The following is a 115,343-nucleotide window of genomic DNA, read 5'->3' as shown; positions in this document are numbered from 1 at the left end:
GCTGCCAATCGTTCGTAATTGGCTTGTTTTAATAGTAGTGATTTCTTCAACAGGGGCTTCCAGTGTGGGGCCGGCATCAAAAATATCCACGTATCCCAAAAAACGAAACCCTTCATGCATAAGAATATTCATTGCCGGCAGGGTTGACTGGTGGGGCTGGCCAATGACTGATTGCGCATCAGCCGCCAATAATTTGACATAAATGGGATTGCGAGGCATCAAATCAGCAATAAATTGCTTGTCAGTGGAAATGGTCAGGCGATCGGCCTCAGAAAAAGTCATATGAAAAAAATGGCTCCCTACATGGTCCCAAAAGGGCGAGTGACCGGCTTCATCAGAAATCCCGCGCATTTCGGCAATTATTGTGGATGAAAATCGCAGAGGAAATGCAGCAATGAAAAGAAAGCGCGCTCGGGAAAGCAGTAATCCATTGTTATTACGGCGATAAGAGGGATCGAGAAAGAGAGTACACACTTCACTTTTTCCCTGGTTATCGTTAACCAGGCTTAAAACTTCATAATCACTGCGAATATTGAGTGAATGACAAAATCGGGTTCGCCGGGAAATTTTATAGGAATAAAAAGGGCTGTCGTAGCCTGTGGCTCCTTCAATGGCTGATGTGCCGACTACTTTCTTTGTTTCCGGATCTTCCAGAACAAAAAAATAATATTCATTAAGCGGTCTGTTAACTTCTTTTTCAAAAGAAGCACAAGACCATTCAATGCGTTTTTTTAATAACTTCCTGTCTTTTACGAGCGTGGTAATACCAATACCGCTATGCATTGCCAAGTCATAAATCGAGTCTAGATCAGATAGAAAAGCGCGGCGGAAAATCATCATGCGTGAAGTACCTCCAAACTACCCTGCGCCAGGTCCTGCAATAAAAACAGACTTAAAGCGGTCCGCTCAATTAAACTGTCGAGTAAGATGAATTCTTCATCGCTATGAATCGCACCGCCGCGAACGCCGAGGGTATCGAGTACCGGTAAGCCTTTCTGTGCCAGATTATTGCCATCGCAGCAGCCGCCGCTATCTTTCCATACCATATCGAGGTTAAGTCGTTCACCGGCACGTTGCACGCATTTAAATAGCTTCTGAGTTTTGCTGTCGACTGTTTTTACTGGCCTGCCGAATTGCCCGTCTATTGCTAATTGATAATCTTGTCTTTTTTCCTTGCTGAGTATGTCATTCAATTGCTGCTGGATCCACAATTCATCCTCTGAATTGCTCACACGTATATCAAGTTTGGCGACCGCCTTATCTGGTACCATATTCAATGCCTCTCCACCGGCGATTTTACCCACATTAATCGTGACGCCTTGTCGCTGGCCATTAAGGGCATGAATCGAAAGAAGCGCCTGCGCCAGATAACAGATTGCATTTCGCCCTTCTTCAAAAGCCCGCCCTACATGGGCCGATATTCCAGTTGCCACTATGGTAAATTTTCCACTGCCTCTTCTGTTTTTTGCCAGTGTGCCTTTTGCATCCATTGCGGGTTCATAAATAAGTCCCGCCTGATAGCTGGCCGCCATGCTTTCAAACCAGGGACTGGAGGCAGGGGAGCCAATTTCTTCATCAGCATTAATAAAAACATCCCAGCCCAGAGACTGAGACTCGGGAAGTTGTTCAAACATTTCGAGAGCATGAAGAATGACCAGCAGGCCGCCTTTCATATCAGCAACCCCTGGGCCGTTAATCGTATTATCATCAAGGTAGCGAAGTGTCTGAAAAGGATGGTTCAGGTGATAGACAGTATCCATATGCCCGCCTAAAAGTATTCGTCTTCTTAATTCCGGCCGCTTGCGGATAAATAAGGCATCCCCACAGACAGATCGTTGTGAATTACCGTTCATATCGATGCTGTTGAGAGGTGGAAAAGAAATTGACTCAATGGAATCAGCGAGGGGGCTAAAGACCCGATGCAATTCACGATGGATGTCGGCGAGGCCATTCAGATTCTTGGTGCCGGAGTTAATTTCACATAGCCGCAGGAGCTGCTGAATCATCTCTGGTTGTCTGTCGCGCAAATCGACCAGGACACGTCTGGTTACAGGATCCATTGCATTGTCCAGAAAAAAAGGTAGTTAACCTTAGCCAAATTTCAGAGGTCATGCAAGACTATATTCGATTGGCGTGGAACTATCGTCAGGCTGCTCTGTATCATCCATATTTTGCCTTACCAGTTCTTTCATGCTGAGTTGAATTTGCTTGCGTTCACTGGCATTTTGAGAAGTTCTAAAAGTAGCTACTCCCGAATTAAACATTTTGGAGGAGCCGAAAGTAAATACATAGTGGAATATTCCGGCGATTATTTTCATAATACCGGCAGCAGCACGCCAGCGGGGATCTTTAACCTCCAGTTGATTAGCCAGGAGTTCATAGCGTTGTTTTTTTTCAGGTGTAGGATTTTCCAGTAAATCAATGGTATCGCTGACTGCCTGCAGCAATAAACGCTTGCCGCTGGTATTCTTTCTGGCCTGCTCTTCAACTAAATCGATAAGTTTACCAGCCTGCTCAGGCAGATCTTTGGTATAACTGCGTTTAAGCTCCTGCAAGTCAATTCTTGCCTGAGGTATACGTATCAGGAGAAGTTCATTAGCACGGCGATGAGGACAATTATCGTCTCTCCACTGGACAAGCCAGGGGATATCCTGTTTAACCTGTTTATAATCTGAATTAATATAAAAGTCGATGGCATTCCACAGCAGCTCGACATGGTGATTCATGCCGCGCCCTTTAACCATAGCGGGAGCAGCATGAAGGGCGCGTTCAAATTCTTCACGGCTCATTGGACGGCCTGACTCGATAGATTTCATCAAATTGTAATAAGCGGAAGATACGCCTCCGCGATCAATCGCATCTTTACAGGTAAAATTAAACGTTAAAGGCTTGAGTTCGCTAATCATAAGATCAGGTAAGGCAAATTTATTAAAATCAAACCAGATTGCCTGTCTTTGTGCTTTACTTAATGGTTTATGAGATGCGGCTCCCATCTTGTTAAAACTGCCCATTAGTAATCGTTTTACAATCGCCTGCTCGTTTGTTCCGTATAACAGTTTTTTAATCTCAGGGCTTATATAAAAGTCCTTTATAGGCTGGTTTGAATTACCGATTGCTATGTTGAACAAATGCTGAAATTCATTTATATAATTTAAATTAGCGGTTGTAGAATGATAATCTCCAAAAGAGAAAATTCCCTTGTCGGCGGGTAAAGTGATTACTGCGACGTTGTCATGTTCCTTTTCAAGTTCCTCAAGGGCCTGGGTCATACGGCATTCCAATCTACCTTCAGGATCAATACGATCGCGACCCAGATTATTAAAGTAAATATGAGTAATTCGCTGTGCCGGATCAGGCGAATTAAAAAGAGAGTCCAAAGGCCTTTTCAACTGATTGTTTAACCATAATTTAAACGAAGGGCTGATTTGAGTCAGACCATTTTCTCGTTGCACCTGCGTGCCGAAACGCAATTCCTCAGGCAAGTTTAGTCCGTCTTTATATTTGTAGTGTCTCTTTGTTGCCAGACTGGTCTTATGTTGCGGTTTATACTCGCGTCCAAAGGTGTCTTTAGCCCTGCTTTTAAAAGAGTCTACATCGGAAGGAGAGGGTGCGGTATTAACACGCGGGTGTTCGTCTGCCAATTGAGTGCGGATTGCTGACGCGATTTTCCTTTTATCGACTGGCTTATGATTTGCCGGAATGTGCTTTATGGACTCGAATGTCACATCGAGAATGTGATTGTCATTAGCGTAAATCTTATGAATAAAATGATTTAGTTCATTAATTTCGGTTTTTAGTGCATTAATTTCGCTTTGTGAATCAGCGAAGCTGATAGCTTGAATACTCTGTTTTGCATCAAAAAATCCGCCAGAATTAGAGCGAAGATTTTGCCTCGTGGTCAAAATATCCAGCCTTTTCTGGAGATTTCTCTTTATAAGTTCAATCGCTTTGCTGTTCTCGTCTATAAAAACAAAAAAATCACGGTATAAATCTGCATAGGGAAAATTGGGATTGTAGGCTGCTTGTAAAATGCGTGTTAGAGGATCTTTTAGCGTTTGCGGAAAAATCGCATAAATTGCCTTGGGCAATTTGCCATTTTCCACGATGCCTCTTAGATAGAGATAGCAGTTCTGGTTATGGATTTGCTCACTGGACATCGCCATCGATCAGTTCTCTTGTTTTTAGTCTTACATATTGTAAATAAGTTTTCTTAAGAAAATATGATGAATTCTTGATTTTTGATAAACTAAACTTAGTGAGCCCTTTTGAATTAACCAAGAAGACATATGGCCCGTGATTCTACATTATATGATTTAATTGAAACAACTCATTATCAATGGCACGAGATCATTGAAAAAGGCTTGTCTGCGATGAACCCAACCTACCTAAGACAATTAGAACTCACCAACGATTGGCTTCCGGGAAAAGAAGCCTTATTTTCTGCTTTTAGCCTTCCGCTTGACGCCACTCACTATGTTTTGCTGGGAGAATCTCCTTACCCTCGAATACAATCAGCTAATGGCTATGCATTTTGGGATGCCGCGGTAAGCGATATATGGAGCCAAAGCGGTTTAAGTAAGGAAGTGAACCGGGCAACCTCCCTTCGTAATTTCATAAAAATGTTACTGCTGGTTAAGGGGGATCTGAGTGAGGATTTATCGCAGCAGGCTATCCAGAGGGTTGATAAAAGAAATTATGTACAAACAGCGGATGAGTTCTTTACTGGTTTAATCAATAGAGGATTTCTCTTGTTGAATGCCTCATTGGTTTACAGTGAGGGGCAAGTAAAATATCATGCCAGAGAGTGGCGGCCTTTCATGAGTTACCTTTTTAAGCGTCTTGCTGAAATTAAGCCGTCATTACAATTAATTCTATTGGGCAATATTGCCAAACAGCTGGAAGAGACAAAACCATTTTCTGGTCTGGTGGCTGAGCACCCTTATAATCTGAGCTTTATTACTAACAAAAATGTTCAGAATTTTTTTAAACATTTGGATTTGCTAAGTGTAAATGACTAAATCAACAATCGATGTGCGTGAAGTTTCAAAATTTAATGCCCTTTCCAGGCATTGGTGGGATAATAACGGCCCGCTTAAAACCCTGCATGATATCAATCCTGCGCGGCTGCAATTTATTCAAAAATGTGTGCTTCTTGACAAGGCCCGGGTTCTCGATGTGGGCTGCGGCGGGGGTATTCTGACTGAAGCAATGGCAGGTCAGGGTGGGGATGTTACGGGAATAGATGCAGATAACGATGCGATTGTTACCGCAAATACGCATGCCCTTGCTCATAATCTATCGATTAATTACCAGGTCACGCCTATAGAGGATTTTGAGGAGCCAGCGTTTGATGTGATTACCTGTATGGAAATGCTCGAACATGTCAGCAATCCTGAACTGGTGATACAGCATTGCTTTCGTTTGTTAAAGCCAGGCGGCAAACTGTTTCTTTCTACGATTAATCGAACCCTTAAGGCTTATGGAGCTGCTATTATTGCTGCGGAATATATTTTGGGATTATTACCCCGGCAAACACATGATTATGAAAAGTTCATCAAACCCGGAGAGTTGGCTGAGATTCTGAGGAGTACAGGATTGCAGCTCATTGCGCTGGAAGGAATCACTTATAATCCTTTTAGCCGGCAGGCAGAGCTTGCCAAATCAGTGGACATTAACTATTTAATGTGTGCAGAGAAGCCGGGCTGAGTCTCATTAGCATTTATGTTAAGCGCCATTTGTTTATTGACTGTCATCACCGGGCAGCGTTTGTTGCATAAATAAAGATAAGTGCACGAGCCGTCTTTGCGAGCGTCAGCGAAGCAATCCAGTTCATATTTTGTTCGGGCTTCTATCTGGATTGCTTCACTGCGTTCGCAAAGACGACGAGTTATATGAATGCAGCGCAAGCTCAGAGTTTCCCTGTCTATTGCTGCCCTGCATCCTCACTTCAAAATTACTCGGCTTTTTCAGAATCAACACTCGATTTGTCAGATTTGGTATAGCGAGTCTGAAAACGCTGGTGAGCATATTTGGCTTGTTCTTCTGTCACCACATCCACCTCATTCCCATAGAGATCAACTCGAGCTGTATTCACTTTCTGACAGCTAAGATAAGCTGGAGATGAGCTGTAGTAATTCAGGGCTTCACGCAATGCTTTTTTACTAAAAGGAGGTGACTCCAGTCGATCGTAAAATTCAATAATATCGTCGAATATTCCTATCTGCAGGGGTTTTACCTGTACGGGTTTTTTAAAAAAAGCATTTGGAAAATGTTCTATCAGCCAATCAATAATTAGTAATCTATCTTTTTTGACCAGGTTATTTTGCTTCATAGTTCTTACTCTGTTTACTGACTTATAAGCAGAGTTCAATAAATATCTATAACTTTCTTCATCTTATCTGCCACTCATTTTTCAATTTTGCTCAATCAGAAAATTGAAATCTGAACGCCAGACAAGCGCATAAAGTTATAGATATTTATTGAACTCCGCTCAGTCAAATTGCCTCAAGTCGTTTAGTCTATGCTATTCTAAACTAGAAAACTGTAATTTTCTATCGTACTTAACTTGTTCATCCTGTTTACTTGACATCCGCTTTTGCTCAAGATACCCCAAGATATTTCTCAATTCCTTTGAAGAAAAGGTAGCTTTTCGTGTTCAAGTGTCTCTTGACTCTATATTAAGTTATTGAAATATAATATTTTTATTTTTTTATGTATAATTGCTTGTGATGTTATGTGATGAGAAACAGGCTTGCATAGACTAAGCATCACTGCTAAATTTTATGCATGACTTCAAAGGAAATGAGGTCTTTAAAAGGACTTTCGTCATATGGAAATGAGATAATCAGGGAAGATTTCGGGACAGGATGTCCTGATTGGATGACTGCGAAAAAGCCAGGGTACGATGCCCTGGCTTAATTTTTTATGCCATTGCATAACCAGTATGCGATAAATAAAACTTGTCGGGATAGTAAGCAAACACTACAGATCCTCCCTTAATTGTATTAATTACCGGCTTGGCCAGAGTCTGAGCGATAGAAGGGCATCCCCAGCTGCGTCCTGCACGGCCAGTTTTTTTGATAAAATCAGGCTCTACATACCATGCGCCGTGAATCACCACTCTACGGTTGTAAGCATTGTCATTAATTCCTCTTTCAAGCCCCTGAAGATTTAATGAAAGACCTTTTGACCCATAATAAGTATCACGCGTTACATACGTTCCCAGACTGCTTTCTTTGCTGGATACTTTATTCGAAAAATGTTTTGGCACGTCCATTCCGGAGTTTTTACCATGCGCTACGTAAGTATTATATAAAAGTCTTTCTTTATTCAGATCAAAAATCCACATTCTCTGCTTGTTAGAGGGTAACGAATAATCTATTACTGTCAGCAAAGGCTTTTTGACAGCGCCTTTTGCAGATGCTTTTTGATAGGCCGCCAGTGCCAGCTTTAATACTTTTTTGTTTAACTGAGGGGCTTTCTTGCTAAGATGCTGAACTTTAACGCTCAGATTACTTGCCGGCTTGGCTGCCGCAGCAACCTGTGATGAAATCGGGTGAGTCGGCGCTGAATGCGATGAAAAAAACAGTGCCGATAGAAGGCTAATTACTGTACTCATGATACTCCTTTTTTCTTGTGAAACATTGATTACAATGCAATCAAAAGCTGATGATTATATTTACAAGTGAGACAAAAGTAAAATAATAAGAAAAATCATTGCCCATGAGGAAAAAAAATGTATCAATTCAGAATCTTAGCTGATTTCCATAATATAATAAGTGGTTTGTATGTATGCTAAATGATCAATATGTGATCATGAAATGGCATAATTTTGCGAATTAACAGTATAATAATAGGTCAATAAGAATTAAATTAGATCTAAAAATAATGGATTGCGGATTTCCTGGAAATCGCTTGTCGGCGTAAATTTTCATGAAATTAAGCCTGAGTGGATTTCAATTGAGTGCATTCTGAATTATCATTGACTGTTAAATTTTATACCAAATTGTGGTGGAGGCAGTAATGCTAGTTAAGCGTCATTTGCAAGGTCCGGAAGGATTACGCGCTCAAATCAATCAAGCCTATAGAATCGATGAATTATCAATAATAAGCCAACTCATTGATGATGCAACCCTCTCCGATCCCCAATTGCATGGCGCAAGAGGGCTTGCAACCGATTTAGTCAAACAAGTTCGTTTTGAGCGGACGAAGAGTACTGGAATTGATTCGTTCCTGACAGAATACTCTCTATCCAGCGAAGAAGGGATAGCATTGATGTGTCTGGCTGAAGCCTTACTAAGAGTTCCTGACAATCCCACCATTAGCAGTCTCATTAAAGACAAACTGACCGCTGCCGACTGGAAATCGCATCGGGGTCAAAGTCAGTCTTTTTTTGTTAATGCAACCACCTGGGCGCTTATGCTTACGGGAAAAGTATTGACGCCAGAAAAAGCGGAGTCGGTCTTAAGCAAGGCTGTTTTCACTGTTCTTAATCGCAGCGGCGAAGGCGTAGTGCGTAAAGCAGTGGATAAAGCAATGCGCATTATGAGCAAGCAATTCGTCATGGGGCGCAACATTTCGGAAGCCTTAACACGGGCGAAGAAAAAAGAAGCAATTGGCTATCGATATTCTTATGATATGCTGGGAGAAGCAGCACTGACGCAGATCGATGCGGATCGTTATTTCCAGGCCTATAAGGATGCGATTAAGGCAATTGGAGAAAAAGCGGATCGGCAAGCGACTATCTACCAACGGCCAGGGATTTCCATTAAATTATCTGCTTTGCATCCAAGATATCAGGAAGCGCAAAAAGAACGGGTGATGCGGGAATTGCCTCCTCGGCTCCTTGAGCTATCCCAAATAGCCAAACACTATGACATCGGCATGACCATTGATGCCGAAGAATCAGAGCGTCTTGATATTTCATTGGATATTATTGAAGCCGTTTTCAATGATGATAGTCTGAATGGCTGGAAAGGTTTCGGTCTCGCTGTTCAGTCTTACCAGAAAAGGGCATCATTTGTTTTGGACTGGCTTGCTGATTTGGCACGCAAAAAAGGCCGCCGGATCATGGTTCGTCTAATCAAAGGCGCTTATTGGGATAGTGAAATCAAAAAAACACAAATGCAGGGACTGGAAGAATATCCTGTTTTCACGCGTAAAGTATTCACCGATGTCTCTTTTCAGGCCTGTGCAAAAAAACTGCTTACGATGACGGATGTTATTTATCCACAATTTGCTACGCATAATGCCTATTCTGTCGCAATGGTCTTGCAGATAGTGGGTGATTACCGGGATTTTGAATTTCAGTGTCTTCATGGGATGGGAAAAGAGCTCTACGAGCAGATCGTTCCTGCGTCTAAACTGGGGATTCCCTGCCGCATCTATGCGCCAGTCGGCAGCCATGAGGATTTGTTACCCTATCTGGTTCGTCGACTTCTTGAAAATGGAGCAAACTCGTCTTTTGTGAACAGAATAGTTGATGAAAAAGCACCGATCGAATCTTTGATAGAAGATCCAGTCGTTAAGGCGCGTGGATTTTTATCCAAAATTAATCATAACATTCCATTGCCTTCAGCCATATTCTTACCTGAGCGCCAGAACTCATCCGGATTCGATTTCACCAACAGACTGGAATTGAATCAATTACATGCTTACTATGAGACCCAGGATTTGGCCCACTGGGAGGCTAAGCCTATAATAAATGGCCGTGAAGCCGGACAAGTGCATCGGAGTGTCACCTCCCCGCAACATACTGATAAGCCGATTGGCCAGGTGAGCGATACTGCAATTGAAGATATCGACTGGGCTTTAACACAGGCGGAGAAGGCCTTTTCGCACTGGAATACTCGTTCCGTGAAGGAAAGAGCGGCTCTTATTGAACGCTATGCTGATCTGCTTGAAGAAAATCAGGCCAGACTAATGGCTTTGCTTTGCCTTGAAGCCGGAAAAACCTGGAGCGACAGTATTGCGGAAGTCAGGGAAGCGGTTGATTTTTGCCGCTATTATGCCGCTCATGCTGTAAAGCTAATGGGCTCACCACAATCATTACATGGCTATACAGGCGAGGTTAATGAGTTATCGCTTCATGGAAGAGGAACAGTGCTCTGCATTAGCCCCTGGAATTTTCCGCTGGCTATTTTTACAGGTCAGGTAGTTGCCGCTTTGGTGACGGGAAATTGCGTTATCGCCAAACCCGCGGAACAGACGCCTTTAATCGCGGGCATGGCGGTTAATCTGCTGCATGAAGCAGGGATCCCTCCCGGGGTCATTCAACTCCTGCCCGGTCCAGGTGAAACCATTGGTGCGGCGCTAGTGGCTGATTTACGTGTGAAAGCAGTTGTATTCACTGGTTCAACACAAACCGCTAATCTGATTAATAAGACACTGGCAACACGTGGCGGAGAAATTATCCCACTGATTGCTGAAACAGGCGGTCAGAATGCCATGATCGTTGACTCGTCCGCATTGCTTGAGCAGGTTATTGTGGATGTGATTACTTCCTCATTTGGAAGTGCGGGCCAGCGCTGTTCTGCCTTGCGAGTCCTCTATATCCAGGAAGAGGTTTATCCTCGCTTTATTGAGCTCTTAAAAGGAGCTATGGAAGAATTAACCATTGGTGATCCTCAGTGGCTGAGCACGGATATTGGGCCCGTTATTGACAGTGAAGCTCTGGAAGTGCTAAATGCCCATGTGGAACAAATGAGAAAAAGCCATGAAATTATATACCAGTGTCGTTTAAGCGAGGAGTGTCGCAACGGATATTTCATGCCGCCCACAGCCATCGCACTTGACTCCATCAACTCTCTCAAGAAAGAAGTGTTTGGGCCGATTCTTCATGTGATTCGCTATCCACGAAAAGCATTGGATAAAGTTATTAATGAAATCAATGGAACGGGCTATGGCCTGACTCTGGGTATTCATAGCCGAATAAACCATACTGTTGATTACATTCGTCAGCGAATACATGCAGGGAACTGCTATGTTAACCGTAATATGATTGGCGCAGTGGTAGGACTTCAACCTTTCGGTGGAGAAGGATTATCAGGTACCGGTCCCAAGGCGGGCGGCCCATACTATTTGCTGCGTTTATGTCATGAGCGCACCTATACAGTGGATACGACGGCAGCAGGAGGCAATGCGAGTCTGATGTCTATTCCTGAGGGAATTTAACTTTAATAGTCCGGGATACCGCTGTCTGCTCTTGACTTCTACGTCCCTCGGCACTTGTCCGAGGGATCCAGAAACTCATAGAGAAACTCCAGACCCTAACAACTCGTGGTATCCAGACTATCCCTTATCATACACTCAAATTTCAGTGTCTATCTTTATTCTTTTTCTTACCCAGCAACCAATCCACACTGACCTCCAGCTCGCTGGCTATGGTTTGCATTGTGCCTGAGTCAACCATCATCCCATTTAGAACTGCTTCAGCCTTGAATCGAGGCAATTTAAGCATTTTCGCGAAGGCTTGAACTCTTTCGGCCATTAAATCAGGAACTCCTATCGCATCCAGTTCATTATTCAAACGTTCAGACAATTCTCTGTTAGACATGACAGTCTCCTTTTATGTTTGTTTTAGTGTAAAACAGGAATGCTTAAGGCTTGATTAACAAAATAATTTTTTAAGATAAAATAATTGAGAGCTCAGGGAGGGAGGTTAAAATCAACCCTCACCCTAGCCCTCTCCCAACTTGGGTGAGGGGATTTCTTTTTTCAAGGACGCCTACTTCTTTAAATACTCTCTCCCCTTGGGGGAGAGAGTTAGAGAGAGGGGAATTTCTGATGTATCCTCAAAATACTTTAACCAACAAATAATTTCTGGCCAGGTTTCAAGAGATTCATGTTGATATTTGGATTGAGTTTTGACAGATTGGCAACACTGGTATTATTGCGTTTGGCGATTGCACTCAGACTATCGCCTGCTTTAACGGTGTAGATCCCCGGATTCACTTTATTTCTCCAGATGACTAACTGTTGTCCCTTCATAAGTGCTTTTTTTGGATTCAGTTTATTCCACTGGCGTATATCGGCTGCTGCAACCTGATATTTTCTTTCAATGCTGTGGATGTCTTCTCCATTTTGCACAATATGAATCACTTTGTAAATTTGTGTCGAGGCAGGAGTATCCGCTATTGGTTTGGGTCGATTGCTGGCTATCGCTCGCGGTGCGTTCTTGGTGCTGGGAATTAAAATAAACTGACCATTTTTGAGTCTGTCGTTAGGTAGCTGGTTTACTTCACGCAATAATTTTGCAGTTGTAAAATAGCGCTGGGCGATAGAGTTCAGATTATCTCCTTTCCTAACCTGATGCTTAGTCCAGCTGACGCGCTTCTCTCGAGGAACATGAGCCAGATTACGATTAAAAGCGGCTACCTTGGCAGCAGGAATTAATAGTTTGAACGGCTTATAGGGTGCTGTGGCCCATCGATTATAGCCAGGGTTTAATTTTATTAAATCAGTGTAGGAAATGCCTGCCAATTTAGCGGCATGGTTCAAATCAATCTGACTGCCGATGTTAACTTCTTCAAAATAGGGAACATGAGGTATTTCCGGAAGACTGACCCGGTAACGCTGGGGGTATTTGATAATCTCGGCTAGTGCCAATAGCCTGGGCACATAAAAACGTGTTTCGTTAGGAACGGGCAATACCCAGAAATTGACTGCGCGTCCTGTCTGTCCGCTGTTCTTGATTGCTCTTGAAATGGTTCCTTCGCCAGAATCATAGGCTGCAATAGCCAAAACCCAGTTTCCATTAAAATATCGGCTAAGATAACTCAAATAATTAAGCGCCGCATCGGTAGAAGGGGTGATGCTTCGTCTGGCATCAAACCACCAGTCCTGTTTTAAACCAAGATTGGTCCCTGTTCCCGGCATCAACTGCCATAAACCGGCGGCGCCTGCTCCTGAATAAGCAAAAGGATCGTAGGCACTTTCCAGCATGGGTATAAGGGCAAGTTCTCCTGGCAGATTGCGTTTTTTAACTTCGCTGACAATATGATACATATAAGGTTCGGCACGTGCCAGTTTTTGCAGATAGCCTGGATGATTGATCAGCCATTGTAGTTGAGTTTGAACCTCAGGCTGTGTGATTTCATGATTCATTTTAAGCTGGCTTCTCAATACCTCCCATACCGTGGGAACAGAATGACCAAAACCCCAGCCAAAACAAAAATTCATTGATAAATAAAGAAATATTCCACAAATAGAATTGAATTTAAACTTCAATGTGCGAACCTATTTCTGATAAAGGGAAGTCAGTGTACTAAAGATCAAATTCAGGATAAACCCTTTAATGCTCCATTTACTGATTCTGTCAATTTATTAATCAATTCAAGAGAAAATATTTTTGTCTTCCCGAAGTTGTCTGAATACCCTCAATGGTTCAGCTGAAGAACATCCTCTATTGATTGCATACTGTATAACTGAGGGTTCTGTAGTACGCAGAAAAGGATTGATACGCTTCTCTTTTTCAATAGTCGAAGGCAGAGAACAGCGATAATCCGGCATGTTGAACTTTTTCATTTCCAATTGAATATCCGTATTTTGAGGTTCAACCTGATTGGCAAAGCGAAGATTTTGCAAGGTATATTCATGGCCGCAGTAAACCTTAGTGCTTTCCGGCAAATGACTAAGGCGGTTCAGTGAAGCAAACAGCATCTCCAGACTGCCGTCAAATACTCGGCCGCAACCTGCTGAAAACAGTGTGTCGCCACAAAATAAGGCTTCTAATCGGGGCTCAAAATAGCAGATATGACTGCTGGTGTGGCCTGGGATTTCGAGCACCTTGAAATGACAATCAAGCCAGGTAACCGAATCGGGTTCGGTGATCGACTGAAAGGGTTGCGGTATCCGCTGATCATTTGGACCATAAACCCAGGCAAGAGGAAAATGGTTAAGCAATTCGGGTACACCGCCAATGTGGTCGGCATGATGATGAGTGAGCAAAATACCGTCTAAGCAAAGCTTATGAGTTCTGAGATAGCGCAGAACCGGTTGGGCCTGTCCCGGATCAACGCAAATGGCTGTCTGTTGCTCGTCATTAACAAGTGTCCAGATATAATTATCCGAGAATGCTGATACAGGAATAATGTTCATTATGCGTCCTATCTTGAATTAAAACCCCGTCTTTTCAATTCGATAAAAGGATTTTTTTGGATTAATTATAGAGCATAAATAATCGAGACCGCTTTTAACCTTGTCCTCGAGCAGGTAGGGCGGGTTTATTATCCATAAGCCGCAGCTATTCATCCCATCACCCGGAACGCCCAAATGGAACTCAATGTTTAGTGTTTGTTTCGCTCGGATAGCACCCAAATGCCGAAGAAGTTTTTCATGTAAGCGAGAATCAATAATTGGATACCAGAGGCAGAACACGCCGGTTTCAAATTTCTTATAAGCCAGTCCCATTTTCTCTGGAATCTGTTTGTACTCAGTTTTTATCTCAAAGGATGGATCAATAAAAATTAACCCACGGCGTTCAGGCGGAGGCAGTAAGGCTGTGAGATTGTCTATCCCATCGCTATGGGTAAAATGAACGCGCTTTCCCTGATGAGACAAAGAGTCGAGATGCTCAAATTCCCGTGGATGCAGTTCGCAGGCTGTTAATCGGTCCTGAGGACGCAGATTATCAATAATTAATGAAGGTGAACCCGGATAATATCTGAGCTCCTCATTATTTAATTTCTGGATGCTATTTAAGTACGATTCAAAAGCCGTCGGCGCTTTTTTCTTAAATTTCCAGACCTCTGCGATTCCCGCTAAATATTCTCCTGTTTTATTCGACTGACGATCGCGCAGATCATAAAGCCCTCGTCCGGCATGGGTCTCCAGGATAAACAGAGGCTTTTCTTTTTGTTGCAGACTGGAAAGCAGGTTGGTCAGAACGAAATGTTTAACAATGTCCGCAAAATTGCCGGCATGATAACCGTGTTGATAACTGAGCATAAAGACTTTCAAAAAATAAGATTAAAGTAATTATACGTTTTAAACCCGTTCCAGCATACACCTGGACTGCTCTTTTATTTTTTGCACTATACTCAAATTAAGATCAGTCGTGCACTGATTTGGCTGATAAAAAAACCAAGTTGCGTTTAGGAGGCGGGTATGGGTTTGCGAAATGAACATGATGACAGTTACTCGTTTTCTGATTATGAGTATACTCATGAAGACGAAGAACAACTCTCTCACAAAAAACGTGTTCGTAAAATGCTGGAGGAGCGGCTCGAAAAAAAACGGCTGCGTGAAGAAATAGATGAGTTGGATGGTGATTTTGACTGGGATGAACTGGATAGATGATTGATCAGTCACGAACCCGTCAAGTGCCTTGCGGCAATCAATGTATTTTGTAGAAGCATCGCGATTGTCATTGGACCAACTCCGCCTGGAACCGGTGTAATCCAGGCGACTTTTTCCACCGCCTTATTATAATCCACATCGCCGCAAAGACTGCCATCTTCCAGTCGGTGTATTCCAACGTCAACTATTATCTGATTCTCTGACAGCCAGCTTGTATCCAGCACATCTGTCTTGCCGGTCGCGACTACAATGATTTCTGCATTACGAACATGTTTTTCAAGATTGTTACTAAAACGATGGGTGATGGTCACTGTAGAGGCTGCCAGCAAAAACTCAAGCATCATTGGTCTGCCTACAATATTGGAGGCGCCTATCACTAATGCGTCAGTTCCTCGAAGAGGGATGTCGTAACTTCTCAGAAGCTCGATAATTCCAGCGGGAGTACAGGGCCTTAACAGGGGGGAGCGCTGGGCGAGCCGCCCTATATTATAAGGATGAAAGCCGTCTACATCTTTTAAAGGCGAAAGGGCTTCGATAATCGTTGCTTCGTTGATATGCTGAGGTAGAGGGAGTTGAACCAAAATACCATGTATATTTTCAGCCCGATTCAATTCCTCAATAAGCTGCAGCAAACTCTTCTCATCGGTATCAGCCGGCAAATCATAGGCATAGGAATTAATTCCGATTTCAGCACAGGCTTTGCGCTTGTTAGCCACATAAATTTCTGAAGCGCTGTCATTTCCCACCAGGATAACCGCAAGACCAGGATTCACTTTGCCAGAGGATTTTCTTTGATTAATTTCTTCTTTAAGAGATAATTTAAGCTGAGTTGCGACACTTTTTCCATCCAGTATTTGAGCAGTCATTGATTACCTCCTTCGATTCCACATTACCCCGAAATGATTATGCCTCTATCAATAGCTTAGCTGCAGAACAGGGATTTTGATGGCCGGCATTATGAAATAGAGCAAATTGATATGCAAATGTTAAATCGCTAAAGAATATATCTTCGCTTGAATCCATTGAATGAAGATGATAATTTTGTTCTTTTATCTTAGGTTCCGTGAACATATTTTAATTGTGGCTGCAAATGCGGCTAACTGGTGCCAATAAGTCTTTGAATTCGTTGAATAGGACTCGCTATTCGCCTCATTCAAAAACATATTGGCACTCAATTATCCGCATTTTCGCTCACAATAAAATTTGTCCACAGAACCTGGTATTGAGAGTTTTTCCTACAGGGAGTGTTGTGAAACTAAATCGTCTGCATGCTGCAATATTAACGATTACTATGCCATTTGCCGTTTACTCCCTGGGCATGGGCGAACTCACTGTAAGCTCCTACCTGAACCAGCCCTTCCAGGGCGAAATTCCCTTATTTGATATTGATGGTATTCCGCTTAACGGAATTAAAGCCAGTCTGGCTTCGGTTGAAGACTTTGAGCGGATTGGTCTTGAGCGAAAAGAAATTCTCTCGTTCATTCAGTTTGACGTCCGATTAAATAAAAAAGGCAAACCCGTTATTGCATTATCATCTCAGGAACGAATCACGGAGCCTTTTTTGCAATTGGTTGTCGATTTGGCATGGGCAGAAGGACAGTTGTACCGATCCTATACTATTTTACTTGATCCTCCCGGCTATAAACTCGTTACTGTAGTTCATAGTGATAAAGTAATCAGAAGCAAAACAATTAATGGGCCCGGCGTTGTAGACAAGCCAGTGTTTACGCATATTGTTGAATTACCGGATGCTGCTCATCAAGTCCGAAAAGAGGCGAGTTATGGCCCAACGCTGGTTAATGAAAATATCTGGCAAATTGCGCAGCGTTATGTGACAACCGACTCCAGCTTACAGCAAGTAATCCTTGCTATAGTGGGCACGAACTCTCAGGCATTCACCCAAGGCAATCTGAATGGTCTGAAAATCGGAGAACGGCTTAGAATTCCATCGAATGAGGAAGTATTAAAAATACCTGCTGATCTGGCAAAAAAAGAAGTAGAGGCTCATGATACCGCCTGGAAATCAGGCAGTGAAATAAAGCATGTCCTGTTACCGCCATATATAGACGCAGTGATTGGCAGTTCGCAGTTTGACCAAATAACAAAGCAGCAGCCAGGGGTTTCAACAGTATTGCCTATTCCTGCATTTGAACAGGACAAGTCCACCCAGCCAGTTTTATTTACCTCATTATTACCCAAGCCGGATACTGTGGCGAAAGCAGACGCCAAACAGACTGATCTCAACATGAAAGCTGAGATGGACGTAAATTCCGCAGCAATTGATGCGGTCCGTTCTGAAAATATGCAGTTAAAGGCACAACTTTCTGCTCTGCAGGGCGACAATAAGCAATTGCTGCAAAAGATGCAGCAGCAAAATCAGGAGTTCTCTGAACTCAAGACGCAGATTAGCCAATTCATCAAAGAAAGAAAAGGTTTAAGAGCTCAGGTTAATGAACTAAATGATGACAGCAATGGTCTACCCTGGTGGATGTATCTGTTGCTGCTGACAGGTGGTGTCAGTTTAGGCATGATGTCAGGCATGTTAATTAGCAGACGGCGCACGGAAAAGCCGCCCTGTGCACCAGTGGCTGCGAGCTTGCCAGCAAAACCCTGGCCAACTAATTTGCAGGAACTAAAGCCTCAGCTCGAACCGGTTGCGCCTGAAGCCAAGGAGGACCTCAGCCAACAGGTTTCTGAAAAGCCAGCTTCTGTTCCTGGCACCACAGAGCAGGTCAAAGAAAGAAAGCCAGAGCTTCAGAATGATAAGCCGCGCGATGATATTTTACAGGCAGAACTCAGCGCAAAGCTGCTGGATACGCCAAAGGTTATTGCTGCTGAGAATCAGCAGGAACAGTTTGGCAGTCAATACGAGGGAGAGGATGAACCTTTTGCTGATGAAGTCATTGATGATGAGGAAAAATTGTCCGAGGCGGACTATACCCTGGAATTTGAACCTGGTCTGTATAAAAAGTTGAATCAGGAAAGCCAGCCTGAGATTTCATCGCCCGAATCAGATGATAACAGTCTTGATTTCGTCCTCGATAAAAGCGACTTGGCTCCACTGAAAGAGCCTGCAGCGAATGAACAGAAAAAGGCAGACGAGCCAGAAGAGGCAATTGAATTCTCCAGCGACGAAAGGGATTTTTTTGCATCAATGAATCTGGACGAAGAGAAAAAAACCACTAGCCCGCAATCGATTGCGCCTGCTGCTCCGGAAACTGCCAATAATACGCCTGCGGAGCCCGAAGGAAAGGCTTCAGAGCTGGTGACAAGTAAATCTGCATTAGACACCTTGCTGGCTCTGGCAAAAACGTATATCAGCATGGATGATCTTCAGGCTGCCAGACAATCTTTGCAGGAAGTAATTGAGCATGGGAGCGAAGAACAAAGGGAGCAGGCGAAAAAGCTTCTCGCTGAGATCAAAGACTAATTTCTATGTTATCAATGCCATCATAGGGGTTCTTAATAAACTTCTATAGACAAAATAATAACGGTGTATTACATTGGGCCTTTTGAGCAGGAAATGCCATGCGTATTGCCTTAGGGGTTGAATACGACGGAAGCCAGTATCATGGCTGGCAGGCGCAAACAGGCCTGCATACGATTCAACAGGTTTTGGAAAATGCCTTATCCCGTGTTGCGGATATGGACATTTCAGTAGTATGCGCCGGACGAACTGATACAGGGGTTCACGCCACCAATCAGGTAATCCATTTTGATTGTGAAAAGCAAAGAACGATTCGTGCCTGGATTCATGGAGTCAATTCATTTCTTCCCAAAGATGTCTGTATCAAATGGGGAAAAGAAATGCCGGAGGAATTTCATGCGCGCTATTCAGCGCTTTCACGAAGATACCGTTATATCATCTATAATTCGTCTATAAGGCCAGCCTTATTACGAGGTAATGTGACCTGGCAGTATCGGCAGCTTGAGCATCAATCCATGCAAGAGGCTGCCCGTTTCCTGCTTGGAGAAAACGATTATACGTCCTTTCGCTCGGTAGAATGTCAGTCCAATACGCCCATGCGTAATATCCACACACTGGAAGTGACACGCAATGGGGATTTGGTAATGATCGATATCACAGCCAATGCTTTTTTGCATCATATGGTGCGTAATATTGCTGGTGTCCTGATTGCGGTCGGTACTGGAAAAAAACCGGTGGAATGGGTAGGTGAAGTGCTGCATGCAAAGGATCGCCGCCTGGGTGCGGAAACGGCTCCTCCTTATGGGCTATATTTGGTCAATGTAAGTTATCCAAAAGATTATGGCGTTATTCAGGGCCCGCTTGGCCCCTTATTTCTCTGGAACAAATAATGAATAAACGCGTCCGGATCAAGATGTGCGGGATGACCCGCCGGGAAGATATAATGGCGGCTGCCCATTTGGGCGTGGATGCCGTTGGTTTAATTTTTCACCCGGCCAGCCCCCGTCATGTGTCTCTGGAGCAAGCCAGGGAGTTAGTTCGTGACTGGCCTGTTTTTGTTGATCTGGTGGCCGTGCTGGTCAATCCTGCTGTACAGATGGTGGAGAATATTTTAGATGAGCTGCCAGTTAGCTGCCTGCAGTTTCATGGGGATGAGCCGCCGGAGTTTTGCCGGCAGTTTAATCGTCCTTTTATCAAGGCGGTTCCAGTGATGTCGTCTGCCAGCGTTAATGACGCAATAGCAAAGTATGAGACTGCTTCTGCTCTGCTGCTGGAAACTCCTTCAGTTAGTGTGAGAGGCGGCAGCGGGCAAGTATTTGACTGGAATCTAATCCCTTTACAGAGAAGACTCCCGCTTATCCTGGCGGGTGGATTGAACACTGCAAACATCGTACAGGCGCTTGAGACCTGTCATCCCGATGCGGTGGATGTCTGCAGTGGAGTGGAGAGTTCTCCAGGTATTAAAGATCATGACAAAATGGTTCGTTTTGTCGAATTGGCAGGAGGAATACATGAGCATTAATGAGCTGCCGGACCGATTTGGTCATTTTGGCCCCTACGGTGGGATGTTCGTTGCAGATACGCTGATGTTTGCGCTTGAAAACCTTAAGAAAGCTTACGAGTTTTATAAAAATGATCCCGAGTTTCTTGCCGAACTGGATTTTGAATTAAAAGATTATGTAGGCAGGCCTAGCCCCTTGTACTATGCCGAGCGCCTGAGCAAGCAATTGGGCGGAGCCAGAATTTACCTGAAAAGGGAAGACCTGAACCATACTGGCGCACATAAAGTAAATAATACCATTGGTCAGGGGTTATTGGCCAAGCGGATGGGGAAAACCCGTATTATCGCTGAAACCGGTGCAGGCCAGCATGGAGTTGCTTCGGCAACTGTTGCTGCCAAACTGGGGATGGAATGTGTTGTCTATATGGGCTCTGAAGATATTAAGCGCCAATCCAGTAATGTGTATCGTATGAAGCTATTGGGTGCGACAGTTGTTCCAGTGACTTCAGGATCGAGAACATTAAAGGACGCACTCAATGAAGCAATGCGTGATTGGGTTAGTAATGTCGATAATACGTTTTATATCATTGGTACTGTAGCAGGACCTCATCCTTATCCGCAAATGGTCAGAGATTTTCAAGCCGTTATTGGTCGAGAGGCACGTCAGCAGATGCTCGATAAGAGGGGTTGCTTGCCGGATGCCGTTGTGGCCTGTGTAGGAGGCGGCTCAAATGCCATTGGTTTATTCCATCCTTTTCTGAACGATTCCTCCGTTAAAATATTCGGTGTGGAAGCTGCTGGCAAGGGCATCGAAACTGGCGAACATGCGGCTTCCCTGATTGCTGGAAAACCAGGTGTGCTGCATGGCAATCGAACCTACCTGCTCTGTGATGACTATGGTCAGATAAAGGATACTCATTCCATTTCAGCGGGTCTTGATTATCCCGGTGTAGGCCCAGAGCATGCCTGGCTTCGAGACAGTGGTCGTGCTGAATACGTAGGTATTACAGACGACGAAGCACTGAACGCCTTTCGCAGGTTAACCCGGGTTGAAGGAATTATTCCGGCCCTGGAATCGAGCCATGCAGTTGCCTATGCAATGAAACTGGCGCCAGAGATGAAAAATTCCCAGCAAATTATTGTTAACCTGTCAGGCCGCGGCGATAAAGACATGCACACAGTGGCGGAAATTGACGGGATGACGATTTAACCAAGCAAGTAAGAGTGACTGAATGAATCGAATTGATAAAACGCTCTCGGCATTAAAAGCGGCTAATAAGAAAATGCTTAGCCCCTATATCACGGCAGGCGATCCGGGACCTGAGCATACTGTGGAGTTAATGCATTCTCTGGTCGAAGGAGGCGCGGATGTGCTTGAATTGGGGATACCTTTCTCGGATCCTATGGCGGAGGGGCCGGTGATTCAGGCAGCTATGGAGCGCGCTCTGAGCCATCAGGTGAATTGCGATCAGGTTCTGGAGATGGTCAGACAATTCCGAAAGAAGGATAACAATACGCCTGTTGTGATAATGGGCTATGTCAATCCCATTGAAATTTATGGTTATGAACGTTTCGCCAAAAAAGCCAGAGAAGTTGGTGTTGATGGAACGATTTTAGTGGATTTGCCCCCTGAAGAAAGCAAGCGGGTGAATGAAGTGTGGCGTTCGCAGGGCTTATACAGCATTTATTTATGTTCGCCCACTACTTCAGACGAACGAATGAAATTAATTAACGAATATGGCCAGGGCTATCTGTATTACGTATCCTTAAAGGGTGTTACCGGTTCAGATGCTCTGGATATGCAGGCAGTCAGAGAAAACTATCAATATCGAAAAACTCAGACAAGCATCCCTTTAATGGTGGGGTTTGGAATTAAAACTCCGCAAATGGCTGCGAATGTCGCTGCATTTGCAGATGGCGTCATTGTGGGCGCTGCTCTAATTAACGTGATGATTGATGCTTACAACCAGAAAAAGAATATTAACCAGGCTGTGAATACTTTAATTAACTCGATCCGAAATGCGATAGATGGATAATACGATGACAGAAATTAACGAGAAAAGAGCTCATTTTATCAGACAGTTAATCACTGATGATCTGGAGACTGGAAAGCATAAAGAAATTATTACCCGATTCCCTCCGGAGCCTAATGGCTATTTGCATGTAGGTCATGCCAAGTCAATTTGCTTAAACTTTGGTCTCGCAGAAGAATTCTCCGGAAAATGCTACTTCCGTTTCGATGATACCAATCCAATCAAAGAGGAAGAAGAATATGTCCATGCAATGATAGAAGATGTCAAATGGCTGGGATTTAAATGGCATGACATGACCCATTCTTCTGATTATTACCAGCAATTGTTTGATTATGCAGTGCTGCTGATTAAAGACGGCAAGGCCTATGTTGACAGTTTGAGCATGGAGGAAATCCGGGCTTATCGCGGAACTTTGCAGGAACCAGGTAGAGAAAGTCCTTATCGGGAGCGAAGCATAGAGGAGAATCTGGATTTATTTGAGCGAATGAAAGCTGGGGAATTTCCTGACGGAACGCATGTGCTGAGAGCCAAAATTGATATGCAATCCGGCAATATTAATATGAGAGATCCGGTACTATACCGCATTCGGCATGCCAGTCATCAACGAACAGGCGATCAATGGTGTATCTATCCGATGTATGATTATGCTCATCCTATTTCGGATGCACTCGAAAAGATCACTCACTCGCTATGTACGCTTGAATTTCAGGATCATCGTCCATTATATGATTGGTTTATTGATAACCTGCCTGTTCCTGCTAAACCCATTCAAACCGAATTTGCACGCTTAAATCTGTCGCACACGGTGACCAGCAAGCGCAAGCTGAGAGAGTTAGTTGAGCAACATGTTGTAAACGGCTGGGATGACCCCCGTCTTCCCACTATTCGCGGCATGCGTAAAAGAGGCTATCCTCCAGCGGCTATCCGTGAGTTTTGCGAGCAAATTGGTATTTCCCGCAGTGATTCGGTCATTGATATGTCTGTGCTGGAAGCTTGTGTCCGGGATGAATTAAACCGTCATGCTAAACGGGCTTTGTGTGTTCTTGAGCCAATTAAACTGGTCATTGAAAATTATCCCGAGGATAAGGTGGAAGAGCTTGTTGCATCCTATCATCCTCAGGATTCGGAAGCTGGTAATCGAGTAGTTCCTTTTGCTCGTGAGATTTATATCGAGCGAAGCGATTTTATGGAAAACCCGCCGAAAGATTATTTTCGATTAACAGTCGGTGCAGAAGTGCGTTTAAGACACGCCTATGTGATTCGCTGCAATGATGTATTGCGCAATGAACATGGTGAAATTATCGAGTTGCGCTGTACTTATGATCCCGATACGCTCGGAAAAAATCCGGTCGGTAGAAAAGTAAAGGGGGTTATTCACTGGGTGTCTGCAGCTCATGCTTATCCGGTAACCATTTATCAATACGATCGTTTATTCAACGATGCGAACCCGGGGCGTGAAGACGATTTCATGCAGTTTTTGAATCATGATTCATTACTGGTGCAGCAGGCTTATTGCGAACCATCACTGGCAAAGTCGAAAGAGAATGAAGTCTATCAATTCGAGCGTCTGGGATATTATTGTGTTAATGAAACCGAAGCGGGGCTGGTTAAGGCGTTTCACCGTGTGGTTGGACTAAGAGACACTTGGACAAAAATCAGTTAAGAGAGCAGGCATGTTAAGTTTATATAATTCGCTGACGCGACAAAAGGAAGTATTTAAGCCATTAACTCCAGGTAAAATCGGCCTGTATGCCTGCGGTATCACCGTATATGATCGTTGTCATTTAGGTCATGCCCGTTCAATGGTTTGCTTTGACGCGATTGTACGCTTTCTGCGCAGTCAAAATTATGAAGTAACCTATGTGCGCAATATTACGGATATTGACGATAAAATCATCGTGCGGGCGCAGGAGCGGGGCATTCCTATTAATGAACTGACCAGTCATTTTATTGATGCCATGCATAGTGATGAGCGTTCATTAAATATATTACCGCCAGATGTTGAACCGCGTGCAACAGCGCATATTCATTCAATTATTCAGTTAATTGAAAAGTTGCTGGAGCGCAAAAACGCTTATGTCAGTGATAATGGCGATGTTTGTTTTGAAGTGAGCAGCGTCAGTGATTACGGTAAATTATCCCACAAGGATTTGGAAGGCCTGGTAGCAGGTGCCAGAATCGAAGTCGTCAGAGAGAAGCGTTCTCCTCTTGATTTTGTATTATGGAAATCAGCAAAACCCGGCGAACCCAGTTGGCCTTCTCCCTGGGGTGACGGACGGCCAGGCTGGCATATTGAATGTTCAGCAATGGCGATGCATGAGTTAGGCCAGCAATTTGACATTCATGGCGGAGGCCTTGATTTACAGTTTCCTCATCATGAGAATGAAATCGCGCAGAGTGAAGCGGCAACCGGAAAACCCTTTGCCAATTATTGGATCCATGTGGGAATGCTACAGGTTAACAATGAGAAAATGGCGAAGTCTTTGGGGAATTTTTACACGATTGAAGATGTGCTTAAGACCCATCATCCTGAAGTGATTCGTTATTTTCTGTTAAGCAGCCATTACCGCAGCCCTCTGAATTATTCGGATGAAAATTTAAGCAACTCGGCCAAGGCGCTGACCCGGTTATATCAGTCACTGAAAGATATTGAATTCTCGGGCAATGAAGAGATGGATACTGACTGGTCTAATCAGTTTAATGAGGCGATGAATGATGACTTTAATACTCCCATCGCTCTTTCCGTGTTATTTCAACTGAGCCATGAGCTTAATAAAACCCGTGATCCACGTCAGGCTGCGACCTTAAAAAAACTGGCCGGAGTTCTTGGCTTGCTGCAAACAGAACCTGAGCAGTTTTTACAAGCTGAGCCCACAGGTATTGATAAGGCAACTATTGAACAGCTCATTGCTGAGCGGACACAGGCCAAGTCTGAAAAAAACTGGAAGCGTGCTGATGAAATCCGGGATCAGCTTGCCGAAAGCGGTGTAGAATTAGCGGATAGCGCCGCAGGAACCAGCTGGCGGCGAAAAAACTGAGCGTTAAGAACATTCTGCAATTACCGGTAGGGTTGGGCCTTGGCCTAATGGCGCTTACTTAAGATATTTACTTACGTCCGCCGGCTTGTCCCTGAGAGATGGTCACAAAAATTAACCATCCTATAAGAGCCTACCTACCCCGCTTTATGCGGGGTATCCATAGGTAGTGAGTTTTAAAATGCAGCCCAAGGGCCCACCTGCAATAAGGTTAAGCATTTACCGGACAATAGAACGCGTCAGACGGGACGATTAAGCGGACTGACAGTCAATGTGCGTTGATTCCAGTTTTTCCTCGAGAATTGCGATAAAGGATTCGCCTGATTTTCTGGGATGAAATAGTGTATTACGCCAGTCAACCTTCTTAATCATCGTTTTCAATTCATCCTGTGTGTGAGACTTTAGCATCTCTGGAATCACTGATTTAGTATATTTTCTCGCAAAATACCAGATTGAGTTGTTCTTTAGTATTTCTTTGGGATTATTCTCTCCGGCCTCAACATCCGGATTAAACTCTCTGTTAGGTAATGCTTCCGGGCTTTGAATACCATATTTATCTCGTTTATGGTATGCCCAGGCTCGCAAATCCTGGGCTTCGCCCTGTTTGCTGGTTCTTAGAATCTGTCTTGCGTCCTCATTGTTAGCAATATATTGCTTAAGCTGTTTGGGTGAGCTTGTCAAATGCATGAACTCAGGGGGCAAACGATAAAAAATAATGCAGGTTCCTTTTACGTTCTCTTCCTTGATGAAGTACTTATCTTTTAATACTTCTTTAGTGAACGATGGGTATCGGCAGACCAGGGATAAATTTTTCAGAGCATAATAACGGCATCCTGTGGCAGCCGACTGCTGAGCGGTTTGAGATTTCAAAAGTACAACGTCTTCACCCGATATGGAATATTTTCCGCTATTCAGTAAATCCAGAATTAACTGTTGCAAATTCCATGTGGCCAGAGAGTCCACCACATTAATATACAGAACCCCATCAATTCTTTCTAAAACAATCAGGCAACGGTGTCCGCCATCATCATGATAAATGTGGCAGCTGTCTTTATCAGATGCAAAAAATTTTTCAGCAAATTGTACGAGCTCAATTGCATTGCAATCACCGCTAATGAAATAGACAGAGAAATCCTTATTGTTCTGATGGCGTGATCTGATTTTATTTTTCTTAGCATTCAGCATCAATGCTAAACCTTTGATGGAAAGATCATCATTTTCATCGAAGACTGAGTCTTTTGAAATGTTCCAATTGAAAATATCGAGCAATTGGGAATCATAGGTCGAGTACAAAAAGGAGCACAGCTCGGTTAATTGAAGTTTTTCAGCCAGGTCAAACGCCGTTTCATTAGCTTCATTCCTATAAATATGAGGTAGATACCATCCACTCTCAATCAGCTTTTTGGCAATGTTTATTTGAGAGTGTAAAATGGCAATTAATATGAAATTATTCTTCTTGCTATCTCGAAGATATCGGGTTTCAGGAAAGTGAGTCAGAAAATAGTGGACATCATCCAGATTGCCAGATTTTATCGCATCAGTTATCACTTGAAGGTAATATTCGCTTTGCAAAAAGCCTTTGTTACCTTTCCATTTCTGAACCTGATAAAGAAATTGTATCAATGACTCAAGCTTCTCGGGAGAAAGGGCTTTATTTCTGTTTGATTCACAAAAAGAAATGAGCTGTTCTAAATTAACCGCTCCCCGCTCAACCAAATATCGAGCTATATTGCTGCTTTCAAACTGAATACAGAAAGTAATTAATTCCTGACTGAAAACTGAAAGCCAAGCTTTTTCAATTTGAGGGTAGGACCTGAAAAATGTGATTAATTCTTTCAGGTTATCCTCTTCAAATAATTGTCGAAAATCTTGTGGACCCATGATGGCTAAGCAAAGCTGTTAAGTTAACCTATTTTAAACGACGATGCTTAAGTCAATATTAGCAGGTAAATTTCAGTAATTATCTTAAATGTCTTGGCATTTGATCTATTTAAACCTATTATTAATTTTTACCCTAAATGCGAGTTTTTTTCTCTATTTTTACTTTTTTCTATTAATCAGTATGTTATTGTAAAAAAAGGATTTTATTTTGAACAAGAAAAAAATACTGGAACTTATTCATAGCAAAAAAAATTATAAACAAATCTCGATGGACCTAATCAATGGATTGTCAAAAAATCCTGGGCTCATGTCATTGGCTTATAATAGTAGTACTTCAAGTGCTACTAACTTATCTCTTTTTCACTGTCTGCTTGAAAATAATAAAGAAGATATATTTTTTGAGCTATTGAAAAATCAGAGCTTTTGGCCATTAGTATTCCGAGAGGATAGTGAGGGACAGAGTATCCTCCATTATCTGGTGAAAACTGAAAGAGATAACTCCACCTTGTTAGCAAATATTCTTGAAATTCGCCCTGGTCTAATCAATCGCTTAACCAGAAACGGCGATACTGCGCTGCATATTGCAGTTAAAAGCGGACGAATTTGGGCGATTAAAGCCTTGGTTAAGCAGGAAAAAAATGATGTATTGGCAAGAAATGAGCAGGGTGAGTCAGCATTCAGCTTGGCCGCCAATAATAGAGCCTTATTGAATGCACTGGTGAGCAGGGATTTGGAGCGCTTAAGATCCTTAAGTCTCGTTTCCTGTGATATGTCTTCATCAAAAAAATCGGAGATCAGAAAGACCTTTCCTCGTTTTTGTCCTTTACCCGCTGGAAACACATCTTCTATCATGGAGGAGCTTGAAAATGACAGAAGATATACTTGGGAAGAGGCCCTCCAATTGATGAGAGAAGATTCTTTTCAATCAAAGGAAGACGAGTCTCTGGATGATTTCTCCCGCACATTTCTTGAATTGCTTAAACATTATAATAAAAACAGCACATCAACAGTCTACTTGAAACAACTTGCTGATTTTATTAAAAAATCACGATTATTATCTTATGCGGATAGTCAACTGGAAGCGACTATATTTAAAAATAGCAAAAGCCAGAAAGTGTTGGCTGAACTATTGCAGGTTCTTCAGCCAGTTGTTCAGGAGGAATCAAAAAAACTCTATGAAAAACACTTTAGCTTAGTGGAACATTATCTCCAGTTGATTTTAATTGAAGGCTTTAATCAGAATTATGTTAAGAACACTCCGCCTTCATTTGAAGCCCTGGACTCTAACAAGGCAAAGTTACTTGAAGCGCTCTGGAGTATGACGGAGATGTCCAGTATTCATTTTGAAAATGGACACTTTCCTATCGAGTTGCTGAATCGTCAGATACTCGGGCTGCAACAGGAGTATAGTTTTGAAGAAATTCTGAATGGTTTGTACCTTCTGTTTCCGAAATTAGACAGAAGACAAAAGTTGCTTTCACATTATTTCAATTGGCAGCTTCTTTATTATAACGGAGCTATTGGCAATATTTCCAATGAGGCTTCTTTCCAAAACCAGTTGAGCTTATTCGGTAAACGCAGCCTATATTATACGCAAGGCCTGGATGAGTTAGGGCTTCCTTTGAGTAAATTATTTGACGAGCTTGTTAACCTTCACAGTTCTCCCTTCTTCAGGAACTATCGTCAACTGATCGATTGGAGCAATCATCCAAAAATTTCGCAGCGATGCAGTTTTGATGCCCTGGTAGATAGTGCATTACAAAAAAAACCAGGAGAGCGTAGTGCGGAAGTGGAGTTAATTGCCGATGAGTTACGCATGCTTACCCGCGATTTCTACAGGAACGTTTCACTGGAAGAGTTCAGGCATAATAATTGGTCTAAAGCTGATCAGTCGGTTAAAGCCAGGACAATTCTTCAATGTACAGATAATTTTAATAAATTAAATAATTATTTTGTACAGAAAATTCTCAGTCAAACCTCGAAAAATGTAGCTAATGTGTTGCAACTGCTTTTACAATTGGCCCAGGCACTTTGTAATTTCAGGGGAGAAAGTGAAGCTGATTTGAACCATCTGATGTTAATAGCGAGTGTCTTGAATTCTCATCGAATTCTTCGGCTTAATAAATATTTTAAAAAACTAACGCCAGCTGATCGTGAAGTTTATAATCAGCTTGATGAGTTGGTCAGCAACCAGGAAAATTTTAAATGGCTGCGCCGTGCAGCAAGTTCATTTGATAGCTCGCTGCCGTTTATCCCCGGAATTCTGGGGGATATCACCAAGGCCTCGGAAGGGAACTCCAAATTGATTTCCAAATCAGAGCAGGTAGGCGGCACTATTCTCAATCTCTATGAAAGAAAATGTAAAAACCAGTTTCAAGCCGATTGTTTTCGTACGGATATACGTGAATTTTTATCTGAGTATAATTTTTATAATGAGGATGAGCAGTCTTTAGCCTCTTATGTGTTATATCCCAAGAATGTATATCTGGATTTAAGCCAGATGAATTTTTCTAACGTTACTTCAATATTGCAGCATTTGAATCAGGATTTTCTCGATCAGAATCTGCTGCCAAAAATCAAAATAGGGGATAAACTGGATTTGCCTAAATTTTGTTTACCAAAGTTATTATCGGTTTTTCATAACTGGCTGAAATCCATGACTCACTTGTCGGAACCACAATATCTTTTCTTACAGGATACGCTGTCCTCTTTAAATGAAAGTGTAGCCCGCGCAATAAAAATAAATAATGAAATTTATGTCAAAAAGATGGGTTTTCCCTATATTGATGAGCATTGCTACAAACAAAAACTTCAATCATTTGTTTTGTATATTGAACGAATAAAGACACAGCCAGCGAATAGAGAAAATGCGGATAGTCCAAGAACGGCAATAGGGAAACTTAAAGCACAGCTACTTTTCTTTGGTTCTTCCCGTTCAGTGCCGGGTGAAGGGGAAACTAAGCCTGCTAAACGAGTTCAATCTCTAAATGCAGCGGAGAGCAGTTCCTCTTTATGGAAAGAGCCCCGACGAAAAAGCACGCCCCCGTCACTGGAATGCGGTTCAATAGGCATCAGCCTTGATGGAGGTTTGGCAACTCTTACGCCTATTGAAGAAAGTATTATTCAGATGGCTAGCGATACATTTTCCCTCTGAGTAAAGATTTTGTTGCTGTAGCAATCAACCCTCTCCCTAGCCCTCTCCCAGAGGGAGAGGGGATTTTCGTAAAAAAATTCACTTAAAATCCACTCTCCTCCTAAGAGAGAGTCAGCAATAACTCCTTAACTTAATGGCAGTGTCCTAGAGGGAGAAGGGATATTTAATTCTAAATTTAACCTTTCATATCCTCTCTCCCTCTGGGAGAGAGTTAGAGAGAGGGCTTAAATGCTTCGCTCAAGAAAAACAGAGAGCTTAATGCTGACTGGTTACCCTTAATATCTCGGCGAGTGAAGTGTCGCCGGCCAGCACTCGCTTGAAACCATCTCCGCGAATTGTGGGAACAGCGGGCCTTAAATATTTTTCAATGGTTTGCAGGCTGTCATTACGGTGGATCATTCCTTGTAAAGTCTCATCAATAGGGATGAGTTCATAAATACCGCTTCGTCCACGATAGCCTAGAAAATTACATTCCTCACAGCCCTTGGGTTCACATACTTTTGAGGTATCCGCATCGGGAGTAAGTCCCATGAGTTCTCTTTCATCAAGTCGTAAATGATGAGGGGTTTTGCAATGAGGGCATAGTCTTCTGACTAAACGCTGCGCAATTAATCCAACAAGGCTAGAGGAAAGCAGAAAAGACTCTACGCCCATGTCATTCAAACGAGTTAAGGCACCAAGCGCACTGTTGGTGTGTAAGGTTGAAAGTACCAGGTGTCCGGTAAGGCTTGCCTGTACCGCAATTTCCGCAGTTTCCAGGTCGCGAATTTCCCCAATCATCACCACATCCGGATCCTGTCTTAAAATAGCACGTAAGCCCTTTGCAAAAGTCATCTGCACTTTGGTATTAACTTGTGTCTGGCCGATCCCTGGCAAATCATACTCAATGGGATCTTCAATGGTTAGAATATTACGGCTTACTTCATTTAATTCGGTGAGCATTGCATAAAGGCTGGTTGTTTTGCCTGAGCCAGTTGGACCGGTCACAAGAATAATACCATGGGGTTGTGCAATCATTCCTCGCATGATTTTAAGAATATAATCGGGCATCCCTAATAAGCTAAGATCGAGCTGTGCGGCCTGCTTGTCAAGAATACGAAGTACAATGCGTTCACCGTGATTTGAGGGAAGGGTAGATACGCGTACATCGATATTATGTCCGCCGATTCGTAAGGCGATGCGGCCGTCCTGGGGAATTCGTTTTTCGGCAATATCAAGCTTGGCCATGACTTTGACCCTTGATATAACAAGCGGGGCGATTGCACGCTGAATTTCCAGAACCTCATGCAAGACACCATCAATTCGATTACGGACTAACACGCGGCTTTCATAGGTCTCAATATGAATATCAGAGGCTTTTTGTTTGATAGCCTGAGTGAACAAGGCATTGATTAATCGAATAACCGGTGCATCATCCTGATTTTCAAGCAAGTCTTCACTCATCGGCAGTTGATCCGCCAGCAGGGATAAATCCATATCCTCTTCCATCCCTTCTGCGGCATCGAGTACGGAGGAGCGTGATTCATAATAATGTGCCAGATGCTGTTGGAATTCGGTATCCGAGACTTCCTTTAATTCGAGACGGCATTGTAATGAGCGCTGTAATTCAGCCAGAGCAGAAAAAGAGGGTTGCGGTAAATGATAAACCAATGCGACCCCTTGCTCATTAGGCGGTGCGGCTACGATACCATTATTTTTGGCAAACCCGTAAGGAATTTGCCTGGGTTTATCCTGTGTTTCCATCATTATTTAGTCGGCATAGGAGTGATAACTACTTGCTTAATGGCACGGTTAAATGGTTTTGGCAATTCAGCTCCACTCAAAGCAGGTAAAACAATCTCATCGTCGCTTTGGTGGAAACTTTCCTGCTGACGTAATGAATCAAGCTGATACTCTCTCAGATCATTGTATTTGCCACCAGTTACCGAAAATGAGTCTCTTGGGTTTCTTAATATTATAGGACGAATAAATACCATCAATACCCGTTTTTCACGATTGCGGATATTATGTTGGAAAAGCCTTCCCACACCAGGAATGTCCCCTATAATAGGCAGCTTATTATCATCGTTTGCCAGACTATCCTGAGTTAGTCCTCCCAATACCACAATATCGCCGCTTTCAACATGGACTGCGGTCACAATACTGCTGATTTTGAACGTTGGATTATCAGTATTTAAAGTAGTTGATGGATCCAGCGTATCATTACCCTGATCAATTTGTAGCTGAATCCCCTGTCCGCGAGTGATCTGAGGACGAACGTATAAATGAAGGGCGACATTCACTCTATCAAAGGTAACATAGGGACTTGCTGTGGTAGTACCGCCGGCATTGTTTGGATAAGTTGTTGACGCGACAGAAACCTGTTTACCTACCAGAATTTTTGCCTGGCGATTGTCAAGAACCACCACGGAGGGTGTAGATAAAATATTGGCTTTTCTTGCGCGGGCCAGCGCATAAATCTGTGCCTGGAAATCATCAATACTGGTTTTACTATTAATAATGGCGAAACCAGGAGAAAAACTGGCGGGATTACCTGTCTGACGATCAGTACCCCATTCAATTCCAAGACTATTGATATCGCTTTCATCCACTTCTGCGACCAATGCTTCAATCAGCAACTGAGCGGGTTTGATATCCAGCTGATGGATTACTGCCTTTAAAGTCCGAATCAGACTGACAGGGGCGTTAAGAATAATCGAGTTGGTATTCGGTTCTGCAATAATCTGAACGGTTGGTTTTGTGCTTCCCTCATTTTGAGTTGTACTGCCAGTGGTGTTTGGCGTCGCTGCCGGATTGCCTGATTGCCCTCCCTGGCCGAAGGGGTTACTGCTGCTATTATTGGAGGTGCTGGATGAGCTGTTATTTGAAACAAGGTTGGAAGCCGGGTTAGTGCTGTCGAGTTCAGGGCGGGTGATTGTGCCGATTGTTGTGCCGACATTCCCGCTAAAATTGGCCTGGGCAATACCTGCCAATATAGGAACGAGATCTTCAGCACGTAAATAATTCAGATAAATTACCTGGGTGTTACTGTTTGTACCATTAGGATGTTGCCGATCTAATCGGGAAATTAAAAGACGAAGCCGAATCCGCTCTGTTTTATTGCCGCTAATCAAAATCGCATTGCTTCGATCGTCTGCTGCGAGCATGGTTTGCGAGTGTACTGTTGATCCTGGTTGCGTTTTCATCAGATCTTTTAGGGTCGCTACCACGTCCATAGCCAGCGCAAAATGCAAGGGAACAATATCAATGCCATTGCTCGTTGAGCTATCAACCTGTTTAATAATCGAGGCCAGTTTTCTGATATTGCTTGCACGCCCCGAAAGAATCAGCATATTGGAAGGTGCATAGGCGGAAACGCTGCTCCATTGCGGCATCAGCGGGCGCAATACCGGAACCAGTTGTTCGGAGGGAACATACTTCACCGGAATCACTTCAACCAGCATATCGTCGCCGCGAGGCGGTGATTTTAAATCATACTCATAGTCGGGAGAGATAGTTTTTGCGTCAATATTGGGAACAATTTTAACCACGTCGCCTGAAGGGATAGCGGCGTAACCTGAAACTTGCAACATGGAAAGAAAGACCTGATAGAGCTCTTTGTCAGACATGGGCGTGCTGGCAACAATCGATATTTTACCCTGGACCCGCGGATCAATGATGAAGTTTTTGCCCGTTACGCGGGAGACTTCAGCAATAACTGCCCGAATATCGGCACCTCGCAGGTTCCATAATTTTTTTGTGGAATCAGCAGAAGCTACAGCGCTTGAATCAGTTGTTTTAGAGCCTGGGGCAATTGGAGTGCTGGCTGATTTGGGGGTGTCGTTGCCCAGTAATTTCTGAAGTTCCCTGGCCTGTTCCAGATTTTTAATAGGCCCCATTTTGACTATAAACAGTTTTCTGTTTGTCTGATAATCAATGGTTAGTGGCTGCTTAAAGAGGGCAGACAATTTAAGCTTAAGCTGTAATGCACTGCTTTCTTTGGGGAAAGCACCCGCTTCCAGCACATAGGCTTTCTCACCATCGATAGTTATTGTTTTAAGACCAACCTCTGCAGAAAAAGCAGTGAATGTTAGAAACAATAAAGAAATTACTAACGCACCTGTTCGCATTCAACAACCATTAAATCCATGTTGCCCACATCATAGCGAAAAAAGAACGGCGACAATAGACTTTTTGTGAATTAAATACCATTAAAACAGGTGCTTTCAAGAGTTTAAGTTACAACATCGTGCATGAGGGAGATCCTTCCAGATTCTCGCGGGCCTCTTCATTGGGAATTAATTGATTTAACTCATTTTCTAACTGTGGCCAGAGCTGATTTGCCTGTTCTTTAAGATCTAAAGAAATGATGCTGTCAATGTGTTTATTCTCAGGAACCTTGTCTTTGTCTCGCTCGGTAATCAGAATAATTTTCTTTCCGTTACATAGTTTGTTCACTTCATCAACGGCCTTTTGGGTTTCTTCGTCATTTTCCGAAAAAATAACGACAGAGCCAGAACGTTGCAGCGCATTGATCGTATATTCTTTTCTGTAGGTGGTCATCGTTGTACCCTTAAATAGCCTGTCAATATGATCATTAAGTACACTGGCAATGATCTTTACATCATGACGCTTAAAGCGATTGACGTCATCGCAGCCCCACATAGTTGGGGATTTATTTAAGTTCAGGTCTTTACTGGAGGCTATTTCAAAATTGGGTGCGGAGGGACAAAAAATCATCGCTATTTCATGCATAGTTGTTTACCTGTTTGGTGAATAGTAAGCATGTATAATAACTGCAGTTAGATGAAAATAACACGAACTTTATGTGGTAGATTAATTTAAATTTATCAGAATGACTCGCCAGAAATAGTTGGGGTTTGTTTTACGTAAGGAGGGATATGGTGGCTATGGGTGGACTCGAACCACCGACCTCAGCATTATGAGTGCCGCGCTCTAACCGGCTGAGCTACATAGCCACGAAGGTCGCCATTTTGTCTCGGATTGGCTATCCTGTCAAGTGGTAAAATTACTTTTTTTACGAGTATCAAGAAATTCTGAGTTATATTTGGCTTAGCAATTTAAATCTTTTAAAAGTAGGTCGGACGCTTCGTCCGACATTTGATTGCTTGCTTCAACCACTGCATACCTGCCTCGGGCAAGCCGAGGCAGGTATGGGAACCTTGGCTAAATAATCAGAATGTACAATGCCCCTGGGCCACGTAAAACTTGTACCAGAAGTTGTTGTTTTTTCTGCATGGCAATGTTTTGCAGGGCTTTAACATTAGGTGTCGGTTGTTTATTTGCACTAATGATAATATCGCCTGGGCGTAATCCTGCTCTCCATCCGGCACTGTTCTCCGAGGCGCCAGTAACCTGAACACCCACCACATTGCCATGAAGAGGAGAATCCTGCTCATAATTGCGAATCGCCAGTCCATAAAGGAATGGGTTATTGGCCTGCAATTTTTGCTCATGTTTTTTGATGTCTGTGACGACAGCGGTAAGCGTAATATCTTTTCCGTCGCGGCGTACAGTCATTTTGGCTTCGCTACCTACCCGCAGCAGGCTGATGGTGGTTTTAACCTGAGTGGCCTGGGTGATTTTAGTATTATTGATTTGGGTAATCACATCCCCAGGCTTTAGACCGGCTTTTTCAGCTGGAGAGTCCTCATTGACCTGTGCGACCAATGCACCCTGAAAATCTTCAGAGTATCCCATTGCCTGTGCGAGTTCGGGAGTCAGATGCTGTACAAATATTCCCATCAGACCGCGATGAATAGAACCGAACTGCATGATTTGCTGAACAACGTCTTTAGCCATATTGACTGGAATGGCAAAGCCTATTCCCACATTACCGCCATAAGGAGACAGAATGGCTGTGTTGATACCAATGAGCTCCCCCTTTGCATTGACCAGTGCACCGCCTGAATTACCTGGATTAATGGCGGCATCTGTCTGAATGAAGTTTTCAATGCCTTCAATATTCAGATCGCTGCGTTTCATGGCGCTGACGATACCAAAGGTTGCGGTCTGGCTGTTTCCAAAGCTGTTTAACCCGAATGGATTTCCAATCGCAACGACAAAATCACCGACTTCAACCTTATCGGAATCACCAATAGGTAAGGTCTTCAGATTTTTAGCATCAATCTTCAACACGGCAAGATCAGTATCCGCATCGCCGCCAATTAGTTTGGCCTTAAGGCGTCTGCCGTCGTTCAAGGTGACCGTAATAAGATTGGCATTACGGATCACATGGTCATTGGTTATAATAATTCCGTGCTCAGGATCCACGATGACCCCTGAACCAATGCTTTGGAATTTTTTAGGCTTGGGAGGAGTTCCTTTCTGAGTTTCCTGATTGTTATCTTCATCCTCTTCATCTTCAGTTGGACCTGCCGGTGGAAGAATCCCCTGAACAGCGACATTTACAATGGCAGGCATGGCATTTTTAAGTACCGGCGCAAGACTTGGCATCGGAGCTTCCTGTTCTGCTGCCAGGGTAGACGAGGATAGAAGAGCTAGTAAGATACCGCTCCCCAATAAACGCAAATGACGAAACATAATTTTTTTTCCTGTTATTAAAACCTGTTACTAAATAAACCACACAAGAGTAGCCATTCTACCTGTTTGTGCTGCACGGCGGTAGGAATAAAATTCATTTTTTTGCTCAAATGTACATACATTGGACTGAGCGATCTGAGCGACATGGTGATGAGTAAGGATTTTTTCAGCGATTGCAGACAGATCCGCCCGCCATCTGGAATCATCAGCCAAGAAACAATCATGAACAAATGGATATTGTGTAAGAAAGCTGTCATATACTTCAGGGCCGGTCTGATAGCAGGACTGGCAAATCGCAGGACCGACCCAGGCAATGAGATCCTGAGGCTTGCTGGTCATTTTGGCCAGGGTGTTTTCGATAATGCCATTGGCTAATCCGCGCCAGCCTGCATGAATAGCTGCCACTTCATTTCCCTGGGTATTAGAGAGTATGATGGGTAAGCAATCAGCAGTCATAATTGCCAATACGCGCTGATTGGAGCGAGTAATAGCGGAATCAGCCTGACGATTATTATCTTGCTCCACAATAACGCAATCCGTGCTGTGCGTCTGTTCAAGCCATTCAGGTTCTGCAGGCAGTTTGAGGGAGTCCATCAGAAAAGCACGGTTTGCCTGCACATGCTCCGGATTATCTCCGACATGTTGTCCCAGATTATTTTTATCAAAGGGATGCTGACTGAAACCTTGTAAACGAGTAGTTGTCACTGCTCTGACATTTGCTGCTGCGTTCCAATTGGCTTGCAAATAAGTCATTTATTTTCCTTGTATTGATCCAGTGCACTCAGCAAAGTAGCGAAATCTTCAGGTAGCGGCGCGCTGAAACTCACCATCTCTTCAGAATGCGGATGTTCAAAACTTAAAGTGTAGGCATGCAGTGCCTGCCGTTTGAATTGCTGCAATAACCTAATCAGGTTTTCATCGGCTTCGGCGGGTACGCGGGTCCGCCCTCCATACAACTGATCACCAAACACCGGATGCTTGATATGAGCCATATGCACGCGAATCTGATGCGTTCTTCCAGTTAATAACTGTACTTCAAGCAGAGTAAAGTACTGGTATTGTTTTTTGATTGAATAATGGGTAATTGCCTCTCTGCCTTGCGCACAAACTGCCATCTTTAGCCTGTTTGATGGATGCCGGCCAAAACAGGTGGCAATTTCGCCTCCGGAAATTAAATGCCCCTGAACCAGAGTCAGATAATGGCGATGAATTTTCCGTTCCTGCATTTGTCTTGTCAATTGAGTATGGACGGTAAGTGTTTTGGCAATAACCAGTAAACCGGTTGTGTCCTTGTCAAGGCGATGAATTAAACCGGCACGTGGTAAAGCGGATAACTGCGGGAGATGGTGCAGAAGGGCATTCACAAGAGTGTGCTCCCAGTTTCCTGCTCCGGGATGAACAACAAGACCCGCGGGCTTATTAATCACAAGCAGATAGTCATCTTCATAGACAATATCGAGCGGAATGTCTTCGGCCTGGACAATTCCTGTTTTATTTTCTGATAGCTGATCAAGACTTAGCTCTATGAGGCTGCCGTGATTTACTTTGTCTTTTGGTTTAAGAGTTTTACTATCAACTGTAATTTTCCCCTGTTTTAACCATTGGCTGAGCTGAGAGCGAGAATAGTCAGGGAGCAATCTGGCGAGAACCACATCAATGCGTTCCCCGTGGAGTTCACGGGGAATAATTAATTCTTTTGTATCAACGTCAATCATTAAGTGCCAGTTCCTCATCTTTAATTAAACGGCCACGCAGAGAGTTAGGTAAGGATTCAGTGATGTTAACTGATCTGAACTGACCAATTAATGAGGCAGGGCCATCAAAATTGACCACGCGATTGCATTCGGTTCGTCCAGCGAGTTGCTCTTTATTTTTCTTGGAAACGCCTGTGATTAGTATTCGCTGAGTGCTTCCCACCATCGCCTTACTATAATTTGAGGCATTAGTCAGCAGGCGATTCTGTAATATCTGCAAACGCTGCTTTTTAACCTCCATCGGTGTTTCATCGGGTAAATTGGCCGCTGGCGTACCTGGCCTGGCGCTGTATATAAAGCTAAACGAGGTATCGAAACCGATTTCATGGACTAAATCCATTGTATCCTGGAAGTCTTTATCGGTTTCTCCTGGAAATCCAACGATTATGTCGGTAGATAACCGAATATCCGGTCTGACCTTACGTAATTTACGGATTCTTGACTTGAACTCAAGCGCGGTATATCCGCGCTTCATCATACTTAAAATGCGATCTGAACCGCTTTGCACAGGTAAATGCAAATGGTTGGCAAGTTCCGGTACTTCGGCATAGGCATTGATTAAATTATCTGAAAATGCCAGTGGATGTGAGGTGGTAAAGCGGATGCGTCCGATTCCCTCAATAGCGGCCAGATAATGAATTAAAAGAGCCAGATCAGCCACTTCTCCTGAATTCATCTTACCACGGTAATCATTAACATTCTGACCCAGCAGATTGATTTCCCTAACTCCCTGAGCGGCTAATTGATAGCATTCAACCAATACATCATCGAAGGGCCGGCTGATTTCTTCACCGCGGGTATAGGGAACAACGCAGTAACTGCAATATTTACTGCATCCTTCCATAATCGATACAAATGCAACAGGTCCCTCTGCTCGTGGAGCTGGTAAATGGTCAAATTTTTCAATTTCAGGAAAACTTATATCAACCACTGGCTTTTTTGATTTAAGACGCTCTTCAATCAGATCGGGCAGACGATGAAGCGTTTGCGGACCAAATACAAGATCCACGAAAGGGGCTCGTTTGATAATATCGGCTCCTTCCTGACTGGCCACACAACCGCCTACGCCAATAATCACATTGGGATTTTGCGCCTTAAATTCCCGCCACTGGCCTAATTGGGAGAACACTTTTTCCTGCGCTTTTTCACGGATTGAGCAAGTATTTAATAAAATAACATCTGCTTCTTCCACCTGCTCGGTTTTGCTCAAACCATGCGAATGCAATAAAACTTCTGCCATTTTTGAGGAATCATACTCATTCATCTGGCAGCCATTGGTTTTAATATATAATTTTTTAGACATAGCTTTTTCAACTTCTCATTCAATAGATTTTAAAAGTGCATTATTGAACATTATTACAATAAGTCTCTTTTATCCTGGGCAATATTAGCAGGGAAACCAGTATACCGATTGGCAAAATACCCAAAGCAATGTGATAGGCTTCCAAGGGATAGACGCGAACTTTATCAATGATTTCGCCTTGCCACAACCAATCCAGTATAAAACCAATTAAAGGTTGAGCAATGGCGATCCCTACCATATTCATCATATTCATAAAACTCAGACTGGTAGCGACATAGCGGCGGCTGCATATTTCTTTGGCAACCGCAAAAGCGGGCAGAAAGCCTGAAGAGAATACTCCGAATAAAAACAAAAGGAATTGAGTAGCCAGCTTGGACTCAATAGGGGCATATAAAAAAAGCAGGGATGTAATCAAAGCCCCGATGCTGCCAATGTAGAGTGAAGGTTTTCTTCTGCCGATGCGGTTGGAAAAAATTCCCCATAAGGGACTTGCGATAGCCCAGCCTACGAAAACCAGTGAGATAAGATTGGCGGCAACTGCTTTGCTGATGCCCATTTTGAACATAAGATAGGGAACGCCCCATAATCCGCAAAACACTGGGGTTGCCATATACATAAGGCCGCCATAAAGGGCGACAAGCCAAAGTTGTTTGTTTTTGATAATGGCGAGCAGACTGGAAACTAAAGGTTCTTCGTCAGCATGATGTTCGTGATGGATAGCGCCTTCCGAGGGAGCATCCTTTGCGACTAGCAGTATTAATATAGCAAGTACAATACCAATACAGCCCAGAATAGTCATGCTATGGCGCCAGCCTGCATAGTCAATAAATATAGCAAGAGGTGTTTCACCCCCGATAGCACCTAACATTCCAATGGTCACCATCATGCCGGTCAGAAGAGCGAAACGTTGTGCTGGAAACCAGTTGGCGGCAAGCTTCATTGCGCCCACCGCAGCAAATGCAGAACCAAAGCCAATCATCAGACGCGCGAAACAGGCAGCAAAGAAATTTTCAGTCATTCCAAAACCAATGGTACTTAATGCGCAAATCAGTGTGGCTATCGTTAGCAATCGCTGCGGACCAAAATAATCCATCAGAACGCCGCCTGGCAATTGCATGATGGCATATGAATAAAAATAAATACCGGACATGATGCCAAGTGTTTGGCTGGTTACCGCAAAGTCACGCATGAGCTCATTACTCATCACACCAGGCGAGACTTGCAACACCCACTCGTAAAAATAGAAGAGACAACCCAGTCCCCACACTATCCAGGGTTTTAAAAAAGAAAGAGCGCTCTTTCCAGTAATTGGTAAATGCTCGTTGCCGTAGGCCATTAAGTGCGATGCTCCCTGATATAGTTAGACAAACGATATTTCCCAAGAAAGATATTACAACAGGTTATTTTAACCCAAATTGTTACTGGCTGTTAAGAGAAAATTAAAATCTTATCAGATTGCTCAGGAATTGTCTATTACGGACTTGTCGAAGGCAGAGGGGATGCATGCGATTCACTAAAAATAATGAATTATCAATTGAGCCTGTGAGGATTTAAGCGCTATAATAAGCTGTTCTATATTTTGCCTTATTTCTATAACAAGCCTGTTCCCACATCCCCTGGAGAAGTGAATGGTTGAGCTCTTATCGAGGATACAATTCGGATTTAGCATTGGTTTTCATATATTATTTCCCACCTTAAATCTGGGACTAGCCGTATTTCTTGTTATTATGGAGTCTGCATGGCTTAAAACTGGAAATCCGCTTTATCTGAGAATTTGTAAGTTCTGGACCAAAATTTTTGCTTTAACCTTTGGAATGGGCGTTGTTTCCGGGATTGTTCTAGCCTATCAGATAGGAACTAACTTTGGGCCCTTCATCGCTCAATTTGGCAATGTTCTGGGCGCTTTATTTGCTTATGAAACCCTGACTGCTTTCTTTCTTGAGGCAGGATTTCTTGGAGTCATGCTCTTTGGCTGGAATCGGGTTTCGCCAGGCTTTCATTTTATCGCCACTTTGCTGGTTACTGTGGGTACAACGATCTCTGCGTTCTGGATTATGTCCGCGAATTCATGGATGCAGACGCCAACGGGTTATGAGCTTATCGCAGGGAAATATGTGGTTTCCAGTTGGCAGGAAGTCGTATTTAATCCTTCTTTTTTACCGCGTATGTTACACATGCTTCTTGCTTCCTATGCGACTACCTGCTTCGTGGTCGCTGCGGTAGCGAGTTATCATTTAATCAAAGGGATTCATTACCAGGTCGCCACGACCTGTCTTTCTTTTGCTATGTGGGCAGCCTTAATCGTTGTTCCAGTACAGATTTTTGTTGGGGATGTCGTTGGTCTGGTCGTTCGGGAGCATCAACCATTAAAAACTGCTGCAATGGAGGGTGTTTGGGAGACACAAAAAGCTGCTCCGCTTGTATTATTCGCCTGGCCATCGCAGCAGGAGCAGAAAAATTATTATTCAGTGGAAATTCCAGGCTTGGCCAGTCTAATCAATACTCACCATTGGGATGGTGAACTGCTAGGGCTTAAGTCGGTTCCACCTGCCGATCAACCGCGTGTTGCGCCTGTTTTCTTTTCTTTCCGTGCAATGGTCGGGATAGGGGTGCTAATGTTATTGACTGCTCTGACGGCCCTTTATTTGCGTTTCAGAGGTAAACTCTATCATGCTTCCTGGTTTCATCGATGGTGTTTGCTGATTTCTCCCTTAGGGTTCATAGCCAGTATCAGCGGTTGGTTAACGGCAGAAATCGGTCGTCAGCCCTGGGTCGTGTATAACCTCCTAAGAACTCAAAATGCTGTCTCCGCGATTGGCAAGGAAGAAGTTACCATTTCATTTAGTTTACTTCTACTCGTCTATGGCATCGTCTTTGGTTTTTATTTGACTTATTTATTCAAAACCATACGACTCGGGCCCCATGCGCTTAATGCAGACAAGCCTGAGCATCATTCCTTCCAATATATGACCGACAAACCAGGAGAGGACGAATAATGCTGGCTTTTCTATTTGCGGTAATTTTAGGTTTTATCATCATAATGTACGTCATTTTAGATGGGTTTGATCTGGGAATAGGTATTTTATTCCCCTTTACCCAAAGCGAAGCAGAGCGCGATAAAATGATGAATTCTGTGGCGCCGGTTTGGGATGGAAACGAAACCTGGCTGGTTTTTGGAGGCGCGGTGCTTTATGGTGCTTTTCCCATAGCATATGGTCTCTTATTACCCATTTTATACATGCCTTTAATGCTGATGTTATTGGCATTGATATTCCGGGGAGTTAGTTTTGAGTTCAGGTTTAAAGCGGAACGTTCAAAACCGCTATGGAACTGGTTGTTTACAATCAGCTCGATCTCCGCAGCTTTTTTTCAAGGAGTCATTTTAGGTAGTTTTGTGCGCGGTTTCCCAATTAATGAAGCTGCGATGACCATTAGCGAAACGGATTGGCTTACTCCATTCAGCTTATTGACAGGAATTGCCTTAATTTGTGGTTATGGGCTTCTGGGCGCTACCTGGCTAATCATTAAAAGCGAGGGGCATCTACAGCGAAAAATGATTCATTTTGCCAGAGGCTTTTTGATAATGGTTAGCTTCTTTCTTGTTATTGTCAGTATATGGACACCTTTGCATAGTAGTGAAATATTTGAGCGCTGGTATAGTTTTCCCAATTTTATTCTGCTGATGCCATTGCCGGGGATTACAGCACTTATGATCTGGATGACATGGCGCAGTCTTAATCTCAAGCAGGAATTGCGGCCGTTTATCTGCAGTGTGATAATTTTTTTATGTGCTTACACGGGCATTGGTATTAGCGTATATCCCTATCTTATTCCGCATCAGGTTACTATATGGGAAGCGGCGGCACCGACCTCAACCCTGCTTTTTATCTTGGTAGGTGTAGTGATTATGTTACCCATTCTACTGACATACACGGCATATGCCTATCATGTTTTTCGAGGTAAATCGACACAGGAAGGCTATCACTGACTGTCTCGTAGAAAGGCTTGCGTTCACTAGCGATTAATTGTCTAATTATTCATAACATTAAGGCTAAACTGTGATATTCTTAGTTCGCGCAGTATTTATACACGGTTAAGCAGTGGTGCCCTATTCGGAAATCGCTTAATAATCGATATTCATTTCTATATGGTTAGCATGTTCGAGGCTTGTGTTTATGCATGATGGTTCGGTTTTTTATACTATTTTCCTGATCTTTGCAGGAGCTGCCGTCTTCTCGACTTTGGTGCTTTACACCAGACAATCGCTTTTAGTAGCCTATATTTTATTAGGGGCAGTCCTGGGGCCCTGGGGGTTAAAGCTCGTAAGTGATGTCAGCACTGTTCAGCAGGTTGGCGATATGGGTATAGTGTTTCTGCTTTTTTTGCTTGGCCTACACCTGCAGCCGCAAAATCTGGTTCATATGCTTAAAAAGATTACCTGGATTGCGCTGGTCAGTTCCATCCTTTTTGCTCTGGTTTCCTACCTGATTGGCCGCTGGTTTGGATTAACCAATATGGAGTCTGCGGTTCTGGGCGCAGCAATGATGTTTTCGAGTACGATCATCGGCCTGAAACTTTTACCCACAACCATTCTGCATCATCAGCATACCGGTGAGGTAATGATTAGTATCCTGCTTATGCAAGACGTCATTGCGATTATCGTTCTGATCCTGATTAATGGCGCCCAGCAGGGCGGCGGGTACTCCGTTGATGATTTGATTCTGGTGGGTGTCGCATTGCCGGCGTTAACCCTGTTTGCCTTTGCGGTAGAGCGCTATATTCTGGTTAAGTTGCTGGCTCGATTTGATAGAACCCAGGAATATGTGTTCCTGTTATCCATTGGTTGGTGCCTGGGTATGTCAGTGCTTGCTCAGGAAGTAGGGCTTTCTGAGGATATTGGCGCCTTTGTGGCTGGAGTTGCTCTGGCATCAAGCCCCATTTCACTTTATATTGCGGAAAGTCTGAAACCGCTTCGTGACTTTTTCCTGGTTATGTTTTTCTTCTCGATTGGTGCGACTTTTAATTTCGGATTTGCAGCGCAAGTGATAATTCCCGCTTTGCTTCTCTCAATTCTGATGCTGGTTTTAAAACCTATATTGTTTAATTTTCTTTTGTTTAAGGCAGGTGAAAAGAAAAGCGTTGCCAAAGAGGTAGGATTGCGCTTGGGACAGGCAAGCGAATTTTCTCTTTTGGTAGGCAGTATTGCATTTAGTACCAAACTAATTTCGGAAGTGGCGACCAATTTAATCCAGGCAACTACAATTCTGACCTTTATCGTTTCTTCCTATTTAGTAGTATTAAAATATCCAACGCCGATAGCGTTGTCTGACAAGATGCGTAAGGACTAATATGAAACTGTTGATTATTGTACTTTCACTACTCAGTGAGCGCTATTTGATTCATGCGGTCTCTCAGCACCGGTTTAATTGGTTTGGCGCTTATTTTCAGCGTGTTGCGGGAATGCTTCCAAAGAATGAAATTTTACAAAATTCTTATTTTCTTTTGGCGCTCGTTGTTTTGCCGCCAGTTTTACTGCTTTGGCTGCTTTTGTGTTTAATTGGACCCTGGTTCTTTGGTTTTATCGGGCTTTTGCTGAATCTTTTTGTTTTTTATTATTGCATTGGTCCTGAGAATCCCTTTTATCCCGTTAACACAGACCCTGCACATTCTGATGGCGACAAGACAGCTGGTCATTATTTTTACCTGGTGAATAGTCAATTATTCGCGGTTATCTTTTGGTATATTGTAGCGGGTCCCTTGGGACTTTTATTCTACAGGTTATTAACATTATCGGTGAACTATCAGCCGATTGCTCAGGCGGCCGGGTTATTAGTTAGTATATTGGACTGGGTAACGGCAAGGGTTACTGTCATGCTATATCTCCTGGTTGGAAATTTTCAGCGTGGATTTATCTTTTACAGAGAACATTTTTTGAGTGCGCCAAATACAAATGAGCAGTTCCTGAGTGATGGTGGGGTTTTCGCTGCAAAGCTTCATGATGGAGATACAGTAAGCTTAACCAATGCTCAGACTCTGGTAGAGCATGCATTGGTTGTATTTTTAGTGCTGATTGCTTTCTTTACTCTGGTTGCCTGGTTATAAAGAGTGTCTGCTGTTTGTCAGGCAATTAAAGTTGTTAAATATCAACCCAATTATGGAAAGTGAGTAATTTTATGAAACAGGTAGTTTTTGCATTGATGACATGTTTGTTATTCTTTGTTAGCGCATGTTCTGAGCATCGTGTGATCAGAGAAACCAATATTGAGTTTGAGAATTGCTCTCAGGGTTGTGAAATTAAACAAGAAAAATGCCAGGGAAGCTGCAGAAATAATTGTATGCAATGTTCTGCTCATGCGAACCAGACGAGCAAACTGAGTTATCGTCAGTATCAGCGAGAACAGGTTATCCGGGGGGGAACTATTGCACGTCAGTTGAAATCTTACCGGGATCCACTACAATGCCGCAAAACAACTTGTAACTGCAAAGCAGATTATCAGGTTTGCATCCAGGCCTGTGGCGGAAAGATTCATAAGGAACTGAGAGCTGCCCCAGTTTGTTAACACATTAGATTTACGAGGAAACATTCATGGCGAATGAAATAAATACCGATATTGACCCGATAGAAACCCGTGAATGGCTGGATGCTTTACAGGCTGTGGTCAATAATGACGGCAATGAGCGGGCTGCTTTTTTGCTGCAACAATTACTGAACAAAGCGAATGCAGAAGGGGTTGCTCTGGAAAATAAAATCCATACTCCATATCGCAATACGATAAAACCGCATGAAGAGCAATTGATGCCCCCTGATGAAGGCCTTGGAAAACGAATTGGCGCACTGATACGCTGGAATGCTGTCGCTATGGTGCTTCGTGCAGGCAAGTATGCGCCTGAGTTGGGAGGTCATATTGCTTCTTATGCTTCTTCTTCCACCTTATATGAAACGGGTTTTAACTATTTTTTCAAAGGCCCGAATGGCGAACATGGCGGCGATTTGATTTATATACAAGGCCATTCCTCTCCTGGTATTTATGCCCGCGCCTTCCTTGAAGGACGTTTGTCGGAGCAACAGTTAGCCAATTTCCGTCAGGAAGTAGAGGTTGATGGTTTATCATCTTATCCCCACCCCTGGTTAATGCCTGACTTTTGGCAATTTCCTACCGTATCAATGGGCTTAGGCCCACTGCAGGCTATTTATCAGGCACGTTTTCTTAAATACCTTGAAAACAGAAGCTTAATCAAATCAGAAGACCGCAAGGTTTGGGCATTTCTGGGTGATGGTGAAATGGATGAGCCCGAATCACTGGGTGCTTTGTCTATTGCCGCAAGAGAGAAACTCGATAATCTGATTTTTGTTGTAAACTGCAACTTGCAGCGCCTTGATGGCCCTGTTCGAGGTAACGGTAAAATAATTCAGGAGTTGGAAGGCATATTCCGGGGTGCAGGTTGGAATGTAATCAAAGTGATCTGGGGTGGTCGATGGGATAACCTCTTCGCACGTGATAAAACCGGAATCATGCAAAAACGTATGGAGGAATGCGTTGACGGCGATTATCAGGCTTATAAAGCCAATAATGGCGCTTATGTCAGAGAGCACTTTTTTGGACAGTATCCTGAATTGAAAAAAATGGTTGAAAACATGTCAGATGAAGAAATCTGGCGGCTCAACCGGGGTGGTCATGATGCACAGAAAGTATATGCTGCCTATGCAGAGGCAGTACAGCATAAGGGACGTCCCACCGTTATTCTTGCAAAAACAATTAAAGGCTATGGGATGGGGGCGGCTGGCGAGGGGCAAAATATAACCCATCAGCAAAAGAAAATGTCGATTGAGCAACTCCGGGCTTTCCGTGATCGCTTCAGTATTCCTGTCAGCGATGCAGAAATTACCGAGATTCCTTTTTATCGTCCTTCTGAAGATAGTCCTGAAATACAATATATCCGTAAACAGCGCGAAGCATTGGGCGGCTATCTACCGGCACGTAATACCAGTGTTGAACCTTTGCCTGTTCCTGACTTGTCTGCGTTTTCTGCGGTGACTAAGGGAACTGGGGATCGCGAAATATCCACGACAATGGCCTTTGTCAGAATTTTGTCAGTTCTATTGAAAGACAAGGTGCTAGGTCCCCGAATTGTGCCAATAGTTCCTGATGAATGCCGTACCTTTGGAATGGAAGGCTTATTCAGACAAATCGGAATTTACTCACCCGTGGGGCAGCTTTACACGCCAGTGGATCATGAGCAGGTGATGTATTACCGTGAAGCGCGTGACGGTCAAATTCTTGAAGAAGGCATTAACGAAGCTGGGGCGTTCTGTTCCTGGATAGCTGCTGGAACTTCTTATAGTTCTAACAAGCTAGCCATGATTCCTTTCTATATCTATTATTCGATGTTTGGTTTTCAGCGGGTTGGTGACCTGGCCTGGGCTGCTGGCGATATGCAGGCACGCGGCTTTTTATTAGGCGGAACAGCGGGCCGCACAACGCTTGCAGGCGAAGGCCTCCAGCATCAGGATGGGCACAGCCATATTATGGCCTCAACAATCCCGAACTGTGTCAGTTATGATCCTACTTATGCCTATGAACTGGCAGTTATTATGCAGAATGGCCTTGAGCGGATGTATACCAAACAGGAAAATGTATTTTATTACATCACAGTAATGAATGAGAATTATGTACAACCTGATATGCCAGAAGGTGTGGAAGAAGGCATCATTAAGGGAATGTATTTACTGCATGCAAGTAATAAGAAGAAAGCTAAAGCCCATGTTCAGCTAATGGGATGCGGTACTATCCTGCGTGAAGTTGAAAAAGCCGCCTCATGGTTACTCTCTGACTTTGATGTCAGTTCCGAGGTCTGGAGTGTGACAAGCTTTAACGAGTTACGACGCGATGGGTTGGCTGTTGAACATTATAATCGAATGAACCCTGAGCAATCTCCCAAGCAAGCCTACGTCACGCAATTACTCGCTGATCGAAAAGGCCCTGTTATTGCGGCTAGTGACTATATGCGCTTGTATGCAGAACAGGTTCGCCCTTATATCAATGCGAATTATGTAACCTTGGGAACCGACGGCTACGGGCGGAGTGATACCAGGGAACGTTTGCGCCACTTCTTTGAAGTAGATGCCAAATATATTGTCATTGCTGCGTTGGAAGCTTTAGTTAAGGACGGCAGCCTGCCTAAATCGGTTATGGCTGATGCGTTTAAGAAATATGGAATCAAACAAGATAAGCCTAATCCTATAACGCAGTAGGAACTATTCTTTTTAGGAGAAATTCCCTCTCCCAAGTTTGGGAGAGGGCTAGGGTCACTGCCATTAAGTTAAGGAATTCTGCAATGACCTGTAGGTTGGGCCCTTGGCCCAACAATGTGTTCAGGAGCGGTTCGACCCCTTGTTGGGCCAAGGGCCCAACCTACAATATTCCTTAACTTAATGGCAGTGAGGGCTAGGGTGAGGGCTGATTTTAACCCCTCTCTCTAACTCTCTCCCCTCAGGGGAGAGAGGATTTCAGATGAGATTAAAAGAAATTCCTCTCTCCCTGAGGAGGATTTTAAGGAAGTTGGCGCTTATGCGTCTGGGCGGGAACTTAAAGAATTAAGCGTCTTATTGCAGCATTAGGTTGCTGCATTAAGACAGTTTGACCAGTTTGCTGAGGAAAAATATGTCAGATGAGATGAAAGTTAAGGTTCCGGACATCGGGGGTGCGGCTGGTGTTGATGTCATTGAACTATTGGTGAAGCCGGGCGACGAAGTTGAAATCGATACCCCTTTAATCACGCTGGAGTCAGATAAGGCAAGCATGGAAATCCCCTCGCCTAAAGCCGGTAAGGTACACTCAGTGCTGGTTAATATTGGCGATAAAGTCTCGGAAGGGGATGATATTCTTGTTTTAACAATTGATGAAGACCTGTCTGCGGCAAATAAAGGCGACGAAAAGAAAGAAGAGCCTGTCGCTAAAACACAAGCTGAGCCTAAAGCCCAGGAAAAACCAGTCATTCCACAGGGCACTGCATTGCTAGCGGTGAATATTCCCGATATTGGCGGCGCTACCGATGTGGATGTCATTGAGGTGATGGTTAAAGCAGGTGATTCAATTGAAAAAGATCAGGCTTTGATTACTCTCGAAGGGGATAAAGCCACAATGGATATTCCTTCTCCAGCAGAGGGCGTTGTCGAAAAGGTCGCTGTGAAAGTTGGGGATAAGGTTTCGCAGGGATCTCTGGTTCTCACAATGAAACCCGCTGAGCAGAGAGAAGCGCCTGCACCTGAAGCTCAAGAAGAGACGCCAGCGGTGGCGACAAGACCCGCTGAACCAGAAGTGAAGCAACCACCGATTACGGAAGTAAAGGTTGAAGAGTCAGGCAGCAGCTCAGGCGTTTTTGCAGGTCCTGCGGTTCGTCGTTTGGCCAGAGAGTTTGGCGTGGACTTAAAGCTTGTAAAAGGAAGCGGCAGAAAGGGACGTATCAGCAAAGAAGATGTTCAGAGTTATGTCAAAAGCCGTCTTGCAGAAAAGCCATCCAGCTCTGGATTTTCATTGCCGCAGGCGCCGACCATTGATTTTAGTAAATTTGGAGCTATCGAAACAAAACCCTTGAACAAGATCAAGCGCCTGACTGGTGTTAACGTGCACCGTTCCTGGATTACCATTCCTCATGTCACCCAGTTTGACGAGGCAGATATTACTGATCTGGAGTCATTTCGCAAATCAGAGTCAGAGGCTGCCAGTAAATCCGGGTATAAATTAACAGTGCTGGCTTTTGTCACTAAAGTAATTTGCAAAGCATTGCAGGTGTTTCCTCAATTTAATGCTTCTTTGGATAGCAGCGGAGAGAACCTGATTTTTAAACAGTATTTTAATATTGGCATTGCAGTTGAGACGCCTAATGGTCTGGTTGTGCCTGTTATTCAGGGAGTAGACAAGCTTAATGTTGCCGGAATTGCATTGGAAATGGCTCGTTTGAGCACCAAGGCCCGTGAAAAAGGACTGATGCCTGCTGACATGAGTGGAGGCTGCTTTACCATATCAAGCTTGGGAGGTATCGGTGGTACGGCTTTTACTCCAATAGTAAATAGTCCTGAGGTCGCCATACTTGGATTATCTCGTTCCAGCATTAAACCGGTGTTTGACGGAAAAGAATTTAAACCGCGCTTAATGCTTCCTTTATCTCTTTCCTATGATCACCGGGTGATCGATGGTGCTGAGGCGGCAAGATTTACTCGCTATATTGCAGACACATTGGCAGATATTCGCAGAGTCCTGCTTTAGGCAATGTTATTAATATATATTATGTGCTAAACGTTAAAAGAGGCGTCTAATGAGTGTAAATATGAAAGCGGAAGTGGTTGTTTTAGGCAGTGGACCAGGGGGTTACACAGCAGCGTTCAGAGCGGCGGATTTAGGTAAAAAAGTGATTCTGGTAGAGCGCTACAATAGCCTTGGAGGCGTTTGCTTAAACGTGGGTTGTATTCCTTCAAAAGCTCTGCTACATATCGCCAAAGTGGTTGATGAAGCGCATGAAATGAATGATTTGGGAGTAAGTTTCAATCAACCCTCCTTTGATAACACTAAACTGGTTGGCTGGAAAAATAAAGTGATCGGCAAGTTGACTGGCGGCTTGAAGATTCTGGCTAAACAGCGAAAGGTTGAAGTCGTAACCGGCGTAGGACGTTTGTCAGGTACTCATCAGATTACAGTGGAGAATGAAGGACAAACTACCACGATTGATTTTGATAACGCAATTATTGCGGTTGGCAGCGAGTCTGTTAAATTGCCGTTTATCCCGGAAGATCCAAGAATATTCAGCTCAACAGGCGCTTTGGAACTGGCAGATATCAAAGGCGATCTTCTTGTTCTTGGCGGTGGAATCATAGGTCTGGAAATGGCGACTGTTTATTCTGCCCTGGGGGTGAATGTGACTGTCGTTGAGTTTATGGATCAATTAATTCCGGGTGCAGACTCTGATTTGGTCAATGTATTACAAAAACGAATGAGCAAGAAAGGCGTCAAATTCCTTCTTAAAACAAAAGTTACTGCAGTTGAGGCGAAAAAAGATGCCTTATATGTCTCTATGGAAGGCCAGCATGCCACTGAACAACCAATGAAATTTGCTCAGGTTCTGGTTGCAGTGGGAAGAAAACCTAATGGCGGAGCGATCAATGCTGGAGCTGCTGGTATCAATGTAGACGATAGAGGCTTTATTAAGGTTGATAATCAGATGCGTACCAATGTGCCGCATATTTATGCGATTGGCGACGTAGTAGGCCAGCCAATGCTTGCTCATAAAGCGATGCCCGAAGGGAGGGTGGCTGCTGAAGTAATTTCAGGTTTAAAACATTATTTTGACCCCAAATGTATTCCCAGCGTAGCTTACACTGATCCTGAGATTGCCTGGACTGGTTTAACTGAAAAAGAAGCTAAGGAAAAAGGCATTTCCTATGAAAAAGCTGTATTTCCGTGGATGGCAAGTGGCCGTGCTCTAAGTATGGGGCGTGAGGAAGGAATGACTAAATTACTATTCTGCCCTGATAGTAAACGAATTCTTGGAGCAGGAATTGTCGGGATTAATGCAGGTGATTTGATTTCAGAAGCTTCACTGGCAATTGAAATGCAATGTGATGTGGAAGATATTGCCTTAACAATTCATCCGCATCCGACTTTGTCTGAATCGGTTGCTTTGGCCTCTGAAATATTCGAGGGTACAGTGACGGATCTGTATATGCCAAAGAAGAAAGCTGAGAAGTAGATGATTCCTGTCATTCCTCGAAGGCGCATTGGCAAGGTGTGAAAATATTAAATTGTCGTTCCCGCGAAGACGGGGATCCATCTCTAAGCTTGCTATAATGCCGATTGAGAGATGGATTCCCGTCTTCGCGGGAATGACAAATGTCCTTGACTTAATGGCAGTGAGGGTTAGGGTGAGGGTTAATCGTAAACCCCTCTCTTTAACTCTCTCTCCTGAGGTGAGAGGATTTCCAGGGTAAGCGGGAATGACACAGCTAAAAGGATACCCGTGAAGTATTCAATACGGCCGATGAGGCTTGAAGATATTGATGATGTATACACCATTGAAACTCAGGGGCATAGAGCGCCCTGGAGTCGTGGTATTCTTGTAGATTGCGTACTGGTTGGTTATGATTGCCGGGTCATAGAGTATATTAAAGAAAACCAGCAACAGATTCTGGGGTATAGTATTTGCCGTCAGGCATTCAATGTCTGTCATATTTTAAATTTGTGTGTGGCCCCTTCGTATCAACAGCAAGGCGTCGGGCGTCAGCTTTTAACTCAGTTACTTGATTTACCAATTAGCCCGCTTATCAATACCTATATTCTGGAAGTCAGACCCAGCAATGCGGGGGCTATCCAGCTCTATGAAAAAATGGGTTTTTTAAGAGATGGAATCAAAGAGAATTATTATGATGATCAGGCTGGAGTGGAAGATGCCTGGCTTTATAAGAAAGTCATCAGCTAGTTAATTCGCGAAGTTATCCAGATCGGGGTTTATTATACTCATTAAGGATCTCATTAAACATCTTGGTGCTGGCAGTTGTCGTTTGAAACCAGTGAGCGTTTCGATGAGTGCCAATTAATTCCCGTTTATCCGTTAACCAGTCTTCAATATGATCGATGAGTTTTGGATAATCACAAGCATATTCCTGTGTTGTTTCGTTATAAAGCTGTTTGATAGCCTCAAATTTATCACCGGTAATTGGATTTTTCTCTCCAATCTGAATCATTTCATCCAGACGGCTATAGAGTCTCTTTGCAATAGCCAGAGTTTTGGGATGCATGTTTGTAAATGCATTTGGCGGAGGAGGCAGCAGAAAGAAATGATCGGTTTCAACAAGTCCTTCGTTTAATCTCATGGACAAAGGCAGTCTGCGAAAGAAAAAACGTGAAACTCCTTTGCCAAGATTATCCAATAGAGTGGCGCGACGGGTAATATCGACAGCGGTATGTCGGCAGGTATTTCTCTGGCTTATTTCACAGTAATCGGGTTTAAAGCCCTCCTTTGTATCAGGAGATGATAAGTCTCTCAGGAATCGGTGCTGAAAAATGATTTCATCTTCATTTTCCTCAACTGGTTGAAACGCTGATAAGTACTTGCTGGTTACGTTTCTCTTCACTTGTTCGGAAGAAAATGTAGCCATTTCTGCCATATGCCGCTTATAACTCTCATAATCGATTTCAAAAGCTTTATAGCTGACATCTTGCAGATAGGCGCCTGAAGTATTTAGCAGGATCGATTCATCATACATAACCCCCTCAGCTTGCCAAAAGGCCATTTCACAACGGGTAGCATTTTTTTTCTTGTATTTACCGAATCCAGCAAGGACCAATGGGATGTTGTTATGAATGACACCCAAACAACTAAAGGAATGTGGATTGTCCTTCCTTTTACAGATAGCCACAAAAAATTTATCGTCAGGTTTAATCTTTAAGGAAAATTTACCATTGGAATCTGTAAATAAAGAGTGTTTCATGAAAAGTCCTGGTTTTTACATGCTTACTATAACTTAAACTCCTTAAGAAACTCTTAAGCAAGATAAGTTTATTAGCGCTTATGCCATCTGTCTTAAAAATTCCTGACAATGCATTCGCTCGTTTTCTCCTGCCAGATAAGTTTTAAGAGTTACGATAGCATTCTCATACTCCTGCTGTGTTAAGCTTCCCCGAATTAACTCAAAGCGAAGATAGACACAATAGGTATTGAGAACGTCTGTTTCACAATAGTCACGAATACTTTTTAATTGACCTGCCTGATACTGCTCCCAGACTTTTGAGCCGCTCATTCCCATTTTGCCAGGAAAACCCAGCATATGAGCAATGTCATCTAATGGTGCAGAAGCACGGCTTTGATAAGCAGCGAGTACGTCCATCAAATCAAGGTGGCGGTAATGAAAACGATTAAGATAATTGTTCCAGCGAAAATTCTGCTGATTTTCTCCATACTCCCAATAGGTAGGGGCAGGAATTCCATGCAGTAAGGCTCGATAATGCAGGACCGGCAGATCAAAACCACAGCCGTTCCAGCTGACCAGAATAGGAGTATATTTATCAATACCGGAAAAAAAACGGCTGATCAGTTCTTTCTCATCGGCCTGCTCATCGCCCAAAGACCATACTTTGACCTGATTGTTATTCTGGATCACTGCTGAGATAGCGACCACTCTTTGCAGATAATGAGGCAGGAAATCATTCCCGGTCTTCGCACGACGTAAGGCAAACATCGCTTTGGCAGTCTCTTCATCACTGAGATTGTCCAAATGAAACAGCTTTCTGCCAGAATGCACATCGGGAACTGTTTCAATATCAAAGACTAAAACGCTCATACAGTACTATAAATAATAAATTTAGAATTCTAGCACAGTTATTGCTTGCAGGATATTTGTTCCTGTTGCCAAAGGAAAAACTGGATGATATTGCGAGACAGTTCGATTTTTGTTACTAATACGCTCATTTATACCAACATGACGTGGTCTTTTAATATGAAACGCCTTTTATTGCTTATTCCTTTTTTATTGCTCAGCGCCTGCGTCAGTACACCGCCGCCACGAGATGTTAATAACGTTTGCAGTATTTTCAAGCAATATCCTAAATGGTATCTGGATGCAAAAGATGCTGAGCGTCGCTGGCGGGTGCCTGTGGCCGTTCAAATGGCCATTATTCATCAGGAGTCCAAGTTTGATGCCAATGCAACGCCCAAGCGAACCAAATTGTTATGGATTATTCCCTGGAAGCGTCCTTCTTCGGCCTATGGCTATACGCAAGCTTTGCGTGCCACCTGGGCTCAGTATAAAAAATCAGATGGCGGGGTATGGGCGGCTCGTGATGATTTTACCGACGCAGTAGACTTCGTTGGCTGGTATGCTAACCAGGCGTATCGACGTGCCGGAATTCAGAGAGATGACACCTATAATCTTTATCTGGCGTATCATGAAGGAATAGGAGGTTTTATGAGAAAAACCTATTTGCAAAAACCCTGGCTTATTGGCGTTGCCCGCAAGGTTAAAATGCGTGCAATGATTTATCAGGCCCAGATGGCCCGCTGTGGCCGCGGTTCGTCTTATTATAGAGGGTATAAATAAGCGTCTATTATTAAAGGATAGAATAGGCTCTTGCGGAGATTTCTGGATACCCCGAACAAGTCGGGGTACGTAGGCTGAGGGAGTCGGAATAGGTAGGCTGGGAGAGGTGCTCCAGGCTTGGTCGTACTCTCATCTGTCTACGTGCCTCGGCTTGTCCGAGGCATCCAGGCGTGACATTTTCCTTCGGGCAAGTTAAAATGATAAGGCCGTTTGACGGATATTGCCTTGAGTCGATAGCACAGTACTCTTCTTTAAAAGTTGAGGGCTGCTTTTCAAGTCTGGTCAAGCTTGAACTTTCCATGTAGGAGTAACGAATGCGTTTAATGTTATTAGGTGGGCCAGGTGCTGGCAAGGGTACTCAGGCGGTACGGTTAATTGAATATTTTGATATTCCGCAAATATCCACAGGCGACATGTTAAGAGCCTCAATTGCAGCCGGTACTGAATTGGGTCGAAGTGCCAAAGCGGTCATGGATGCAGGCAAACTGGTTTCTGATGACATTATTATTCGGCTGGTAAAAGAAAGGTTACAGCAGCCGGATTGTGCAAATGGCTTTTTATTTGATGGATTCCCGCGAACTATTCCTCAGGCTGAAGCCTTAAGAACTGCCCGTATTCGTCTGGATCATGTGATTGAAATTGCAGTTCCCGATTCAGAAATTATCAGCCGACTTAGCGGGCGACGGGTTCATCCGGGTTCAGGCCGTGTTTATCACATTCGATTTAATCCTCCGCAGACTGAAGGCCGTGATGACCTGACTGGTGAAACACTCATCCAGCGGGATGACGATAAAGAAGAAACGGTCAAGAGACGGCTTGAAATTTATCATCAGCAGACAGAGCCTTTGGTTCAATATTATCAGCAGTGGGCGGATAGCGACAGTTCAGGCGCTCCTGTTTTTCATAGAGTTTCTGGATTAGGAAGTGTGGATACCATTTTCTCCCGTATTCTGGAAGCCATCACGACGAAGGAAGAATCATGCTCAAAAGCGTGAACGAAGAGCAGCTGGATGCATTGATTAATCAAAAAGGATTGTTCCTGATTGATTTCTGGGCTCCCTGGTGTGCACCTTGCAAGCAATTTGGCAGGATTTATGAACAAGTGGCAGAGCAAAATCCAGATATCGATTTTGTAAAGATCAATATCGAAGAACAGCCACAAATCGCAGACGCATTTCAAATTCGCTCTATTCCCCATTTAATGATTATTAAAGAAGGTATCGCTATTTATTCAGAATCAGGCAGTATGCCCGAATCAACTCTTAAAGAATTACTGCAGCAGGCCCAAGCTATTGATGTCAGCGAGATCCTCAATAAAATGAATCAAGATGAAGGCTAGTGATTAGGGAGCAGTGTAACTAATCATGATCGCATAACAGTAAGATTAACGGTATAGGAAGTTTCTATGTCAGCAACACAGACAGTAGTGCTTGAGATTCAAAAAACTGATAAAAAAAGAAATAGCTTTTTTAAGCATCAAAATACACTATGTTCTGGTGCCCCGGCGCCAACTCCACCTGATGGAAGTAAAACAGTTTGTGAAGATGATCAGAATGATTCCAATAAAAAGCATGACAGTTGCTGTCTGATCAGCTAACCCTCAACGAAAATTGAATTAAAACCTGAATAATAATAATTATATGATTTTATTGAATTTTAAAAGACTCACTAAATATTTTCTCCCCATGCTGCTGGCTGCTTGTACACATCAGCAATCCAATACTCCGGATCACTATGTGGTCAAAGGAAAAACATATCAGGTGATGAAGTCAGCCAAACACTACAAGGCGAAGGGAGTTGCTTCCTGGTATGGGGGACGCGGTCGGAATCAAAAAACATCAACCGGAGAGCGCTACAACATGTATGCAATGACAGCAGCTCATCCAACACTCCCATTTGCTACCCGAGTGCGTGTAAAAAATCTGAATAATGGGCGCTCAATTGTGGTCCGTATCAATGATCGGGGTCCTTTTTTATCCAACCGGCTAATTGATTTATCCTTTGCTGCCGCTAAAAAACTCGGCATAAAAGGAATTGCTCCTGTTGAAATTGAGGTGGTTTGATTTTGTTAGAAAGTATAACCTGCACCGTTAGCTTGCTGGGTAATTTTCTCTTGCCCAAGCTCCTCGCTTTCAGTGTCTACAGGGTAAGGCATGGGAGTAAAAAACCTTGGGTTTTGAGCTCCCGCCGCTTTGTTATGGTAATATCCTAACAAATCCAGCATGTACTTATCCTGTTTACTGTAAGCAATATTGAAAGGGCTGCGGTTTAAGGAGTCGACAGTAGTCAGCTGCATCAGGTTTTGCTCTAAAATAGCCTCAACAGCGCCATACGCTGACTCATACACGGCCCGGTGTATTGCAAAATAGTGATAATCTCCTATTATGAATGGAGTATGAGCGGCTTCACTTCGCAACAGTTCGCTAATCACCTCTTTTCGTTGATTACAGCAGATTGCCCAGTGAAGAACCGATTGAATAAATGCAGGCTGTTCCTGACTCGCTTGCTGTTGAAAACATTTCATCCCCAAAGAGAAAATACAATCAATAACCTGCTGAGTATGAGTTTCGCGAATACAATTCAGCAGCGAGCGTCCTGACCTCTCTGTATAGAACAATAAGGGAAGCAGACCTTCGTACATTGAACTAACAAGCATATTTTCTTTTGCATAAATAAACATATCTATGACATTGTCAGGGAGATTTTGATATTCCTGTGCGGCAATAGCTGGAAATTGAGTAACAAATGATAGAGATTGATCAAAACCTGCTGCCTTAATCACTGATGGGCGGAAATGCTGGTTTAATTTTAAACGCCAGAACTCGTTGCTTCTAAGTACAGAATGATGTTCCGCACTTAAGAAAGAGCACTGATAACGCGCTCTTAAGCCATGCCTGTATACCAGAAGGACATCCCCGGGAGCAAACTGTATTTCTAAAGGATTCAACGTCACGGCATTACTTACTATTTTTTCAGCTACTGGTTCTCGAATCGGTTCTTGGCCAATAGTGTTCGGTGTAAGCTCATGTTCCTCACGCAAAATTTCAGTAGATGCAGGTACAGAAGGTTCCGCTTCAGTTGATGTTTCTTGTGCTGGAATGGCTGTTGGTTTCTGCAGGTTATGATAATCCGCAGAACTTGTTTTAAGTGAATTAATTATTTTTTTTGCCATGTTATTTATTTGCTCAAGCTTAAACGCTTTGTTCCAAGCTATTTTGCACATTAACAGCTGATCAATGACCTCGACTTCTTTGTTTCCCAAAATTTTGCGTATATTGCTCAAAAGCACTGTATCAAACCAGTTTTTTGTCGCATAAAAACGACTGACGCGTTCATTAGCTTTGCTAGTCTTAACCTGCCAATAACTATTAATTTGCGGGTGCTGAATCCTTAGTTTGAAATAATCAATTTCCTGCAGCACCACGTCAATAATCAGGTTTTGTGCCTCTCCAAAAATAAGATCAATTGCTTTTTTCCAGGCGGCAATTTGCTGATCCTGACTTGGAAGAGTCGTAGAGTTGCTTTTTTCTACATTCGGTGCTGTTGATTCAGTCAGTTTGGTCTCTGCCAGTTTCTGGGTGACTTGTTCAACCTTATCAGGAGCGGGCGCTTTGGAAGCCGGCTTATTTTCTGGAATGATTATACTAGGCGTTGGAGCTGGAGGACTGACTTTGGTCGTCGGGGCTGGGACAGCTGTTTGTTCAATACTTATTCGCGGGCTAAGTTGCTGCTCAACTTTATCAGGAATGGACGCTTTGGCTGCTAGCTCATTTTCAGTAATAACTAAACTTACTTTTGGAGCGGGGGGCTTCGCTTTGGGCTTTGAAACTGGTGATGGAACATCTGTTTTTTCAGTACGTATTCGCGGGCTCAAATGCTGCTCATATGTTTTTTTTAGCTGACTCGGCAGCCAGTCGATCAGTTTAGGATTTAGAGTAAAAAAACTTCGCTTGTCCGGCCTGCTCATTAAATATTCAGCAGGTGATAAATTATCAAGCTTGGAAAACTTTTGCAAAAATAGCCTTTGCGTAATTAAAGATACCAGTCGAGGTTGATTCTTAAAGTAATTGAATTGCTGTTCAAAAATAAGAAATAAAATAAATACCGGGAATTCGCCTCTAATGGATTCTTCCTTAATTAAATTATTCATCGCCTTGGATGAAATAGCATTTGTAATTTCCGGTCTGATCTCAAATAGTAAAATAGCCAGGGGATTTTTTATGAGACAAGTCAAAAAACTAACATGTGTTTTTTTGCCTTTATTGGATATATAACTTTCCAGCAGCGCTTTCAGAGAAATTGTTGTATGTTGTTGCATGTAACCAATCAAACCCGTCAGAAGGTCTATGTTTGACTGGCAAACTTTAATGGTACTAGTCAGATAGCCTTTTAAGGCGAAATCTATGTTAAGCTTCGAGCGCATATACTCTAGTTGCGAAATTAATGAAGTAACAGAGTTAACCGCTTCACAATTGTTAAGACGCTCTAATGCGTCTTCGTGACTTTTAACTGCCCGATTTGTTCGGATTGGTTCAGGCATATTAAGGTCTGGATCGGCATCTAAAAGTTTCAAAAGCTCATTATAAGACGAAGTCGCCTTATCTATAGAGTTTTCTGTTTTTGGAGCGGAATTACTGGCGCAATCGGCTGTGGGTTGTGGCTGTTTAATTTCCTGTTTTTGCGTTCCTGATGCTTCAGCTAAAACTTTGTAGGCTGTAAGCAGTACAATACACTGTTGAATCGCCTGAGCTTCCTGACTATCTGTTATTGAGTTTTTCAAAGCGTACAACGCTTCAATAATCTTTAGCAAAGCCTCATATTTCCGGTCAGGAGCCTGATGTACAATTTCAAATATTTTTGATGCAATTTTAGGACTTAAATTTTTACGCAGGCCACTATCCGATGCGATTTGGCGATTAATGCTGATTTGCCAATTATGAAAATACATTTTAGCCAGCATTGTTAGTTTTTGCCGCTCAATTTGCTGGCTTAACTGCTCACATTCAGAAGCGCTGGTCAGGTGTTGAAAATCCGTTTCAACTGAATTTAATTGCTCAGGTTCTGGTTTTTCATAGCGTGTAATTAATTGTTTTAATTCATCAAAAAGCATTATTAACTCGTTATTATGACTGCTGAAAATAATGGTAATCAGGTTTACAAATTATTTAACAATCCGATAAAAATCAGGCAAAGACAAGTGCAAAAAGCTGGTCATTATATTAATTAAATATTAACTAGACCTTAAGCTGTTTTGTTTTGAAAAAGGATAACACATTTTTGATTTAAACACGATCTAAATGTATCAAACAAGAACATCTTGTGGTAAGATGCGCTACCATGTCTGAAATTCGATCTAAAAAGGTCTGACTTCTCACGCTTTTACAAAAGCATTATTTAAAGGCCGCCAGTAGTATAGTTGAGGTTAAGTATGAACTATTTTGATGAAATTTATAAACTTGCTATTGAAAACAACCCGGAAGCTTTGCAAGCATTCATTTTTAAACACAATATCAGTATTGATATTCGTAAGATAATAGTTAATACAGAGGCATATCCTCTAAACCCTGAAGATCCTGAAAATCCCGTTCGACCAGTATTTGTTGTATCAGCGGCTGAATTACTTGCCTATGAAGGAAAAATAGACGCTGCCAATCTATTAATGCATCTTGGAGCCAGCCCTCATATGATTGCTCGAGGAGCAGCAAGAGCCAACAACACAGGATTGGTTCAATGGATGCTTACTCATAAAAATGCCGGCATAACTCAGATTGCTCAGGGGTATGCACAGCGTGGTAATCGAGATGAAGCAAGAAAACTGATAGAACAAGGTGCAGGTATCGATGCAGTTGCCGTAAGTGCAATTCAAGGAAACGACTCACATTTTGTAGATGAATTATTTGGTATGCTGGCCAACATCAATGTGATGGCAGAAGCTGCCGCAACCTGTGGGGATTGGCAAACAGTAGAGCTTATGCGTTCATTGGGTGCAAAGGAAGATTCTATTGCACTGGGTATCGCCAGTGGCGGCTGGATTGATAAATTATCTTCAATTGATAAAAACGTCAGTATCAATCTGATTGCCAGAGGTGTGGCGCGAGCAGGACGTATTGATTATGCGAAATCCTTGCTGGACCAAGGGGCAAGCCTCGAATCAGTCGCAGCCGGTGCAATGCAAGGAGGCTATCAGTTCCTGGCAATGGAATGTCGAGCACGTATTAATTACCATGAAATTATTTGCCGTCTTGCTGAAAAAGGAATGGAGGCAGAATTAAGGAATTTACTGAAAGATCCATTGATTAGCATTGACGTGCGTAAGCAGGGAACTGATTGGACTCCTGCAGAAGTGTTAGCCTCGCAAAAAAAGACAGATGCTGTCAAATTACTGGTCAAGCTAGGAGCGAATATTCATTTAGCGGGCAGGGGCGCTGCGCGCTCTGGCGATGTTGAAGCCTCAGAAGTACTCAGGCGCGAATCAAACACTTGTATTCATCAGATTGCCAGGGGGGCTGGCGAATATGGCGATCCGGATTTTTGCAATTGGTTATTAAATGAGGGTGCCTGTACATCAGCGATTGCTGAAGGCGCGGCAATAAAAGGAGACTCGGATAGAGTTTCAGAGATGCTATTGAAAAAGGCTAGTTTTAAAGCTGTTTTGCGTGGGTATTTGCGAGGAAAACATATAGATCCGATACTAAATTACTATGATAACCCCCATAATTTCGCCAATCGGACTTTTTTGGCTACTTATGCAGCTGCAAATGGTTTACACGAATTAGCTAATCAGCAACAGGAATGGGGAATTGAGCTTAAATACATTGCCATTGGACTGGCTCAAGGCGGATATATCAATGAACTCTTGCCATTGCTGGATCAGATAAGTGATATCAGCGAAGTTGCTGCCGCAGCAGCTCTTAGCGGCCATTTGTATTTAGCAGAGATTTTGCGAAGAAAGGGTGCGGACATCACTACGCTTGCCGTAGGTGCCATAAAAGGCGGCCAAGTTAAATACGCTGAATTCCTGCGTCTGAATGGAGCTTCTATCGACAGAATTGCAGCAGGGGCCGCTGAGGTAGGAAACATTGATTATGCTGAGAAACTGCGCACAATAGGAGCTGATATAAATTATATAGCTCATGGAGCTGTCAGAGGACGCCAGCGTGCTTATGCAGGCGCATTGCGTGAACTGGGTGCTGACAAACTTACGATTGCCTCAGGCGCTATACTTGGCGAGGACTGGGAATATGCAGAGTATCTGGGAACCCTTGGAGTTGAATTAAGTCATTTAGCCCGTATGGCTGCTTTTTATGATTATCAGGAATATGCCGAATTCCTAAGAGCAAAAGCCAAAGAGATGGACATTGATCTGACTGATCAAATGGCTGAATCTGCGGCCCAAGGAGGAAATATTTACTATACATTGTTTTTAAAGAGAAAGGGTGCTAGTTCTGCTGCAATTACCAGAGGGGCTGAAAAAGCGGGTAACGATTTTCTCAACTTCATCAGGCCATTTCTCATTGACACTGAAACACAGGCAAATCAGGGAACAGTATTCCCTGTTGTGGATGTAAATCCTGTAGCCGATATGTTGGACGCCGATATTGCAACCATAGGTGGAAGATCAGAGCCAATGACCCTGGAAATTTTTGATGTTGGCACGCTTTGGCCTTCTGTGCCTAATTCGTCCAGTCCCATTATTATTCTGGATGACGCCGAAGAAGAGTCATCATCCCTATCGGACAATTGCAGGCGGTTGAGCGAGCCTTCATCTCCGATTGAAGTCTTCGATATATCTGATGATATTGAGCAAGGATTTCCTGAATCCAGGGAGCAGAGTCCCATCGCATTCTCAAAGGAACCTCAGGAGGCCTCCTTATCCAGCTCGCAAAAGAATAAGCGATCAAGCGAATCTTCTACATCGGAAGATGAGCAACCAAAAAAGCGGAAAAAAAGAAGTAAAGCTCCATCGCGTATAAAAAAAGCAAATGAAAAAAATGCTCTGTTTAGTGCGAAATATTCACAGACATTTGAACGCATACCGGAAATCCCTTTTTTAATAAAGAAATCCAGCCGCAATATTAACTATTCCGGGACATTCCAGTTTAAATCCCTTGATTCCTTCAAACAGACAATGGATGAACCTGAGTTTACTCATGAAATTAGCAGTGGTGAATCAAAATTTCGACTAGTGAGCCGCAGAAAGGAGTTACCTGCATCTGATGAGACAGTGACCTTTGTGTTTGCAGGACGTAAGCACGAAGCGATGATCCCTGACCCCAGTCTGCTGGGGGATAAGCAACGTTTGCTAGTGGTAGTCAGCGCTCAGGAATATGAGAATCTGAGCGATCGAAATAAACCTGAAAATGTCGAGTTTTTAATTACAGACGTTCTACGTTATAAAACACACGGCAATTATCATCCCGAAGATATTCAAACGCGCCGGTTGACGGCATTTATGCTCTCGTATTTGTGGAAACTCAAGCATTGTGTTTACCTTGATGACAATCTTAGTCAGATACAAGCCTCAGAGGAGTTTGGCGATGTTTCGACATGGTCTGGAATAACAAAATCGCTTGCCGCCGCACGAGAAAACGATAAGGCGATTATCTGTGGTATGCAAACTTTATCCTTTAAGCGATTTTACTTTTTAGAACCAGATTATGGATATAAGCTGTTCGATTTTGATTTTGAGCAGGCAGCCAGGGTTTTAAAATTACAAACTGCTGAGGATGTGTCTATTCTGGCGTACCCAGGAGTGCATTCTCGCTTGTGTATGCAAGACTTTTATTTTCAAATGATTATTGATAATGCGCTGGAAGAAGCAAGAACGGAGGATGGTAATCAAGATAATGAATTAGCCAGGAACCTTCTGCATTTACCTGGACTGAAGTCAATCAGCTTAACGCGTTCAAAAAAAGTCAAAAATCAGGCAAAAGCAAATGCAGGTGGATATATTGAGCAGATCCTGGCTATTCAAACTGAAGATTTTCCTCCTGTGGGATTAAGCCCATTTTATACTCGACTGATGACAAAAAGTCTTTCACATATGAAAAGTGAAATTGAAAGAAGTTTTAAATCGGTGGAGAAACAAAAACGTCAAGTTGAAACTCGCGATTTCCGCTCAATAGTGGAAGCGAATAATCAACCAAAACCAAACCCTAATCCTACTCTTAGAGAATCCTATGATGGTGGAGAACCGGAGGAATATGAGCAGAACCTCCTGGTCAAGCAAAAAAGATATGCGAAATCAGCTGCGCCATGTAATGAGACATTTCTCCAGAAGCAATGGAATGGAGCTAAGCTTAACTCACTTTTTGACCCTCAGAAACTGGAAGAGTTCTTACAGAAAGAAGAAGTCTATCTTTATCCTTACCAGGCTGATGCGTTAAGAGCTATCAGTCAATGCGGCTCATCAAACGGGGTGGTCCAAATCACAACCGGCGGTGGGAAGACATTGACTGCTATTCTGATGCTCATCTACCTCTTTAAAAATAACCCTGATGCTGTGTTTCATATTGTGGTGCCCACACTGCAATTGGTAGATCAATATCATGAAGAGTTTATGGCAGTTCTGGAAAGGCTAGGAAAGTTTGCAGAAATTAAGCCAAAGAATGTGATTCCAGTCGATAGCAAGGAAAATGCAGTAACGATCAAATTGCTTAACAAGAATAGACCCCTGAGGGAAAAGGCAAGTGTTCTGATATTTTGTAAAGCCAGCTATGCAAAATTTGTCAGTGCATCAGATGATGTTCTGAAAAAGCACCGTAAACCTTTGCTCACTGTTCTGGATGAACATCACTTGTATCAGAAAGACGCTCTACGAGTAATGGAAAGCGGGGTGACCTCGCTTGGCTTTTCAGCTACGCCTGGGAATTCTGTTAAACCAATATACGTATTTACGCGAACGGATTCTCGCAAAGCCGGCAAAACCGCCCCGCTGATAGTGGGCCGTTTGCCTTATTCACTGGCAATTGATTCGGCCGAAAAATGTCAAAAAATTGCGGCTTTAATCAAAGAGCATCGTCATCCGATGGGCAAGACGCTCGCTTCCTGCAAAGGCATCATTTATACCTCCAGTATTAAAGAGGCCAAATTATTAACAGCTGCAATCAATGAAAGAGTTGGAACTAAACTCGCCAAGCCGATTCACTCAAATATCAAGAAGTATAAGGACTGGATTGAAAATTTCAATAAGCGGCCAATGGACCAGCCCGGGATTTTGGTAGTCGTAAACATGTTAGGTACAGGGTACAATGACAAAAATGTAGCTTGGGGCCTATATGCGAAAGAAAAAAGCCCTGAGGAGAGTCAATCTCAAAGTAGCTTTGTTGATAGTCGTTTACAGAAGGATAAGCGCTCACAGGAGGTGGGTCGTAGTTTACGAATTCCCCCGGAATTTCCAGATAAAATTGCTTATTATCTGACAGGTTTAGGAGTACCGCTAAATGACGATGAAGTGTTTAATGACGAAGATGCTTTAAAAAATGCACATCCTGATTATTATAAATATAATTGTCAAGTGATTTACCTGGAACTTTTGAATGCAATCGAAATGCAACGGCCCTTTAAGCATTATTCGCCCATGTTTCAATATGATAAGTTGAGCCCGCTCTGCAGTTTATCCAAAAATCTGATGCTACTGTTAAAAGCATTGGTTTGTGAAAACGAGGAATGGAGCAGAGGTCTGCTTGAATTGAATCAGGGTCTTAAAAGAAACTGGAAGGACCAATGGGGTAAGGAATTTAATCTTTTGGAGATATTTATTAACGAGGTCATTGGAGCATCTCTGCGCCTTCAAAATGCCTCGCAAAAAGATCCCCTGAAAGACGCTTTGTTTAATACAGATTCCTTTGACAAGTTATTAAACTTGCTGAACAGACAGAATCCGGAGTTTTTAAGCGAATTGACGGCAAAAATCAGTCTGAAGGAGTTATTAAGAAGGGTTGATCCCCAGTATAGCCTTCTCCTGCAAAAATATAGCAGCCTGAATGTTGGGGCGGCTGCTAACCTGACTCTGCCAAGGCCAGATAACATAAGTATAAGACCTATTACGTCTGCATCCTTGTCATCGAATCGCTACAGTTTTGCGAATTCGCAGACGACTGCAAGATCAGGAGAGGGGCTGAGCAGGAGAGATGAGAAAAGGGAAGATTCTGAGTTAAGCTCATCTTATCAGTGAAGGGGAATCAATATAAGCCGAGGAACGTGTAAGCTAAGAAGCAGACTGTTGTATGTACATCTAACCTCTATGTACCGCGCCATGTCCGCAGTAGTTCTACACGCTCTGATACTATGCTAAAATTTCAATTTGTATAACTAATCTCAAATATCAATGCAAATATGGATCGATGGCGATGCTTGTCCAAAACCAATAAAAGAAATCGTATTTCGGGCAGCAATAAGAACTCAGCGCCTACTGATGATTGTCTCAAACCATAGTCTGACTATTCCTGCTTCCCCCTTCATCAGAAAACATCAGGTGGGTGCAGGATTTGATATGGCCGATAGATATATTGCAGAAAATATAAAGCCTGGTGATTTAGTGATTACCGCCGATATCCCGTTGGCCGATATAATAATCACTAACGGTGGATTTGCTTTAAATCCGAGAGGAGAGATGTATACTGCAAACAATGTAAAAAGCCATTTGTCGATGCGTAACTTTAATGAGGTCTTGCGCGGTGCGCAAATGCTCTCTGGCGGCCCGCCTAAAATAAGCGCCAGAGAAATCCAGAGCTTTGCCAACGGTCTGGATCGATTTTTAGCTGGTAATGTGAAATAAACCAAGACTATTCTTACTAAGGATTACAATACCTCTCCAGTTTGATTTTTTCCTCAACCGAGAGCTCAAGCCCAAGTTTGGTTCTTCGCCATAAAATATCATCGGCGCAGCTCGCCCATTCCTGATTTATTAAATAATCCACTTCTTTGGTATAAAGACCATGACCAATTTCCGATCCGAGGTCATTCATTTTTTTACAATCAGCAAGAATAAGCTCGGTTCTGGTTCCATAAGTCCGCAGATATCGGCAGAGAATATGCGGGTCAATCCAATGGTATATTTCTTTTGCATGGAATTGATATTCATTAAAGGACATGGATTCAAGTTTCGCACCCGGGAGGGCTGCTTTTGAACTGCCTGATGCTTGCAAACCCGGAAAAACGGGCTTTAGCTGATCAATCGTTTCAGTCGCTAACTGGCGATAGGTGGTAATTTTACCGCCGTAAATAGAGACCACAGGCGCTGGAGACTGATTCATATGAAAAAGATAGTCCCGGCTTAATGCCTGAGGGCTTTCTCCCAGCTTGAATAAGAGAGGGCGAACCCCGCTCCAGGTATTAATAATGTCTCCGTGTGTCAGGTGATGCTTAAAATATCCGCGCACCAGTTTGAACAGGTAGTTTATTTCAATGGGGGAAATGGCAACGTGATCCAGATCGCCAGAAAACGGCACATCGGTGGTGCCTATCATGGTATGACCATAATAGGGGATTACAAAAACGATGCGGTTATCCGTATTTTGTAAAAGATAGGCGTGATCACCTTCATAGAGCTTGGGAACAACAAAATGACTGCCCTGGACCATGGATATTTTATATTCGGATTTAATCCCAAGAAGGGTATTCAGCGATTCTACCCAGGGACCTGCGGCATTGATTACCGCTTTTGCCATGATGGTTTCAATCGCTTGATTTTTATTACGTATGCGAAGCGTCCATTGATTCTCATGGGCTTCGGCAGCGATTAACTCCGTTTGAGGTAAAATATGTGCACCATGTTCTCTGGCCAGCAATGCATTGACCAGAGTTAAACGGGAATCATCCGTCGTACAGTCGGAAAATAAAAAACCCTTGTTAAATTCCGGATTGAGCGCGCTGAAATAATTCGGATTTTTGTTACGCTTGATTAAACGGCTTTTGGGTAATTTATTTTTACGACTAAGATTGTCATACAAAAAAAGACCAGTACGCAACAGCCAGGTCGGACGCATGGATTGCAGATAGGGGAGAACAAAGGTGGTTGGATAGACAAGATGTGGAGCAAGACTGATTAACAGTTGTCTTTCGTCCAGTGCCTTTTTTACCAGAGAGAAATCGTAATATTCGAGGTAGCGCAGGCCCCCGTGAATTAACTTACTGCTGTTTGAGGAGGTTTTTGAGGCAATATCATCTTTTTCCAGCAAGACTACGGAAAGCCCGCGCAATGCCGCATCCGCTGCGATACCACAGCCATTAATCCCTCCGCCAATCACCGCAACATCATATCCTTCAACCATGTATTTTGCTCTCCGTAAAAAGCGTATAGAATTATTTCCAGGGATAATACGAAAGAAAACAGGGCATGAAATACTTACTTGCAATTGATCAGGGAACAAGCAGTACCAGAGCCATGCTTTATGAAAGTAATGGCAGGCTTATCACTTCCAGTCAATACCCTCTCACTCAATATTATCCTGAACCGGGGTGGGTTGAACATTGTCCTGAAGAAATTTGGTCTAAAACCTTGGCCGCTTTAAAAGATGTTGTTAGCGGTGTTGAGTTAAAGTCGATTGCCGCCTGCGGCATCACTAATCAGCGGGAAACTGTTTTACTGTGGAATAAAAAGACTGGTGAATGCCTGTACCGGGCTATCGTCTGGCAGGACAGAAGAACCCAGGATTTTTGCGATAGTCTGCATAATGAGAAAGAACTGATTCAGGCAAAAACCGGGCTGTTGCCTGATCCCTATTTTTCCGCCAGTAAAATACAGTGGCTAATTAAAAATATTCCTGAAGCTGCGAGGCTCGCACATTCAGGTGAGCTGGCAATTGGTACAATTGACAGTTTTTTAATCTGGCGTTTAACGAGAGGTAAGGCGCATGTCACCGATATTACCAATGCCTCAAGAACTTTATTATTCAATATTCATGAAAGACAATGGGATAGGGAATTGCTCGATCTCTTCCATGTCAATTCGCAGTTACTTCCTGAAGTACTTGCCTCTGATGCCTTTTTTGGAACAATTGATGAGTCATTGCCGGGGGCCGGGATTCCAATTACAGGAGTGGCCGGTGATCAGCAGGCAGCATTAATCGGCCAACGTTGCTTTAGTAAAGGAATGATTAAAGCCACCTATGGTACAGGCGGTTTTCTGATGATGAATACAGGTCAAGAACCGGTGTCCTTCGCCAGTCATTTGCTAACTACGATTGCCTACCAGATTAAGGGCCAAACTGCTTATGCACTCGAAGGCAGTCTCTATCACGCCGGCACCACAATTAAGTGGCTTAGAGATGAAATGAAACTTATTCAAACGGCTGCTGAAACTGAGCAGTTGGCTGAATCACTAAAGGATAATGCAGGCGTATATCTTGTGCCATCGTTTACTGGACTCGGAGCTCCGTACTGGCTTTCAACTCCTGGTGCCATTATTGTTGGGCTGTCACGTAAGAGTAACCGTGCTCATATTGCCCGAGCAGCACTGGAAAGCGTAGCTTATCTCACGCGTGAGGTAATAAGCTGCATGCAAGATGCCGTTAAAACCGACTTGAGTGTTTTACGAGTGGATGGAGGAATGGCTGCCAATCACTGGTTTCTTCAGTTTCTTGCTAATCAGTGTCAGATGATTGTACAAAAGCCGCTTGATATTGAGTCCACTGCGCAAGGTGCTGCCATGCTGGCTGCTTTGGGATGTGGTCTGTATTCAGAGCCGGACGATCTGGAGAGTAGTTGGCAATGTGCTAAAAAATTCAAACCGGATGAGGACTACCAACAGAGAGAGCTTGATTTTACCGGCTGGAAAAAAGCGGTGGCTTTGCTGCTGTAAAGCTCTCCCGCAAGGGCGCTTTGCTGGGTATCCAGGCAATGCGTCTGATTGGCAAAAGCATTTTAAACCCACTAGCATTTTTATGGATACCCCGCATAAAGCGGGGTACGTAGGTTCTTATAGCATTGAAATAGAAATAATGAGGACTGCCTTGTTTGTTCAAAAAATGAACTATAATTAATTATCAAATCTTTCCTGGAAGGATGTTGTTATATGGCTGTCGCTGTTAACTCCGGGATCTTTAGTCAACTGGCTTTAAATACACAGTTTGAGCTTTCACAAGTTACTAGGATTCTTCCTCTCTTTCTTTCAAATACCTTAGTAGTTTCAATTAATAATAGTTTTTTTTCAGTGCAGCGTCCTGTCTATCCGCCAGCTGATGTGGCTGAACGAGATGAGGGGGTTAAGCAGGCAGATCTTGATCTTTTTAATTATCTGCTTAATTTTCTGCCTCCATCTTATCTCATTGTCGAACCCGATAATCTTGATGGAAACACTTTCGTTTCATTCAATCCCTATTATTCTCTGGGATATGTGGATGCGGGATACGATACACTGGGTATTAGTCAGTCTATCATTAATACACTATTGGATAACTGGTTCTTTCTTAGCAGGCGTTTAACCTTACTCAATTCTGACGCAGATGAAAATAATAGTGAAAGCAGTAATGAATCAAGAGAATCAAACGCTTCAGTCAATGTTTCTCTTTTTGAATCAGGACTTCAGAATGGGCATGCCCCCGGTGCGGCAACCGCCTATTCCGGAAACCTGTCTCTGTTAAATCCCGAGAACAGCCCAGTTGCCTTAGCAGCAGGCTCTGGAGTTTTACCTTTCACTTCAAACGATATTCCGATTAACTATATTATCGAAAACTCTCAACTGATTGCTCAGGCTGGTGGTGAAACGATATTTATCCTGCAGATTCTACCAAATAATCAGTTCAGTTTTCAGTTAAATAACAATCTTGATCATCCCTTGCCTGGTGCGGATCAGATCGTTATTGATTTAAGCGAATTTATACAGATAGGCAATATTAATTTACCTCCCGGAACTTTTATTATCCGGATCAATGATGACATTCCGCTAGCCGTGGCTGGAAGCAATCAACAGTCACTTCTGCATGAGGATGCTTTGCCAGGGGCCAATATCGATACTCCCAATCCATTATCTGAAATTAGTGGCGCATTGTCCGCACTTGTTTCTTTTGGTGCGGATGGTCAGGCCGGCTTTCATTTTATTTCAGAACCTGCCATAAGCACTGTTCTTGAGAGTTTTGGACTGAGTTCAGGCGGACAGCCATTGGATTATCAGGTTGCAGACAATCGATTGCAGGGGCTGGATCCAGATGGGAATGAAGTGTTTACCTTAATAGTAAACACAGATGGCAGCTACCAGTTTATTCTGCAACAATCATTGGATCATCTGGGTTCTAATGCATCGACTATTCTATTCCCTTGGGTTTTCTAATCGAAGCAACGGATGGCGATGGAGACAGCATTACCTTAAATAATCAGTTCATAATTCTTATTGCTGACGATACTCCCTTCGTAGTCCTGTCCACTGACATTCCTGAGCCTATCCAGTTTAGCGATAGCGTTTTGAACGTCACATTAAGCACTTCCCTGGCCGACAGTTTTATTGGTCAGGGAGGTGCCGATGGCCTGTCATCCCTTGAGTATCAACTTCAACTTAATAATACTGTAAGCGGCCTGACTGATAGTTTAACCGGGCTGCCGATAATTCTTAGCGTAAACTCTGCTGGTGAGATAGTGGGTTATGCCGGAGGCAACCTGGTATTGGTCTTTACTATCCATGCCAATGCAGATCTTTCATTTACTCAACTTAGGCCTATTGTTCATCCTGATAACTCTCTTCCCAATGATGTGATAAATTTTCCCCCAGGAATAGTAGCTGTCGTGGCTATAGGCACCGATGGCGATGGGGACCAAAGCAGCAGCTTTTTAGATATCGCTTCGCTGATCTCCATTCAGGATGCCGGCCCAAGTTTATTAGTAACTGATCCAGGCGCTGATGTCTTAAGTGTGAATGAAGCGAATCTGGCGGTAAATAGCTCGATTGGCTTGAATACGGTATTTAGCAGCAATGTGGGTCCTGACGGCGGCAGTGTTGATTATCAGTTTGAATTGGCTAGCAATGACTCGGGTTTAATCGATAGCCTAAGCGGTTTGCCGGTGTTACTGAGCATCAATGCTCAGGGCAATGTCGAAGGACGAGCCGGCGGGCTTTTGGTGTTTACCTTAAGCGTGGATGCCAATGCGATTGTACTGGATTTAGATCGAGGTGTGATTCATCCAGCCGGTGATGGCACGAACTCGCTGTTGTTTGCTGAAGACCTGATTAGCCTGGCGGCCACAGTCACCGATGGCGATGGGGATACGGTCAGTGAAAGCCTTGATGTGGGGGCTTTGATTCAGGTGATAGACGGAGTGCCTTCGTTAACGGTGGATGGGGATTTCGCCGGCACCCTGAGCGTCAATGAAAATAGCTTAAATACAACCGTCAGTACGTCGTTGGCGCTGGCCTTTGAATCCTCAATTGGCGCGGACGGCAGTCTGCCGATTAGCTATGCCTTAGAGTTTAATAATGCCGATCCCGACAGCGGCCTGATTGATACCTTAAGTCAGGAAGCCGTGATATTAAGCTTCAATGGCACTGTCGTGGAAGGCCGCACGCAGTTGAGCGATGAACTGGTTTTTACGATTAGTATAGATGCCAGCGGGATGCTGAGCTTTACCCAGCTGCGCTCCATTATTCATCCAGACAGTAACAATCCAGCGGATGATCTGGTCTTTCCAGCCAATGTAATCGAGGTAGCGGCCACCCTCCTCGATGGCGATAATGATCAGGCGATTGCCACGATTGATTTATCCACCGTGGTATCCATCCAGGATGCAGGTCCGAGTTTATCCGTGACTGCTCCTGATGTAGGTGATTTGAGAGTGGATGAAGCGAGTCTGGGAGTCAACAGTTCGATTCCCTTGAATACGGTATTTAGCAGCAATACAGGTCCAGACGGCGGCAGCGTTGATTATCAGTTTCAACTGGCCAGCAATGACTCTGGTTTAATCGATAGCCTAAGCGGCTTGCCGGTGCTGCTGAGCATCAATGCCCAAGGCAATGTCGAAGGACGAGCCGGCGGGCTTTTAGTGTTTACCTTAAGCGTGGATGCCAATGCGATTGTACTGGATTTAGACCGCGGTGTGATTCATCCCGCCGGTGATGGCACGAATTCCCTGTTGTTTGCTGAAGACCTGATTAGCCTGGCGGCTACAGTCACCGATGGCGATGGGGATATGGTCAGTGAAAGCCTTGATGTGGGGGCTTTGATTCAGGTGATAGACGGAGTGCCTTCGTTAACGGTGGATGGGGATTTCGCCGGCACCCTGAGCGTCAATGAAAATAGCTTAAATACAACCGTCAGTACATCGTTGGCGCTGGCCTTTGAATCCGCGATTGGCGCGGACGGCAGTCTGCCGATTAGCTATGCCTTAGAGTTTAATAATGCCGATCCCGACAGCGGCCTTATTGATACCTTAAGTCAGGAAGCCGTGATATTAAGCTTCAATGGCACTGTCGTGGAAGGCCGCACGCAGTTGAGCGATGAACTGGTTTTTAGTGTCAGCATAGACAGCAGCGGAGAACTTTCGTTCACCCAGTTTCGTTCCGTAGTACATGGCGATGGCGGCGGCACTAATTCAATTAATCTCGACAACAATATTCTATGGGTTATCGCCAGCTTAAGCGATCTTGATGGGGACAACAGCAGCGCGCAGCTGGATTTAAGCTCAGTGCTCTTTATTATTGACGATGTGCCGCAGCTAACCGTGGATGCCGGACAAATTGGCAGCATTTTAGTCATGGAAACTGGGTTGGGCATTTCGGACAGGGTCTCGCTTACCGCTGCGTTTATTCCTGATTTTGGAGAGGATGCCGGCTCATTGGCCTATAGTTTATCCATTATCAATACTCAGTCCGGCTTGACTGACAGCTTAAGCGGCGCTGCTGTGCTGTTAACGGACAATAATGGCGTCATTGAAGGCCGCGCCAATGGCGAGCTGGTTTTTACCATCAGCATTGATGCCAGCGGGGAACTCCTCTTTACCCAGCTTCGCGCTATTATTCATCCGGACAGCAACGATCCCGCAGATACTCTGGTCTTCCCGGCCAGTGTCGTGGAAGTGGTCGCCACCGTCCTTGATGGCGATAATGATCAGACGGTTCAGAGCATTGACTTATCGGCCATAGTGTCCATCCAGGATGCAGGTCCGAGTGTATCAGTGACCGATCCTGGCGTGGGTGCTTTGACCGTGGATGAAGGGGCTCTGGGAGTCAACAGCTCGATTGCCTTGAATACGGTATTTAGCAGCAATGTGGGTCCTGACGGCGGCAGTGTTGATTATCAATTTGAATTGGCCAGCAATGACTCCGGTTTAATCGATAGCCTAAGCGGTTTGCCGGTGCTGCTGAGCATCAATGCTCAGGGCAATGTCGAAGGACGAGCCGGCGGGCTTTTGGTGTTTACCTTAAGCGTGGATGCCAATGCGATTGTACTGGATTTAGACCGCGGCGTGATTCATCCCGCCGGCAATGGCACGAACTCGCTGTTGTTTGCTGAAGACCTGATTAGCCTGGCGGCCACAGTCACCGATGGCGATGGGGATACGATCAGTGAGAGCCTTGATGTGGGGGCTTTGATTCAGGTGATAGACGGAGTGCCTTCGTTAACGGTGGATGGGGATTTCGCCGATACCCTGAGCGTCAATGAAAATAGCTTAAATACAACCGTCAGTACGTCGTTGGCGCTGGCCTTTGAATCCGCGATTGGCGCGGACGGCAGTCTGCCGATTGATTACGCCTTGCAGATTCACAATGCCGACAGCGGCCTGGTTGATACCCTAAGTCAGGAAGCGGTGATGTTAAGCTTCAATGGTAGCGTGGTCGAAGGCCGCACGCAATCAGGTGATGAGCTGGTCTTTAGTATCAGCATAGACAGCAGCGGGGAGCTTTCGTTCACTCAGTTTCGTTCTGTTGTGCATGGCGATGGCAACGGCACAAACTCGATTAATCTCGATACCAATATTTTAAGCGTAACCGCCAATTTAACGGATCGGGATGGGGACAGCAGCAGCGCGCAGCTGGATGTAAGCTCAGTGCTCTTCATCATTGACGATGTACCGCAACTAAACGTGGATCCTGGACAAATTCCCTTATTGACAGTTAATGAAGCTCAGTTAGGCATAACAGGCACTACTTCTGTCGCGGCAGCTTTCGGCGCTGATTTGGGAGCGGATGAAGGCAATCTTAATTATGCGTTGCAGATTAGTGGCGGCGATAATACCGACTCAGGACTAATCGACAGTTTAACAGGTGCCTCTATTCTGCTGACTAATAATAATGGCAGTATTGAAGGCCGTGCGAATGGTCAGTTAGTATTTACTGTGAGTGTTGACGCTGGAGGGCAGATCAGTTTTACCCAATATCGCTCGGTAATCCATGCTGATGCAGCAGGAGCTAATGCTTTAAATCTGGCTGTGAATAGTATTTTTGTCATCGCAACGGCACTGGATGGGGATAATGATCAAGTGGGCGGTCAGATTTCATTGGGTGAGCATCTTCAGATAACCGATGCTATTCCCTTGCTAAGCGGCGCTTCATTGAGTGAAACTGTACATGAAGATGTTCTGCCCGCTGGTAACAGTGAAGGGGGACAGACCTTATCGGTCAGCGGTTCGCTGGCCGCACTGGCAAGTGTTGGCAATGACAGTGGGCAATGGATTTTTGATACTAATTATGAATCTATTTTAAGCGCTAATAATTTCACAGCGAACGGTGCCAGTTTAAGTTATTCCCTGAACGGTAATATTCTGACAGCCAGCGCTGCGGGTGTGGATATCTTTACTTTTGAATTGAATAGCGGCGGTATAGCAGGCAATTTTATTTTCAATCTTTTAGCTGCCATCGATCATCCTCTTGCGAACGGCAGCGATCTTGAACAAATATTGGTTAATCTGGGCTCAGTGATTAATCTTATCGACAATGATAATGATCTGGTTAATCTGGGTAGTCAGTTTGTTATCGCCATTCAGGATGATGTGCCTATTGTGACCTCCAGCACTGAAAATGCCAGTGTGTATGAAAGCAATTTAAGCTTAGGCCCTGTTGCCGTCTTGGGCAGCCTTGATGCCCTGGTAGCTTTTGGCGGTGATGAGCAGGGATTCTTTTTATTCCGTCCACAAGCCGAACTGACTAACTTGCCGGCAGTGACCGTCAATGGCGAGGCGGTTAGCTATGAAGTAAATGGCAATACCTTGTCGGCACTGGTGAATGGCTCGCCTGTCTTTACACTTGAACTGGAAGCGGATGGCGATTATACCTTTACTCTTATCACAGCAATTGATCATGCTGCCAATGAGGAGTGGCTCGCTCTCGATTTCAGTACGGCTATTCGCGCCGTAGACCGAGATGGCGATCCGATCAATCTTGGTACCGCGCAGTTTGTAGTCAATGTGGCTGATAATGCGGTCTTCAATCCCAATGCCGGAGATACCATGTATCTGACAACCACATTGGGTGGTGTAGTGCCTATGGAAGGTTTTTATGGCTTGTCCGCATTGGATCCAATAGAGGGCGACTTGCCGGCATTGATTGCGGCATTAATCGGCCCCGGGGGGATTCTGGCGGGAGGAACTACCGAAGATGCCCTGGCTCTGATTCTCGAGCAGGAAGGGGTGTTCTTCAATGAAGACATCTTAAAATTAACAGCTGATGGTTATGAGATGGCGTTTAATGGCAGCGAAAATTTCAATTTTGAAACCAGCTTATTGAATCAGCTCTCGCTTTTAGGATTCAGTATTGATGGGTTGCATGTGGTTGGAAACCAAATCTTATTTTCTACTGCAACGGGAGGAAATTTACCGGGAATTGGCAGTTTTGAAAATCAGGATATTGTTCTGGCGACCCAGGGCAGCGACGGGCGTTATTCCTTTGAATTGTTTTTAGATGGCAGTGCTCAGGGGCTTCAGGACGGTCTTTTAAATGACGGAATTTTCCAGAATCTGCTCGTTGATTTTAATATGGATGATTTTTCCTTTACCTCAAGCGATAACAGTTTTAATAACGGTACGTTATATTTTACATTAAGTAATCTGGTTGACGTTGATCTGGCCTATGCCTTACAGACATTGGATGTTTGGGGTGGAATTACTGCGAATGGCACCGAGGTTTTATCGATCAATCGCGTCAATGGCTCCTGGGATATTGGTTCGCTGGATATTTTTTTCAGCGGAGAGGATATTGGACTGACGGATGAATTGCTTGGCAATGCACTACAGGCATTGAACAATGTGGATTTAGCGGGTTTAGTCGCTGCCTTACTGGATCCGGACACTCGTTTAATTGAAATCGATGGTCTTGAGGTGAAGGGGGATACCTTGTATTTTTCTTTGGCTCCCATTCTGAATGTTGACCTGCTCTTTGGCTCCCTGGGTGAACTCTTATCCAATCCATTTGATCCGCTCTCCGCATTAACCTTCCGGGGTGAGGATATTTATTCTGTGACCAGAAATCCAGTCACTAATCAGTGGGATGTTAATACACTTAAATTATTCTTTGACGGCAGCGAACACGGACTGGCCTCTAACGATGGCTTACTGGGCGGCTTGCTGGATAATTTGCCGGAAAATCTGAATTCCTTTTCCTTAACTGAAGGTACGGAAGTTCATGATACGATTCTTTTTTCTACTGAAGGGGGCGGAAATGAGCGTCAGGTCAGCGGCTATGATAATCAAACCTTGATTGAATATAACAATGGGCAATTTCATGAATCATTTGATTTAGCTGCAATTACGAATGGAAGTTTAAGCAATCGAAATATCAGTTCCGTCCATATTCTTGATAATGGTTCAGTATTATTTACTCTCTCAACTGCTTCAACTTTACCTGGGAATGTGTTGGCTGGCACCAATGATGTAATCGAATGGAATGGCAACAATTTCAGTTTGTATTTTGATGGTTCCAGTCATGGCCTTGACGATAGCCAAAGCATAAATTCTCTATATGTGTTTCCTGATAATCACATGAACGCCGGACAGATGGTTTTCTCACTCGCTGCGGATAGCAATCTTCCGGGTGTAGGGGATTTTGCCAATGAAGACCTGATTTTATTCAACCCTGTAACTAACACCTATTCCCTGTTATTTGATGGCTCAACCGCAGGAATTAATGACCTGAGCCTCAATGTCGAAGTGACCACTGATTTATCAGCCAGTGTCGGATTGCAGGTTGATTTATTGTTTAATCCCTTATTAACTGAACTGGACGGTCTGGTAGATGATGCATTGGGAGCGATTGAAACTAATCTGAATACTCTGGATGGTTTATTGCAACAATTACAAACGGTTCTAAACTCCAATCCGATTGCCATTTTACTGAATTTAGTCGGCGATTTATTGACTGGATTGGACAATTTACTGGGAACCGGGCTGAATAGTTTACTCGATGGTTTGGCAACGGCGACTGGTATTGATAATCTGATCGGCGAGCTAACTGATTTGATTGACGAATTAACACCGACTCCTTTAAGTTTGCTTCTCAATCAAACACTGGTCAACTCGATAACATCATTATCAACGACCATTATTGGCCAACTGGATGCTTTGGATGCCAATTATTTGTCCACTTTAAATAATGCGATCGATACTGTGGATCAGGGAATTCTTGCTTTGACCTCAACGCTTGAAGATGCTGTATCCGCAGGTGCTCAGCTGGAAGTTAAAATACTGGACGTATCAGTAAATGGTCTGCATATCAAAGAAAACGGCGATTATCTCTTAAGTTTCTCTCAGGATTTGCGAGCAGACATTATCCTGAATCTCGATACCAGTTTTCTGGCAGGCTTAGCGAGCTTAAATCTTGCAGTGAATACCGATACATTAATCACTGAACTCAATGATATCCTTGATCCAATTGTCGCTCCTTTGCTAGGTGCTTTGAATTTAACGGATGTATTAAGTCCTGATCTAAGTTTGACCGGGATGAATATTTATCAATTGCATCAGGATCAGACCAGCGGCACCTGGCAGTTCAGTCTTTATTTTGATGGGGTCGATCACGGGCTTGATAATGGAGGATTAGGCGATACCGTACTGGATTATGTCACGGCAATTGACTCCAATCTGACCGTGCTGGATCTACAGGATTTGGGCGTATTGCATTTAAGTTCAAATGAAAATCTTGATGCCATTTATGTGAATGAGCAACATGGAGGCGCGGTTATTAATGGCAGCGATATAGGTGATTTACTGGTTGGTGATGCTGAAAATAATACCTTTAATGGCGGGATGGGAAATGATTTGATGATAGGAGGCAAGGGCGCCGATAATTTTCATTTTGATGCGGCATCTTTGACCGCACAATCTCCACAACAGGATGTGATTGCCGATTTTAAACCTGCAGAAGGCGATGTGCTCACGCTGGATCAGATATTTAATAATTATAATGCCTCCAATCCATCCAGTCTGAGTAACTATATCAATATCTCTGTTATTAACAGCGACAACATAGGAGGAGTGAATGACAGCTTGTTGAGTTTATCGGCGGATCCTAATGGAGCAGTGGTTCAGACGATTACCCTGCTAAACTATGTTCCTGCTGGTGCGACTTCCGTTGAAATGTTGCAGAATTTATTAAATCAAGGCAGTTTAGTGGTCAATGCCTGACCTCGGCCAGACCAGGTGTATTCATCAATTTGAGTACCATATCTTTTCCAATGGCTTCGAGCATGAAGATGAATAATCCAGGTTGACGTTCCTGTAATCGCTTGAGCGTTTCATATTCCCAGTAGATAAATTTCACCGGCTCTTTTACGATGACATCCGCAGTGGCGAGTTGATTATTAAAAAAACTCATTTCTCCCAGAAAATGATAAGGCTTCAGTTCAATGATGTGTTTATCGCGATATACCAAGGCTTTTCCTTCAGTCAATAAAAGGACACGTGATACGGGTTGATCCCTACTCATCAATGCTGCCGTGCGGGCTTCCCCCTCCTTGCTGAGTTTAATTAACTTCACAAACTCGGAGGTTACCATGTGAGTAAACAACTGATCTTTAATTGCTTGTAGCGGTGGATCGAGCTGGGCAGGTAATTTTTGTTTGAAAATTAATAAGATTTGGAAAATATTAACCACAAGATAAATAACTGACCACCAATAGATCTCGGGCAGATTGTGGTTCATTCCATAAAAAATATAAAGCAGACTAACGAAACAGGCTACTATTCTTAGATGAAGCATATCACGTAATAAATAGGAAACGAGTAGTAACAGTTCTGCAATATGGTAAGTCAAATCCATTGCCGGCCTCCAATGAAAGTATCTCTCATGTTAAGCATCCTTTCAGTCAGCATTCATCTTAAACTGAATTGGCTGTACGCGCGAATTTATTTCTGATGCTGTGGTCAAAATAAGGTTTTCTTAATTATTTTCTGATAGAGTTTTGATCTGAATGAATATATCGAGTACCAAAATGCTTCAACTTATTACCAAGGGAAATTCAGATAATAATGACTACAAATTGTATTTGAGTGATACAGGGTTTTCCAGTCTTGAAGAGAATTTGGAACAAGATGTAATCCAGGTGCTTACTTTTTTATGTAATGAAGAGATGATGCATGCCGGTTTGAAGAAATTCGCTAAAAGTTACTATGAATTTAAACAGTCGGAAGGCAGAGAAGGACGCACCGAGAAGCATACTATAAGAAAATTTTTTGATGAATGGGGGAGTGTAAATTATTTTAATCAGGGAGCTAGCGAGCCTGTTTCTTCAGAATATCGAACCAATCCTGAATTTGATTTTCCCAAATCGACTGCTGTATTAATTGATGAATTAACTACCGATTTATTTCTCGATGTGTTACTAAAAAATGCTTATCTATCATCTGATCCAGGCGCTGGAGTCACCCATGGTAAATGGTCGCACTCAATTCAGTTATTCATATTGGAAGAGGCACGCAAGTCCGGTTACTTACAACTAAACGCGGTTAATATTGCTGAATTCATCAAGCAGATTTCACAGATCAAACCGGAATTTGGTTCTTTAAATCTGTGGTATCTTATTTTCGACAGCACATTGGAAGGAACATTCACTTGTCCGGATACGATAGCCAGAACATTAGAGTCTAACTTTGATGAAGCCGGAGAAAGTATTTATTTAAATAAAAAAATGAATACGTATAAGGAAAAATCTGAAAAGCTCGATTCAATTAAAGTTACAGATGAGAGACGCTATAATGCTTATGTTGCTAAAAAATACGCTCAAAGAATTCCGGAGCTAGGATTTATCGGAACAGATCAGTCAAGAGGTCTGCTATGGTTTACTCATAAAAAAATCACAGACAAGGAGCAGGATGTATCGCCTTCGATAAATATTGAGATTAAATAGTGTGTTATTTAAACCAGCTTAAACGGATCCTCGTTCTGTGTTTCACAATTCATTTCTTCCTCATTTGCTATCGTAGCTGCCTTGATCACATTTCCAAGAGCCACTTCTTCTTTAGGGCTAAAGAAGCTGAACTTTGAAATGAATTGATCGAAGGGAAGTCTGGTTGCCAGATAGATTCCGGCCAGGGCGCCCATTAAAGCGCCAAACGCCGCTATGAAAAGAGCGCCCGGGCCGGTCATTTTAGCGCCAAGTGCCAAACCTACTACAAAGCCGGCCATAGTCGCTGCCATAATAGAAACAGTAATTAACAAGATTTTAAATAAAACACGCGAGTACCATTTTCGCCAGCGAAAGCTGGAGTCTGCATTATCATAAAGTATTTTCGTACAGGTTTGCTGGTAATAGTTAATGGCTGCGAGTTTGGAAATATTTTCCTCCCGGGTAAAACGCTCGATCAGATTGACTGTTTCATTCTCTATTCTGTTTCTCTCTGAAATTGGTAAATGGCTCAGGGCAGCATGCAGCTCTTTCAATGCGTTTTTAAGCTCCGGATATTGATTATTCAAAAGCGAAATTGCGTAGTCAATTGGCTGTGTGTCTAAATGGTTTTCAACGGCTTGCCTTAGCAATCTGATTCCAGCAGCTCCTCTGGAAGGAGAATGAGTTTGCGTATTATCCGGCTTTGCAGAAGTTATGAATGTATTAAATCCCGCTGCAATTAATTGCTTTTCAAGTGTGTCCACTGAATGAGTAAATTGCTCGTCCAGCTTGTCATAATTTGTCAGGGCCAGAAAAGTCAGAATACCTGATTTCGCGTTGGATAATTTTAGTGTTTCTACAGTGGACATTTCGTAAGAATGATCCTGGTCTGGATTTAAAAACTCTGGCAGGTTGATACAATAGATAAGAATATCAATATCCTTAAGAAAGGCATTCAATTTTAAACTTTCATTGATCAGGATTAACTCCGAACTTAATTCATAGAAATTAAACTTGGCATGAGATCCCGGAATCTGTTTAGTGCGAAAGAATAGAGAGGGTAATTCGCCAGTTAAAAAGGGAGCATCACATAAATACTTAATAATTGCCGTTTTTCCAGATTTTTTTCCTCCAATTACAGCAATATTGGTTTTGTTTTGGAAAAACATAGGCCTTGATACTCTCAGAAATGTGTAATAATAATTGCATCATTGTACACAAATTAATCTAAAAAGTCATTGCTCAATTAATTGTCTTATATTTAATACAGTTAATTGTATTGCTTAAGTTATTCTGAAAGGGGTAAATTAATATTTTAACAGGAGCCTTTATGAAAACTGATGATTGGCCAGCAGAGGATTATGCCATTGGTTCTTATGTTCAGGCGACAGCCGCAAGGGAATATCTCCCCCGACTTCAGTTCAAGCCGCAGGATAAGATATTGGACATTGGTTGTGGCAATGGGTCATTCACCGAATACTTGATTAAAATGTTACCATCTGGCTCGATTCTTGGGGTTGATGCCTCAGAAAATATGATTAGCCTGGCGGCAGAACTTACCCGGGTTTATTCAAATTTTTCAGTAAAGCGGATGGACATGGAGTCACTTCAATTTGAGGAACAATTTGACTACATTGTGTCATTTTGGTGCCTGCAGTGGTCTAAACATCTGATAGGGGTTTATAACAATATATTTCGCGCCTTGAAAAAAGGAGGCAAAATCTTCCTCCTTTTTCCATGCGGTGATGATCCATTCATTAACACAGCGGTCGCGGTAACAGAGTCAGGCCAGTTTCCGGAATTACGTGACTTTGTTTCGCCAGTAGACCGAAGCCAATACAGTAATTTTGATAAGTTAAAAGAAAATCTTATCAAAAATGGTTTGTTCAGCAAATTCCATATAGAGAAAAATCAGCATTCTTTACTGTTGCCCTCACTGGATTTTTTCCGCAAATTTGTCAGAGGAGTGGGCTATTTTCAAGGCCAGGTTTCCCTTCCTGTAATCAATGAAATTAATGAGGCCATGGTGGCAATGTATGCGAAAGAGTGTGAGGAAAAATATCGGGGTCAGTATTATTTTAATTTCAGCCTTTATGTGATTGAGGCAGAAAAATAGGCGGTTGATATTTAGCACAAATCTGTCATTTCAGCGTGGCATTGTTGCGCAAATAGAACCAAGCTGCAAATCTGTTGTCTTTGCGAACAAAGTGAAGCAATCCAGATCGAATTTTGAACAAAGCAAAGAGATGGATTGCTTCGCTAACCCTCACAAAGACAGTTTTTTGTGCACCCGTCTTCATTTGCGCAACAACGCCGCGCTGAAAAGACAAAGTGGGTCTTGCCGTTTCGAAAGATTTGCTACTACAACTCAATCGAACGAATTTGATTTTTCCCTGATTTTTTTGCCTGATACAAGGCTTTATCCGCCGCACAGATTATGTCTTCCGCCTCTATGTTATCAGGTGGTACAGTTACTATACCAATACTAAGCGTTGTGTTATTCACAGTTGATTCTTCTTTGAAGAATTCCTGTATTTTCTTACAAATAATAATCGCCTCCGCAGCGGTACTGTTGGCGAGCATCGCTGCAAACTCATCACCTCCAATTCTGAATGCTGCATCATTTGCCCGAGTAGCAGTTTTTTTAATAGCCCTTGCCAATCGTTTCAGCATTAAATCTCCTGCGGGATGGCCGAAATTATCATTAACGAATTTGAAATCATCCACATCGATTAATATCAAATTAAAATAATGCTGGTTACGCTTAGCCCTTCGCAATTCTTCATCCAGACGAGCGTCAAAATATCTTCTATTATAAAGTCCTGTAAGTGAATCAGTTATTGAAATACGATGAATTTCTTCAAGCACCGCATCTTTTTGATGGTTGGTGTGATTCAGATTCTGAATCAGACTGTCTTTTTCTTTTCCTAACCTGATGGTTTCTGAAAGAAGCCTGGATGGGAATTTGGCAGTTACAATGAGCATTATAATAAATAGAAGAAACATAGTGGCAAGTATGCTTTTATCAACTTGTAAAAAAGAATAATTGTAAACAATTAAAGGGATAAACATTGGAAGTAAATAGGCATAATAAGCTGGTAAATAAATAGAAAGTGATGCAATACCGCCAGCTGCCATTCCTCCAAGCACCAGAGTGATTATATTTTGATGAGCAGCAGATAAATAATCGTAAAAAAAAATATAACAGCTACCCCATAATCCTCCCATAATGAAAGTGAGACTGACGAATAAAGTCAGTTTTGATTTTTTGGAATGGATATAGGACTTGCTGGCAATACATTGACGGCTGTAAATCCAGCGTAAAATGCTTAAACTGGCGATTGCCAGAAACCAGATCGTGGATGCTGTAACCGGGGCGCCTCGATAGATGAGATACCCCCAGATTATTATTGATAGAAAGATATTAAAAGGTATCGCTTTAAGTGAGCTTTGCAGCAATAATAAAAAAGATTCATCCTGGATTTGACGAATGTCTCTCATATGGTCTCCTGTCCTTTGCCGCGTATATCCTTCAATAACAAGGCACTACGGTTGATGTACTGCTGACTTAACCTTAACCCCACGTACCGTGGTTTAACTTAACCCCACGTACCGTGGTTTAACTTTACCCCACGTACCGCGGTTTAACTTTACCCTACGTACCCCGGTTTAACTTTACCCTACGTACCCCGCTTTATGCGGGGTATCCACGCAATGCGTCTGATTGGCAAACGCATTTAAAACTCACTACCTATGGATACCCCGCATAAAGCGGGGTACGTAGGCTCTTAGGGGTACGTAGGCCTTATAATATACTTTTCAGGTCTTGAATCCTGATTTCCAAATACATTGCTATTTGAATTATAGCCGAATCCGCTTATGTACTATTCAGATCGAGCTGAAAGCTGGTGCATACCCGTCTTTGTCAGAAGAGAATTCGTGTGGGATCGCTTCAGGTTGAGCATCACCCATTATTTCCGAATACTCGGCCAATGTCCTTGCTTCCTCTGTGAAAGCAGTTTGCTGCCGCTGGAAGGCGTGAATAAAACGATTAATAGACATAATCATAAGCATAAAAGGGGAGAGAATCGTTCCGGCAGTGGTCCCGCCAGATAGAATTGTACCGGTTATGGTCACTGCAAAGAGTACAATGCTGGCCAAAGCTAAAAGAGACGCAATTAGAATATCTTTTTTATTTACACGGGTAGTCTCATATCCGCCCTGATTAAGCAGTTTCACTAAATGGGCAACAGCCTCAGGATTATCAGGTTGACTAGTCACTTTTTGTGCTGCATTCACGCATTCAGTTAGTTTCTGTATACGTTGCATTGAAGGTTTTTCTGCTCGTAATAAATCAAGCGCAAGATCCTGAGCGCAGCTCAGAACAGTCTGGGCCTGTTTTTTCAGCAGTTCTTGCCGAGATGAGTTGCTGGATTGCTGGAGTGATTGCAAGGCGGTCATTAAATTGACGGCTTCTTTTGATAAATCAGAAGTCTCCTTATATTTTTGCGCGATTATTTCATCCAGCAATTCAGTTCTGCGATTTACCAGATCATTCTGGTCTACCCAGTCCTGATGTGTGCTTGACAGGTTAGTGGCGCTGCACATTTTTTCCATAGAATCAAAGAAAAGGGTCTTTCTCTGATCACTGTTAGAGAAATAGTGTAATTGACCCAGACCTACGCCAAGACTTACTCCCTCAGCGGAGATAATCCAGGCATGTACAGCCATGGATAAGCCATGACTGGCGACTGCTTCAAATATAGCTAAGCCTAAAAGGGCTGCGGACACCAGGATATGAATAACTGCATAGCTGGTTTTTTCACGATCTGCCCGATAGCGGCTATAATCACTTTGTTCCACCATCTCCGAAAGTTTAAGCACTTGCTCTTTATTGCCAGGATTTTCAATGACCAATGCGGTTTGTTTGAAACAGACAGACAATTGCTTGATTTTAGTGATTGAAACTTTCTTGTTTTTGAGTATTTCAAGAACCAAATCCTGACAGGCTAGAAACGCTTTCTTTGCGGCAGCATGAATCACTTGATTATGTTCTGCACCAGCCAGCTGTTTTGCGATTTCATTTAATGAGGCAATTAAAGTTCTGACTTCTTCCGTAAGTTTAGAATTAGCTTTGTTTGCAGCAATAAAAGGACCAAAGGCCTCGGTGACCTCTGGATTCAAGTGACTTATTAGTTCGTCTTCAGGATTATCAGGACATGAAGCAAGGCGAGATAAAACCATCCGCGAACTAGCGCTACGATTAACGAGAGTGAAATGTTCCAGTGTCTCTGACACATAATCTTTACTGGCAAAGTGAGAGCGTGGATAATCGGTACGGAAAATTCCACTGCGTCCGTAGTTAACTGCATTCACCACCGAATCAATCAAAGCCAGGGGATAATGTTTCCAGGGAGAGGAATATTTACGAAATTCGAAGGCGTTGCTATTGAGCAATCCCCGCAGTTTCTGATGATGCTTTTTGTTGTCCTGATTAGTTTGACTTTTAGTAATAAGCCTGGTGCAGGTGATAACGTTTTTGGCAATACGGTTTCTTTCAGCATCAGAGAGATAATCAGCATTTTTTAAGACGTGGATGCTAATAAGATGCAGACGAATTAAAAGTGATTTTAACGAATCGTTATACGCACATTCTTTAAGATTAAGCAGCTTCGATGTGTTTTCTAATTCTGTCGTTAAATGGTCAGGAAATCCATTAATATTTTTTTGTTTTATGAGTTGATTAAGCTTTCTTGTTAATCCTGTAATTTCTGATGATTCTGTCATTATTATTTATCATCTTCCTTTGGTGATAATTATAAAAGCCAGTTTATCAGGAAAAGCTTAAGGAATTCTTATCAGATTTTATCAATTAAAATGGTTTAAATACCATCAGGTAAAAAATAACTAATACCGAGAAAAATGCAGGCCAGCCTAAAATGAACCATAATTTTGCATAGCGGTGGTATTTCGCAGGCAGACTTTTTTCGGATAGGGTGGTTTCTTTTAGCAATTGATCCATTTTAATTTGCAGCCATACCACCGGAAGCCAGCAGGCGCCGGTAATTACATATAGAAGCAAACTGAGAATAATCCATTTGCTGGTGATTGAATAATGCATAATAGCCATTAACCAAAATCCGGTAATCGGCTGAATAATGACGGCAGGGGCTGTAAATATCCAATCGGCAATCACCACATTCCTTGCCGCAAAACGCATGGCTTCAATATTAGCGCTTTGATTGGCGCGCCACATATAAAAAGCACTGCCTAAACCTGTGCCAAACAATAAGGTGGAGCTGATGATATGAATATATTTCAGCAGAAAATAGGCCATGGTATCCGCTTATCAACGATAGTCATTTCATGCAGCATAAAATGCTTTTGCTATAAATAAAAGTAAATAGGAGAAAATTATGGGATCAATTAAAAAAGACAAAGCGAAGGATCATCCGGAAATTAAGGAAATCAAGAATGTCTGCGACATCACGCCCGACTCAAGCAAGCCAGTGTGTAATGAAATTAAAAGGGAAAAGAAGCAATCGCCAAAAAACTCCCCTAAGGGAATTTAAAGCGGATTTTCCGGGATATTAATGGGTTCTGGCTCAGGAATATGAACAGGTTCTGGCTCGGGAGTATTTTCCGGGCTGGGTTCTGGAGTGTTATTGGGTAAGGGTTCAAACTGGTCAGGAGAGAATGGAATCTCATCAGGTTTTTCAGAAATTTCACCAACTATATGTTGCAAGTCATTATTGCTCATGATAAATATTTCCTTATGTTGAGTTTAATCAATTCATAACAATTAAAAAAATATCAATATGATTTCCGCTGGGCAGAAATATAATTACTCTTTATTTATTATGGCAGCTGAGAGCATAAGTTAAAGCAGGAATTGATAGTTGAGAGGACGCTATGTTTGAATTTGAGAAACTTGAAAAGCATCACCTGGAAATAATCTTTTCCTGGCTTGCCGAACCTCATATGCTGGAGTTTTGGGACAATAGCCAGGAACATAAGGATGATATTATTAACTTTGTGGATGGGAGGAAAAACCCTTCGGCTTATTTTTCTGGAAATGTCAGCTATTGGATTGGCTCCATCAATAAGGAAAAATCCTCTTTCATTTTAACTTCCCCGCTTGGATCCAAAGAAGAATGCCCTAAGATTCTGGCTGAAAATCGCTCTGTAACAGGCACTACCTATTGTATCGATTTTGGTATAGGTAACAGAGAGTTTCTTGGTAAGGGATTTGCCAGTGAAGCGCTTTGCGCCTTTATCGACTTTTTCCGTAAAATGGTCGATCCTGCTGCGGATACGTTTTTTATAGATCCTGATGCAAATAATCCCCGCGCACAACATGTTTATACCAAGGCAGGGTTCAGAACACTGGGAAATTATATTATGGACAAAGGCGTGTTTGAGGGGCAAAGAGCCTGTTTGATGGTGCAACAATTTAAAAAATAATGGGATATTTTGACTGTAATTTAATGATGACCTTGTAAAAATTTGTAGAGAATAAAAAAATTGCATTCAAAATCAAGTAGTTCTTCTGCTTTTTTCATGCTAATTCTTACTAAAAAATTGACAATTTTATTGAATTTGAGACAATGAGCTCGCATAATTGGAGTGCCAATTGATTGCCTGTGAATAACCATTAGGAAGAATTTTCATGCGAGCAAAAACTGAGCTTGGCGATACGGTTCAAATCCCCGCGGGTATTCATCCTCAAATACGACTGCTGGCCTGTGATTTTGATAACACACTAGTCAATTTAAAGGGAAAATATGCCTCTGTTCTTAATCATGACTTGTTAATCCCGATATTACGCTGGGCATCCTTAACAATTCATTTAGGGATTGATACCGCCCGCGATAGAAAACTCGATAGCGATATTGCTTCCAGTGGAGGGGCATCAATTACTGATTTACTCAAACTGTTTGAACGATTTGGTATTCGTTTTACAACAAATAACCCGAACCTTGTAATTGCCAGCGAAGATGTCACTGAGTTTAGAAATACTCTGATGAAAAAGTATGATCATGATCTTGAAACCAAGAATCTGTTCACTAAACAAAAGAACGCGGATCTTCACTTCATTATGCAGGAATACAACAAGTCATTTAGCAGCACTCCTCTAAGCCCTGAAGACATTTTAATTCTCGATGACACTGAAGGGGTAGTGGAGTGGGCAAGAAAGGCCGGATTTAAGGCGATACATGTAAAGCATGAGCTCAATAAAAACACTGTAGATGAGAGCTATGCCTATGAACTTGCTAAAGTTTTAAGTCTTGAAGACTATGCAAACGATGTGCAGGAGCATCCTGAGAATCATCTCGATGATCCTGAAGTTTTTTTGACTGTCTCAAAAGAGTATTGGGCTGCTAAACAGGCTCGAAAAGAGAATAAACTGCCTGCAACTTTACTCGTTCATCCTTTACTTAATGATTTATTAGGACATTTCCGAAAAGATCCAAGACAGGTTTTTCCTTTATTAAAGCAATTGCATGGCCGAGCAGGGTATTCACAGATAATTGATGAGGAATATGAAATTTCTGATACGCTTATAAGCTCGCCGAGACAGCAAATACTGGCTTCAAGCCCAGTCAAACAAACCCTGTTAGGCCATTCGATACAGGCCGATGATTTTTTCAGAGTCAACGATTTATTACAGTTAGGAGCGAGCTCTAACCACCGCTTCGATTTAGGACCAAACAAGCGACAAATCAAGCCTTTGGTCGCTGCCGTTATTCTGGATTGTTCTTCCGATATTTTAGCTGCCCTGATAAAGGCAAATGCACAAATTGATTTGACTTACGGTGATGTGTCCATTCTAAAAATAGCGCTTGAAAATTTACACGGTAAGTTATTGCATCTTGTGCCTGGGAAAAGGCAATCTCTTTATGAGCAATTACAAGTGACTGTTGATGTCATTCAAAAACAGCATGGTCTGGACAATTATTTTAATCATTTAGCGGCTATTTTCCCATTGATTCTGAAAATTGAAGACGCTAATGTCCTGGCAATTTTTATGAATAATCTGAGCCTTAATCATAGGCAGTCTCTTTATCATTTCGTGGATATTTCAGCGCCGAAAAATTCTGATTTTTCTCAGCAACTAACGGTAGAGTTCTTTTTTCAGCAGTCATTGAAATCACTGAAAGAAAAGTTCGACCCCTTAACCCCTGCACCAAACGAACTTGCACCCCCGGAAAAGCCGGGGAAATGTCCTCATTATAACTCAGCCAAGGCACTCTTTGAGCTTTTAAGGCATGAATCCCTCAGTTCACCAAGGCAGACTAAAAAAACCGGCAGTGCAATTAAATTATTCCGCTCCTCCGCCGAAGCGCTGGCCGATGTTAAGTCTCTTCAACGGCAATTCTTTTTTAATGCTTTGGGTCATATGCTGCGAATGAATTTGAGTGATTTCAGAGTTCAAAGTCTTTTAAACGTGTTCCTGACGATGTTCTGTAAAAAAGACACTGTGGGAAGTCCAAAAGGAGAAAAAAGAAAAGCGGAAGATCTGGATATTAATAAGGTTTATTCGTCTCGTGCTCCACAATACGAATTAAGTTTACTTGGAGTAGCTGTCACAACTAATAATCTCTGGTTTGCCCAGCGTTTACTTGATCTTGGAGCAGATGCAAGCCAATTATTTTTTTTGGATCAAACAAAAATAAAGATGTTAAACGCGGCAATAATTTCTGAGTGTGAACCAGGTCTTATCAATAGACTCATAAAAGCTGGGGCTACAATTGGACAAATTGAGGGAACTTATATAAATGGCGTAAAAGAATCCATACTCAGTATAATGATTAAACGAATTTGTAGTACAGCAAATTTTAGTCTTAGAAAAGAGTTAATTGAGCAATTACAGCCTGTTATTCAACTGTTTTTATCGCAACACGGCGTCGATAATTATTTTGCAGCCTTATATCCTGCTATTCAGCCCATCATCGAGAGTAAGGATAGTAAATTAATGGCAAACTGCTTTGGCATGCTGCCAAGCCCCTTCAAGCAAACTCTGTGGGATATCTTTGCAATGGAGGGCTTATATCCCTTGAAGCCAGCAACAGATGTCAAACAGGAGGATTTTAAACTAAGATTCGAGATGGAATTCTTTTTTCAAATGAAAGAAGAGGAACTGCCCTTGCAGAAGAGGGAGTTTCATCGTGCTCTTTCCTTAATTCAATCAGAATATTGTTTGCTTGTTGAGCTGCGTGCTCGTTTGAGAATTGCTTTCGCCAATTTCGAGAAACCTGAGTCATCAATTCAGGGAAAAAGAAGCTTTTTTAGTGTATCCGATGTAAATCCCATTGAAGAAAACAAACTGAATGCCCGAGTCAGGCGTTTAAAACTGTTTTTCAACTCAGTGCATTGTTTGATGGAAACAGTTCCAATAGACTCTCTTCAAGCAAAAAGCCTTCTGCATTCCTGCTATTTCGCTATTAAGGAATTAAAAAATTTCGCAGATTATGCCGCCTATTTCAAAGAGCATACCAAATCAATTGAGGAACTGCTTTTATTTTTGAAAAACTCGTTACAGGAAAGTCAGACGGCGCAATACGAAATTCAGGCTCCACTCGTCTCATCTGAGAGGGCGCAGATAGCGAGTTACAGAGAGCCTTTGCTGCCAGTATCCCCAATTGCTGGAGTTAATCCGGACGATTCAAATGTTTCATTGACTGGTAGTCGATAAGCTAAACACTGTTTATAAAAAATCCCCTCTTCCAAGTTGGGAGAGGCTAGGGTGAGGGCTGATTAAAACCCCTCTCTCTAACTCTCTCCCCTGAGGGGAGAGAGGATTTTTAAGGAAGTTTTGCTCGATCTATCATCTTTTGCCGTTACTCGTTATAAAAAAATCCCCTCTCCCAAGTTGGGAGAGGGCTAGGGTGAGGGTTGATTAAAACCCCTCTCTCTAACTCTCTCCCCTGAGGGGAGAGAGGATTTTTAAGGAAGTTTTGCTCGATCTATCATCTTTTGCCGTTACTCGTTATAAAAAAATCCCCTCTCCCAAGTTGGAGAGGGCTAGGGTGAGGGTTGATTAAACCCCCTCTCTCTAACTCTCCCCCCTGAGGGGAGAGAGGATTTTTAAGGAAGTTTTGCTCGATCTATCATCTTTTGCCGTTACTCGTTATAAAAAAATCCCCTCTCCCAAGTTGGGAGAGGGCTAGGGTGAGGGTTGATTAAAACCCCTCTCTCTAACTCTCTCCCCTGAGGGGAGAGAGGATTTTTAAGGAAGTTTTGCTCGATCTATCATCTTTTGCCGTTACTCGTTATAAAAAAATCCCCTCTCCCAAGTTGGGAGAGGGCTAGGGTGAGGGTTGATTAAAACCCCCTCTCTCTAACTCTCTCCCCTGAGGGGAGAGAAGATTTTAAGGAAATTTTACTCAATCTATCATTTTTTGCAGATACTCGCGGGCTCTTAGAGCATAGGCGAGAGGCGGTGCTTTGGCAGGATCCTGCTCGGCTTCTACAATCAGCCATTCTTGATAGCCAGTTTTCTTAAGTTCTGCCATTATTGGCGCAAAATCAATCATGCCATCACCGGGGACTGTAAAAACACCGGCACGCACCGCATCCATAAAGCAAAGTTTCTCTTCTAAAACTCTTTCAAAAACGGCTGCGCGGATATCTTTTAAATGAATATAGCGTATGCGGCTTCGATATTTTTGCAACAGGTCTATTGGATTTATCCGGGCAAAGGCAGCATGACCGGTGTCTAATAATAAGGAGACTAACTCCGGGCTGGTGTGTTGCATCAGATAATCAATTTCTGAAGCATTGAAAACGCCGGTTCCGGCATGATAGTGATAGACAATCTGCATGCCATAATCATGTGCGATACGACCTATTGCATGCAAACCCTGAATCAGGCGAGTCCATTGCTCATCATTAAATACGGGTTTATTTTCACCTAGTACCGGCTGCTCAGTACCCTGAACCGCATATCCGCATTCACAAATATTAATAAATTGTGCATTCATCGCACGCATAAAACTTAAATGATCCAGAAAACGGGACAAGGTTTTCTGATAATTTTCAGATTCGGTAAAATAGGTACTGAACCAGGCACTGCTTAATACAAGGCCCACTTCATCGAGCGTTTTCTTCAAAAAAACAGGATCTTTGGGAAATTTATTTCCCAATTCTGTACTTTGATAGCCAGCCTGGACCATTTCATTGATGCATTGTTCAAAACCAATATCTGATCCGAGGCTTGGATCATCATCATTACACCAGTTAATCGGAGCAATACCCAGTTTCATTGTTATTCCTTAAAACAATTTTGCGCTTTCTATTTGCTGCTGCATATTGGCATGAGCAGCTCTTACTTTTTTAGAATTAGAGACAGCCGCCACTCCCACACGCCACCATGTTTCATAACCCTTACTCATTGTTTTGGGTAAAACAGGAAGGACGATTACGCTACTGCCTGTATTCTGTTTCGCATTTACGAGTGCCGTTTTGAAGTCGTCATAACTGTCGACATAAATGGATTGTGCTCCCAGTGCTTCGGCATAGCGGCAAAAGTCAATTTTAATGTAGTCGCCGTCTAACTGTTTGCTTTGCAAAGAACGATAGCGGAATTCATTTCCGAAACCCATGCTGCCATTGGCCTCTTGCAGATTGCGTATACATTGATAGCCATGATTATCAAAAAGAATAACCGTTATTTTCAACTTTTCCTGAATGCAGGTTAGTAATTCGGAGTGCAACATAATATAACTGCCGTCTCCAACCAGTACATAGACTTCGCCCTCTTCTTTTTCCTTAGCCATACGCACGCCAAGGCCCGCTGAAATCTCATAGCCCATGCAGGAATACGCATATTCAAGATGATAGTCCTTAGCTGTTTTGGATTGCCAGAGGCGATGCAAATCTCCTGGCAGACTGCCGGCTGCACCGATTATCACATCATTTTTAGTGGTCAACTGATTTAATAAGCCAAGAATAGCTGTTTGGGACAATCCATTCGCTCTTTTCTCAGGAATGGCGATAACTCGGGTTAATTCGTCCTGCCAGGCTTTGCGGTATCGCTGAATATGCTGGCGATAGCCCGGAGAGGTTTCAAAATTCTTCATTGACTGGCTTAATTGAAGAAGACCGCGTTTGGCATCCCCTTTTAAAATCATGCTATCCATTTTGACGGCATCAAAGCGGCTGATATTTAAGTTAATCAATTGGCAGGTTTCGTTTTTAAACCCCCATTTGGAGGCCGTAGTAAAATCCTGCAGGCGCGAACCAACCACCAGAATTAAGTCGGCCTGTGCCGCTAACAGATTGGCAGCTTCTGATCCAGTAACCCCAATACCTCCGACATTCATTGGATGAGAGGCGGGAAGGGCGCTTTTACCCGCTTGGGTTTCTGCTACGGGGATTTGATGCTGAGAGACAAACTCAGCCAAGGTGTCTGCTGCCAGGGAATAGTGAACTCCTCCGCCAGCAATAATCAAAGGTTTTTGTGCATTCAATAGAAGCCTGGCTGCTTCATCAATAGCTTCCTGACTGACAGACTCTCTTTCAATTCGCCATACACGTTTGGCAAAAAAGGGTTCCGGATAATCATAACTTTCGGATTGCACATCCTGAGGAAGACAAAGAGTCACTGCTCCGGTTTCTGCAGGGTCAGTAAGAACCCTGAGTGCGTTCATGCAGGCGCTTATCAATTGTTCAGGTCTTTGAATCCTGTCCCAGTATTTACTCACCGGCTTGAAGCAATCATTTACAGAAATTGTGTAATCATGGGACACTTCCAACTGCTGTAAGACTGGATCGGGCTGGCGGCAGCTGAATATATCGCCTGGAAGCAGCAATAGAGGAATTCGATTGGTAGTGGCTGTCGCCGCTGCGGTAATCATATTGGTCGCACCAGGTCCAATGGATGAGGTGCAGGCAAAAATGCCTAGCCGGTTTTTTTGTTTGGCGTAGGCAGTGGCTGCATGCGCCATGCCTTGCTCATTATGGCCCTGGTAGTATGTCAGACCGCTGGTATCGTATTCCAGAGCTTCGCCAATCCCGGTTACATTTCCGTGACCGAAAATACCGAAAATTCCCTGTACAAAGCGGTATTCAATGCCATCAAGCTTAATATATTGATTGGCCAGAAAACGAAGTAAAGCTTGGGCGGTCGTTAATTTTATAGTTTGCATTACATCTCTCGTTAAATTAATTGCCATACTCTTTGGTTTGCACAGTCTCTGCGAGTCCAGTCGTGTTCATCCACAAAAGTTGGCTGTTCGTAAGGTTCACCAGGCAGATGCCGTATAAACCACAGAGTATAAAGCGAATAACCGGGAGCAGTGCAGTGGGCATGAGTTTTATTGGCGGCTATCTGATAGGTATCGCCATGTGTTATGCGAAGTGTCTGCCCTCCATTTTCTGCTAATGCAAATCCCTGGGGTTCTGAAAACCGATAATGATAAATTTCAGGCTGTGCATGGTAATGGGAGGGATAACTCGACCAGCGCCCCTGAAAACTGATAATCTCGCCCACAACCAGATTGGATTCTGGCCGATTACGCTTGTCAAAAACCGTACGAACTATACGATAAGCGGTGTTTTCCAATTGCTTTTGTCCGCGATGATCGGTTTCCAGCATATTGCCTTCTGTAAAAACCATCGGCTCAAAGGGAGTGGGGTTTTCAGTTTCCATAATTAACAGTTCACAATCGCTGTGAGCTTGTACGGAAGCTATCGAATCGCTTGAACAGTGTAAGACAATCGGGTTTTCAGCAAAATAATCGCAGCGTTCGGCCCTGAATTGTTTATCTCCGAAGTGGAAATCAACTCGTCCAGTCATTAGCAATGCGGCAAATTCAAATAAAGGATTGAACTGAAAGGTCTCTCCTTTTCTTAAACGCAATGATTGGAAATTCATTTGGATTTCAAAAGGATTATTTTCCATTTCGACAATCGAATGCAGGCCGTCCTGGAAAGGATAATTCGGAGTAAGTACCTGAGTTTTTTTTTCATGTAACTGATTTAAAGCATGGCTTTTCCATACCAGTGGATTGTTAGCGAACTCACGTATAAAGTACTGATGCTCTTCCCAATAAGGCATTGCGGGCGCACAACCATGTCGTGTTACCAGCAAGGCGCCGCTGGCATTTGCCCACTCCATTGCAGTTTCCCAATTCTCTTCACGCAGTAAGCCCCTTAACAAACCGGCCATAAAGGCATCACCAGCTCCCAGAACATTCAGAACTTCAACCGGAAAAGGTTTTGATTCCAGTGTGGAGGCATTTTTAAGATAAACCTGGCAGCCCAACTGTCCGCGTTTAACAACAATTGGAGCCTGGCTAAGGGATTGGATACAATGAATGGCTGCCGGCAGATTGTCCGCACCTCCTGCCAATAACACTTCTTCCTCGGTACCAATAATGAATGAACAGTCAGCAAGAACCTGTTGGTAAATAGAGGTGACTTCTGCCGCGGGCAGATAACGGGTTTCGCCATCACCTGCTGTGGTCAGATTCCATAGAACGGGGCGATAGTCCAGATCCATAATAATGAGTGTGCCTGCTTTTTTAGCGAGAGCAAGCGTATGCAGCGTCGTTGCAAGCATGGCTTCAGTGGATAAACCTGTGCCTGTAAAAAGGAGAGCCTTTGCCTTTTCCAAATTTTTTATTGAAATATGTTCTGCTTTAAGCTGCATGTCGGCGCAATTATTTCGATAGAACATTAGAGGGAAGTGATGCGGGGGATTAATACCCAAAAGCACAAGCCCTGTCAGGTGGGCATCTGATTCCTGAAGTAAATCGATATTAACGTTTTCTTTAATGAGTGTCTGCTTTAAAAAAGCACCCATTTCATCCTGGCCCACACAGGAAAACATCTGACAGCTTAATCCCAGTCTCGCTGCCCCAACAGCAATATTTCCAGCACATCCCCCCAGGTATTTTTTAAAAGTACTGGCTTCTGAAAGAGCAAGTCCTATATCTTCTGCATAGAAGTCTACTGCCACTCGGCCCATACAAATTAAATCGATGGGCCTCTCTTTTACATAATTTAGTTCTGACATTTTCGCTCTCATTCAGGATTACAATTTGACCGGCGCATTAATTTCCAGTGATTGTTTTGCCGCCTGAGCAATTCTTAATGCCTGAAGTCCGTCAAAGGTTGAGACCAGCGCAGGCTTTTCAGAGATCCAGCTTTGATAGAATGCGGTTAATTCGGTTATAAAAGCTTGCTGGTAGCGTTCTAAAAAGAAATACAGGGGATTAGCAGAGTGGATGCCATTCATCCCATAACTTACTACTTGATGGGAAGGTTGATTTCCAGCGAGCAGCATTCCTTCTGAACCCAAGACTTCGATCCGCTGATCATAGCCATAAACTGCTTGCCGGCTATTATTGATAATGCCCAGTGTGCCATTCGCAAAGCGCAGTTGTATTGTCGCCGTATCGACATCATTAAAGGCTTCAAATTCAGGGTTTATCAGGACAGCGCCAGCTGCATAAACTTCAACCACTTCTGAATTGGCGAGGAAGCGGGCCATATCAAAATCATGAATACTCATGTCCATGAAAATGCCGCCTGAGGTTGCACAATACTCCTTTGAGGGGCATGCAGGATCACGTGAGGTAATGCAGATAAGTTGCGTCTGACCAATTTCACCTGTTTTTATACGGTTTTGTAAATTTGAAAAACTGGGGTCAAAGCGACGATTAAAGCCGACTTGCAGCAGGGTATTATTTTTGTTTACTGCTTCAATTGTTTGAAGAATTTCCTGTTCGGATAAGCCCAAGGGCTTTTCACAAAAAATAGCTTTTCCAGACTCGCAGGCCCTAAGAATCTGTTGGCTATGCAAATGAGAGGGCGAAGCAATTAATACAGCGTCGATATCCTGATTATCAAGTATATCTTCAACAGATGTGCTGAGCAGCGGAATATCCAGCGTTTTTGCCCAGTGAGTGTCCAGTTGCGGGTCCGCAATGGCATTCAGCTCAAACTGAGGGAGTTGTGTTTTCAAATTGGCGGCATGCAATTTTCCAATCCTTCCGGCACCAATAATTCCCATTCGACATTTTTTATTCATTTCAGATTTCCAAGTTTAGTGCTAGTTTATTTTTTTGCGTATTGAGATTTTGTCCAAGATCCCTGATTTTGTGACCTTTAAGCAGATTGTCTTCAATTTTTTCGAGAGAAACACCGCTTGTTTCCGGTATAAAGTAATAAATAAAGAAAAAGGCGAGTAAACAGAAGCCCCCGAAGATGGAAAAAGTGAATGAGGGTCCGGTATTGGTAAAGAATGTAAGGAAAGAAATCGATACAAGAAAATTCGCCAGCCATTGAATGACGGTGGCAATACTCATGGCAAATCCGCGAGTGGCTTGTGGGAATATTTCAGAAATTAATACCCAGAACAGCGAACCTACGCTAATGCAATAGCCCATCACATAAGTACAGAAAAGCAGGAGAATGATTGCAGGCGATATGCGGTTAAAGCAGAATGCTATGGCGAACAGGCTCAGACTGGCGAGCATCATCCCGTTTAATAGCAGGGAACGGCGGCCAAAGCGATCCACAAAGCAGAGCGTGAACGCGGTGAAAATAAAATTGACCACTCCTATGATAAAGGTGGCGAGAATAGCCGTGTGGATGGATAGAAACCCTGCGCTTTGGAAAATCATCGGGCCGTAGTACATCAGCGCATTAATTCCTGAGAACTGTTGAAACACGCCAAGAAGCGTTCCAACTGCCAGCACTGAAAAAAAGGGCTTGCTCAATAAAAGCGCTTTAGACAGTTTGAGTGGCGAACTGTTATTTTTTATTTCAGCGATTTCACTCCTGAGATCTGCGCCTTTTGGTCTTATTTTTTTCAATGCGGCAACCGCTTTCTCAATCCCCTGTTTTTTTACCAGCCAGCGTGGGGAATGGGGTACAAACAGCATGCCGATAAGTAATAAAAGTGCAGGTAGTACCCCGGTCCACAAAATGAGACGCCAACTGGAGGCGGCGCTATCCTGCAATAAATAGCCAATTAAATAGGCAACCGCTTGGCCAAAAGTGAGTGCAAGTCCATTAATCAAAACCAGTGCGCCCCGGTTCTTTGGAGGAGATATCTCCGCGATAAATAAAGGGGCGATGTACGAGGCAATTCCTATACAGACCCCAATGATAAACCGGCCAAGTAATAAATAATTAAGTGTATCGGCAAGCGCACAACTGGCGGTCCCCAGAATAAAGCCAATGGCAACTATTTTTAGCAGCGTTTTACGGCTAATCTGATCTGAAAGATATCCGCTTAGCGGAATGCCTGCGATCGAACCGAGCAGGCTAAAACTGACAACGAGAGACCATTCCCATGAATTAAGGGATAGCTGACGGATAATCTGATCCTGCACATCGGCAATCACGCTTGAATCAAAACCAAAAAGGAAACCACCCAAACCTGCGATTATCGCAACCAGTATCATATACGAATTAATATTGCCATCCATTGCCATATCCTGTTCCACTGTTGAGTAGCCTGTGCTTCCTGAAAAGAGAGGCTTTATCCATCGAGGCAAATAGTATCACTGTCTTTTGCAAATGAAAAATCCTATTGCATTTTTTGTTTAATTCAATGACCATAAAAAAATCCCGTCTTAAATTAGTTACCTATGCTTCGTAAATCCAAACGACACTGGTATTGGCTCTTGCTGATTCCCATTCTGGCGGTCCTGCCTTTACCCTGGTACAACAAGCTTGAGCCGATGCTATTCGGTTTTCCCTTTTTTTACTGGTATCAGTTAGCATGGATTTTTCTGGGCGCGGTGATTATTGCGATCGTTTACTGGGTGACTGAGATTGGAACGGATTAAAATGAAGACGGTTTTAACCCGATGGCTTACTTAAAAAAGAGGATGCCTCAGAAACTTCTTCATTGGATGCTTTTTCAATCGACAGGCGAGATTTAATGCTCTGACTGGTTGCGGCTGGAGCATCTGATAATGGAGTCACAGACTTCACTTCATCAATCTGTGTCTTATATTTTTGAGTAGATGAGTCAGTCTCGGCTTTTGACGATCTAAAAAAACTGGCTATTTTATCTACTATCATGGAGATAACTTCTCTGAAAGACGGCAATCTCCAAATAAAATGCTTAACTTCCTCTTCATTAGAAGGGTAGGCGGGCATTTCATCCTCTGCTGAATTCAGGTCATTTGCACTGTCCTGAGCTATGCCGGGTTTTTCGGCGACCAGATTTTTTAATATCTGTACACATTGCGGATTCCCAGCTTCCCGGGCGATTTCCAGCACATTACCGGAATTGATTAATTGAGCGAAATCCAGGTCGGGAACATTATCCTTCAGAAAATCAGTTAAAATTCGGATACAATAGGGGTTACGTGATTTAGCCGCATTGCTTAGAAGTTCAAGCTGAAATTCGGTTCCCTGCGCATTATTTTGAAGTAGCTGGCTGATAGATAAGCGGATGTCATGATCATTCAGCAATTTTCCAAGTGACTCTGTACGCCCCTTCTTCAAGGCCACTTTAACCGCGTCATAATAGGCGGAAAGAGGGCTGTTTTCAGGATCGTTTAAGCAATGACGGTATTGATTTTCAAGCAATACCTCTAAAGAATCAAGCCGATTATCCTGAACAGCAGCTAATAAAGCGACGTGTGAAGAAGAACTGCCTTTTTCAAGCCATAATTTTAACATTTCTGTATCGTTAATTCTTGCTGCCATAGCCAATTGATTATAGGGGGCCCCCTTGCTGTTCTTCAAAGCGTCATTTTTTACGTCAGGATACCTTCGACTAAGATTGTCGATGATAAAGCTTGCTTTATCAGGAAAGTTAAAATCGATTGCTGCCTGCGGATGAGCTACTACGTCAATAGTCAATGCCATCTTATTGGTTTCCATTGCAAATCGTCTGAATAAAAAATTTTCCAGTTGGCCTGCTGCTGTGGATTCAGGTTTTGGATGGCCATCTTTGAACACCGCTATTTTGCGATAGTTAGGATCATAAACCTCGAAATTACCCTCTTTATTGACATGAACCGCTACTGCATGATCAAGAGAGCCTACATGCCAGGCGGTATCAGGCGCTCTCATCTTATTGAAAATCTGTTTCCAGGCTCCCTTTTCTGCCACCAGCCCCAGCTTGTAAACAGATTGCAGTTTCTGAGGTTCAGAGACTTGGGTTACATTTCCATCGGGATTTTCTATATGCTTTTCCACGGGAACTGTTACCAAATGCACGGCGTCCACCTGGCTCAGTTGTTTGTTAAATTCATCAGGCAGAAAGCAAAAGACGACCTCCTGAATGAAGCGGTTGATATCACTATCTGAAATTTCACTATCTGAACTGGTGGAGGGAGGAGGGGATTCATTAATCCCTTCCATAATTGCCTGCTGACCTCTCTGATTAATGGCATTCAGCATGGCTGCAAATTCACTGCTTTTTCCCTGCAAAGCATATTTAATGTACACAGCTGCCAGCCCATTACATATTCCATCATCATTAGCTGTAAGCTTAACGCCTCCTTTTTCAAGAATACGATTGATCATTGGGATCAGGAAATCCTGGGACATTTCCTTATTACTGGTGTAGCCCAATTGGGCTTGGGGATCTGAGCCTGGCATAAACTTCTCAATGCAACATCATATATTACAAATGTAGACCATTTATTTAATTATTCGTGATCATCTTTCTTAAATAAGCATAAGACTCAGAACTTACTGGTATTCCTTTGTATTTGTTATTTATAATGAGCAGGTTTCAGGGAGTGATTCACAATATGGAGTAATTTGTGTCTCTTAGCATGCTGCTGATTTTTCTTTTCCTTTTTCTGTTGGTAAGTCTCATCGGATTTATGGCTGTTCACTGGCGAAAGGCAGATATGAATTCTCTTCATGAATGGGCTCTGGCCGGGCGCAGTTTCGGAACCATTATCTCCTGGTTTTTAGTAGGAGGCGATTTATTCACGGCTTATACCTTTATTGCTGTTCCTGCGTTTATGTATGGGGCTGGCGCTCTTGGATTTTTTGCGATTCCCTATACCTTTATTGTTTACCCGCTCGGCTTTCTTATACTTCCAAAACTATGGTCGGTATCAAAACAACATGGGTTTATTACAGCAGCCGATTTTGTCAGGGCCCGCTATGACAGTTCACTGCTCTCTTTACTGGTTGCGATAACCGGGGTTATCGCAACGATGCCTTATATCGCTTTGCAACTAGCCGGAATTCAGATCATTATTGCAGCCTTAGGCTTCCCTACTACGGGTCTGGCTGGTGAGGCACCTCTAATCATCGCCTTCATTGTATTATCTGTTTACACGTATCGAAGCGGGGTCAGAGCTCCTGCTTTGATTGCAGTGGTGAAAGATATATTAATTTATATCGCTTTGATTGCAGCCATTCTGATAATTCCAGCAAAGTTAGGGGGATTCTCTGCTATTTTTGCCAAAATCCCCACTGATAAGCTGCTGTTAAAAGCCCCCATAGAGGGTAATATGAATCAATACAGTGCCTACCTTACACTGGCATTTGGCTCAGCATTGGCATTGCTGTTATATCCGCACAGCATTAATGTGATGCTGAGTGCTAAAAATGAAAACGCTATCCGAAAAAATATGATCCTTCTTGCGCTTTTCTCGGTGCTATTGGGAATATGCGCTTTGCTAGGGTATATGGCGTTGGCGGCTGGTGTTGAAGCAAATCCTCGATTTACCGCCTATTTCCAGCAATATAAAGCGAATTTTGCGGTGCCGGCTTTGTATCTTGATAGCTTTCCGGACTGGTTCCTTGGCATTGCATTCGCAGCTTTTGCCATTGGCGGCCTGGTGCCGGCTGCAATTATGTCGATTTCTGCAGCTAATTTATGCACGAGAAACATTTATAAAGAATATACCAGATCTTCAGTGTCGCTTAAGGATGAGGCGAAAATTGCCAAGATTATCTCCCTGTTGATTAAGGCTGGTGCTCTGGCATTTATTCTCTTTTTGCCTTTGGATTACATCATTCAATTACAATTATTGGGTGGAATCTGGATAAGCCAGACATTTCCCTCTGTTATCGTGGGTTTGTATACGCGCTGGTTTGATTATCGAGCTCTGATTTTGGGCTGGATCGTGGGAATTATCAGCGGCACATGGGGGATCCTGTGGTTAAACTTTAAATCTTCTATTTATCCACTGAAAATAGGAGATTATATTATACCGGGATATTTATCCTGTTACACATTAATTCTTAATTTTCTAATAGCTGCTTTGGGCACTTTTTTTATCAAAAAAATGCAGCTAAAACCCTCTGATGATTTGACGGAATTATTCAAAAAATAACAAAGAAACAATTGTTTAGACTATACTAATAATATAGAAACTGTATTTTGGAGCACGCTATGGACATTACAATTTTCCTAGCGAAAGTAATCGGCTGGTATTTGGTGATTACCAGTTTATACGTGTTTTTCCGCCGCAGAAATATACACCCCTTAATCAATGCGATGGTTGCCGATTCACCGCTGATGCTATTTATGGCCATTATCACTTTGATTCTGGGATTACTGCTTGTTGTCAGTCATAACGTTTGGGTACTCGCCTGGCCATTAATTATTACCCTTGTTGGCTGGCTTATTCTATTGAGTGCGCTCCTGCGTTTATTTTTTCCAGATCAGGCAGTAAGAATGGCCCACTGGTGGTCAGCACATGCCAATGGATTGCTGATAATGGCTTTGATTTATTTGTTGATTGGTTTGTTCCTGTTATACAAGGGTTATTATTATCTGTTTACAACGTTTTAATCAGAAGCTTGTCAGGACTGCAATTCTTGTAGTCCTGATAAAGAATGGTAGTGTTTTACATACAACGTTTGTTGGTATATTTAGTGCAGGTGTGAGCAAAATAATATTTCAAATTAGACACAAAAAGATCACCCTCATGGTCCATTACGAATATCCTTTCAGGCTGTAGCTCGACATAATTGGAAGAGCGAAGAATTCCAGGATAAATAGAGCTCGCATAGGGGCTAATCCATTTGTCGAGAAAAGGTAGAACGACTTCCGGATCGTTGGAATAGAAGCGGCTGTAAATATCGGCTATGAGTTCCTTTTTCAAATCATAATTGCTCTTAAAAAAATAATTTCCACGATCCTGGTGATATAAAGTATAAGTGGTTTTGCGCATGTTATTCTTATAACCGGCATTGAGGTTCATGGAGATAACAACACCTTTTGCACTTTCAATATTAAAAGTGGTTCCTAGCAGATCAGAGCCATTATATTCGGCCAGATAGTTATTTAAATAATCGATAGCATTATCTGAAAGCGGATCAAAATAAGTATTGATCAGAAAGCTGGTCGCCAGACGAGTCTGAGGATCATAGCTGCAGGAAATATAAATATTGTAGGTAAATTTATCAGGCGTTATTTTTGAAACCATAGCCTTATCAATCGCTGCATTGACCTCATCACAACTTAAATTTTTATCTGCCAGGCTTCCTTTGATTCGCACAATTTGTGTGGGGTAATCAATACTGCGCTGAAAACTGGCCAGATCAGCTGTTTTGTCTTCCGTTGTATATTGGCGGGTAACTGTATTTTCAGGAGCCGCGTTTGCAGCAGGTATTACAGGTTGATTTATAGGAACCTCATCTGCAAATGCTGACAGGGGAGACAGGAGCAGAGCCGCATAAAATAATCTGAACTTCATTACAACCTCCTTGTTGAGAGTTAAATCCTTTTAACTTCTATGAAGCATGTGAGGTTTCAGTATACTCTAGCTGACTCACGAATCAATACATGTGAATTCGTGCATAATAATTCGAAAAAGTATTCATCTTTTAATATTTTGTTAATTTTTGACCTGTAAACTACTCAAAAATGTTCAGTTTTCACTGAAAGCTAAGATTCAATTCCCGAGGTTTACAATGCGCCAATCTCAGATTCAAGAGTTAATCCTTAATAGTGCTGCCAAACACCAGCCAAAAATTAATATCTCCAATAGTAAAGCAAAAGGGATTGCTCATTATTTAACAGAGACTGGTGTAGAGGATAACGACATCGTCAATAAAATCGTTCCTGCGATAATTAATCAGTTAGCGTTGACACCTGCTGCGACGAATAAATTTCCGCATGCTAATTTTATTGATCAATTTATCCGTGACAATCATATCGCTGTTCCTCCTGAGCCGCAAAGAACAAGCAAAAACGCAGTAAAAGCACAACGACGCGTCGATAGCCTGAGTCGTCTTATGGCAGTGCATGATACGATTAGCCCCTGTGTTGCAGTCGTGTTGCATGAAGGGAAATTGGTAATAGCCTCTAACTTCCCGCGTATTACAGCGACTGACGAAGCGGATACTATCAGCAAATTTACTAAAATAATGGACCGGCGCTTGCATATCGTGCAGGATTTCATCAAAAAAATGGAAGCAGATTTTCTGGCTGATTCTAAATTTGAAGTCTCAGATGATCTTGATATCTTACTTACCGATGGTGAATCGCTTGCGGATGAAAAGTTAAATATTGCTTTTAATGCCAAGGGCCTGGCTCTGGCGGCACTGGCAGTCAGGGCTTTAGGTCAGGAAGATGCGGGCGGTTATGCTACGGTAGTGCCGGAGCGCAATAAAAAGTGTGAAAGCCAAAGAGAGCACCTGCAAAAGGCATTATTAAAGCTGGCATCCTCTTATTTCCTCACAAAATACTATGGTATAGCCAATACAGGGTTATCTATCGAGCAAGCCAAAGCATTAACATCTGGCAACTACGAATTATTAGTCCGTTCAGACAGCATTGGCAAAGGGAATTGGCATGCTGAACAATTGATAGTTGACTATCTGCGTCAGAACAATGCGATAAAGCCAGAGGAGCCTGTTCATATCGGTATCTCCAAGTTGTGCTGCCAGGCATGTGATAGCGTGTTATCTGAATTCAAAGGTATAGAATACCGTGGGTCGCACGGAGTTAGTTTTCCAGGCGTGCACAATATGTTAACCGGAGAAGTTCATCAGGGACTCAGAACAGGAAAATCAACGCATCTTTGTGCGAGCGACAGTGATAGTGAAGTCGATTTGAGCAGCTCAAATTCCTCTTTGACCAGTTCGATGGATTTATCCAGTTCCAGTTCACAGATCACTGAGGGCAGTGAATCAGGGAGGGGAAGCCTGAAACGCTCCGTTGATTCATTTTACGGCTGCGGTTCAACATTCTTTATGGTGAAGAAAGCAAGAGAGGAACATCGTTTAACGGCATCATGCGATGGAATTACACTACCCATAAAGGTCTAAATATAAAACTGACTGGATAAAAATTGTTATTTACTGTAAAATTATCAGAATAACTAGTCGATTAAGGAGCAGTTGTGCCGCGTAAATCTCAAGGTCATCACAGTTCAAAGGAAGGTGTTCAAAACGGTGCTCCTCTATCGCTTGCGGCTCCCGGCTATCCAGGCTTTTATAAAAAGCAGAAATTTTCTCAAGGAGAGCTCAATGATGAGTCAAAAAACAGTGACTATAAACTCGATGTAGATTCAAAAAACAACGAGTATAAGCTAGGCAAAAAAAATACTAAATGGCTTGAGGGTTTTAATTCTGATATGAATGACATGAATAGCTTGATTCAAAACTGGGATAATTTTTTTAAAACCAAATTCCCTAAAGACGTTCCCGGGATTGAGAATATTCAAGAATTTCTTGTCAGTCAGGTTGATTTATTCCTGATCCTATTTGCCGACTCCTACAAAGCGTTTGCAAATAACAGTAACCCCACTTACAGAACATCTGATAAGCTTGATGCTCAGAAACCGCTGAAAGCGCTTCATAATCTTGTGAGACCCTGGTTTGATGAATTGCAATCTACTTTGAATACAGAAATCAACTTTTTAAAGACGAATGCTGGAAATTTGAAACTTCATGCACTGCTCATCTTTTGTTTTAGTTTTATGGATAAATGCGCAAAGCTCATCCAGGATGACCTTGGCGAAAACAAGCTTCCTCAGGCCTATTTAGTAGATTTGGAGTTGCATCTGATTGAGGTAGCTAAAGATGCTTACAAGCTGGGTAAGGATAAGCGTATTAGATATAATGAAGAGGTTCTTAGAGCGTCTAACTCGCATGGCATAGCTAACCCGGATATTGCTGATAATCTTATTGGTAATCTATTGAACAATATTACTAAAGTACCTGGGCCTGGCTTTAATCTCAAAAATGATTTGTAGCCTGACTCTTGCTATTGTAAACTTCAGGGATTGAAATAGGAATGAAAGGATTCAATGCAAGATGCTGGTCAAACATAAACCCTGCAACCTCTTTTTATTTGGCACCCAAGGTGACTTGGCTCGCCGAAAACTTTTACCCGCTCTTTATCAGTTGGAAAGTTCAGGAATGCTGCATGCGGATACGCTTATCCACGGTGTAGCCCGCGAAGAGTTTAGTCTTGAGTCCTATGGAAATTTTGTTTCCTCCAATCTAAAAAAGTTTCTGAATACTCCTTTTAATAATGCAGTATGGGATCGCCTGGCTTCGCGCCTTCGTTATTCTCAACTGGATTTGTTACAAATTGATAAGTATCAGAAATTAAGCCAGCAAACAACGAATCATCTGATCCCAATTGGTTATTTTGCAACACCTCCTTCTTTATTCGGGCATATTGCCGAGGGCATGGCTAAAAATGGTCTGGCTGATTTTCCTGCCCGTATAGTTCTTGAGAAACCTATTGGCAAGGATCTGGCTTCAGCGATTGTAATCAATAATCAGGTCTCTTGCTATTTCGCAGAAAACCAGATTTATCGAATTGATCATTATCTCGGAAAAGAAACCGTTTTGAATTTACTGGCCTTACGTTTTGCTAACTCATTGTTTGTAAATAACTGGGATCATCAGTCAATTGACCATGTGCAAATCACTATCGCCGAAGAGGTGGGAGTAGAGGGACGCTGGAGTTATTATGATGATGCGGGCCAGATGCGTGATATGCTGCAAAATCATTTGCTGCAGGTTTTATCTCTGATTGCTATGGAGCCTCCCACTAGTCTGGACGCGGATAGTATTCGGGATGAAAAACTTAGAGTGCTAAAGGCATTGCGTCCTATCAATCATGCCAATGTTCAAGCCTCAACTGTGCGCGGGCAATATACAAGTGGATTTGTTAATGGAAAATCTGTTCCTGCGTATCTGGAAGAAGAGGGAGCCCGTTCTGAAAGCAGAACTGAAACTTTTGTCGCAATGAAGGTCAATATCGACAACTGGCGCTGGGCAGGTGTTCCATTTTATCTGCGAACTGGCAAACGAATGCCGAAAAAGCACAGTGAAGTGGCTGTTTACTTCAAAGCCCCACAGCACAACATTTTTCAGAAAACCTACAAACAACTTGCTCCTAACAAGTTAATTATTCGCCTGCAGCCTGATGAAGGGGTCGAAATTCAAATCATGAACAAGATTCCGGGACTTGGGGAAACAATGCAGCTTCAGGAAAGCAAACTGGATTTAAGTTTTGACAAAACCTTCAACAAACAGCGCATTGCTGATGCCTATGAGCGTCTTTTATTGGAGGTAATGCTGGGTAATCAGTATTTGTTCGTACGACGAGATGAAGTGGAGCAAGCCTGGAATTGGATTGACGGTATTTTAAAGGCCTGGCAGGAGAGCTCCGAGGCGCCACGTCCATACCAGGCAGGAACCTGGGGGCCGGCTATGGCTACCAGTTTATTAGCTCGGGATGCACATAGTTGGGATGAGTAAATGGATATACATCGTTTTGAAAATTGTGAAATACTTCATGAGGAATTTGCCAATCGATTGATAGAAATCCTTAATGAGGCCATTGCAGTAAGAGGGGAAGCTTATCTGGCAGTTTCCGGTGGAAAAACTCCGGCTGCACTATTTGAGGTGATGGCTGCCAAGGATTTAAATTGGAATGCTGTTTCTGTGATTCTGGTGGATGAGCGTTGGAATACACAGGATAGGGATAGTAATGAATGGCTGGTAAAGAACTGTCTTTTAAAAAACAAAGCGGCTGCGGCTACCTTTATTAATCTTTATACTCAAAATTCAACTATTGAAGAAGCTGTTGGTGAAGCTGAAGCCAAACTTGCCAGGATTCCTCTGTTTGACGCGGTGATATTGGGAATGGGAGAAGATGGCCATACCGCTTCTTTATTTCCTGGCAGCAGAGAGCTGGAATATGGCTTATCCAATTGTGCAAAAGATGTGATTGCGCTAACGCCAATGCATGCACCATTTCAACGTATTACGCTGACCAAACCCCGTCTGCTCAGAACCCGGAAGTTGTTCTTACAGCTAGTCGGTGAGAACAAGATGCGCGTCTTTCAGGAGGCATTAGCCGACAACGACGTCTTAACCATGCCTATTCGTGCTTTTCTTAATCAGCCTGCAACCCGATTGCAGGTTATGTTTGCTCCTTCATGAGGTTGTTATGCATTTTCGTATCAGAGAAATCACCGACAAAATTAATGAACGAAGTCTTTCTTTGCGTGAAAAATACCTTTCCCAACTAACAGAGGCCAGAGTTCAGGGGCCTCATCGTAAAGTCCTGCATTGCGGTAATCTGGCACATGGGTTCGCCGCTTGTCTTTCTCACGAAAAACAGGTTCTTCGTGAAATGAGACAGCCAAATATCGGTATTATTTCCGCTTATAATGATATGCTATCTGCGCATCAGCCCTATGAGCATTATCCTTCATTAATCAAAAAGGCGATTGCAGAAGCCGGAGGCATTGCTCAGTTCGCAGGGGGTGTGCCGGCAATGTGTGATGGTATCACGCAAGGGCAGCCTGGTATGGAATTAAGCCTCTTGAGCCGTGATGTGATCGCCATGTCTGCGGCTATCGGCTTATCTCATAATATGTTTGACGGCGGTCTAATGCTTGGCATCTGCGACAAAATAGTACCGGGTCTGTTAATTTCGGCCTTATCGTTTGGTCATTTACCTTTTATGCTAATTCCCGCAGGACCTATGCCGTCCGGGATTTCTAACAAAGAGAAGGCGAGAATACGCCAGTTGTATGCTGAAAAGAAAGTAGACAAAGACAAGCTGCTAGACGCTGAAGCGGCTTCCTATCATTCACCTGGTACCTGTACTTTCTACGGAACAGCCAATTCCAATCAACTCCTTGTGGAAATAATGGGTTTGCAATTGCCTGGCTCTTCATTTGTAAATCCAAACACTGCTTTACGTGATGAATTAACCAAAGCCGCTGCACAGAGAATTATTGAACTGACCGATTTAAGAGGGGAGTATTTGCCGGTAGGGAAGATTGTTGATGCGAAATCGCTTGTCAATGCCATTATTGGTTTGCTGGCAACGGGTGGTTCAACTAATCATACCATGCACTTGATTGCAATTGCGCGAGCAGCGGGCCTGATTGTCAATTGGGATGATTTTGCAGAGCTATCGAAGATTACCCCTTTACTTGCCCGTGTCTATCCCAACGGCGAAGCGGACATTAATCAATTCCAGCAGGCAGGCGGTATGGCCTATCTGATAAAAACCCTTCTTGAAAATGAGTTACTGCATGCGGATGTGCACACTGTGGCTGGATTTGGTCTTCAGCGTTATACACAAAAGCCGATTCTCGATAACGGGCAACTGTCATGGATTGAAAATGAATCTCAGTCAGCTGATATCAATGTTTTGCGCCCGGTGAGCGACGCCTTTCAGCCTCAAGGAGGATTGCAGGTGTTATCAGGTAATCTCGGGCGAGCTGTTTTCAAGACTTCTGCAGTGGCTCAGGAAAATCAGGTGATTGAAGCGCCTGCTGTGGTTTTTTCAAGCCAGGAAGCGTTTGAAATGGCATTTCATGCCGGCGAATTGGAGAGAAATTGTGTTATCGTTGTACGTTTCCAGGGGCCTAAAGCCTGCGGCATGCCTGAGTTGCATAAACTGACTCCTCCGCTTGGTGTATTGCAGGATAGAGGCTTTCGCGTTGCCCTTTTAACAGATGGCCGCATGTCCGGCGCTTCCGGCAAGGTGCCAGCCGCTATTCATGTCACTCCCGAGGCTGTCGACCAAGGGCTTATTTCAAAAATAGTAAATGGCGATATGATTCTTATCGATGGGCAAAGAGGGATTGTCGAACTGCTGGTATCTGCTCAGGAATTAAAAAACAGACAACATGCCGGCAGAACGCCCGAGCCAGTTAAAGGTATGGGAAGAGAGTTATTTGTCCATTTAAGAAATAATTTTTCAAGTGCTGAGGAAGGGGCTTGTAGTCTTTTTGCTGAAGGAGTTGCAGTAAATGGCGAGTGAGCAGTATGCGGTTGCCGCAGACATTGGGGGTACAAATGCCCGATTTTGCCGTGTTGAGCTGAACAGCCTGACTATAGATCAGATTCAAATCCTTCCCTGTGCCAATTATCAGGGCATAGAGGATGCCTGGATTCACTATTTGAACTGTTGCAAAGTGGAAGATATTAAGCAGGCAGCGATTGCCATTGCCTGTCCCGTCAGTAGCGATACAATTTCCATGACCAATTCTCACTGGCAATTCTCAGCTAACTCTGTAAAGCAGAAGCTAGGTTTAAACCACTTATATATTCTAAACGATTTTACTGCCACGGCCATGAGCCTTACCGTATTACAATCTCTGCATAAATTGCAGATAGGCGGCGGTTATTCAGAACCACATCAAAACATGCTGGTTCTTGGTGCTGGTACGGGTCTTGGAGTGGCTCAGTTAATTCGCGGCAGTCAGGGGTATCTCCCTGTTGCGGGTGAGGGGGGGCATGCTGACTGGCCAGTCCAGACTGAACAGGAGTGGTTCATTTATCAATATTTGTCCCGAAAATACGGACATGTCTCCTGTGAGCGTGTTTTATCAGGAGGAGGGCTTGAAGATCTTTATCAGGCTTTGGCAATGTTTCAAGACCAAGCCATTAAGTTTCGGTCTGCTGCTGAAATCGCACAATTAGCGCTCACTTCTGCTTGTCCTCTCGCAGTAAGGGCAGTCAATCAGTTTTTTGCGAGTCTTGGCAGTTTTGCCGGAAATCTGGCTTTAACAGCTAATTCCCTGGGAGGCGTTTATCTCGCAGGAGGAATTGTTCCCAGATTATTGCCATTATTGAGCGGTAGTGAATTTCGTGAGCGTTTTGAAAATAAAGGGCGTTTTACAGGCTTTAATCAAAAAATTGCAACCTATGTAATCACTGCGGAACAGCCTGGCTTACTGGGAGCTGCTGCATATTTAAAACAAAGGATAAGTGAGAATGGAGTCTTTTAACTGGAAACTATCGGCTGAAAAGGTTTTTTCTGCCAGTGCGCTGATTCCTGTCATTGTAATCAGAGATCTTAATCAAGCCTTGCCATTGGCTGAAGCCTTGTTAAACGGAGGCATTCGCATCATGGAGGTGACATTACGCACTGAAATCGCACTTGAAGCGATACATCTGTTGAGCCAGGAAATGAAAACGATGATTATTGGCGCGGGAACGGTGCTTAATGCCTTACAGCTACAACAGGCGATCGAGGCCGGTGCGGCCTTTGCCTTAAGCCCAGGGGCTACTGTCAGTCTGTTATCAGCGGGGCGAGAAACTTCAATTCCACTTATTCCCGGAATATCCAGTGTTTCTGAGGTCATGCTGGGTATGGAGATGGGATACAGGCATTTTAAATTTTTTCCCGCAGGCGCAGTGGGTGGTGTTGCAGCATTGAAATCATTTTATGGCCCTTTACCCGATGCTGTATTTTGCCCTACTGGCGGGATTAATGGCAGCAACTGTATGGACTATCTGGCATTGCCTAATGTACAGTGTGTTGGAGGTTCCTGGATGGTTCCTGAAACAGCGGTGCAGAACGGAGATTGGCAATTAATCACGGATCTTTGCAAAAAAGCCAATGCTCTGATTTCCGACAAAGTGTAGATGAATCAGATTGGTAAACTTGAGCTTAATTAAGGATAAGAAATGGCATTATTAGTTGCAATCATTGGATCATTAGCAGGGTTTCTATTTGGCTATGATGAAGGAATCATTGCAGGCTCCCTTGCTCTGGTGAAAGAGCATTTCGCTTTAAATCATACTGAAGTCGGGGTTATGACTTCCGCTTTGCCTTTCGGGGCGCTTCTTGGCTCTATGTTGATTGGTGCTTTGCTTGTTTCCAAACTGGTAAAATATTTTGGCAGACGAAGCGCTTTATCGGCAGCTGGTCTGCTTTTTTTTCTCGGTGCTCTGGGGGCAGCTCTTGCCGCCGAGGAGTGGATTCTGATTGTTTCGCGCTTTATTCTTGGTATTGCCATTGGTACTGCGGCAGTAATTACACCGCTTTACCTGGCTGAAACTGCTCCTGAAAAATGGCGCGGAGCGATGGTCGCTATTTATCAGCTTGCGATTACGATAGGTATCGTATGTGCCTATTCTGTTAACTATTTATTGATTGAACAAAATGCCTGGCGCTCGATGTTTGCTTCAAGCGCCATTCCAGCGGCCTTGCTGACTATTTTTATTCTGTTTCTTCCCGAATCTCCGCGCTGGTTATACAGTGTTGGGAGAAAAAAAGAGGCTGCCAATGCCTTGCAGCGTCTGAGAAAGGAAAACAGTAGTCACGAATTACAGCATATTGAATTAACATTAAGCCGTGAGCCCCACGCACAGGGCTGGAAGCAATTATTCAGCCGTTCCATGCTGCCGGTTTTATCCCTTGGTATGATGCTATTCTGCTTACAGCAATTAAGCGGTATCAATGTCATTATCTACTATGCACCAGAAATTTTTAAAAATCTTGGTTTTAACAATGCAACTGGACAAATTCTGGCAACCATGGGGATTGGTTTGGTCAATATGCTCGTTACCATTGGTGCTATATTCTGGGTAGACCAGCTTGGGCGCCGAAAGCTTCTTTTGATTGGTTTCTCTGGTGCATTTATCAGTCTTTTTGCGCTGAGTCTCTTTTCATTTTACCAGACCTCTTTAATCGCTTCTCTTTCTGTCATTTGCCTGACGGTTTACATATTTTCCTTTGCTATCAGTATTGGCCCCATCCCGCATATTGCGATGTCGGAAATCTTTCCTTTGCACGTTAGAGGCGCAGGTATGGGCTTATCCTCAATCAGCAACTGGGGTTTCAATACCTTGGTCGTTTTTAGCTTTCCTCTTTTGCATGCCGGAATCGGAATTGAATATACTTTCGCATTGTATGGAGCAA

General features: G+C 43.1%; 83 protein-coding genes and 1 tRNA gene (2 of these 84 cut by a window edge). 47 read left to right on the top strand and 37 right to left on the bottom strand.

Annotation, left to right across the window (positions count from 1 at the left end; translation table 11 throughout):
* The 3 genes in view from astA to DYH61_RS09050 are tightly spaced (at most 48 nt apart) and all read right to left on the bottom strand, a layout consistent with a single transcriptional unit that may run on beyond the window.
* Positions 1 to 840 carry the 5' portion of an arginine N-succinyltransferase gene (astA, locus tag DYH61_RS09060; RefSeq protein WP_058508115.1) on the bottom strand. It extends 207 nt beyond the left edge of the window, so only the first 840 of its 1,047 coding nucleotides appear in the window; it begins with the start codon at positions 838 to 840; its stop codon lies off the left edge, out of view.
* Complete coding sequence (locus tag DYH61_RS09055; RefSeq protein WP_083499247.1) at positions 837 to 2,060, bottom strand: hydrolase; 1,224 nt, start codon at positions 2,058 to 2,060, stop codon at positions 837 to 839. Before DYH61_RS09055 ends, astA begins: the two co-directional genes overlap by 4 nt.
* 48 nt (positions 2,061 to 2,108) lie before the next feature.
* On the bottom strand, positions 2,109 to 4,163 hold the full coding sequence (locus DYH61_RS09050) for a hypothetical protein (protein WP_058508116.1): 2,055 nt from the start codon (positions 4,161 to 4,163) through the stop codon (positions 2,109 to 2,111).
* Between the two features lie 123 nt (positions 4,164 to 4,286).
* On the opposite strand from DYH61_RS09050, the gene DYH61_RS09045 reads away from it, so the two are divergent.
* Together DYH61_RS09045 and ubiG are read left to right on the top strand one after the other, a co-directional pair.
* The gene (locus DYH61_RS09045; protein WP_058508117.1) at positions 4,287 to 5,018 is read left to right on the top strand and encodes a uracil-DNA glycosylase family protein; all 732 of its coding nucleotides are present in this window, start codon (positions 4,287 to 4,289) and stop codon (positions 5,016 to 5,018) included.
* Positions 5,011 to 5,706 (top strand): bifunctional 2-polyprenyl-6-hydroxyphenol methylase/3-demethylubiquinol 3-O-methyltransferase UbiG, encoded by a 696-nt coding sequence (ubiG, locus tag DYH61_RS09040; RefSeq protein ID WP_058508118.1) that lies wholly within the window; start codon positions 5,011 to 5,013, stop codon positions 5,704 to 5,706. Before DYH61_RS09045 ends, ubiG begins: the two co-directional genes overlap by 8 nt.
* Positions 5,707 to 5,953: 247 nt before the next feature.
* Here ubiG and DYH61_RS09035 read toward each other — a convergent pair whose 3' ends face one another.
* The gene (locus tag DYH61_RS09035; RefSeq protein ID WP_058508119.1) at positions 5,954 to 6,331 is read right to left on the bottom strand and encodes a ProQ/FINO family protein; all 378 of its coding nucleotides are present in this window, start codon (positions 6,329 to 6,331) and stop codon (positions 5,954 to 5,956) included.
* Positions 6,332 to 6,922: 591 nt separating this feature from the next.
* Positions 6,923 to 7,618, bottom strand: a complete 696-nt coding sequence (locus DYH61_RS09030; RefSeq protein WP_058508120.1) for a murein L,D-transpeptidase catalytic domain family protein — start codon at positions 7,616 to 7,618, stop codon at positions 6,923 to 6,925.
* Between the two features lie 404 nt (positions 7,619 to 8,022).
* Here DYH61_RS09030 and putA point away from each other — a divergent pair, with 404 nt between their 5' ends.
* Entirely contained in the window at positions 8,023 to 11,172 is a 3,150-nt protein-coding gene (gene putA / locus DYH61_RS09025; protein ID WP_058508121.1) for a bifunctional proline dehydrogenase/L-glutamate gamma-semialdehyde dehydrogenase PutA, read from the top strand.
* A gap of 142 nt (positions 11,173 to 11,314) precedes the next feature.
* Here putA and DYH61_RS09020 read toward each other — a convergent pair whose 3' ends face one another.
* From DYH61_RS09020 to DYH61_RS09005, 4 genes are all read right to left on the bottom strand, one after another.
* Positions 11,315 to 11,554 carry a hypothetical protein gene (locus DYH61_RS09020; protein WP_058508122.1) on the bottom strand — a complete coding sequence of 80 codons (240 nt, stop codon included), beginning with the start codon at positions 11,552 to 11,554 and terminating at the stop codon, positions 11,315 to 11,317.
* Positions 11,555 to 11,802: 248 nt separating this feature from the next.
* Positions 11,803 to 13,104, bottom strand: a complete 1,302-nt coding sequence (locus DYH61_RS09015; RefSeq protein WP_234999826.1) for a lytic transglycosylase — start codon at positions 13,102 to 13,104, stop codon at positions 11,803 to 11,805.
* A 228-nt stretch (positions 13,105 to 13,332) separates the two neighbouring features.
* Positions 13,333 to 14,097 (bottom strand): hydroxyacylglutathione hydrolase, encoded by a 765-nt coding sequence (gene gloB / locus DYH61_RS09010; RefSeq protein WP_058508124.1) that lies wholly within the window; start codon positions 14,095 to 14,097, stop codon positions 13,333 to 13,335.
* Between the two features lie 18 nt (positions 14,098 to 14,115).
* Positions 14,116 to 14,946, bottom strand: a complete 831-nt coding sequence (locus DYH61_RS09005) for a 23S rRNA (adenine(2030)-N(6))-methyltransferase RlmJ (RefSeq protein ID WP_058508125.1) — start codon at positions 14,944 to 14,946, stop codon at positions 14,116 to 14,118.
* A gap of 159 nt (positions 14,947 to 15,105) precedes the next feature.
* Between DYH61_RS09005 and DYH61_RS09000 the strand changes: the two genes are divergently transcribed.
* The gene (locus DYH61_RS09000; protein ID WP_058508126.1) at positions 15,106 to 15,297 is read left to right on the top strand and encodes a PA3496 family putative envelope integrity protein; all 192 of its coding nucleotides are present in this window, start codon (positions 15,106 to 15,108) and stop codon (positions 15,295 to 15,297) included.
* A gap of 8 nt (positions 15,298 to 15,305) precedes the next feature.
* Here the strand turns inward: DYH61_RS09000 and folD are convergent, their stop codons facing one another.
* Entirely contained in the window at positions 15,306 to 16,163 is an 858-nt protein-coding gene (gene folD / locus DYH61_RS08995; RefSeq protein ID WP_058508127.1) for a bifunctional methylenetetrahydrofolate dehydrogenase/methenyltetrahydrofolate cyclohydrolase FolD, read from the bottom strand.
* A gap of 383 nt (positions 16,164 to 16,546) precedes the next feature.
* On the opposite strand from folD, the gene DYH61_RS08990 reads away from it, so the two are divergent.
* From DYH61_RS08990 to cysS, 7 genes are all read left to right on the top strand, one after another.
* Positions 16,547 to 18,727, top strand: a complete 2,181-nt coding sequence (locus DYH61_RS08990; RefSeq protein ID WP_058508128.1) for a motility hub landmark protein FimV — start codon at positions 16,547 to 16,549, stop codon at positions 18,725 to 18,727.
* Positions 18,728 to 18,825: 98 nt separating this feature from the next.
* Positions 18,826 to 19,614 (top strand): tRNA pseudouridine(38-40) synthase TruA, encoded by a 789-nt coding sequence (gene truA, locus DYH61_RS08985; protein ID WP_058508129.1) that lies wholly within the window; start codon positions 18,826 to 18,828, stop codon positions 19,612 to 19,614.
* Positions 19,614 to 20,246 carry a phosphoribosylanthranilate isomerase gene (locus tag DYH61_RS08980; protein WP_058508130.1) on the top strand — a complete coding sequence of 211 codons (633 nt, stop codon included), beginning with the start codon at positions 19,614 to 19,616 and terminating at the stop codon, positions 20,244 to 20,246. Before truA ends, DYH61_RS08980 begins: the two co-directional genes overlap by 1 nt.
* Entirely contained in the window at positions 20,236 to 21,435 is a 1,200-nt protein-coding gene (gene trpB / locus DYH61_RS08975; protein ID WP_058508131.1) for a tryptophan synthase subunit beta, read from the top strand. Before DYH61_RS08980 ends, trpB begins: the two co-directional genes overlap by 11 nt.
* 22 nt (positions 21,436 to 21,457) lie before the next feature.
* A complete protein-coding gene (gene trpA, locus DYH61_RS08970; RefSeq protein ID WP_058508132.1) occupies positions 21,458 to 22,261 on the top strand; it encodes a tryptophan synthase subunit alpha in 804 nt (267 codons plus the stop codon).
* Positions 22,262 to 22,265: 4 nt separating this feature from the next.
* Positions 22,266 to 23,921 carry a glutamine--tRNA ligase/YqeY domain fusion protein gene (locus DYH61_RS08965; protein WP_058508133.1) on the top strand — a complete coding sequence of 552 codons (1,656 nt, stop codon included), beginning with the start codon at positions 22,266 to 22,268 and terminating at the stop codon, positions 23,919 to 23,921.
* A gap of 10 nt (positions 23,922 to 23,931) precedes the next feature.
* On the top strand, positions 23,932 to 25,296 hold the full coding sequence (gene cysS, locus DYH61_RS08960) for a cysteine--tRNA ligase (RefSeq protein WP_058508134.1): 1,365 nt from the start codon (positions 23,932 to 23,934) through the stop codon (positions 25,294 to 25,296).
* Between the two features lie 249 nt (positions 25,297 to 25,545).
* On the opposite strand, the gene DYH61_RS08955 is transcribed toward cysS, so the two are convergent.
* A complete protein-coding gene (locus tag DYH61_RS08955) occupies positions 25,546 to 27,174 on the bottom strand; it encodes an ankyrin repeat domain-containing protein (RefSeq protein WP_058508135.1) in 1,629 nt (542 codons plus the stop codon).
* 208 nt (positions 27,175 to 27,382) lie between these two features.
* Here DYH61_RS08955 and DYH61_RS08950 point away from each other — a divergent pair, with 208 nt between their 5' ends.
* Complete coding sequence (locus DYH61_RS08950) at positions 27,383 to 30,328, top strand: RasGEF domain-containing protein (protein ID WP_058508136.1); 2,946 nt, start codon at positions 27,383 to 27,385, stop codon at positions 30,326 to 30,328.
* A gap of 255 nt (positions 30,329 to 30,583) precedes the next feature.
* Here the strand turns inward: DYH61_RS08950 and lspE are convergent, their stop codons facing one another.
* From lspE to DYH61_RS08905, 9 genes are all read right to left on the bottom strand, one after another.
* Positions 30,584 to 32,071: a GspE family T2SS ATPase variant LspE gene (gene lspE / locus DYH61_RS08945; RefSeq protein WP_058508166.1), complete on the bottom strand. Its 1,488-nt coding sequence runs from the start codon at positions 32,069 to 32,071 to the stop codon at positions 30,584 to 30,586.
* A 2-nt stretch (positions 32,072 to 32,073) separates the two neighbouring features.
* Positions 32,074 to 34,437, bottom strand: coding sequence for a GspD family T2SS secretin variant LspD (gene lspD, locus DYH61_RS08940; RefSeq protein ID WP_058508137.1), 2,364 nt, complete (start codon positions 34,435 to 34,437; stop codon positions 32,074 to 32,076).
* A 109-nt stretch (positions 34,438 to 34,546) separates the two neighbouring features.
* Positions 34,547 to 35,062, bottom strand: coding sequence for a hypothetical protein (locus DYH61_RS08935; protein WP_058508138.1), 516 nt, complete (start codon positions 35,060 to 35,062; stop codon positions 34,547 to 34,549).
* A 147-nt stretch (positions 35,063 to 35,209) separates the two neighbouring features.
* Positions 35,210 to 35,286, bottom strand: a tRNA-Met gene (locus DYH61_RS08930).
* Positions 35,287 to 35,494: 208 nt separating this feature from the next.
* Positions 35,495 to 36,784, bottom strand: a complete 1,290-nt coding sequence (locus DYH61_RS08925) for a Do family serine endopeptidase (protein WP_407927359.1) — start codon at positions 36,782 to 36,784, stop codon at positions 35,495 to 35,497.
* Between the two features lie 117 nt (positions 36,785 to 36,901).
* Positions 36,902 to 37,624, bottom strand: coding sequence for a peptidoglycan editing factor PgeF (gene pgeF, locus DYH61_RS08920; RefSeq protein WP_058508140.1), 723 nt, complete (start codon positions 37,622 to 37,624; stop codon positions 36,902 to 36,904).
* Positions 37,621 to 38,586: a 23S rRNA pseudouridine(1911/1915/1917) synthase RluD gene (gene rluD / locus DYH61_RS08915; protein ID WP_058508141.1), complete on the bottom strand. Its 966-nt coding sequence runs from the start codon at positions 38,584 to 38,586 to the stop codon at positions 37,621 to 37,623. The genes pgeF and rluD overlap by 4 nt, the downstream gene beginning before the upstream one ends.
* A complete protein-coding gene (gene miaB / locus DYH61_RS08910; protein ID WP_058508142.1) occupies positions 38,579 to 39,928 on the bottom strand; it encodes a tRNA (N6-isopentenyl adenosine(37)-C2)-methylthiotransferase MiaB in 1,350 nt (449 codons plus the stop codon). The genes rluD and miaB overlap by 8 nt, the downstream gene beginning before the upstream one ends.
* Before the next feature lie 40 nt (positions 39,929 to 39,968).
* Positions 39,969 to 41,264 (bottom strand): MFS transporter, encoded by a 1,296-nt coding sequence (locus DYH61_RS08905; protein ID WP_058508143.1) that lies wholly within the window; start codon positions 41,262 to 41,264, stop codon positions 39,969 to 39,971.
* Between the two features lie 292 nt (positions 41,265 to 41,556).
* Between DYH61_RS08905 and DYH61_RS08900 the strand changes: the two genes are divergently transcribed.
* The 9 genes from DYH61_RS08900 (at position 41,557) to rimI (ending at position 53,398) form a co-directional block, all read left to right on the top strand.
* A complete protein-coding gene (locus DYH61_RS08900) occupies positions 41,557 to 42,924 on the top strand; it encodes a cytochrome ubiquinol oxidase subunit I (protein ID WP_058508144.1) in 1,368 nt (455 codons plus the stop codon).
* Positions 42,924 to 43,916 (top strand): cytochrome d ubiquinol oxidase subunit II, encoded by a 993-nt coding sequence (gene cydB / locus DYH61_RS08895; RefSeq protein WP_058508145.1) that lies wholly within the window; start codon positions 42,924 to 42,926, stop codon positions 43,914 to 43,916. Before DYH61_RS08900 ends, cydB begins: the two co-directional genes overlap by 1 nt.
* Positions 43,917 to 44,103: 187 nt before the next feature.
* Positions 44,104 to 45,276, top strand: coding sequence for a cation:proton antiporter (locus DYH61_RS08890; RefSeq protein ID WP_058508146.1), 1,173 nt, complete (start codon positions 44,104 to 44,106; stop codon positions 45,274 to 45,276).
* A 1-nt stretch (position 45,277) separates the two neighbouring features.
* Entirely contained in the window at positions 45,278 to 46,030 is a 753-nt protein-coding gene (locus tag DYH61_RS08885; protein ID WP_058508147.1) for a hypothetical protein, read from the top strand.
* 71 nt (positions 46,031 to 46,101) lie between these two features.
* Positions 46,102 to 46,488 carry a hypothetical protein gene (locus DYH61_RS08880; RefSeq protein ID WP_058508148.1) on the top strand — a complete coding sequence of 129 codons (387 nt, stop codon included), beginning with the start codon at positions 46,102 to 46,104 and terminating at the stop codon, positions 46,486 to 46,488.
* 26 nt (positions 46,489 to 46,514) lie between these two features.
* Positions 46,515 to 49,181: a pyruvate dehydrogenase (acetyl-transferring), homodimeric type gene (aceE, locus tag DYH61_RS08875; protein ID WP_058508149.1), complete on the top strand. Its 2,667-nt coding sequence runs from the start codon at positions 46,515 to 46,517 to the stop codon at positions 49,179 to 49,181.
* 409 nt (positions 49,182 to 49,590) lie between these two features.
* Positions 49,591 to 51,195, top strand: a complete 1,605-nt coding sequence (aceF, locus tag DYH61_RS08870) for a dihydrolipoyllysine-residue acetyltransferase (RefSeq protein WP_058508150.1) — start codon at positions 49,591 to 49,593, stop codon at positions 51,193 to 51,195.
* 49 nt (positions 51,196 to 51,244) lie between these two features.
* Positions 51,245 to 52,672 carry a dihydrolipoyl dehydrogenase gene (gene lpdA / locus DYH61_RS08865; protein WP_058508151.1) on the top strand — a complete coding sequence of 476 codons (1,428 nt, stop codon included), beginning with the start codon at positions 51,245 to 51,247 and terminating at the stop codon, positions 52,670 to 52,672.
* Between the two features lie 267 nt (positions 52,673 to 52,939).
* Positions 52,940 to 53,398: a ribosomal protein S18-alanine N-acetyltransferase gene (gene rimI / locus DYH61_RS08860; RefSeq protein WP_058508152.1), complete on the top strand. Its 459-nt coding sequence runs from the start codon at positions 52,940 to 52,942 to the stop codon at positions 53,396 to 53,398.
* A gap of 13 nt (positions 53,399 to 53,411) precedes the next feature.
* Here rimI and DYH61_RS08855 read toward each other — a convergent pair whose 3' ends face one another.
* A complete protein-coding gene (locus DYH61_RS08855) occupies positions 53,412 to 54,410 on the bottom strand; it encodes a hypothetical protein (protein ID WP_058508153.1) in 999 nt (332 codons plus the stop codon).
* A 78-nt stretch (positions 54,411 to 54,488) separates the two neighbouring features.
* A complete protein-coding gene (locus DYH61_RS08850; protein WP_058508154.1) occupies positions 54,489 to 55,259 on the bottom strand; it encodes a 3'-5' exonuclease in 771 nt (256 codons plus the stop codon).
* An 84-nt stretch (positions 55,260 to 55,343) separates the two neighbouring features.
* Between DYH61_RS08850 and DYH61_RS08845 the strand changes: the two genes are divergently transcribed.
* From DYH61_RS08845 to DYH61_RS08825, 5 genes are all read left to right on the top strand, one after another.
* Entirely contained in the window at positions 55,344 to 56,015 is a 672-nt protein-coding gene (locus tag DYH61_RS08845) for a transglycosylase SLT domain-containing protein (protein WP_456264529.1), read from the top strand.
* A gap of 314 nt (positions 56,016 to 56,329) precedes the next feature.
* Positions 56,330 to 57,010 (top strand): adenylate kinase, encoded by a 681-nt coding sequence (gene adk / locus DYH61_RS08840; RefSeq protein WP_058508155.1) that lies wholly within the window; start codon positions 56,330 to 56,332, stop codon positions 57,008 to 57,010.
* Entirely contained in the window at positions 56,995 to 57,354 is a 360-nt protein-coding gene (locus DYH61_RS08835) for a thioredoxin family protein (protein WP_058508156.1), read from the top strand. The genes adk and DYH61_RS08835 overlap by 16 nt, the downstream gene beginning before the upstream one ends.
* A 66-nt stretch (positions 57,355 to 57,420) precedes the next feature.
* Positions 57,421 to 57,612: a hypothetical protein gene (locus DYH61_RS08830; protein ID WP_058508157.1), complete on the top strand. Its 192-nt coding sequence runs from the start codon at positions 57,421 to 57,423 to the stop codon at positions 57,610 to 57,612.
* Between the two features lie 43 nt (positions 57,613 to 57,655).
* Positions 57,656 to 58,078 carry a septal ring lytic transglycosylase RlpA family protein gene (locus DYH61_RS08825; protein WP_058508158.1) on the top strand — a complete coding sequence of 141 codons (423 nt, stop codon included), beginning with the start codon at positions 57,656 to 57,658 and terminating at the stop codon, positions 58,076 to 58,078.
* A 5-nt stretch (positions 58,079 to 58,083) separates the two neighbouring features.
* Here DYH61_RS08825 and DYH61_RS08820 read toward each other — a convergent pair whose 3' ends face one another.
* Positions 58,084 to 61,125, bottom strand: a complete 3,042-nt coding sequence (locus tag DYH61_RS08820; RefSeq protein WP_058508159.1) for a hypothetical protein — start codon at positions 61,123 to 61,125, stop codon at positions 58,084 to 58,086.
* A 318-nt stretch (positions 61,126 to 61,443) separates the two neighbouring features.
* Here DYH61_RS08820 and DYH61_RS08815 point away from each other — a divergent pair, with 318 nt between their 5' ends.
* Together DYH61_RS08815 and DYH61_RS08810 are read left to right on the top strand one after the other, a co-directional pair.
* Entirely contained in the window at positions 61,444 to 67,191 is a 5,748-nt protein-coding gene (locus DYH61_RS08815; RefSeq protein ID WP_058508160.1) for a DEAD/DEAH box helicase family protein, read from the top strand.
* Positions 67,192 to 67,344: 153 nt separating this feature from the next.
* Entirely contained in the window at positions 67,345 to 67,794 is a 450-nt protein-coding gene (locus DYH61_RS08810) for a YaiI/YqxD family protein (RefSeq protein WP_058508161.1), read from the top strand.
* A 16-nt stretch (positions 67,795 to 67,810) separates the two neighbouring features.
* Here DYH61_RS08810 and glpD read toward each other — a convergent pair whose 3' ends face one another.
* The gene (gene glpD / locus DYH61_RS08805; RefSeq protein WP_058508162.1) at positions 67,811 to 69,289 is read right to left on the bottom strand and encodes a glycerol-3-phosphate dehydrogenase; all 1,479 of its coding nucleotides are present in this window, start codon (positions 69,287 to 69,289) and stop codon (positions 67,811 to 67,813) included.
* A gap of 65 nt (positions 69,290 to 69,354) precedes the next feature.
* Between glpD and glpK the strand changes: the two genes are divergently transcribed.
* From glpK to DYH61_RS08790, 3 genes are all read left to right on the top strand, one after another.
* Entirely contained in the window at positions 69,355 to 70,818 is a 1,464-nt protein-coding gene (glpK, locus tag DYH61_RS08800; protein WP_058508163.1) for a glycerol kinase GlpK, read from the top strand.
* A 213-nt stretch (positions 70,819 to 71,031) separates the two neighbouring features.
* Entirely contained in the window at positions 71,032 to 72,285 is a 1,254-nt protein-coding gene (locus DYH61_RS08795; protein ID WP_058508164.1) for a hypothetical protein, read from the top strand.
* Complete coding sequence (locus tag DYH61_RS08790; RefSeq protein WP_115343309.1) at positions 72,273 to 80,555, top strand: DUF5801 repeats-in-toxin domain-containing protein; 8,283 nt, start codon at positions 72,273 to 72,275, stop codon at positions 80,553 to 80,555. The genes DYH61_RS08795 and DYH61_RS08790 overlap by 13 nt, the downstream gene beginning before the upstream one ends.
* Here the strand turns inward: DYH61_RS08790 and DYH61_RS08785 are convergent.
* Entirely contained in the window at positions 80,545 to 81,189 is a 645-nt protein-coding gene (locus tag DYH61_RS08785; protein WP_058507380.1) for a cyclic nucleotide-binding domain-containing protein, read from the bottom strand. The genes DYH61_RS08790 and DYH61_RS08785 overlap by 11 nt on opposite strands.
* A gap of 172 nt (positions 81,190 to 81,361) precedes the next feature.
* On the opposite strand from DYH61_RS08785, the gene DYH61_RS08780 reads away from it, so the two are divergent.
* Positions 81,362 to 82,276, top strand: coding sequence for a LirA/MavJ family T4SS effector (locus DYH61_RS08780; RefSeq protein WP_083499202.1), 915 nt, complete (start codon positions 81,362 to 81,364; stop codon positions 82,274 to 82,276).
* 8 nt (positions 82,277 to 82,284) lie between these two features.
* Here the strand turns inward: DYH61_RS08780 and DYH61_RS08775 are convergent, their stop codons facing one another.
* Positions 82,285 to 83,424 carry a hypothetical protein gene (locus DYH61_RS08775; RefSeq protein ID WP_058507382.1) on the bottom strand — a complete coding sequence of 380 codons (1,140 nt, stop codon included), beginning with the start codon at positions 83,422 to 83,424 and terminating at the stop codon, positions 82,285 to 82,287.
* 161 nt (positions 83,425 to 83,585) lie between these two features.
* Between DYH61_RS08775 and DYH61_RS08770 the strand changes: the two genes are divergently transcribed.
* Positions 83,586 to 84,371 (top strand): class I SAM-dependent methyltransferase, encoded by a 786-nt coding sequence (locus DYH61_RS08770; RefSeq protein WP_058507383.1) that lies wholly within the window; start codon positions 83,586 to 83,588, stop codon positions 84,369 to 84,371.
* 245 nt (positions 84,372 to 84,616) lie between these two features.
* Here DYH61_RS08770 and DYH61_RS08765 read toward each other — a convergent pair whose 3' ends face one another.
* The 3 genes from DYH61_RS08765 to DYH61_RS08755 all read right to left on the bottom strand — a co-directional run bounded on the left by DYH61_RS08765 (position 84,617) and on the right by DYH61_RS08755 (position 88,592).
* Positions 84,617 to 85,756, bottom strand: coding sequence for a GGDEF domain-containing protein (locus DYH61_RS08765; protein ID WP_058507384.1), 1,140 nt, complete (start codon positions 85,754 to 85,756; stop codon positions 84,617 to 84,619).
* A gap of 387 nt (positions 85,757 to 86,143) precedes the next feature.
* Positions 86,144 to 88,042 carry a hypothetical protein gene (locus DYH61_RS08760; protein ID WP_058507385.1) on the bottom strand — a complete coding sequence of 633 codons (1,899 nt, stop codon included), beginning with the start codon at positions 88,040 to 88,042 and terminating at the stop codon, positions 86,144 to 86,146.
* Between the two features lie 85 nt (positions 88,043 to 88,127).
* Entirely contained in the window at positions 88,128 to 88,592 is a 465-nt protein-coding gene (locus DYH61_RS08755) for a DUF2269 family protein (RefSeq protein ID WP_058507386.1), read from the bottom strand.
* Positions 88,593 to 88,671: 79 nt separating this feature from the next.
* Here DYH61_RS08755 and DYH61_RS15640 point away from each other — a divergent pair, with 79 nt between their 5' ends.
* Positions 88,672 to 88,827, top strand: a complete 156-nt coding sequence (locus DYH61_RS15640; RefSeq protein ID WP_157072291.1) for a hypothetical protein — start codon at positions 88,672 to 88,674, stop codon at positions 88,825 to 88,827.
* On the opposite strand, the gene DYH61_RS15745 is transcribed toward DYH61_RS15640, so the two are convergent.
* The gene (locus tag DYH61_RS15745; RefSeq protein ID WP_058507387.1) at positions 88,824 to 89,015 is read right to left on the bottom strand and encodes a hypothetical protein; all 192 of its coding nucleotides are present in this window, start codon (positions 89,013 to 89,015) and stop codon (positions 88,824 to 88,826) included. The two genes, DYH61_RS15640 and DYH61_RS15745, sit on opposite strands and share 4 nt — an antisense overlap.
* A gap of 152 nt (positions 89,016 to 89,167) precedes the next feature.
* On the opposite strand from DYH61_RS15745, the gene DYH61_RS08745 reads away from it, so the two are divergent.
* Both DYH61_RS08745 and DYH61_RS08740 read left to right on the top strand, forming a co-directional pair.
* On the top strand, positions 89,168 to 89,719 hold the full coding sequence (locus tag DYH61_RS08745; RefSeq protein WP_058507388.1) for a GNAT family N-acetyltransferase: 552 nt from the start codon (positions 89,168 to 89,170) through the stop codon (positions 89,717 to 89,719).
* 205 nt (positions 89,720 to 89,924) lie between these two features.
* Positions 89,925 to 92,951 carry a hypothetical protein gene (locus DYH61_RS08740; protein WP_058507389.1) on the top strand — a complete coding sequence of 1,009 codons (3,027 nt, stop codon included), beginning with the start codon at positions 89,925 to 89,927 and terminating at the stop codon, positions 92,949 to 92,951.
* Positions 92,952 to 93,642: 691 nt separating this feature from the next.
* Here the strand turns inward: DYH61_RS08740 and iolE are convergent.
* Genes iolE through DYH61_RS08715 form a run of 5 tightly spaced genes read right to left on the bottom strand, consistent with a single transcriptional unit; the run spans position 93,643 to position 100,698 of the window.
* Positions 93,643 to 94,521 (bottom strand): myo-inosose-2 dehydratase, encoded by an 879-nt coding sequence (gene iolE / locus DYH61_RS08735; protein ID WP_172463588.1) that lies wholly within the window; start codon positions 94,519 to 94,521, stop codon positions 93,643 to 93,645.
* A 9-nt stretch (positions 94,522 to 94,530) separates the two neighbouring features.
* Positions 94,531 to 96,405: a 3D-(3,5/4)-trihydroxycyclohexane-1,2-dione acylhydrolase (decyclizing) gene (gene iolD / locus DYH61_RS08730; RefSeq protein ID WP_058507897.1), complete on the bottom strand. Its 1,875-nt coding sequence runs from the start codon at positions 96,403 to 96,405 to the stop codon at positions 94,531 to 94,533.
* Positions 96,406 to 96,416: 11 nt separating this feature from the next.
* Entirely contained in the window at positions 96,417 to 98,276 is a 1,860-nt protein-coding gene (iolC, locus tag DYH61_RS08725; protein ID WP_058507391.1) for a 5-dehydro-2-deoxygluconokinase, read from the bottom strand.
* An 18-nt stretch (positions 98,277 to 98,294) separates the two neighbouring features.
* On the bottom strand, positions 98,295 to 99,293 hold the full coding sequence (gene iolG, locus DYH61_RS08720; RefSeq protein WP_058507392.1) for an inositol 2-dehydrogenase: 999 nt from the start codon (positions 99,291 to 99,293) through the stop codon (positions 98,295 to 98,297).
* 1 nt (position 99,294) lies between these two features.
* Positions 99,295 to 100,698 (bottom strand): sugar porter family MFS transporter, encoded by a 1,404-nt coding sequence (locus tag DYH61_RS08715; protein ID WP_058507393.1) that lies wholly within the window; start codon positions 100,696 to 100,698, stop codon positions 99,295 to 99,297.
* Between the two features lie 162 nt (positions 100,699 to 100,860).
* Here DYH61_RS08715 and DYH61_RS08710 point away from each other — a divergent pair, with 162 nt between their 5' ends.
* Positions 100,861 to 101,061, top strand: coding sequence for a DUF3311 domain-containing protein (locus tag DYH61_RS08710; protein ID WP_058507394.1), 201 nt, complete (start codon positions 100,861 to 100,863; stop codon positions 101,059 to 101,061).
* Between the two features lie 13 nt (positions 101,062 to 101,074).
* Here DYH61_RS08710 and DYH61_RS08705 read toward each other — a convergent pair whose 3' ends face one another.
* Positions 101,075 to 102,832 (bottom strand): ankyrin repeat domain-containing protein, encoded by a 1,758-nt coding sequence (locus DYH61_RS08705; RefSeq protein WP_058507395.1) that lies wholly within the window; start codon positions 102,830 to 102,832, stop codon positions 101,075 to 101,077.
* A gap of 167 nt (positions 102,833 to 102,999) precedes the next feature.
* Between DYH61_RS08705 and mctP the strand changes: the two genes are divergently transcribed.
* Positions 103,000 to 104,532 (top strand): monocarboxylate uptake permease MctP, encoded by a 1,533-nt coding sequence (gene mctP, locus DYH61_RS08700; RefSeq protein WP_058507396.1) that lies wholly within the window; start codon positions 103,000 to 103,002, stop codon positions 104,530 to 104,532.
* Between the two features lie 59 nt (positions 104,533 to 104,591).
* Positions 104,592 to 104,993 carry a hypothetical protein gene (locus tag DYH61_RS08695; RefSeq protein ID WP_058507397.1) on the top strand — a complete coding sequence of 134 codons (402 nt, stop codon included), beginning with the start codon at positions 104,592 to 104,594 and terminating at the stop codon, positions 104,991 to 104,993.
* A gap of 55 nt (positions 104,994 to 105,048) precedes the next feature.
* On the opposite strand, the gene DYH61_RS08690 is transcribed toward DYH61_RS08695, so the two are convergent.
* The gene (locus DYH61_RS08690) at positions 105,049 to 105,900 is read right to left on the bottom strand and encodes an Lpg0189 family type II secretion system effector (protein ID WP_058507398.1); all 852 of its coding nucleotides are present in this window, start codon (positions 105,898 to 105,900) and stop codon (positions 105,049 to 105,051) included.
* Between the two features lie 217 nt (positions 105,901 to 106,117).
* On the opposite strand from DYH61_RS08690, the gene DYH61_RS08685 reads away from it, so the two are divergent.
* The 8 genes from DYH61_RS08685 to DYH61_RS08650 form a co-directional block, all read left to right on the top strand.
* On the top strand, positions 106,118 to 107,476 hold the full coding sequence (locus DYH61_RS08685) for a nucleic acid/nucleotide deaminase domain-containing protein (protein ID WP_058507399.1): 1,359 nt from the start codon (positions 106,118 to 106,120) through the stop codon (positions 107,474 to 107,476).
* Between the two features lie 74 nt (positions 107,477 to 107,550).
* Positions 107,551 to 108,405: a hypothetical protein gene (locus tag DYH61_RS08680; protein ID WP_058507400.1), complete on the top strand. Its 855-nt coding sequence runs from the start codon at positions 107,551 to 107,553 to the stop codon at positions 108,403 to 108,405.
* A 61-nt stretch (positions 108,406 to 108,466) separates the two neighbouring features.
* Entirely contained in the window at positions 108,467 to 109,927 is a 1,461-nt protein-coding gene (gene zwf / locus DYH61_RS08675; RefSeq protein ID WP_058507401.1) for a glucose-6-phosphate dehydrogenase, read from the top strand.
* On the top strand, positions 109,928 to 110,614 hold the full coding sequence (gene pgl / locus DYH61_RS08670; protein WP_058507402.1) for a 6-phosphogluconolactonase: 687 nt from the start codon (positions 109,928 to 109,930) through the stop codon (positions 110,612 to 110,614).
* Positions 110,615 to 110,621: 7 nt separating this feature from the next.
* The gene (edd, locus tag DYH61_RS08665; RefSeq protein ID WP_058507403.1) at positions 110,622 to 112,454 is read left to right on the top strand and encodes a phosphogluconate dehydratase; all 1,833 of its coding nucleotides are present in this window, start codon (positions 110,622 to 110,624) and stop codon (positions 112,452 to 112,454) included.
* Positions 112,444 to 113,424, top strand: a complete 981-nt coding sequence (gene glk / locus DYH61_RS08660) for a glucokinase (protein WP_058507404.1) — start codon at positions 112,444 to 112,446, stop codon at positions 113,422 to 113,424. The genes edd and glk overlap by 11 nt, the downstream gene beginning before the upstream one ends.
* A complete protein-coding gene (locus DYH61_RS08655) occupies positions 113,411 to 114,064 on the top strand; it encodes a bifunctional 4-hydroxy-2-oxoglutarate aldolase/2-dehydro-3-deoxy-phosphogluconate aldolase (protein ID WP_058507405.1) in 654 nt (217 codons plus the stop codon). Before glk ends, DYH61_RS08655 begins: the two co-directional genes overlap by 14 nt.
* A gap of 42 nt (positions 114,065 to 114,106) precedes the next feature.
* Positions 114,107 to 115,343, top strand: the 5' portion of a protein-coding gene (locus DYH61_RS08650; protein ID WP_058507406.1) for a sugar porter family MFS transporter. Its footprint extends 164 nt past the window's final position; 1,237 of the gene's 1,401 nt are visible here — the first part of the coding sequence; it begins with the start codon at positions 114,107 to 114,109; its stop codon lies off the right edge, out of view.

Source organism: Legionella quinlivanii, from assembly GCF_900461555.1.
GTDB classification, from domain to species: domain Bacteria; phylum Pseudomonadota; class Gammaproteobacteria; order Legionellales; family Legionellaceae; genus Legionella_C; species Legionella_C quinlivanii.
Note: the sequence above shows the minus strand (reverse complement) of the source record. Positions and strands in the feature narration are given on the sequence as shown.

Coding starts and splice junctions, on each gene's coding strand:
- DYH61_RS09055 (WP_083499247.1), bottom strand. CDS start 2,060: ATGGATCCTGTAACCAGACGTGTCCTGGTCGATTTGCGCGACAGACAA.
- DYH61_RS09050 (WP_058508116.1), bottom strand. CDS start 4,163: ATGGCGATGTCCAGTGAGCAAATCCATAACCAGAACTGCTATCTCTAT.
- DYH61_RS09045 (WP_058508117.1), top strand. CDS start 4,287: ATGGCCCGTGATTCTACATTATATGATTTAATTGAAACAACTCATTAT.
- ubiG (WP_058508118.1), top strand. CDS start 5,011: ATGACTAAATCAACAATCGATGTGCGTGAAGTTTCAAAATTTAATGCC.
- DYH61_RS09035 (WP_058508119.1), bottom strand. CDS start 6,331: ATGAAGCAAAATAACCTGGTCAAAAAAGATAGATTACTAATTATTGAT.
- DYH61_RS09030 (WP_058508120.1), bottom strand. CDS start 7,618: ATGAGTACAGTAATTAGCCTTCTATCGGCACTGTTTTTTTCATCGCAT.
- putA (WP_058508121.1), top strand. CDS start 8,023: ATGCTAGTTAAGCGTCATTTGCAAGGTCCGGAAGGATTACGCGCTCAA.
- DYH61_RS09020 (WP_058508122.1), bottom strand. CDS start 11,554: ATGTCTAACAGAGAATTGTCTGAACGTTTGAATAATGAACTGGATGCG.
- DYH61_RS09015 (WP_234999826.1), bottom strand. CDS start 13,104: ATGAATCATGAAATCACACAGCCTGAGGTTCAAACTCAACTACAATGG.
- gloB (WP_058508124.1), bottom strand. CDS start 14,097: ATGAACATTATTCCTGTATCAGCATTCTCGGATAATTATATCTGGACA.
- DYH61_RS09005 (WP_058508125.1), bottom strand. CDS start 14,946: ATGCTCAGTTATCAACACGGTTATCATGCCGGCAATTTTGCGGACATT.
- DYH61_RS09000 (WP_058508126.1), top strand. CDS start 15,106: ATGGGTTTGCGAAATGAACATGATGACAGTTACTCGTTTTCTGATTAT.
- folD (WP_058508127.1), bottom strand. CDS start 16,163: ATGACTGCTCAAATACTGGATGGAAAAAGTGTCGCAACTCAGCTTAAA.
- truA (WP_058508129.1), top strand. CDS start 18,826: ATGCGTATTGCCTTAGGGGTTGAATACGACGGAAGCCAGTATCATGGC.
- DYH61_RS08980 (WP_058508130.1), top strand. CDS start 19,614: ATGAATAAACGCGTCCGGATCAAGATGTGCGGGATGACCCGCCGGGAA.
- trpB (WP_058508131.1), top strand. CDS start 20,236: ATGAGCATTAATGAGCTGCCGGACCGATTTGGTCATTTTGGCCCCTAC.
- trpA (WP_058508132.1), top strand. CDS start 21,458: ATGAATCGAATTGATAAAACGCTCTCGGCATTAAAAGCGGCTAATAAG.
- DYH61_RS08965 (WP_058508133.1), top strand. CDS start 22,266: ATGACAGAAATTAACGAGAAAAGAGCTCATTTTATCAGACAGTTAATC.
- cysS (WP_058508134.1), top strand. CDS start 23,932: ATGTTAAGTTTATATAATTCGCTGACGCGACAAAAGGAAGTATTTAAG.
- DYH61_RS08955 (WP_058508135.1), bottom strand. CDS start 27,174: ATGGGTCCACAAGATTTTCGACAATTATTTGAAGAGGATAACCTGAAA.
- lspE (WP_058508166.1), bottom strand. CDS start 32,071: ATGGAAACACAGGATAAACCCAGGCAAATTCCTTACGGGTTTGCCAAA.
- lspD (WP_058508137.1), bottom strand. CDS start 34,437: ATGCGAACAGGTGCGTTAGTAATTTCTTTATTGTTTCTAACATTCACT.
- DYH61_RS08935 (WP_058508138.1), bottom strand. CDS start 35,062: ATGCATGAAATAGCGATGATTTTTTGTCCCTCCGCACCCAATTTTGAA.
- DYH61_RS08925 (WP_407927359.1), bottom strand. CDS start 36,784: ATGCCAAGTCTTGCGCCGGTACTTAAAAATGCCATGCCTGCCATTGTA.
- pgeF (WP_058508140.1), bottom strand. CDS start 37,624: ATGACTTATTTGCAAGCCAATTGGAACGCAGCAGCAAATGTCAGAGCA.
- rluD (WP_058508141.1), bottom strand. CDS start 38,586: ATGATTGACGTTGATACAAAAGAATTAATTATTCCCCGTGAACTCCAC.
- miaB (WP_058508142.1), bottom strand. CDS start 39,928: ATGTCTAAAAAATTATATATTAAAACCAATGGCTGCCAGATGAATGAG.
- DYH61_RS08905 (WP_058508143.1), bottom strand. CDS start 41,264: ATGGCCTACGGCAACGAGCATTTACCAATTACTGGAAAGAGCGCTCTT.
- DYH61_RS08900 (WP_058508144.1), top strand. CDS start 41,557: ATGGTTGAGCTCTTATCGAGGATACAATTCGGATTTAGCATTGGTTTT.
- cydB (WP_058508145.1), top strand. CDS start 42,924: ATGCTGGCTTTTCTATTTGCGGTAATTTTAGGTTTTATCATCATAATG.
- DYH61_RS08890 (WP_058508146.1), top strand. CDS start 44,104: ATGCATGATGGTTCGGTTTTTTATACTATTTTCCTGATCTTTGCAGGA.
- DYH61_RS08885 (WP_058508147.1), top strand. CDS start 45,278: ATGAAACTGTTGATTATTGTACTTTCACTACTCAGTGAGCGCTATTTG.
- DYH61_RS08880 (WP_058508148.1), top strand. CDS start 46,102: ATGAAACAGGTAGTTTTTGCATTGATGACATGTTTGTTATTCTTTGTT.
- aceE (WP_058508149.1), top strand. CDS start 46,515: ATGGCGAATGAAATAAATACCGATATTGACCCGATAGAAACCCGTGAA.
- aceF (WP_058508150.1), top strand. CDS start 49,591: ATGTCAGATGAGATGAAAGTTAAGGTTCCGGACATCGGGGGTGCGGCT.
- lpdA (WP_058508151.1), top strand. CDS start 51,245: ATGAGTGTAAATATGAAAGCGGAAGTGGTTGTTTTAGGCAGTGGACCA.
- DYH61_RS08855 (WP_058508153.1), bottom strand. CDS start 54,410: ATGAAACACTCTTTATTTACAGATTCCAATGGTAAATTTTCCTTAAAG.
- DYH61_RS08850 (WP_058508154.1), bottom strand. CDS start 55,259: ATGAGCGTTTTAGTCTTTGATATTGAAACAGTTCCCGATGTGCATTCT.
- DYH61_RS08845 (WP_456264529.1), top strand. CDS start 55,344: ATGATATTGCGAGACAGTTCGATTTTTGTTACTAATACGCTCATTTAT.
- adk (WP_058508155.1), top strand. CDS start 56,330: ATGCGTTTAATGTTATTAGGTGGGCCAGGTGCTGGCAAGGGTACTCAG.
- DYH61_RS08835 (WP_058508156.1), top strand. CDS start 56,995: ATGCTCAAAAGCGTGAACGAAGAGCAGCTGGATGCATTGATTAATCAA.
- DYH61_RS08830 (WP_058508157.1), top strand. CDS start 57,421: ATGTCAGCAACACAGACAGTAGTGCTTGAGATTCAAAAAACTGATAAA.
- DYH61_RS08825 (WP_058508158.1), top strand. CDS start 57,656: ATGATTTTATTGAATTTTAAAAGACTCACTAAATATTTTCTCCCCATG.
- DYH61_RS08820 (WP_058508159.1), bottom strand. CDS start 61,125: ATGCTTTTTGATGAATTAAAACAATTAATTACACGCTATGAAAAACCA.
- DYH61_RS08815 (WP_058508160.1), top strand. CDS start 61,444: ATGAACTATTTTGATGAAATTTATAAACTTGCTATTGAAAACAACCCG.
- DYH61_RS08810 (WP_058508161.1), top strand. CDS start 67,345: ATGCAAATATGGATCGATGGCGATGCTTGTCCAAAACCAATAAAAGAA.
- glpD (WP_058508162.1), bottom strand. CDS start 69,289: ATGGTTGAAGGATATGATGTTGCGGTGATTGGCGGAGGGATTAATGGC.
- glpK (WP_058508163.1), top strand. CDS start 69,355: ATGAAATACTTACTTGCAATTGATCAGGGAACAAGCAGTACCAGAGCC.
- DYH61_RS08795 (WP_058508164.1), top strand. CDS start 71,032: ATGGCTGTCGCTGTTAACTCCGGGATCTTTAGTCAACTGGCTTTAAAT.
- DYH61_RS08785 (WP_058507380.1), bottom strand. CDS start 81,189: ATGGATTTGACTTACCATATTGCAGAACTGTTACTACTCGTTTCCTAT.
- DYH61_RS08780 (WP_083499202.1), top strand. CDS start 81,362: ATGCTTCAACTTATTACCAAGGGAAATTCAGATAATAATGACTACAAA.
- DYH61_RS08775 (WP_058507382.1), bottom strand. CDS start 83,424: ATGTTTTTCCAAAACAAAACCAATATTGCTGTAATTGGAGGAAAAAAA.
- DYH61_RS08770 (WP_058507383.1), top strand. CDS start 83,586: ATGAAAACTGATGATTGGCCAGCAGAGGATTATGCCATTGGTTCTTAT.
- DYH61_RS08765 (WP_058507384.1), bottom strand. CDS start 85,756: ATGAGAGACATTCGTCAAATCCAGGATGAATCTTTTTTATTATTGCTG.
- DYH61_RS08760 (WP_058507385.1), bottom strand. CDS start 88,042: ATGACAGAATCATCAGAAATTACAGGATTAACAAGAAAGCTTAATCAA.
- DYH61_RS08755 (WP_058507386.1), bottom strand. CDS start 88,592: ATGGCCTATTTTCTGCTGAAATATATTCATATCATCAGCTCCACCTTA.
- DYH61_RS15640 (WP_157072291.1), top strand. CDS start 88,672: ATGGGATCAATTAAAAAAGACAAAGCGAAGGATCATCCGGAAATTAAG.
- DYH61_RS15745 (WP_058507387.1), bottom strand. CDS start 89,015: ATGAGCAATAATGACTTGCAACATATAGTTGGTGAAATTTCTGAAAAA.
- DYH61_RS08745 (WP_058507388.1), top strand. CDS start 89,168: ATGTTTGAATTTGAGAAACTTGAAAAGCATCACCTGGAAATAATCTTT.
- DYH61_RS08740 (WP_058507389.1), top strand. CDS start 89,925: ATGCGAGCAAAAACTGAGCTTGGCGATACGGTTCAAATCCCCGCGGGT.
- iolE (WP_172463588.1), bottom strand. CDS start 94,521: ATGAAACTGGGTATTGCTCCGATTAACTGGTGTAATGATGATGATCCA.
- iolD (WP_058507897.1), bottom strand. CDS start 96,405: ATGCAAACTATAAAATTAACGACCGCCCAAGCTTTACTTCGTTTTCTG.
- iolC (WP_058507391.1), bottom strand. CDS start 98,276: ATGTCAGAACTAAATTATGTAAAAGAGAGGCCCATCGATTTAATTTGT.
- iolG (WP_058507392.1), bottom strand. CDS start 99,293: ATGAATAAAAAATGTCGAATGGGAATTATTGGTGCCGGAAGGATTGGA.
- DYH61_RS08715 (WP_058507393.1), bottom strand. CDS start 100,698: ATGGATGGCAATATTAATTCGTATATGATACTGGTTGCGATAATCGCA.
- DYH61_RS08710 (WP_058507394.1), top strand. CDS start 100,861: ATGCTTCGTAAATCCAAACGACACTGGTATTGGCTCTTGCTGATTCCC.
- DYH61_RS08705 (WP_058507395.1), bottom strand. CDS start 102,832: ATGCCAGGCTCAGATCCCCAAGCCCAATTGGGCTACACCAGTAATAAG.
- DYH61_RS08695 (WP_058507397.1), top strand. CDS start 104,592: ATGGACATTACAATTTTCCTAGCGAAAGTAATCGGCTGGTATTTGGTG.
- DYH61_RS08690 (WP_058507398.1), bottom strand. CDS start 105,900: ATGAAGTTCAGATTATTTTATGCGGCTCTGCTCCTGTCTCCCCTGTCA.
- DYH61_RS08685 (WP_058507399.1), top strand. CDS start 106,118: ATGCGCCAATCTCAGATTCAAGAGTTAATCCTTAATAGTGCTGCCAAA.
- zwf (WP_058507401.1), top strand. CDS start 108,467: ATGCTGGTCAAACATAAACCCTGCAACCTCTTTTTATTTGGCACCCAA.
- pgl (WP_058507402.1), top strand. CDS start 109,928: ATGGATATACATCGTTTTGAAAATTGTGAAATACTTCATGAGGAATTT.
- edd (WP_058507403.1), top strand. CDS start 110,622: ATGCATTTTCGTATCAGAGAAATCACCGACAAAATTAATGAACGAAGT.
- glk (WP_058507404.1), top strand. CDS start 112,444: ATGGCGAGTGAGCAGTATGCGGTTGCCGCAGACATTGGGGGTACAAAT.
- DYH61_RS08655 (WP_058507405.1), top strand. CDS start 113,411: ATGGAGTCTTTTAACTGGAAACTATCGGCTGAAAAGGTTTTTTCTGCC.